The organism is Microbacterium xanthum (assembly GCF_034531355.1).
Lineage (GTDB): Bacteria > Actinomycetota > Actinomycetes > Actinomycetales > Microbacteriaceae > Microbacterium > Microbacterium xanthum.
Genome location: NZ_JAWHUE010000001.1, coordinates 905,631 through 1,018,926 on the forward strand (window position 1 = coordinate 905,631; position 113,296 = coordinate 1,018,926).

At 69.3% G+C, this 113,296-nt stretch carries 110 protein-coding genes and 1 pseudogene (2 of these 111 only partly in view); 81 read left to right on the forward strand and 30 right to left on the reverse strand.

All coding sequences use genetic code 11. The features are described 5' to 3' along the window. Window positions 1–976, forward strand: the 3' portion of a protein-coding gene (locus RZO50_RS04340) for a mechanosensitive ion channel family protein (RefSeq protein WP_322598452.1). 200 nt of this gene lie to the left of the window's left edge; 976 of the gene's 1,176 nt are visible here — the last part of the coding sequence; the start codon falls outside the window, past its left edge; its stop codon occupies window positions 974–976. Here RZO50_RS04340 and RZO50_RS04345 read toward each other — a convergent pair. Then, the gene (locus RZO50_RS04345; protein ID WP_322598453.1) at window positions 953–2,188 is read right to left on the reverse strand and encodes a hypothetical protein; all 1,236 of its coding nucleotides are present in this window, start codon (window positions 2,186–2,188) and stop codon (window positions 953–955) included. The genes RZO50_RS04340 and RZO50_RS04345 overlap by 24 nt on opposite strands. A 200-nt stretch (window positions 2,189–2,388) precedes the next feature. Here RZO50_RS04345 and rpsF point away from each other — a divergent pair, with 200 nt between their 5' ends. The 4 genes from rpsF to rplI are packed head-to-tail and all read left to right on the forward strand — an operon-like array spanning window position 2,389 to window position 4,040. Continuing rightward, entirely contained in the window at window positions 2,389–2,769 is a 381-nt protein-coding gene (gene rpsF, locus RZO50_RS04350) for a 30S ribosomal protein S6 (RefSeq protein WP_322598454.1), read from the forward strand. A gap of 5 nt (window positions 2,770–2,774) precedes the next feature. Beyond that, a complete protein-coding gene (locus RZO50_RS04355) occupies window positions 2,775–3,278 on the forward strand; it encodes a single-stranded DNA-binding protein (RefSeq protein ID WP_194384110.1) in 504 nt (167 codons plus the stop codon). A 44-nt stretch (window positions 3,279–3,322) separates the two neighbouring features. Continuing rightward, window positions 3,323–3,577, forward strand: a complete 255-nt coding sequence (rpsR, locus tag RZO50_RS04360) for a 30S ribosomal protein S18 (protein WP_040168021.1) — start codon at window positions 3,323–3,325, stop codon at window positions 3,575–3,577. Window positions 3,578–3,587: 10 nt separating this feature from the next. Next, entirely contained in the window at window positions 3,588–4,040 is a 453-nt protein-coding gene (gene rplI / locus RZO50_RS04365; RefSeq protein WP_322598455.1) for a 50S ribosomal protein L9, read from the forward strand. A gap of 91 nt (window positions 4,041–4,131) precedes the next feature. On the opposite strand, the gene RZO50_RS04370 is transcribed toward rplI, so the two are convergent. Together RZO50_RS04370 and RZO50_RS04375 are read right to left on the reverse strand one after the other, a co-directional pair. Beyond that, window positions 4,132–5,673 carry an LPXTG cell wall anchor domain-containing protein gene (locus RZO50_RS04370; RefSeq protein WP_322598456.1) on the reverse strand — a complete coding sequence of 514 codons (1,542 nt, stop codon included), beginning with the start codon at window positions 5,671–5,673 and terminating at the stop codon, window positions 4,132–4,134. Window positions 5,674–5,762: 89 nt separating this feature from the next. Further along, window positions 5,763–6,818: a hypothetical protein gene (locus RZO50_RS04375; protein WP_322598457.1), complete on the reverse strand. Its 1,056-nt coding sequence runs from the start codon at window positions 6,816–6,818 to the stop codon at window positions 5,763–5,765. 570 nt (window positions 6,819–7,388) lie between these two features. Here RZO50_RS04375 and dnaB point away from each other — a divergent pair. The 3 genes from dnaB to RZO50_RS04390 all read left to right on the forward strand — a co-directional run bounded on the left by dnaB (window position 7,389) and on the right by RZO50_RS04390 (window position 11,006). After that, on the forward strand, window positions 7,389–8,756 hold the full coding sequence (gene dnaB, locus RZO50_RS04380) for a replicative DNA helicase (protein ID WP_322598458.1): 1,368 nt from the start codon (window positions 7,389–7,391) through the stop codon (window positions 8,754–8,756). 293 nt (window positions 8,757–9,049) lie between these two features. Then, complete coding sequence (locus RZO50_RS04385; RefSeq protein WP_322598459.1) at window positions 9,050–10,189, forward strand: Fic family protein; 1,140 nt, start codon at window positions 9,050–9,052, stop codon at window positions 10,187–10,189. 175 nt (window positions 10,190–10,364) lie between these two features. Then, the gene (locus tag RZO50_RS04390) at window positions 10,365–11,006 is read left to right on the forward strand and encodes a recombinase family protein (RefSeq protein WP_322598748.1); all 642 of its coding nucleotides are present in this window, start codon (window positions 10,365–10,367) and stop codon (window positions 11,004–11,006) included. Between the two features lie 169 nt (window positions 11,007–11,175). On the opposite strand, the gene RZO50_RS04395 is transcribed toward RZO50_RS04390, so the two are convergent. After that, a complete protein-coding gene (locus RZO50_RS04395) occupies window positions 11,176–11,610 on the reverse strand; it encodes an MmcQ/YjbR family DNA-binding protein (RefSeq protein ID WP_322598460.1) in 435 nt (144 codons plus the stop codon). Between the two features lie 81 nt (window positions 11,611–11,691). Between RZO50_RS04395 and RZO50_RS04400 the strand changes: the two genes are divergently transcribed. Further along, window positions 11,692–12,063 (forward strand): DUF2834 domain-containing protein, encoded by a 372-nt coding sequence (locus tag RZO50_RS04400; protein ID WP_322598461.1) that lies wholly within the window; start codon window positions 11,692–11,694, stop codon window positions 12,061–12,063. Window positions 12,064–12,132: 69 nt separating this feature from the next. On the opposite strand, the gene RZO50_RS04405 is transcribed toward RZO50_RS04400, so the two are convergent. Then, the gene (locus RZO50_RS04405) at window positions 12,133–12,756 is read right to left on the reverse strand and encodes a molybdopterin-dependent oxidoreductase (protein WP_322598462.1); all 624 of its coding nucleotides are present in this window, start codon (window positions 12,754–12,756) and stop codon (window positions 12,133–12,135) included. A gap of 74 nt (window positions 12,757–12,830) precedes the next feature. Beyond that, window positions 12,831–13,292 (reverse strand): DUF3995 domain-containing protein, encoded by a 462-nt coding sequence (locus tag RZO50_RS04410; protein WP_322598463.1) that lies wholly within the window; start codon window positions 13,290–13,292, stop codon window positions 12,831–12,833. Between the two features lie 26 nt (window positions 13,293–13,318). On the opposite strand from RZO50_RS04410, the gene RZO50_RS04415 reads away from it, so the two are divergent. The 5 genes and pseudogenes from RZO50_RS04415 to map all read left to right on the forward strand — a co-directional run bounded on the left by RZO50_RS04415 (window position 13,319) and on the right by map (window position 17,624). Further along, window positions 13,319–13,900 carry a TetR/AcrR family transcriptional regulator gene (locus RZO50_RS04415; RefSeq protein ID WP_322598464.1) on the forward strand — a complete coding sequence of 194 codons (582 nt, stop codon included), beginning with the start codon at window positions 13,319–13,321 and terminating at the stop codon, window positions 13,898–13,900. A gap of 123 nt (window positions 13,901–14,023) precedes the next feature. Then, window positions 14,024–14,476 carry a hypothetical protein gene (locus tag RZO50_RS04420; protein WP_322598465.1) on the forward strand — a complete coding sequence of 151 codons (453 nt, stop codon included), beginning with the start codon at window positions 14,024–14,026 and terminating at the stop codon, window positions 14,474–14,476. 18 nt (window positions 14,477–14,494) lie between these two features. After that, the gene (locus RZO50_RS04425) at window positions 14,495–15,250 is read left to right on the forward strand and encodes a L,D-transpeptidase (RefSeq protein WP_322598466.1); all 756 of its coding nucleotides are present in this window, start codon (window positions 14,495–14,497) and stop codon (window positions 15,248–15,250) included. An 18-nt stretch (window positions 15,251–15,268) separates the two neighbouring features. Then, window positions 15,269–16,786 carry an RNA polymerase sigma factor gene (locus RZO50_RS04430; RefSeq protein ID WP_322598467.1) on the forward strand — a complete coding sequence of 506 codons (1,518 nt, stop codon included), beginning with the start codon at window positions 15,269–15,271 and terminating at the stop codon, window positions 16,784–16,786. 59 nt (window positions 16,787–16,845) lie between these two features. Beyond that, a pseudogene (map, locus tag RZO50_RS04435) lies at window positions 16,846–17,624 on the forward strand (type I methionyl aminopeptidase). 30 nt (window positions 17,625–17,654) lie between these two features. Here map and RZO50_RS04440 read toward each other — a convergent pair. Next, complete coding sequence (locus tag RZO50_RS04440; RefSeq protein ID WP_322598468.1) at window positions 17,655–18,653, reverse strand: endonuclease/exonuclease/phosphatase family protein; 999 nt, start codon at window positions 18,651–18,653, stop codon at window positions 17,655–17,657. A gap of 143 nt (window positions 18,654–18,796) precedes the next feature. Between RZO50_RS04440 and RZO50_RS04445 the strand changes: the two genes are divergently transcribed. Beyond that, on the forward strand, window positions 18,797–19,726 hold the full coding sequence (locus tag RZO50_RS04445; protein WP_322598469.1) for an NAD(P)/FAD-dependent oxidoreductase: 930 nt from the start codon (window positions 18,797–18,799) through the stop codon (window positions 19,724–19,726). Between the two features lie 106 nt (window positions 19,727–19,832). Here the strand turns inward: RZO50_RS04445 and RZO50_RS04450 are convergent, their stop codons facing one another. Further along, window positions 19,833–20,834, reverse strand: coding sequence for a LacI family DNA-binding transcriptional regulator (locus RZO50_RS04450; protein WP_322598470.1), 1,002 nt, complete (start codon window positions 20,832–20,834; stop codon window positions 19,833–19,835). A 213-nt stretch (window positions 20,835–21,047) separates the two neighbouring features. Here RZO50_RS04450 and RZO50_RS04455 point away from each other — a divergent pair, with 213 nt between their 5' ends. From RZO50_RS04455 to RZO50_RS04480, 6 genes are all read left to right on the forward strand, one after another. Beyond that, window positions 21,048–22,319: an ABC transporter substrate-binding protein gene (locus tag RZO50_RS04455; protein WP_322598471.1), complete on the forward strand. Its 1,272-nt coding sequence runs from the start codon at window positions 21,048–21,050 to the stop codon at window positions 22,317–22,319. Between the two features lie 152 nt (window positions 22,320–22,471). After that, entirely contained in the window at window positions 22,472–23,347 is an 876-nt protein-coding gene (locus RZO50_RS04460; RefSeq protein WP_322598472.1) for a carbohydrate ABC transporter permease, read from the forward strand. Between the two features lie 22 nt (window positions 23,348–23,369). Then, the gene (locus tag RZO50_RS04465) at window positions 23,370–24,248 is read left to right on the forward strand and encodes a carbohydrate ABC transporter permease (RefSeq protein WP_322598473.1); all 879 of its coding nucleotides are present in this window, start codon (window positions 23,370–23,372) and stop codon (window positions 24,246–24,248) included. A gap of 43 nt (window positions 24,249–24,291) precedes the next feature. Further along, window positions 24,292–26,604, forward strand: a complete 2,313-nt coding sequence (locus tag RZO50_RS04470) for a beta-xylosidase/alpha-l-arabinosidase (protein WP_322598474.1) — start codon at window positions 24,292–24,294, stop codon at window positions 26,602–26,604. 47 nt (window positions 26,605–26,651) lie between these two features. Continuing rightward, entirely contained in the window at window positions 26,652–27,059 is a 408-nt protein-coding gene (locus RZO50_RS04475; protein WP_322598475.1) for a GNAT family N-acetyltransferase, read from the forward strand. Between the two features lie 109 nt (window positions 27,060–27,168). Further along, window positions 27,169–27,285 (forward strand): SDR family oxidoreductase, encoded by a 117-nt coding sequence (locus RZO50_RS04480; protein ID WP_322598476.1) that lies wholly within the window; start codon window positions 27,169–27,171, stop codon window positions 27,283–27,285. 59 nt (window positions 27,286–27,344) lie between these two features. Here RZO50_RS04480 and RZO50_RS04485 read toward each other — a convergent pair whose 3' ends face one another. Then, on the reverse strand, window positions 27,345–28,364 hold the full coding sequence (locus RZO50_RS04485; RefSeq protein ID WP_322598477.1) for an NINE protein: 1,020 nt from the start codon (window positions 28,362–28,364) through the stop codon (window positions 27,345–27,347). A gap of 56 nt (window positions 28,365–28,420) precedes the next feature. Beyond that, window positions 28,421–29,041: a hypothetical protein gene (locus tag RZO50_RS04490; RefSeq protein ID WP_322598478.1), complete on the reverse strand. Its 621-nt coding sequence runs from the start codon at window positions 29,039–29,041 to the stop codon at window positions 28,421–28,423. Window positions 29,042–29,233: 192 nt separating this feature from the next. Between RZO50_RS04490 and RZO50_RS04495 the strand changes: the two genes are divergently transcribed. From RZO50_RS04495 to RZO50_RS04525, 7 genes are all read left to right on the forward strand, one after another. Next, entirely contained in the window at window positions 29,234–31,246 is a 2,013-nt protein-coding gene (locus RZO50_RS04495) for a hypothetical protein (protein WP_322598479.1), read from the forward strand. An 8-nt stretch (window positions 31,247–31,254) separates the two neighbouring features. After that, window positions 31,255–32,862, forward strand: a complete 1,608-nt coding sequence (locus RZO50_RS04500) for a class I SAM-dependent DNA methyltransferase (RefSeq protein WP_322598480.1) — start codon at window positions 31,255–31,257, stop codon at window positions 32,860–32,862. Further along, window positions 32,862–34,046 (forward strand): restriction endonuclease subunit S, encoded by a 1,185-nt coding sequence (locus RZO50_RS04505; RefSeq protein WP_322598481.1) that lies wholly within the window; start codon window positions 32,862–32,864, stop codon window positions 34,044–34,046. Before RZO50_RS04500 ends, RZO50_RS04505 begins: the two co-directional genes overlap by 1 nt. A 201-nt stretch (window positions 34,047–34,247) precedes the next feature. Continuing rightward, window positions 34,248–35,513 carry a hypothetical protein gene (locus tag RZO50_RS04510; RefSeq protein WP_322598482.1) on the forward strand — a complete coding sequence of 422 codons (1,266 nt, stop codon included), beginning with the start codon at window positions 34,248–34,250 and terminating at the stop codon, window positions 35,511–35,513. A 50-nt stretch (window positions 35,514–35,563) separates the two neighbouring features. After that, complete coding sequence (locus tag RZO50_RS04515) at window positions 35,564–36,754, forward strand: Fic family protein (protein ID WP_322598483.1); 1,191 nt, start codon at window positions 35,564–35,566, stop codon at window positions 36,752–36,754. Then, complete coding sequence (locus RZO50_RS04520) at window positions 36,751–39,948, forward strand: type I restriction endonuclease subunit R (RefSeq protein WP_322598484.1); 3,198 nt, start codon at window positions 36,751–36,753, stop codon at window positions 39,946–39,948. The genes RZO50_RS04515 and RZO50_RS04520 overlap by 4 nt, the downstream gene beginning before the upstream one ends. Before the next feature lie 130 nt (window positions 39,949–40,078). Next, window positions 40,079–40,759 (forward strand): phosphatase PAP2 family protein, encoded by a 681-nt coding sequence (locus RZO50_RS04525; protein WP_322598485.1) that lies wholly within the window; start codon window positions 40,079–40,081, stop codon window positions 40,757–40,759. A gap of 38 nt (window positions 40,760–40,797) precedes the next feature. On the opposite strand, the gene RZO50_RS04530 is transcribed toward RZO50_RS04525, so the two are convergent. Together RZO50_RS04530 and RZO50_RS04535 are read right to left on the reverse strand one after the other, a co-directional pair. Next, entirely contained in the window at window positions 40,798–41,592 is a 795-nt protein-coding gene (locus RZO50_RS04530) for a gamma-glutamyl-gamma-aminobutyrate hydrolase family protein (protein ID WP_322598486.1), read from the reverse strand. 40 nt (window positions 41,593–41,632) lie between these two features. Then, window positions 41,633–42,088, reverse strand: coding sequence for a MarR family winged helix-turn-helix transcriptional regulator (locus tag RZO50_RS04535; RefSeq protein ID WP_322598487.1), 456 nt, complete (start codon window positions 42,086–42,088; stop codon window positions 41,633–41,635). 125 nt (window positions 42,089–42,213) lie between these two features. On the opposite strand from RZO50_RS04535, the gene RZO50_RS04540 reads away from it, so the two are divergent. Next, window positions 42,214–43,431: an MFS transporter gene (locus RZO50_RS04540; RefSeq protein WP_322598488.1), complete on the forward strand. Its 1,218-nt coding sequence runs from the start codon at window positions 42,214–42,216 to the stop codon at window positions 43,429–43,431. Between the two features lie 12 nt (window positions 43,432–43,443). Here RZO50_RS04540 and RZO50_RS04545 read toward each other — a convergent pair whose 3' ends face one another. The 3 genes from RZO50_RS04545 to RZO50_RS04555 form a co-directional block, all read right to left on the reverse strand. Then, window positions 43,444–44,853, reverse strand: a complete 1,410-nt coding sequence (locus tag RZO50_RS04545) for a phytoene desaturase family protein (RefSeq protein WP_322598489.1) — start codon at window positions 44,851–44,853, stop codon at window positions 43,444–43,446. A gap of 40 nt (window positions 44,854–44,893) precedes the next feature. After that, window positions 44,894–45,736 carry a UbiA family prenyltransferase gene (locus RZO50_RS04550; protein WP_322598749.1) on the reverse strand — a complete coding sequence of 281 codons (843 nt, stop codon included), beginning with the start codon at window positions 45,734–45,736 and terminating at the stop codon, window positions 44,894–44,896. Between the two features lie 199 nt (window positions 45,737–45,935). Then, the gene (locus tag RZO50_RS04555) at window positions 45,936–47,093 is read right to left on the reverse strand and encodes a serine hydrolase domain-containing protein (protein WP_322598490.1); all 1,158 of its coding nucleotides are present in this window, start codon (window positions 47,091–47,093) and stop codon (window positions 45,936–45,938) included. A 160-nt stretch (window positions 47,094–47,253) separates the two neighbouring features. On the opposite strand from RZO50_RS04555, the gene RZO50_RS04560 reads away from it, so the two are divergent. The 4 genes from RZO50_RS04560 to RZO50_RS04575 are packed head-to-tail and all read left to right on the forward strand — an operon-like array spanning window position 47,254 to window position 50,798. After that, window positions 47,254–48,195 carry a metal ABC transporter substrate-binding protein gene (locus RZO50_RS04560; protein ID WP_322598491.1) on the forward strand — a complete coding sequence of 314 codons (942 nt, stop codon included), beginning with the start codon at window positions 47,254–47,256 and terminating at the stop codon, window positions 48,193–48,195. Continuing rightward, window positions 48,192–48,944, forward strand: a complete 753-nt coding sequence (locus tag RZO50_RS04565) for a metal ABC transporter ATP-binding protein (protein ID WP_322598492.1) — start codon at window positions 48,192–48,194, stop codon at window positions 48,942–48,944. The genes RZO50_RS04560 and RZO50_RS04565 overlap by 4 nt, the downstream gene beginning before the upstream one ends. A 7-nt stretch (window positions 48,945–48,951) precedes the next feature. Further along, a complete protein-coding gene (locus RZO50_RS04570) occupies window positions 48,952–49,887 on the forward strand; it encodes a metal ABC transporter permease (RefSeq protein WP_322598493.1) in 936 nt (311 codons plus the stop codon). Then, a complete protein-coding gene (locus RZO50_RS04575; RefSeq protein ID WP_322598494.1) occupies window positions 49,884–50,798 on the forward strand; it encodes a metal ABC transporter permease in 915 nt (304 codons plus the stop codon). Before RZO50_RS04570 ends, RZO50_RS04575 begins: the two co-directional genes overlap by 4 nt. Here RZO50_RS04575 and RZO50_RS04580 read toward each other — a convergent pair whose 3' ends face one another. The 3 genes from RZO50_RS04580 to RZO50_RS04590 all read right to left on the reverse strand — a co-directional run bounded on the left by RZO50_RS04580 (window position 50,799) and on the right by RZO50_RS04590 (window position 54,144). Further along, window positions 50,799–51,473: a metal-dependent transcriptional regulator gene (locus tag RZO50_RS04580; protein WP_322598495.1), complete on the reverse strand. Its 675-nt coding sequence runs from the start codon at window positions 51,471–51,473 to the stop codon at window positions 50,799–50,801. Between the two features lie 52 nt (window positions 51,474–51,525). Continuing rightward, complete coding sequence (locus RZO50_RS04585) at window positions 51,526–53,046, reverse strand: DUF4407 domain-containing protein (protein WP_322598496.1); 1,521 nt, start codon at window positions 53,044–53,046, stop codon at window positions 51,526–51,528. Between the two features lie 99 nt (window positions 53,047–53,145). Then, entirely contained in the window at window positions 53,146–54,144 is a 999-nt protein-coding gene (locus RZO50_RS04590) for a nucleoside hydrolase (RefSeq protein ID WP_322598497.1), read from the reverse strand. Between the two features lie 193 nt (window positions 54,145–54,337). Here RZO50_RS04590 and RZO50_RS04595 point away from each other — a divergent pair, with 193 nt between their 5' ends. Then, window positions 54,338–55,381, forward strand: coding sequence for an isopenicillin N synthase family dioxygenase (locus RZO50_RS04595; protein WP_322598498.1), 1,044 nt, complete (start codon window positions 54,338–54,340; stop codon window positions 55,379–55,381). Window positions 55,382–55,420: 39 nt separating this feature from the next. Here the strand turns inward: RZO50_RS04595 and RZO50_RS04600 are convergent, their stop codons facing one another. Both RZO50_RS04600 and poxB read right to left on the reverse strand, forming a co-directional pair. Next, window positions 55,421–55,822: an Asp23/Gls24 family envelope stress response protein gene (locus tag RZO50_RS04600; RefSeq protein ID WP_322598499.1), complete on the reverse strand. Its 402-nt coding sequence runs from the start codon at window positions 55,820–55,822 to the stop codon at window positions 55,421–55,423. Between the two features lie 81 nt (window positions 55,823–55,903). After that, a complete protein-coding gene (gene poxB / locus RZO50_RS04605; RefSeq protein WP_322598500.1) occupies window positions 55,904–57,634 on the reverse strand; it encodes a ubiquinone-dependent pyruvate dehydrogenase in 1,731 nt (576 codons plus the stop codon). A 97-nt stretch (window positions 57,635–57,731) separates the two neighbouring features. Here poxB and RZO50_RS04610 point away from each other — a divergent pair, with 97 nt between their 5' ends. From RZO50_RS04610 to RZO50_RS04675, 14 genes are all read left to right on the forward strand, one after another. After that, window positions 57,732–58,769, forward strand: a complete 1,038-nt coding sequence (locus tag RZO50_RS04610; RefSeq protein ID WP_322598501.1) for a zinc-dependent alcohol dehydrogenase family protein — start codon at window positions 57,732–57,734, stop codon at window positions 58,767–58,769. Further along, window positions 58,766–59,521: a YqjF family protein gene (locus RZO50_RS04615; protein WP_322598502.1), complete on the forward strand. Its 756-nt coding sequence runs from the start codon at window positions 58,766–58,768 to the stop codon at window positions 59,519–59,521. Before RZO50_RS04610 ends, RZO50_RS04615 begins: the two co-directional genes overlap by 4 nt. An 89-nt stretch (window positions 59,522–59,610) precedes the next feature. Beyond that, window positions 59,611–61,245, forward strand: coding sequence for a DHA2 family efflux MFS transporter permease subunit (locus RZO50_RS04620; protein WP_322598503.1), 1,635 nt, complete (start codon window positions 59,611–59,613; stop codon window positions 61,243–61,245). Window positions 61,246–61,372: 127 nt separating this feature from the next. Next, window positions 61,373–61,906, forward strand: a complete 534-nt coding sequence (locus RZO50_RS04625) for a YbaK/EbsC family protein (RefSeq protein ID WP_322598504.1) — start codon at window positions 61,373–61,375, stop codon at window positions 61,904–61,906. Window positions 61,907–62,118: 212 nt separating this feature from the next. Further along, the gene (locus RZO50_RS04630; protein WP_322598505.1) at window positions 62,119–62,802 is read left to right on the forward strand and encodes an HAD family hydrolase; all 684 of its coding nucleotides are present in this window, start codon (window positions 62,119–62,121) and stop codon (window positions 62,800–62,802) included. Between the two features lie 35 nt (window positions 62,803–62,837). Continuing rightward, window positions 62,838–63,854 carry a phosphate/phosphite/phosphonate ABC transporter substrate-binding protein gene (gene phnD, locus RZO50_RS04635; RefSeq protein WP_322598506.1) on the forward strand — a complete coding sequence of 339 codons (1,017 nt, stop codon included), beginning with the start codon at window positions 62,838–62,840 and terminating at the stop codon, window positions 63,852–63,854. 22 nt (window positions 63,855–63,876) lie between these two features. Next, window positions 63,877–64,698: a phosphonate ABC transporter ATP-binding protein gene (phnC, locus tag RZO50_RS04640; protein ID WP_322598507.1), complete on the forward strand. Its 822-nt coding sequence runs from the start codon at window positions 63,877–63,879 to the stop codon at window positions 64,696–64,698. A 1-nt stretch (window position 64,699) separates the two neighbouring features. Further along, window positions 64,700–65,503, forward strand: a complete 804-nt coding sequence (gene phnE, locus RZO50_RS04645; RefSeq protein ID WP_322598508.1) for a phosphonate ABC transporter, permease protein PhnE — start codon at window positions 64,700–64,702, stop codon at window positions 65,501–65,503. Next, window positions 65,500–66,348, forward strand: a complete 849-nt coding sequence (gene phnE / locus RZO50_RS04650) for a phosphonate ABC transporter, permease protein PhnE (RefSeq protein WP_322598509.1) — start codon at window positions 65,500–65,502, stop codon at window positions 66,346–66,348. The genes phnE (RZO50_RS04645) and phnE (RZO50_RS04650) overlap by 4 nt, the downstream gene beginning before the upstream one ends. Further along, window positions 66,326–67,189 carry a MurR/RpiR family transcriptional regulator gene (locus tag RZO50_RS04655; RefSeq protein WP_322598510.1) on the forward strand — a complete coding sequence of 288 codons (864 nt, stop codon included), beginning with the start codon at window positions 66,326–66,328 and terminating at the stop codon, window positions 67,187–67,189. Before phnE (RZO50_RS04650) ends, RZO50_RS04655 begins: the two co-directional genes overlap by 23 nt. A 58-nt stretch (window positions 67,190–67,247) precedes the next feature. Then, window positions 67,248–67,856: a hypothetical protein gene (locus RZO50_RS04660; RefSeq protein ID WP_322598511.1), complete on the forward strand. Its 609-nt coding sequence runs from the start codon at window positions 67,248–67,250 to the stop codon at window positions 67,854–67,856. 91 nt (window positions 67,857–67,947) lie between these two features. Next, complete coding sequence (locus RZO50_RS04665) at window positions 67,948–68,550, forward strand: copper resistance CopC family protein (RefSeq protein WP_322598512.1); 603 nt, start codon at window positions 67,948–67,950, stop codon at window positions 68,548–68,550. Window positions 68,551–68,578: 28 nt separating this feature from the next. Next, window positions 68,579–69,151 carry a copper chaperone PCu(A)C gene (locus RZO50_RS04670; RefSeq protein ID WP_322598513.1) on the forward strand — a complete coding sequence of 191 codons (573 nt, stop codon included), beginning with the start codon at window positions 68,579–68,581 and terminating at the stop codon, window positions 69,149–69,151. Next, window positions 69,151–70,374 carry a Dyp-type peroxidase gene (locus RZO50_RS04675; RefSeq protein ID WP_322598514.1) on the forward strand — a complete coding sequence of 408 codons (1,224 nt, stop codon included), beginning with the start codon at window positions 69,151–69,153 and terminating at the stop codon, window positions 70,372–70,374. The genes RZO50_RS04670 and RZO50_RS04675 overlap by 1 nt, the downstream gene beginning before the upstream one ends. A gap of 6 nt (window positions 70,375–70,380) precedes the next feature. Here the strand turns inward: RZO50_RS04675 and RZO50_RS04680 are convergent, their stop codons facing one another. Further along, complete coding sequence (locus RZO50_RS04680) at window positions 70,381–71,295, reverse strand: DMT family transporter (protein ID WP_322598515.1); 915 nt, start codon at window positions 71,293–71,295, stop codon at window positions 70,381–70,383. A 39-nt stretch (window positions 71,296–71,334) separates the two neighbouring features. On the opposite strand from RZO50_RS04680, the gene RZO50_RS04685 reads away from it, so the two are divergent. The 3 genes from RZO50_RS04685 (at window position 71,335) to RZO50_RS04695 (ending at window position 72,923) form a co-directional block, all read left to right on the forward strand. Beyond that, a complete protein-coding gene (locus tag RZO50_RS04685) occupies window positions 71,335–71,835 on the forward strand; it encodes a MarR family winged helix-turn-helix transcriptional regulator (protein WP_322598516.1) in 501 nt (166 codons plus the stop codon). A gap of 96 nt (window positions 71,836–71,931) precedes the next feature. Further along, window positions 71,932–72,609 carry an acyl-CoA synthetase gene (locus RZO50_RS04690; protein ID WP_322598517.1) on the forward strand — a complete coding sequence of 226 codons (678 nt, stop codon included), beginning with the start codon at window positions 71,932–71,934 and terminating at the stop codon, window positions 72,607–72,609. After that, on the forward strand, window positions 72,606–72,923 hold the full coding sequence (locus RZO50_RS04695) for an amino acid transporter (protein WP_322598518.1): 318 nt from the start codon (window positions 72,606–72,608) through the stop codon (window positions 72,921–72,923). Before RZO50_RS04690 ends, RZO50_RS04695 begins: the two co-directional genes overlap by 4 nt. Window positions 72,924–72,998: 75 nt before the next feature. On the opposite strand, the gene purB is transcribed toward RZO50_RS04695, so the two are convergent. Next, entirely contained in the window at window positions 72,999–74,387 is a 1,389-nt protein-coding gene (gene purB / locus RZO50_RS04700) for an adenylosuccinate lyase (protein WP_322598519.1), read from the reverse strand. A 36-nt stretch (window positions 74,388–74,423) separates the two neighbouring features. Then, window positions 74,424–74,930 carry a low molecular weight protein-tyrosine-phosphatase gene (locus RZO50_RS04705; RefSeq protein ID WP_322598520.1) on the reverse strand — a complete coding sequence of 169 codons (507 nt, stop codon included), beginning with the start codon at window positions 74,928–74,930 and terminating at the stop codon, window positions 74,424–74,426. Between the two features lie 153 nt (window positions 74,931–75,083). Here RZO50_RS04705 and RZO50_RS04710 point away from each other — a divergent pair, with 153 nt between their 5' ends. Together RZO50_RS04710 and RZO50_RS04715 are read left to right on the forward strand one after the other, a co-directional pair. After that, window positions 75,084–75,377 carry a hypothetical protein gene (locus RZO50_RS04710; RefSeq protein WP_322598521.1) on the forward strand — a complete coding sequence of 98 codons (294 nt, stop codon included), beginning with the start codon at window positions 75,084–75,086 and terminating at the stop codon, window positions 75,375–75,377. Further along, a complete protein-coding gene (locus tag RZO50_RS04715) occupies window positions 75,374–76,702 on the forward strand; it encodes a hypothetical protein (protein WP_322598522.1) in 1,329 nt (442 codons plus the stop codon). Before RZO50_RS04710 ends, RZO50_RS04715 begins: the two co-directional genes overlap by 4 nt. 22 nt (window positions 76,703–76,724) lie before the next feature. Here the strand turns inward: RZO50_RS04715 and RZO50_RS04720 are convergent, their stop codons facing one another. Further along, on the reverse strand, window positions 76,725–77,117 hold the full coding sequence (locus RZO50_RS04720) for a phage holin family protein (protein ID WP_322598523.1): 393 nt from the start codon (window positions 77,115–77,117) through the stop codon (window positions 76,725–76,727). A 63-nt stretch (window positions 77,118–77,180) separates the two neighbouring features. Here RZO50_RS04720 and RZO50_RS04725 point away from each other — a divergent pair, with 63 nt between their 5' ends. The 18 genes from RZO50_RS04725 to RZO50_RS04810 all read left to right on the forward strand — a co-directional run bounded on the left by RZO50_RS04725 (window position 77,181) and on the right by RZO50_RS04810 (window position 94,598). Beyond that, window positions 77,181–78,299: a histidinol-phosphate transaminase gene (locus tag RZO50_RS04725; protein WP_322598524.1), complete on the forward strand. Its 1,119-nt coding sequence runs from the start codon at window positions 77,181–77,183 to the stop codon at window positions 78,297–78,299. Next, window positions 78,296–79,450: a thiamine pyrophosphate-dependent dehydrogenase E1 component subunit alpha gene (locus tag RZO50_RS04730; protein ID WP_322598525.1), complete on the forward strand. Its 1,155-nt coding sequence runs from the start codon at window positions 78,296–78,298 to the stop codon at window positions 79,448–79,450. Before RZO50_RS04725 ends, RZO50_RS04730 begins: the two co-directional genes overlap by 4 nt. Continuing rightward, window positions 79,447–80,469, forward strand: a complete 1,023-nt coding sequence (locus tag RZO50_RS04735) for an alpha-ketoacid dehydrogenase subunit beta (RefSeq protein ID WP_322598526.1) — start codon at window positions 79,447–79,449, stop codon at window positions 80,467–80,469. The genes RZO50_RS04730 and RZO50_RS04735 overlap by 4 nt, the downstream gene beginning before the upstream one ends. Window positions 80,470–80,490: 21 nt before the next feature. Continuing rightward, window positions 80,491–81,837, forward strand: a complete 1,347-nt coding sequence (locus tag RZO50_RS04740) for a dihydrolipoamide acetyltransferase family protein (protein WP_322598527.1) — start codon at window positions 80,491–80,493, stop codon at window positions 81,835–81,837. Window positions 81,838–82,073: 236 nt separating this feature from the next. Continuing rightward, window positions 82,074–83,147 (forward strand): metal ABC transporter solute-binding protein, Zn/Mn family, encoded by a 1,074-nt coding sequence (locus tag RZO50_RS04745; RefSeq protein ID WP_322598528.1) that lies wholly within the window; start codon window positions 82,074–82,076, stop codon window positions 83,145–83,147. Next, the gene (locus RZO50_RS04750) at window positions 83,144–83,953 is read left to right on the forward strand and encodes a metal ABC transporter ATP-binding protein (RefSeq protein ID WP_322598529.1); all 810 of its coding nucleotides are present in this window, start codon (window positions 83,144–83,146) and stop codon (window positions 83,951–83,953) included. The genes RZO50_RS04745 and RZO50_RS04750 overlap by 4 nt, the downstream gene beginning before the upstream one ends. Next, window positions 83,950–84,816 carry a metal ABC transporter permease gene (locus tag RZO50_RS04755; protein ID WP_322598530.1) on the forward strand — a complete coding sequence of 289 codons (867 nt, stop codon included), beginning with the start codon at window positions 83,950–83,952 and terminating at the stop codon, window positions 84,814–84,816. Before RZO50_RS04750 ends, RZO50_RS04755 begins: the two co-directional genes overlap by 4 nt. Window positions 84,817–84,861: 45 nt before the next feature. Then, window positions 84,862–85,275 carry a Fur family transcriptional regulator gene (locus tag RZO50_RS04760; RefSeq protein ID WP_322598531.1) on the forward strand — a complete coding sequence of 138 codons (414 nt, stop codon included), beginning with the start codon at window positions 84,862–84,864 and terminating at the stop codon, window positions 85,273–85,275. Further along, on the forward strand, window positions 85,262–86,296 hold the full coding sequence (locus RZO50_RS04765; RefSeq protein ID WP_416211551.1) for a permease: 1,035 nt from the start codon (window positions 85,262–85,264) through the stop codon (window positions 86,294–86,296). The genes RZO50_RS04760 and RZO50_RS04765 overlap by 14 nt, the downstream gene beginning before the upstream one ends. Then, complete coding sequence (locus RZO50_RS04770) at window positions 86,289–87,224, forward strand: TIGR03943 family putative permease subunit (protein WP_322598532.1); 936 nt, start codon at window positions 86,289–86,291, stop codon at window positions 87,222–87,224. The genes RZO50_RS04765 and RZO50_RS04770 overlap by 8 nt, the downstream gene beginning before the upstream one ends. Continuing rightward, window positions 87,214–88,620, forward strand: coding sequence for a hypothetical protein (locus RZO50_RS04775; RefSeq protein WP_322598533.1), 1,407 nt, complete (start codon window positions 87,214–87,216; stop codon window positions 88,618–88,620). The genes RZO50_RS04770 and RZO50_RS04775 overlap by 11 nt, the downstream gene beginning before the upstream one ends. After that, complete coding sequence (locus RZO50_RS04780; protein ID WP_322598751.1) at window positions 88,617–89,339, forward strand: DNA-3-methyladenine glycosylase; 723 nt, start codon at window positions 88,617–88,619, stop codon at window positions 89,337–89,339. The genes RZO50_RS04775 and RZO50_RS04780 overlap by 4 nt, the downstream gene beginning before the upstream one ends. Window positions 89,340–89,483: 144 nt before the next feature. Beyond that, window positions 89,484–89,720, forward strand: coding sequence for a 50S ribosomal protein L28 (rpmB, locus tag RZO50_RS04785; RefSeq protein ID WP_071045229.1), 237 nt, complete (start codon window positions 89,484–89,486; stop codon window positions 89,718–89,720). Then, window positions 89,720–89,890, forward strand: coding sequence for a 50S ribosomal protein L33 (gene rpmG, locus RZO50_RS04790; protein WP_013584775.1), 171 nt, complete (start codon window positions 89,720–89,722; stop codon window positions 89,888–89,890). Before rpmB ends, rpmG begins: the two co-directional genes overlap by 1 nt. Before the next feature lie 2 nt (window positions 89,891–89,892). After that, complete coding sequence (gene rpsN, locus RZO50_RS04795) at window positions 89,893–90,198, forward strand: 30S ribosomal protein S14 (RefSeq protein WP_322598534.1); 306 nt, start codon at window positions 89,893–89,895, stop codon at window positions 90,196–90,198. A gap of 434 nt (window positions 90,199–90,632) precedes the next feature. Beyond that, window positions 90,633–90,920, forward strand: a complete 288-nt coding sequence (locus tag RZO50_RS04800; RefSeq protein WP_071045226.1) for an HU family DNA-binding protein — start codon at window positions 90,633–90,635, stop codon at window positions 90,918–90,920. An 88-nt stretch (window positions 90,921–91,008) separates the two neighbouring features. Further along, complete coding sequence (locus RZO50_RS04805) at window positions 91,009–92,994, forward strand: bifunctional copper resistance protein CopD/cytochrome c oxidase assembly protein (protein WP_322598535.1); 1,986 nt, start codon at window positions 91,009–91,011, stop codon at window positions 92,992–92,994. After that, on the forward strand, window positions 92,991–94,598 hold the full coding sequence (locus RZO50_RS04810; protein WP_322598536.1) for a DHA2 family efflux MFS transporter permease subunit: 1,608 nt from the start codon (window positions 92,991–92,993) through the stop codon (window positions 94,596–94,598). The genes RZO50_RS04805 and RZO50_RS04810 overlap by 4 nt, the downstream gene beginning before the upstream one ends. Window positions 94,599–94,613: 15 nt before the next feature. On the opposite strand, the gene RZO50_RS04815 is transcribed toward RZO50_RS04810, so the two are convergent. Beyond that, the gene (locus RZO50_RS04815) at window positions 94,614–95,744 is read right to left on the reverse strand and encodes a hypothetical protein (protein WP_322598537.1); all 1,131 of its coding nucleotides are present in this window, start codon (window positions 95,742–95,744) and stop codon (window positions 94,614–94,616) included. Window positions 95,745–95,819: 75 nt separating this feature from the next. Here RZO50_RS04815 and RZO50_RS04820 point away from each other — a divergent pair, with 75 nt between their 5' ends. Beyond that, a complete protein-coding gene (locus RZO50_RS04820; RefSeq protein WP_322598538.1) occupies window positions 95,820–97,184 on the forward strand; it encodes an ATP-dependent DNA helicase in 1,365 nt (454 codons plus the stop codon). 1 nt (window position 97,185) lies between these two features. On the opposite strand, the gene RZO50_RS04825 is transcribed toward RZO50_RS04820, so the two are convergent. Both RZO50_RS04825 and RZO50_RS04830 read right to left on the reverse strand, forming a co-directional pair. Next, complete coding sequence (locus tag RZO50_RS04825; protein ID WP_322598539.1) at window positions 97,186–97,839, reverse strand: biliverdin-producing heme oxygenase; 654 nt, start codon at window positions 97,837–97,839, stop codon at window positions 97,186–97,188. A 69-nt stretch (window positions 97,840–97,908) separates the two neighbouring features. After that, the gene (locus RZO50_RS04830) at window positions 97,909–98,220 is read right to left on the reverse strand and encodes a DUF2470 domain-containing protein (RefSeq protein WP_322598540.1); all 312 of its coding nucleotides are present in this window, start codon (window positions 98,218–98,220) and stop codon (window positions 97,909–97,911) included. Between the two features lie 135 nt (window positions 98,221–98,355). On the opposite strand from RZO50_RS04830, the gene RZO50_RS04835 reads away from it, so the two are divergent. The 4 genes from RZO50_RS04835 (at window position 98,356) to RZO50_RS04850 (ending at window position 103,900) form a co-directional block, all read left to right on the forward strand. Then, on the forward strand, window positions 98,356–99,591 hold the full coding sequence (locus tag RZO50_RS04835; protein WP_322598541.1) for a serine hydrolase domain-containing protein: 1,236 nt from the start codon (window positions 98,356–98,358) through the stop codon (window positions 99,589–99,591). A gap of 7 nt (window positions 99,592–99,598) precedes the next feature. Beyond that, window positions 99,599–100,546: an EamA family transporter gene (locus RZO50_RS04840; RefSeq protein ID WP_322598542.1), complete on the forward strand. Its 948-nt coding sequence runs from the start codon at window positions 99,599–99,601 to the stop codon at window positions 100,544–100,546. Between the two features lie 75 nt (window positions 100,547–100,621). Next, a complete protein-coding gene (locus RZO50_RS04845) occupies window positions 100,622–102,289 on the forward strand; it encodes a cellulase family glycosylhydrolase (protein WP_322598543.1) in 1,668 nt (555 codons plus the stop codon). A 147-nt stretch (window positions 102,290–102,436) separates the two neighbouring features. Beyond that, complete coding sequence (locus RZO50_RS04850) at window positions 102,437–103,900, forward strand: SH3 domain-containing protein (protein WP_322598544.1); 1,464 nt, start codon at window positions 102,437–102,439, stop codon at window positions 103,898–103,900. A 17-nt stretch (window positions 103,901–103,917) separates the two neighbouring features. Here RZO50_RS04850 and RZO50_RS04855 read toward each other — a convergent pair whose 3' ends face one another. Further along, window positions 103,918–104,541 (reverse strand): glycosyltransferase, encoded by a 624-nt coding sequence (locus RZO50_RS04855; protein ID WP_322598752.1) that lies wholly within the window; start codon window positions 104,539–104,541, stop codon window positions 103,918–103,920. A 661-nt stretch (window positions 104,542–105,202) separates the two neighbouring features. Here RZO50_RS04855 and RZO50_RS04860 point away from each other — a divergent pair. Beyond that, window positions 105,203–105,796: a TetR/AcrR family transcriptional regulator gene (locus RZO50_RS04860; RefSeq protein WP_322598545.1), complete on the forward strand. Its 594-nt coding sequence runs from the start codon at window positions 105,203–105,205 to the stop codon at window positions 105,794–105,796. Between the two features lie 161 nt (window positions 105,797–105,957). Here the strand turns inward: RZO50_RS04860 and RZO50_RS04865 are convergent, their stop codons facing one another. Both RZO50_RS04865 and RZO50_RS04870 read right to left on the reverse strand, forming a co-directional pair. Next, window positions 105,958–106,959 (reverse strand): hydroxyacid dehydrogenase, encoded by a 1,002-nt coding sequence (locus RZO50_RS04865; RefSeq protein ID WP_322598546.1) that lies wholly within the window; start codon window positions 106,957–106,959, stop codon window positions 105,958–105,960. Continuing rightward, window positions 106,956–108,956 carry a DUF2264 domain-containing protein gene (locus tag RZO50_RS04870; protein ID WP_322598753.1) on the reverse strand — a complete coding sequence of 667 codons (2,001 nt, stop codon included), beginning with the start codon at window positions 108,954–108,956 and terminating at the stop codon, window positions 106,956–106,958. The genes RZO50_RS04865 and RZO50_RS04870 overlap by 4 nt, the downstream gene beginning before the upstream one ends. Before the next feature lie 101 nt (window positions 108,957–109,057). On the opposite strand from RZO50_RS04870, the gene RZO50_RS04875 reads away from it, so the two are divergent. The 4 genes from RZO50_RS04875 to RZO50_RS04890 all read left to right on the forward strand — a co-directional run. After that, window positions 109,058–110,140, forward strand: a complete 1,083-nt coding sequence (locus tag RZO50_RS04875) for a substrate-binding domain-containing protein (RefSeq protein ID WP_322598547.1) — start codon at window positions 109,058–109,060, stop codon at window positions 110,138–110,140. A 110-nt stretch (window positions 110,141–110,250) separates the two neighbouring features. Then, the gene (locus tag RZO50_RS04880; protein ID WP_322598548.1) at window positions 110,251–111,573 is read left to right on the forward strand and encodes an ABC transporter substrate-binding protein; all 1,323 of its coding nucleotides are present in this window, start codon (window positions 110,251–110,253) and stop codon (window positions 111,571–111,573) included. Between the two features lie 179 nt (window positions 111,574–111,752). Continuing rightward, on the forward strand, window positions 111,753–112,625 hold the full coding sequence (locus tag RZO50_RS04885; protein ID WP_322598754.1) for a carbohydrate ABC transporter permease: 873 nt from the start codon (window positions 111,753–111,755) through the stop codon (window positions 112,623–112,625). Then, window positions 112,622–113,296: the 5' portion of a carbohydrate ABC transporter permease gene (locus RZO50_RS04890; protein WP_322598549.1), read on the forward strand. Its footprint extends 210 nt past the window's final position; only the first 675 of its 885 coding nucleotides appear in the window; the start codon lies at window positions 112,622–112,624; the stop codon falls past the right edge of the window. Before RZO50_RS04885 ends, RZO50_RS04890 begins: the two co-directional genes overlap by 4 nt.

A 113,296-nucleotide genomic window follows, 5' to 3' on the forward strand; every position in this document is an offset into this window, starting at 1 on the left:
CGCGTGGCCGTTCCGCACGACCATCCTGATCATCTCGATCTTCGTCGCGACCATCGCCCTGCCCGGGGACGATCTGCGGACCGGGGTGCAGCACGTCCTGGGCATCTCGCTCATCGCGTCGTCGGCGTGGCTGCTCGCGCAGGTGTTCCTCTTCTTCGTCGACAGCGGCACCAAGCGCTACAAGCTGACCGAGAGCGAGAGTTTCTCGGCACGGAAGGCCCGCACGCAGCTGCAGATCATCCGGCGCCTCGTGGTGGCGGTGATCGTCATCTTCGCGCTCGGCGCGATCCTCATGACCTTCGATCAGGTGCGCGCTGTCGGGGCCAGTGTGCTCGCCTCGGCCGGTGTCGCATCCATCGTCGCCGGTCTCGCGGCCCAGTCGATCCTCGGAAACCTGTTCGCCGGGGTGCAGCTGGCCTTCAGCGAAGCGATCCGCGTCGGCGATGTCGTGGTCGTCCAGGGCGAGTGGGGCAAGATCCGCGAGATCACCCTCAGCTACGTCGTGCTCGAGGTGTGGGATCAGCGCACCCTCGTGCTGCCGTGCACCTACTTCACCACCACCCCGTTCGAGAACTGGACCAAGCTCGGCAAGGCTCTGCTGGGAACGGTGTACTTCGACCTGGACTGGCGGGTCGATGTGGATGCGATGCGCAAGGAGCTCGACCGGGTCCTCGCCGAAACCGACCTGTGGGACGGTGTGGGCAGCGGCGTCGTGGTCACCGACGCGGTGGGTGGACTGCTGCAGGTGCGGATCATGGTCAGTGCGGCGGATTCGGACAAGATGTGGTCGTTGCGCTGCCTGGTGCGCGAGAAGCTCGCGGTGTGGGTGCGCAACGAGTTCCCCGAGGCACTTCCCCTGCAGCGCGTGCGGATGGATGACCAGCGCGCGGTCAGCGCGCCGACGCCCGCGGGTGAGCTCAACGCCCGCGACGGTTCCGGACCGGGGGCGGCGCTACCAGGCGAAAAGCAGGGGTAGCACCCACGTCAGCGCCCACCAGCCCACGATGATCGCGATGAGGATGATCGTCGACCGGCGCACCCCGGTGCTCAACCGCCGGCCCGGCGGGGCGACGCCGGGAGGGGGTCCGAGGACCCCGGGCGGCGCGTCGAAGGGGGTGGCCGCGTGAACGGCGGTGTGCCCTGCCGCCGCCGGGGCACCCGGGGCATCCGAGGGCTCGGCGACGACGGAGGCGGGCATCGCCGCGGGATCGGTCGCCGACGCGCTCTCTGACGGACCCGTCGGGCCCGGGTGAGACGAGGAGGTCGCGGCCGCCCGAAGCCGGTCGTCGCGCCACCGCTCCCACTGGGCGAGCTTGTCGAGCATCGCCGCGACCGCTCCGAACAACCATGCCCAGCTCGCCGGGTCGAGGGTCACGGCCTCGCGCTTGGTGTAGAAGAACAGCCAGTCGTCGACGATCTCGACATCCAGTGCCGCGGCGCTGTCGATGAATCTCGCCATGATGTCGGGCGTGAACAGGTAGAGCGCATCGCTTTCGTACCCGCGCGGGCAGAACAGCGAGAAGTAGCGGTCGAAGTCGCCCTCGAGGCTGAGCCGCTGCTCTTTGCGGTACGACATCGGCAGGTTCGAACCGAACAGCCCGTTGTTGCTCGTCGCGTCGAGCACGATGTGCGGGAGGGGGATGTCGAGCTTGACCGCGACGTACCCCCAGCGGTGGGTGGTGCGGTTCTTGCCGCTCCCGGTGCTGTAGCGGTAGTTGCCGAACTCCACGAAGCGCGGCCGCTCGCCGCGCACCACGTCGGTGGACCGCCGTGACGAACCGTGCCGGAAGATCATTCCCGGCAGGGGCGGTGAGGCGATCCCCGGCAGGTAGCGCAGCCGATTGGCCCGCGCGAACGCGTCGAGCCGGTAGCGGCGTTCGCGGGTGCCCCGCCACGCGCCGAAGAATCCGAGACCGAGCGCGACCGCGACGCCGAAGAACGCCAGGGCGGGTACCGCGATCACCAGCAGCGCCCACCAGCCGATCTGCGAGCCGAGCCCGACGGCGATCGCGATGAACATGGTGAAGAAGACGGGCGTCACCACGAGGGCGATCACGGCGAAGGCGAGCACCGTGCCGATCCGGCCGGCGTTCCACCCCGACCCCACCGCCTGCCGCATCGCGTGGGCGTGCGCCCGGACGGCCGCGGGGTCGACGGGGCCGGTGAGAGGTCGTGCGTCGAACGACATGGCGCCCACGCTACTCAGGATGCGTGCGGGGCACGGTGCGCACCGCAGCCGAGGACGGATTCGGCCGCCACGTCGACATCCGGTACCATGGGAGGGTTGTCTGCGCGCCGCACCATGCCGCGTGTCGTGACAACGTGCAACACACCCTCCTGCTGATGGGAAATGCCCGTCAGCCGTTCTAGTCCGAAGGAGGTGGGTAAGTGACGCATCAGTACGAACTCATGGTGATCCTGGACCCCGAGGTCGACGAGCGCCAGGTCGGCCCGAACCTCGACAAGTTCCTGAAGGTCATCACCAACGATGGTGGCTCGATCGACAACGTCGACATCTGGGGCCGCCGCCGTCTGGCTTACGAGATCCAGAAGAAGACCGAGGGCATCTACGCCGTCGTCAACTTCACCGCGTCGAGCGAGGCCACGTCGGAGCTCGACCGTCAGCTGAAGCTCGACGAGCGCATCATGCGCACCAAGGTCCTGCGCGCTGAGGAAGCGATCGCTCTGGTCGCCGCCGAGCAGAAGCGCTCCGAGGAGAAGGCCGCCCGCAAGGCTGCCGCTCCCGCGAAGGCCAAGAAGGACGCGTAACGCTCATGGCCGGTGAGACCGTCATCACCGTCGTCGGCAACCTGACCGCCGACCCGGAGCTGCGCTACACGCAGAACGGACTTCCCGTCGCGAACTTCACGATCGCGTCGACGCCGCGCACCTTCGACCGCCAGGCGAACGAGTGGAAGGACGGCGAAGCGCTGTTCCTCCGCGCGTCCTGCTGGCGCGACTTCGCCGAGCACGTCGCCGGTTCGATGACCAAGGGCATGCGCGTCATCGCCCAGGGTCGTCTGCGCCAGCGGTCCTACCAGGACCGCGAGGGCAACAACCGCACCGCGATCGAGCTCGAGGTCGACGAGATCGGCCCGTCGCTGCGCTACGCGACCGCCCAGGTCACCCGCACGCAGGGTGGCGGCGGCGGAGGCGGCGGCGGACAGTCCCGTCCGCAGGTGTCGGATGAGCCGTGGTCGACCCCCGGGTCGAACCAGGGCGGCGCCGACGCATGGAGCGCTCCCGGTACCTCGTACGGCGACGACACGCCGTTCTGATCGAGTACCGCAACCTGACTCAGATTCACACGTAAAGGAAAACCATGGCTGGAAAGTCGAGCGGCGACCGCCGCAAGCCGCGGAAGGGCGCGAAGAACGCCGCTCCCGCGAAGTCGATCCGCGTGGGCGTCATCGATTACAAGGACGTCGCCACGCTTCGCAAGTTCATCTCCGAGCGCGGCAAGATCCGTGCCCGTCGTATCACCGGTGTCTCGGTGCAGGAGCAGCGTCTGATCGCCAAGGCGATCAAGAACGCGCGCGAAATGGCGCTCCTGCCTTACGCCGGCGCTGGCCGCTAAGGAGTATCTGATGGCAAAGCTGATTCTCACGAGCGAGGTCTCCGGGCTGGGTAGCGCCGGTGACGTTGTCGAGGTCAAGAACGGGTACGCCCGCAACTTCCTCATTCCCCAGGGTTTCGCAGTGGCATGGAGCCGCGGTGGCGAGAAGCAGGTCGCGTCGATCCGCGCTGCTCGTGACGCCCGCGCGATCCACGACCACGAAGAGGCCGTGGCGCTGAAGACGGCCCTCGAGGCCGCCACCGTCAAGCTGTCGGTCAAGGCCGGCGCTGAGGGTCGCCTGTTCGGTTCGGTCAAGACCACCGACGTGGCCAACGCCGTCAAGGACGCCGGTCTCGGCGACCTCGACAAGCGCAAGATCCACATCACGTCGCCGATCAAGTCGGTCGGCGAGCACGAGGCCACGGTTCGTCTGCGCGACGACCTGACCGCCGTGATCGCCCTCCAGGTGGTCGCCGCCAAGTAAGGCTGTTTCGGGCCTCGCCCGAGCACCGCGGATGCCGCGGTCCCGTTTCGGGGCCGCGGCATCCGCTTTTGTGCGGGTGGAGCGGGTCAGGTCAGCTGATCGACGTCCGGCGACGTGCCAGCACGAGGCCGGCGAGGAGCATCAGCAGGCCGAAACCTGCCGCCCAGCCGGCGACATGCCCGCCCGTGGCGGCCAGGACCGCCGTGGTACCCGCCGCGGCCGGCATCGCCGTCACCGTGACCGGGCTACCCGACGACGCCGGGGTCACCGGAGTCGAGGGTGTCGTCGGGCCGGCCGGCGTACCGGGATCGATGGGCGTCCCGGGGTCGGTCGGGTCCGTCGGCTCGGTCGGGTCGGTCGGGTCGGTCGGGTCGGTCGGGTCGGTCGGTTCCGTCGGGTCGGTCGGGTCGGTCGGGTCGGTCGGGTCCGTCGGGTCGCCGGGCGTACCCGGCGTCGTCGGCGAGGTCGTCTCCGAGTCGCCGATCACCGAGATGGCGTTCCCCCCGATCGTGATCGGCAGCTCGATCGGCAGCAGCACCCGGGTGCCGCCGAGGATCGAGTCCGAACCGCCGGTGGTGCTGTCTCCCCCGTTCGAACCGCCCCCGTTGCCGGTGGTGGCGTTGGTCGATTCGCTGTCGCCGATGACGGAGATGGCGTTGCCGCCGATCGTCACGGGTGCCGCGATGGGTGCGATGACCTGGGTGCCGCCGAGGAGGCTGTCGTCTCCGGTGGTGGTGCCGGTGGTCTCGCTGCCGTGTCCGCCGTTGCCGGTGGTGGCGTCGGTGGACTGGCTGTCGCCGATGACGGAGATGCCGTTACCGCCGACAGTGACGGGCGCTTCGACCGGAGCGATGACCTGGGTTCCGCCGAGGAGGCTGTCGTCTCCGGTAGTGGCACCGGTGGTCTCGCTGCCGTGTCCCCCGCTGTTGCCGGTGGTGGCGTCGGTGGATTCGCTGTCGCCGATGACGGAGATGCCGTTGCCGCCGACCGTCACGGGCGCCTCGACCGGAGCGACGACCTGGGTGCCACCGGCGACGCTGTCGTCTCCCGACGTGTTCGCCGCGGTGTCGTCTCCACTGGTGCCGCTTCCGGTGGTGCCCGTGGAGGCATCCGTCGACTCACTGTCGCCGAGCACCGAGATGGCGTTGCCGCTCACGGTGACCGGCGCGTCGACCGACACGACACCCTGGGTGCCGCCCGCCACGCTGTCATCCCCCGAGGTGGAGGCCTCAGGTGCCGAACCCGACGAGCCACCCGACGAGGTGTGCGCCCCGTCGGAGTGGCTGTCGCCGGCGACCGAGACGGCGTTGCCCGAGACGGTGATCGGCACCTCGACGGTGACGATCGCCTGCGACCCGGATGCGGCGCCGTCGCTGCCGGAGGTGGAGGCCTCCGGGGTGGGAGCCGGTGCGGGCGCCTGGGTGTCGGCACCCTCCGAGTGCGAGTCGCCGAGCACCGAGATTGCGTTTCCGCTCACCGTGATGGGTGCGTCGACGTCGACGAGGGCCTGGGTGCCCGAGAGCAGCCCGTCTTCTCCGGATGTGTCGGCGGCCTGGGCGACCCCGGCACCGAGGAGGGAGATTCCTCCTCCGATGAGCGCGCCCCACAGGGCACGCTTGACGATGGTGTGCATTTCAAAGACTCCTTGAGTGAGGTATCGACAGCACGCCGGATGGCGTGCCGGATCATCTGCCGCACGCAGAACGGTGCGGCTCGATACCGTCAGTCAGGAGTCGAGTCGGTGTCGTAGACCGGCGCTCCGGGCAGAGCGTCGTCGACGTGGGAGCGGGGCGGGCCCGCGAGAAGAAGGCTGCGCCAGGTGTCGCCGAGCATGCCGGCCGGCGGCTGCGCCGCGGATGCTGCCGCGAGGCTCCCGTTCCCGGCGGCGCCGGGGGTGCCGGCGGGGGCCCCGTGCGGACTCAGCAGGCGGGTGGCGGCGGCGCCGGCGATCGCGGCGGCGCCCATGGCGGTGGCGAGCGCCGAGGGCGCCCACGAGCCGTTCTGCGCCCACCAGGCCGCCGCCATCGCGGCAGCGACCGTGGTCACGGCCGCTGAGGTCTCTTCCGCGGTGATGCCGGCGGCGATGAGTGCCGGGGCGTCCACCGACGGTGCGGGAACGGCCGGGATCACCGGGGTGTCGAGTTCGGGGATCACGACCACGGGCGGCACCGGGTCGGCGACGATGTCTCCGACGACGACGGTGCCGACGGTCGAGTCGATCACCGTCGCGGTGTCGTCGATGGCCTCACCGAGGCCGATGCCCTCGGCGACGTCTCCGACGATCGGCACGTCTGAAACGAGGTCGACGACGGGGCTGGTGACGCTCGAGACGGGGCCTGAGCTCACAACGGTCTCGACGGTGTCTGCGACCTCCCCGGCGCCGCCGTCGACGGTGCTGGTGGCGGTGTTGACGGTCTGCTTCACGGTCTCGACGACCGGGGCGACGACGTCGGGAGCGGCCTCGGTCACAGGTGCGACGACCTTCGCGACGGGGGCCGGGGCGTGTGTGGCGACCGGTTCGGCGACGGTCTCGACGACCGGTGCCACGACGGTCGCGGCCGTGTCGAGGGTCGTCTCCGCGACCTCGTCGACCGCGCCCGTCGCGCCCTCGACGACCGACGTGGCCGCGCCGAGCAGGCCTCCGTCGTCGTCTTCTGCGGCGCCGGCCGAGGGAGTGTGCAGCAGGATCGCGGCGGCAGTCCAGAGCAAGCCGAGGCCGAGCGCGAACAGCAGAAGGCGCTGCGCGTGCGTCAGCATCCGAGCTGTCGTCTCGCGCATCGACCTCACCCCCTTCGCGTCATCCCTGCTCCCCCCGGAGCGGTGTTTCCCGTGCGTTGGGATGCCGCGGTGTGGGTCGAAATGTACTCCTGGGGGCGCACGCTGTAAAGACCTGTGGTTGCGGAATCCGCCCTGGCGTTCAGTTGCGGAAATCACCGATCTGTGCACAGACGGCGTCGCGACGGGCAACTCTCAACAGGAACTTCAAACACAATCTCTATCCACAGCCGGTGGATAAAGGAACCCCAGGTAAAGCCGGATAAAAAAGTTCCGACTCTCCACAGTTCGGAGAGTTTTCCACAGCTGTTGTTCACACCCGTCCCCGAGTTGTTCTCATCCTGTCCACAGAGTTATCCACAGGGCATTTTGCACCTGGGGAATCGTGTCTCTACCGTGAAGGTCTGCCCATGGGGGTGGGCGTGGAGTCGTCGGCGCCGACGGCCGTGTCGGGGGTTCGTGCTCCCATCGAGACACGGGAGCGGACGCTGATCCGTTCGTCATGCCACCCGACGCGAGCGCTGTGCGTGCGCGCGTCACCGGGGGTGCCGACGTCAACCAGAAGGGACGCCCGTGTCGATCGCCGACATCTCACCCGACCGACTCGGTGCACCCCGCGAGAACGAGCGCACCCCGCCGCACGACTTCCTCGCCGAGCAGAGCGCCCTGGGCGGAATGCTGCTGTCGAAGGATGCCGTCGCCGACGTCATCGAGACCCTCCGCGGCACCGATTTCTACGTGCCCAAGCACGAGCTGATCTTCGAGGCCATCCTCAGCCTTTACTCGCACGGTGAGCCCACCGACGTGGTCGCCGTCACCGACGAGCTCATCAAGACCGGTGAGCTGCAGCGGGCCGGCGGCGCCGACTACCTGCACACCCTGACCTCGATCGTGCCGACGGCGGCCAACGCCGGCTATTACGCGTCGATCGTCGCCGAGCGCGCGCTGCTGCGCCGGTTGGTGGATGCGGGAACCCGCATCGTGCAGATGGGGTATGAGGGCCAGGGCGACCCGCTCGACCTGGTCAACAACGCCCAGGCCGAGATCTACAACGTCTCGGGCGATGACACCACCGAGGACTACGTTCCGCTGACGATCGCGGTCGACGCGGCGGTGGAGGAGATCGAGGCCGCGCGCGGTCGAGACGGTCAGATGACCGGCATCCCGACCGGGTTCTCCGGTCTCGACCAGCTCACCAACGGCCTGCACCCCGGGCAGATGATCATCATCGCCGCCCGTCCCGCGATGGGTAAGTCCACGCTCGCGCTCGACTTCGCCCGCGCCGCGGCGATCAAGCACGACATGCCGACGATCTTCTTCTCCCTCGAGATGGGTCGAAGCGAGATCGCGATGCGTCTCATGAGCGCCGAGGGCGCGATCCCCCTCCAGTCGATGCGCAAGGGAACCCTCGACAACCGCGACTGGACGACTATCGCCGCCACCCGAGGCAAGATCAACGACGCCCCGCTCTACATCGACGACAGCCCCAACATGACCCTCGTCGAGATCCGCGCGAAGTGCCGACGGCTCAAGCAGCGGGCGGGCCTGAAGATGGTCGTCATCGACTACCTGCAGCTGATGACCAGCGGTAAGCGCGTCGAGTCGCGCCAGCAGGAGGTCAGTGAGTTCTCGCGTGCACTGAAGCTGCTCGCGAAGGAACTCGGTGTGCCGGTGATCGCGCTGTCGCAGCTGAACCGTGGTCCGGAGCAGCGTCAGGACAAAAAGCCCGCCCTGAGCGACCTGCGTGAATCGGGATCGATCGAGCAGGACGCCGACATGGTGGTGCTGCTGCATCGCGAGGCCGCCTATGAGAAGGACAGCCCCCGCGCCGGCGAGGCCGACCTGATCGTCGCCAAGCACCGAAACGGCCCCACCGACACCATCACCGTCGCCTTCCAGGGCCACTTCTCCCGGTTTACGGACATGGCCCCCGAGGTCTGACGCAGCGCCGCGACGCATGCGCGCAAAGGCCCCGGCAAGTGAGAATCCATCCGCGCGGGTCTTATGAGAATCCGATCCCTTGATGCGGTGACGTCGGAATTGAAGCGCGTCCGATCGAGAGAACGCTCGTTGAGCGACCGGCTTCCGGTCTCCGCGGTTGCCGATGTTGCTCATAACTCAAGAGGGTGAAATTATGAGTAACGAGGTTTCTCATAAGGACTCGGAGGGCGATTATGACGACATCATCGAGTGCTGTCGGTTGGCCCTCGCTGGACTGGGAGCCGCAGACGTGGGTGCCGAGCACGATCTGGGGAGCGGATGCTGAACGCACCGCCCGGGGGGCGACGTACCGGTCGACCGTCCCGGCTGCGATCGCGCAGCTTGGGCCGGTTCCCTCACCGGAAGCGGCTGCCGCGGCAGATGTTGCCGCACGGGAACTGAGTCGGCTCGATGCCGAGCTGGGCGGACGCGTCGCTGCATTCGCGCCTGTGTTGCTGCGGTCGGAGGCCGCGTCGTCGTCGCAGATCGAGAACATCACCGCATCCGCTCGCGCGATCTTCAGTGCAGAACTCGGAGCGAAAACAAGCCGCAACGCGGAAATGGTCACCGCCAACACCCGCGCGATGACCGCAGCGATCGAACTCGCAGACGACGTCACGCCTGACTCGATTGCACGGATGCATGAAGTGCTGATGGCCGGGCAGTCGCGCCACACGCCGGGACAGTGGCGTGATGAAGCGGTCTGGATCGGCACACGCAGTGACAGCCCGATTGGGGCCGAGTTCGTCGCGCCGCACCACTCGCGAATCGAAGCGCTGATCGAGGACGTGACGGCGTTCGCGCGACGAGCGGACATCGCTCCGCTCGTCCAGGTCGCCGTCGCGCATGCCCAGTTCGAAACGATCCACCCGTTCACCGACGGCAACGGCCGCACGGGCCGCGCTCTGGCGCAGTCGCTGATGCGGCACCGGCGGGTGACGCTGAACGTCGCCGTGCCCGTGTCTGCTGGCCTGCTCGCCGACGTCGAGGGATACCACCACGCGCTCACCGCGTACCGCGAGGGCGATATCTCACCCATCGTGTCGGCATTCGCGGGCGCCGCAATGCGGGCGGTCGGCAACACCCGCGAACTCGTCGCGGAACTGGATGAGATCCGCATGGGCTGGGACCGGCGCCTCACGGTTCGACGGTCGAGCAACGCCTGGAAGCTATTGGACGTGCTCGTCCGGCGCCCAGTGCTCACGTCAGCAGCAGCTGCAGCCGAGCTAGAGGTTCAGCAGCCGAACATCTACCCACCGCTCACCGCGCTCGTCGACGCCGGCATTCTGAAGTCGAAGGCCGAACACGGACTCGGCCCATTCTGGAGCAGCGACGAAGTCCTCGCTGCCATCGACCGGTTCGCGCAACGCGCGGGACGCCGGGAAGCCCGCTGACTCGAGGGGCCCGCGCACACCATCCGCTTGCGAACGCGCTGAGCGCGACCGTCGGGGACGACCTCAAGGTTGACCCAGCCCACGCATTCCGTTTCGCGCGCGCCACTGCGCGCAGGAGGATCCCGGGGATCCATCCCAGGTGCGCCTGCGCGCTGCGGCGGGCACGCTCGGCAGCATGTATGGAATACAGATTGGCTATGCCAGAGTCTCCACTGCCGATCAGGACCTCACTTCACAGCGGGATGCGCTGTTGCGCCTCGGGGTTCTCGATTCGAACATGTACGTCGATCACGGGTTGACCGGTACCAACCGCGCCAGACCCGGACTTCGAGAGGCCCTCGCCGCTGTCAGGGAAGGCGACACTCTCGTCGTCACCAAGCTCGACCGGCTCGCCCGTTCAGTGCGGGACGCACGTGATATCGCTGATGAACTGACGATGAAAGGGGTTGCGCTCAGTCTCGGTGGCAGCAGGTACGACCCCACCGACCCGGTGGGGCGGCTGCTGTTCAACGTGCTCGCCATGGTGGCCGAGTTTGAACGCGACCTGATCAGCATGCGCACGAAGGAAGGAATGGCGGTGGCCCGCGCGAAGGGCCACCTGAAGGGCACGGCATGGGCAAACGAGGGCGAAGCCGGCTACGACGTCGACGCCCTACAGCGCCGCGGACGCGGACGCCCAGGGCGGGGAGCGGAGCCTGCGCAGGTGGTGACGCTCCGACTGACCGTGGACGAACTCGCCACTGACGCCCGTGCCGCCCGTGAACACAAGTCCCGGTCGGAGTTGATCCGCGAGGCGATCGCTTTGTACATGGCGTGAACATCCACGACTTCGCCCTCACGCACGGAATCACGCCCGGCGACATTCGGCCGACGGCTTCCTGGCCGGCATAGATCGAAGGACTCGACGTCGACTCGCCTGCGCGCCAACTGCGGCTCGGCTTCGACACTCTCCTATGGGTGGCAGGCGCGGAGGCTCTTGCCCCCCGTCAGCGATCGCGTCGTGACGGAGTCATGGGCGCGGTCGCGTGCGCGTCGGCGATAGCCGCATCGAACTCGTGGCGAAGGTACTTCGGAGCCTGAACGCGCCAGGCATCGGTGACCAGCTCGGTCAGATGGTCCGCCGAGATCGCGGCCATCCGGAAGGCCACCTTGGGCTCACTCCAGGGTGTGGTCGTCCGCAGGAACACGTCGGGCTCCATCTGGACGAGGGCGAGTCCATCCATTCGGTCCGCGATCTTGACCGCGACGACGAGCTCGCTTGCGACGATCGCGCGGATGTCGTCGGGGATGCTGGGCCACGGGTGGCACTCCCAGGCGTACAGCTTTCTGCGCACCGACCACGCCGCGCCACCTGTCATCGCACGCTCCTCGCTTCCGGGCAGGCGGTCGGCGATCCTGCGCACGTCGTCGAGGGTGGCCACGGCGCGAGCCTACGCCGCACATCACCCACACCGGGAGGGGTCGGGCGACATGCCCCCGCATCGGGCCGCGACAATGGGCGCATGACCCGTCACTGGACTCCGCTCGCCATCGCCTACCTCGTGCTCGCGATCGCGGGTCTTGTCATCACCTGGACTTTCAATGCGATCGCGATCGCCGAGGGGAACGACTTCATCGGCGATCTCGTCTCGAGCGGGCCGGCGGTGTCGTCGATCACGAACGATCTGCTGGTGGTGGCCATCGCAGGCAGCATCCTGATCATCGTCGAATCGCGCCGCATCGGGATGCGGTTCGCGGGGCTGTACATCGTCGGCTCGGCGGTGACGGCGTTCGCCTTCACCTTTCCGCTGTGGCTCGCGATGCGAGAGCGACGGCTGGCCGCCCGCCGCGCGGAGAACGCTCGACACGAAACGCCGCCTCCCGGCACGGCATGAACCGCGCCGGGACCGGCCGTCCTCGGTCGGTGCCCGAGCAAGACACCGTGCCCTTCGGGGGAGGTGACGCTAGCGCTGCCGACCGCTGCGCTCGGCAGCGATGGCCGTCGCCGGCACCAGGGCGCGGTAGGGCCAGCGCACGAGCCATGCCGGCCAGCGGCTGTGTCGTTCCTCTTCGGCGACTCGGGCTCGGAGGTGTTCCTTGGCGCCGAGTGTGCTCACCGGTCGTTCCGCGTGCAGCTCGATCGCCGCGACGTGCTTGACGTTCTTGTAGCCGTACTGCCCCGGGCTCACGAGCCGCAGTGGGGCACCATGGCGATGATCGAGCGGTTCACCGTTGAGGTTCCAGGCGAGCAACACATCGTCGGCGAACACGTCGTCGACGACGAAGACCGCCCGGTGGCCGTCGAGACCGACGACGACAGCAAACGGCGTTTGGTCGAGCGGGCCGATCGTCGAGGCCCACCAGGTGCGCAGCGGCACCCCGGTCCACGTCTGGTTGAGAACGCTCCAGGTGGTGACGCAGTGAAAGTCGACTGTGCGATCGACGGCCGCCTCGCTTGCGACAAGGTCGCTCACCGGAACGAGGCGCTCGTCGCCGGCCGGCTGTCGGATCTTCAGCGTCGGCTCGGCCGGCACCTCGGGCGGTCGGCGACGTGGATCGTCGGCGAAGCGAGGGAAGACGTCGAGCACGCGCTGCCCCGCCGGCAACCCGACCCTGCGACGGGGCCAGTATCGGCGAGCGTCTCGAAGATGGCCACGCGCGTTCATCGTTGAGCCTTGGCGCCGGCGCCCAACCCGATCAGCACACCGAGTGCGATGCAAACCGGGCTGTACAGGCGACGATTCCATCGTCGGAACTCGGGTGCAACGTCTCCGACGTTCAGCGCTTCGACGGCGAGACCACCGACTCCCCGCACCACGAGAACTCCCGCAGCGAACGTCGAACCGCGCCGAGTCAGCCTGCCGATCGGTCCCTGCCCACCCACCGTCGCCAGCGTTGTGGCGATCGAGGCGGCACCGAGCAGCGCAGCGACCGCTGCGCACGCAGGCGCCCCCGGCATCGGACGCGTGCCGACGACGAGATCGGCGAGTTCGTCGGAGGAGTCAGCGGGCCAGGTCGAACCCGTCGCCCACGCGGCGTGGACGAGACCGGCCGCCCCGACGACGGCTGCACCGAGGAGCCCGGCGGATGTCCGGACCTTCTCCGTACGATTGCGTATGGACACACTCCGTACGGTACTGTATGGATCCGATGAACGGCAACCCGGCACGGCACGCCAACACGCGCGTCGGCAAAGACCAGTGGCTGCGCGGCGCCATCGACCTGATCGCCGAGGAAGGCGTCGGCGGACTGAAGATCGAACCGCTCGCCCGCCGCCTCGGCATCACCAAGGGCAGCTTCTACTGGCACTTCGACGATCGGGCCGACCTCATCGCGCAGGCGCTCGATCTCTGGCTCCAGCTGGCCACGCTCGACGTCATCGAACGCCTTCGAGCGATCGCCGACCCGGAGGCGCGGCTCCGGGCGCTGTTCACCGAGTCGTTCGGCGAACTGGTCGACAGCCCGATCGACGCGCTCCTGCTGGCCCAGGTCGACGATCCGACCGTCGGCCCGGTCATCAAGCGTGCCGCCGCCGAACGCGTCGCGTTCCTCGAGCAGGTGTATCTCGATCTCGGCTTGCCAGGCTCACGGGCTGCCGCGCGGGCACGGCTGACCTACGCCGCGTACGTCGGAACCGGCCAGCTCGCCCGGGCGCTTCCGCCCGATGCGTCTTCCCACCCCGAGGCCGACGCGGCGTACGAACGCGAGCTCGAGATCCTGCTCCACCCATGACCGGTCGTGGCCTGTCGTTCGGGAAAGAAATCCGCACAAACCTGTAAGAGCGATGCCGGTCGATCGTCAGGCCTGGTGAACGGGAGCGGAGAAGCCGCCCCGTCATCCGACAAGGAGACGATCATGAACGCCACCCTCACCTCGGCAACCGCCCTCGCTCTCACCCTCGTCGCGGGTCTTCCCGCGACGCTGCTCGCCGCACCCGCGGCCGCGGCACCGACGACCGCGACGGCCCACACCGACATCGACGACTTCGACGGCGACCTCGAGCCCGACCCCAAGGTCTTCATCGAGGCCTCCGCGACGTGCGAGCCGGGCGCGGGCATCACCTACGCCATCACCACTCACCACTCCCCCGACAACGCCACCGGCATCGAGATGCAGTGGATGGACGAGAACGGTGCGACCGCGCAGAACCTCGCCGAGCACGACACCGTGCCCTCCGGCGAGGGCGTGTTCGACGTGCGGGCGCTCCTTCACACCACCACCGGGTTCTACGCCTCCGACTGGCACCAGGTCATCGTCGACTGCGACACCGACCTGCCGCTGCTCGGCACCCCGGACTTCACGGGCTGAGACCACCAGGACACCGTGATGCACACCGCAGCTCTCCGGAACGCCCTCGCCCTCGTGGGCGCCCTGACGATCGGCGCACTCACCGTGACCGGATGCGGCACCACCGGGGAGGCGACGGTGCAGACCGCCCCCGCCTCCCCGGGCACCGCCGCCGACACCTCCGGCCCGGATGCCGCCGCCGAGCCCGCCCAGGTCGCCCGTCTCACCGCCGCCGCCGACGTCTTCGACGCACCGGACGGCGGGGTGGTCCGCACGTTGAACGCGGCGACCGGCTTCGGGTCGCAGACCGTGCTGCTCGTCACCGATGCAGACCGCTCGGGGTGGCTCAAAGTGATGCTCCCGGGCCGGCCGAACGGGGCGCTCGGGTGGATCCGCTCCGATGCCGCCGAGGTGCGCGAGGTCGCCCTCGAGGTGCGCATCGACCTCGCCGCCCGGGAGCTGTCGCTCCTCGACGCGGGCACGGCGGTGTGGACGACCCCGACCGCCATCGGCGACCCCGAGCATCCCACCCCGACCGGATCGTTCTACGTGACCGACAAACTCGACACCGGTGACCCGAACGGCGCCTACGGCCCGTACGCGCTGGGGCTGTCGGCCCGGTCCGACGTGCTCACCGAGTTCGCCGGGGGTGACGGACAGATCGGCATCCACGGCACCAACCTGCCGGGCAGCATCGGGCAGGCCGTCTCGCATGGGTGCCTGCGCATCGACAACGCCCTTGTCGCCGAACTGGCCGCTCTGCTACCCCTGGGTACACCGGTGACGATCTCGTGACCACGGAAGGACACCCTGGTGGAGCGTCCAGAACGCCCCGAGGCACGGCGCGACGCCGAGCTCGTCGACGCGGTCCGCGCCGGATCCCCCGACGCCTTCGCCGGCCTGGTCGACGCGTGGTTCGACCGGTGCTGGGAGGTGTCGTGGCGCATCCTCCGCGACCGCGACCGGGCCGCCGACGTCACCCAAGACGTCTTCCTCACGGCGTGGCAGAAACTCGACACCCTGGCCGAGCCCGGAGCGTTCGGCGGGTGGGTGCTCCGCATGTCGCGCAATAGAGCCCTCGACCGGCTCGCCCACGAACGCCGCACCCAGCCCACCGACGAGGAGTGGATGCTCGAACCGCGCGACCCGACCGTCAGCGCCCTCGGCGACCCCGAGCGCGAAGCGGTCCGGTCCGAGGCGCACGATCTGGTGTGGGATGCTGCCGCCGCCCTCGGCGAACGCGACGCGAGCATCCTCGACCTCCACCTGCGGCACGGCCTCGAACCGCGCGAACTCGCCGGAGAGCTGGGGATCGACCCGAACGCCGCCCACCAGGCCCTGCATCGGATGCGTGGACGGCTCGGCGTCGCGATCCGCGCGCGGATGCTGTGGCGCAGGGGCAACCCCGGCTGCGCGGCGCTCGCCGCCGACCTGCACCGTGCACCGTCGACACAGTTCGACACGCGTCTGGTGCGCGTGATCGACCGGCACGTGAAGAACTGTGCCGAGTGCACCGACCGGCAGCGGCGTGCTGCGGTCACCCTCGCCGCGTTCGCCGCGGCGCCCTTCGTCGCCGCCTCGCCGGCGCTGCGGGCCACGAGCGCGCAGGCGCTCGCCGCCCACGGCGTTCCGGTGCCCGCGGAGTGGACGGCCGCGTCGGCACCCGAAGACGGGGCCGGGGCCGGGGCCGGGGACGGCGAGGCCGGGGACGGGGACGGGGTCCGGGACGGCGAGGCCGGTGAGGGGGCGGTGTCGCCGGCGGCCGGGGTCGCCCGCGCGGACCGCGCTCGGTCGCAGCGGACCGGGATGATCGTCCTGGCCGTCACCGGCGTGCTGCTCCTCGCGGCGGGTGTCGGTGTGGTCGCCGGCGTGCGGGGATCCCCGGCACCGGTCGAAACGACGACCCCGAGCCCGGGCCCCTCGATCCCGGCCTCCGCGAGCCCGACGCCGGTCGCTTCGACGACGCCACCGGTCACGTCCCCCGCGCCGTCATCGCCGGTGCCCACCCCGACGGTGCCGGCTCCGGCGCCGAGCGAGCCCGCCCCTGAGACGACTCAGCCCGCATCGCCGGCACCGACCGTTCGGGTGTCCGCGGTCTGGGTCGGCGTCGACGGATGCCCCGACGAAACACCGTTCCTCTATCGCGTCACCTGGTCGTCGAGCGACGCCGACACCGCGCGCCTCGGCGGCAGCTGGGGCGACGATGAGGTGGCTCTGGCGGGCGTCGCCGAACGCTGCGGCCCGCAGAGCGCCCGCTTCACGCTCACCGCGATCGGGCCCGGCGGCCAAGCCGTCGCGACGGCGGAGGCCCAAGCGACGCCGGCCGGCTGACGCGGCTTCTCATGCGACGGTCTGGAAAGATGGCGTGGCGACCCCTGGAGGAATGAACGTTGATCGAGATCCTGAGCCCCGCGCAGGTCGACCAGGCCCGGGTGACCGGTGCGCTCGTCGCCGATGTCCTGCAGGCGATGAAAGCCCGCGCGACCGTCGGCACGAACCTGCTCGAGATCGACGAATGGGCCAAGGAGATGATCCTGGGCGCCGGGGCGGTCTCCTGCTACGTCGACTACGCCCCGTCCTTCGGCAACGGACCCTTCGGCCACTACATCTGCACCGCCGTGAACGATGCCGTGCTGCACGGGATGCCGCACGACTACGCCCTCGCCGACGGCGACCTGCTCACCCTCGATCTCGCCGTCATGACCGGGGGGATCGCCGCGGATGCCGCGATCAGCTTCATCGTCGGCGACACCCAGGACCCGGCCGACCTCGCGATGATCGACACCACCGAGCGGGCGCTCGCCGCCGGTATCGCCGCGGCCCGCCCCGGCGCGAAGATCGGTGACCTCTCGCGCGCCATCGGCACCGTCCTCAAGGGTGACGGCTACCTCATCAACACCGAGTTCGGCGGTCACGGGATCGGCACCACGATGCACGGCGACCCGCACGTCCCCAACACCGGCCGCCCCGGCCGCGCGGCTATCCGCTGCGCCCCGGGCTCCTGCTCGCCCTCGAGCCCTGGATCATGGCCGACACCGACAAGCTCGTCGTCGACGACGACGGCTGGACACTCCGCAGCGCCACCGGCAGCCGCACCGCGCACACCGAGCACACCATCGCCATCACCGAGACCGGGGCTGAGATCCTCACCCTTCCCTCCGCACGCTGACCCCGCTCCCGCGCGCACGGCGCGACCGGGTCACTCCGCGTCGGAGGACTCCGAGCACAGCCGCCACTCGGTGACGACCGCGCGGTGGTCGCTTCCCTCGACCGCGAAGCTCTCCCAGCCCACGGGATCGGCCCCGCGGGCGAAGGTGTGATCGATCGCCGTGAAGGCGGGCACCACCTTCTCTTCGGGCCAGGTGGGCCAGGGGATCGGTCCCGCGGCGGCAGCGCCGGGGCGAAGCTCGGAGGACAATCGGCGAAGCGCCGGGTGGGCGAACGAGGCGTTGAAGTCGCCGGCGATGATGAGGGTGTGCGCGGGGGTCTGGTCCACCCACGCGGCGATCTCGTCCAGTCCGCTGAGCCAGCCGTTCGGTTGCCACACCGGCGGCGGCGGGTGGACGGCGGCCAACCGCACCTCGCCCGCCCCGGGCACCGCCGCGATCGCGCTGACCTGGTCGAACTCGCTGCCGGGCACATCCTCCTCCGATGACAGCGGGAAGGTGGAGAGGATCACGCTTCCGCTCGCTTGTCCCTGCGTGACCTCGCGGGTGCGGTGGGGGAGCGCGGCGGCGAGATCGGGCTCGCTCCGCACGGCGTCGATGAGCGTCTCGTCCACCTCGACCAGCGCCACCGCATCCGGCTCGGTCGCCCGGATCAACTCGGCCAGGCCGTCGGGATCAGCACCGGAGAGCTTGGCGTTGAACGACAGCACGGTCATCGGTGTGCCGGCCTCGCATGCCTGTCCCGCCTCGACGGGGGTGAGGGTCGGGATGCCGCTGATCGCGGCGCCAATCACCAAGACCAGCGCCGCCAGCCACAACCGCATGACTAGCGAGATCACGGCGAGCACGAGAAGGCCGACCGCGGCCAGGGGCACCAGCGCCTGCGCGATCGGGATCGCGGCCACTCCGCGGATCTCGAGATAGGGAAGCGCGGCGACGGCGAGAGAGATCACCAGCGCGATCGTCGTCCCCACGATCACCTGTCGCCGTGTCCGCCGACGGGCGCCGGGTCGTGCGCTCTCCGTGATCATCGCCAACATCCTGCCACCCGGCTCCCGCGCTGACTGGGAGTGCCATCCGACCCCGCCCGCGCCCCGCCCCGGAACGCGGGACCACATGAACGTGTGGCGCAAGCCCTGTCCGCGCTCGGACACCGGGCGCGAAGATGGGAGGCATGACAGTGGATGTGACCGTGGTTGGTGGCGGGATCTCGGGCCTTGCGTGTGCGCGGGCGGTGACGGCCGCCGGAAAGTCGGTCCGCGTTCTCGACCGCGGCCGTCGTGTCGGTGGGCGTCTGGCGAGCCGGACGCTCTGGGACCGACCCGTCGACCTCGGCGCCTCCTACTTCGTGGTCGGTGAATCCGCGCCGTTCGAAGAGGTCGTCGACGAGTGGCGTGACCGGGGGCTCGCCCGGCCGTGGACCGACACCTTCGCCGTGATCGGCGCAGACGGTGACCAGACGCAGAAGAGCGGGCCGATGCGCTGGGCTGCTCCGCGCGGACTTCGCTCCCTCGCGGTGGACCTCGCTGAGGGTCTCGACGTCTGCGCCGAGACCACGGTCGCGGCGGTCGAGCCGTACCGCGTCGACGGTGAGGACGCCGGGGAGGTCGTCCTGGCCATGCCCGGGCCGCAGGCGGCACGCCTGACCGCACGCGCGCCCGGTGGCGACGTGGGCTGGGAGCCGGTCATCGCCGTCGCGCTGCGGTGGGACACGCGCCGGTGGCCCGCCGATCTGCACGGCGCGTTCGTCGACGACCATCCCGACGTGGCCTTCATCGCCGACGACGGCGACCGACGCGGTGACGCCGCGCCCGTGCTCGTGGTGCACACCACGACGTCGCGCGCGCGAGACCACCTCGACGACCCGAACGGCGCGGTCCCGACCGTCATCGCGGCCACGCGCGACCTGCTGGGCATCGAAGTCGACCCCGTCGCGACCCACGCCCACCGCTGGACGTTCGCCCGCCCCATCCGCACGACGGGTGAGCCGTTCTTCTCCACTCCGGGGCTCTCCGCCTGCGGCGACGCCTGGGGTGACCGCTCCGCCGTGCGCACCGCGTGGGAATCCGGGCACGCTCTGGGCCTCGCGCTCGCCGGCGCGTAACCGGCGGAAACGGGCGGTGACCCGTGGATAGATGCTGCTCGTGCTCCCATCCACCAGCGTGTCGCGGCGGCCTTCCGGCGGGTCGCCCGCACGGGAATCCACCCGGTCAGACGGAGTCGCGCAGAATGACCTGAGTCGGAAGTGTGACCCGCACCGGGGGGCCGGCGGGGCTCGCGCAGAGGTCGCGCAAGGTTCGGACCATGAGCGCGCCCAGGTCGACGAACGGCTGAGCGATGGTGGTCAGGTGGGGCTCGACTGCCGTAGAGATCACGGTGTCGTCGAACGAAACGAGGGATACGTCCCGTGGCACCGAGCGCTCGCGCTCGCGCAACGTCGCAAGGGCGCCCGCCGCCATCAGGTCGCTCATGACGAAGACCCCGTCGACTGTGGAGTCGCGGTCGAGCATCTCCGCCATCGCGACGGCGCCGCCGTCACGTTGGAAGTCCGCGGTGACGACGAGGTCGTCCGCGATGTCGTGGCGAAGGAGTGTCTCGCGCCAGCCCCGCAGCCGATCTTGTGTGACGCCGAGCTCCGGCGTGCCGGTGATAACCCCGATCCGGCGTCGATCTGCCTGCACGAGCAACTCGGCTGCCGCGCGCGCGCCGCCGACATTATCCGCGTCGACGTACGACACCGGGAGCGAATCAGATTCCGACGGCCGTCCCATGTACACGACCGGCAGCCCGGAGTCGGCAAGAAGGCGGGGCAGCTCGGTGTTGTGTGCCTCGAGCACGACGAGCGCCCCGTCGACATGACTGGACGAGAGATAGCGAAGGAACTTCTCATCGGAGTCCGAGCGGGCACGGACAACCATGACGAGTTGCTGCTCGGAGCCCGCGATCTCGCGGATGGCACCCTGGAGGACGCTGGCGAAGAAGGAGTTGCTCATTCCCCAGATGTCGCTCTCCGGAACGATCAGTGCGATGGCATCGTGGCGGCCGAGTGCCAGTGAACGTGCCGCGGGATTGGGTCGGAAGCCGAGGGTTTCAGCGGCCTCGAGCACCGACTTCGCCAACGGGGCTTTGACCGTGGTGACCCCGTTCATGGCACGCGATGCCGTTGTCCGTGACACGCCCGCCAGGGCGGCCACGTCGTCCAAGGTGACCACGAACCACTCCTCTGTCGACGACCGCGTTCTGAAGGTAGCGCTTCCATAGCAAGGGCGTCCACTCGACGAATATGTTGCAGCCTCTTGCATAACCCTGATCGACTGACATATGGTGACTCTGGCCCGCAAGGAAGCGCTTCCTTTATCAACATAGTGCGCACCGCTTGCGTGGAGCAACCAAAGAAGTCTGCAATCACTCACTGTGGAGGAACCATGAAGGCACGCAAGACCTTGTCGGCGATCGTCGCGGGAGGTGCCGCGTTGGCCTTGCTCGCGGGATGCTCCGGCGGCTCATCGGGTGGATCGAGCGATGACGGCAACGTCGAACTGAACGTCTGGACGTTCGGCGGCATGGGGCTCGACGACCTGTTCGAGAAGTACCAGGCGGAGAACCCGAACGTCACTCTCAAGATCACGAATGCGGGGGGAGCGGACGAGCAGGCGCAGGCCCTCACGACTGCGCTCGCTGGTGGGAAGGGGCCGGACGTCGCGGCAATCGAGATCGGCTACATGGCTCAGTTCAAGGCGCAGCCGCAGAACTTCGTCGACCTTCGCACGCTGGGCGCCGATGACATCCAGCCCTCGTTCCTCGATTGGCGCTGGGAGCAAGGCGTTGCTGCGGATGGATCAGTCGTGGGCATCCCGACCGACGTCGGCGGACTCGCCATGGCCTATCGCACCGACCTGTTCGAGGCCGCGGGGCTCCCGACGGATCGGGACGAAGTGAGCGCTCTGTGGCCGACGTGGGAGGACTTCATCGACGTCGGCAACCAGTACACCGAGGCGACCGGCAAGGGCATGGTCGACAACGTCGTCAACTCGGTCTACAACCCGGTCGTCCGTCAAGGCGATCAGATGTACTACGGCGACGGCCCGGAGGACTTCGTCTACGAGAGCAACCCGCAAGTTCAGAAGGCGTTCGACCTCGCGCTCGATTCCCTGGGCCTGTCGTCGCGGATCGGATCGTTCAGCGAGGAGTGGAACGCGGGCATGAACAACGGCGACTTCGCCGTACTTGCTGCCCCGGCGTGGATGACCACCTACATCTCGCAGCAGGCCCCCGATACGTCGGGCAAGTGGGACATTGCTGCTGTTCCGGAAGATGCGGGCAACTGGGGCGGAAGTCAGCTGACCATTCCGAAGAACTCGGAGCACCCGGAGGAAGCGTACGAGTTCATCTCATGGCTGATGGCCCCGGAGCAGCAGCTCGAGGTCTTCCAGACGCACGGCAACTTCCCCTCGACACCGGAGCTCTACGAAACGCCTGACATCCAGGAGTTCACGAGCACGTTCTTCAGTGACGCTCCGGTCGGTCCGATCTACGCCAACAGCGTCGAGACGATTCAGCCGATCTACGAAGGGCCGCAGCAGCGCATCATCGACAACGCGATCCAGAACACGATCGGTCAGGTCGAGAACGGCGAGGAGCCCGCCGACGGCGCGTGGGAGCGAGCGATGGACAACGTCGAGACCGCGCTCCAGTAAGCACCCATTTCGGATGGGTCCGAGCGAACGTCTCGGGCCCATCCCCCATTCGAAAGAAGTCCACTGTGACACTCACGACCTCCAGCCGGGCGGTGACATCAACGGGGACGGCGAATCGTCGTCCATCGCGCAAGATCCGCTCGGCAAGTCGGATGGACGCCGCGTCGCCCTACCTCTACATCGCGCCGTTCTTCGTCATCTTCGCGGTGTTCGGGCTGTTCCCGACGCTCTTCACCTTCTACGTCGCGCTCTTCGACTGGAATCCCATCGGAGGCCAGACCTTCATCGGCTTCGAGAATTTCACGAAGCTGTACGGCGATCCGCGATTCTGGAATGCGCTGCGCAATACGTTCAGCATCTGGATCCTCTCCACCGTCCCGCAGTTGCTGTTCGCCCTGTTTCTGGCCCAGCTGTTGAACCACGCCCGACTGAAGTTCGCGAATTTCTTCCGCATGGCGATGCTGGTGCCCTACATCACCTCCGTCGTTGCGACCACGATCGTCTTCGCCTCGTTGTTCGGGCGCGACTACGGACTGATCAACTTCGTTCTCGGCTGGTTCGGCATCGAGAACATCGACTTCGAGGCGAGCACCCTCGGGAGCCACGTGCTGATCGCCACGATGGTGATGTGGCGTTGGTTCGGCTACAACACGCTCATCTACCTGGCCGCTTTGCAGGCCATTCCGAGAGACATCTACGAGGCTGCCGCGATCGATGGAGCCGGGGGATTCAAGCAGTTCGTCTTCGTGACGATCCCGTCCCTGAGGCCGGTGATCATCTTCACGGTCATCGTGTCGACCATCGGCGGGTTGCAGATCTTCACCGAACCGCTGCTCCTGTCGGCGCCGGGACTCACCGGTGGCGCGGGACGGCAGTTCCAGACACTCACGCTCTTCCTGTACGAGCAGGGTTTCGGAAACTTCGAGTTCGGATACGGGTCAGCGATCGGGGTCGTTCTGTTCCTCCTGATCGTGGCCTTCTCCCTCATCAACTTCTTCCTGTCTCGACGCATCTCGTCGGACGAGTGAAAGCGACACCATGACCGAGACTATGACCTTGCTCGCTGCCGAAGCGGGTGTGCCGATGAAGAAGATGCGCAGGAGAGGTTTCTCCGGCCGCGTTCGCTGGTGGACGTACCTCTTCCTCAGCCTTGCCGCGTTCGTCTGCATCTTTCCGCTCTATTGGATGTTCGTCGTATCGACGAACGACTCGGCGGCGGTGTCTCAGATGCCGCCGACGGTCGTACCGGGCGGGAACTTCTTCACCCTTGCGGAGCAGGTGTTCACCACCGTCCCCTTTATCCAGAGCATCATCAACTCGTTCATCGTGGCCGGCAGTATCGCCGTCGCTCAGGTAGTCCTCTGCACGCTCGGCGGCTTTGCCTTCGCCAAGCTGCATTTCCGGGGGCGGAACACCCTGTTCGTCTTCGTCATCGCGACGCTGATGGTCCCGACGCAGCTCTCGATCATCCCGCTGTATATGGTGATGGCCAAGCTCGAATGGATCGATACCCTGCAGGCCCTGATCGTGCCCGGGATGGCGAGTGCGTTCGGGATCTTCTGGATGCGGCAGCACATCTCGTCGGTCTTGAGCGATGAACTCATGCAGGCAGCTCGCCTCGACGGGTGCAGCACGTGGCAGATCTACTGGCGCATCGCGTTCCCCCTGGTCAGCTCGGCCGGATTCGTGCTTGGCCTGCTCGCCTTCGTCACCGCGTGGAATGACTTCCTCTGGCCGCTCATCGTGCTGCAATCCCCCGAGAACTACACGGTGCAACTCGCGATCAAGGCATTGCAGAGTCAATACTTCGTTGACTATGGACTGGCGATGTCGGGGTCGTTCCTGGCGACGATTCCGCTGCTCATCCTGTTCTTCTTCGTCGGCCGACGCATGGTCGCCGGCGTCATGGACGGCGCCTTCAAGGGCTGATCCCCAGGCCTTGCCACCCTCCCCACCAATCAGAAAGCCCCGCATGACGATCTCCATGACCCACGACGAGACAGTGCCCCAGCGCTCCACGCGCGTCGAGGACCTCATCGCGCAGATGACCCTGGAGGAGAAACTCGCCCAACTCGTCGGTCTCTGGGCCGGAGCAGCTGCCACGGGGGAGAGCGTCGCTCCTCTCCAGGACGAGCAGGGTGGCAAGACTCCGCCCTTCGAGGAGTTCGCCCGGAACGGTCTCGGTCACTTCACGCGAGTCTTCGGCACGGTCCCGGTCGCGCCGTCCGTCGGGCGAGCATCGCTGCGTTCGGCTCAACGCTGGCTGCGAGACAACACGCGGCTCGGTCTTCCCGCTATCGCCCACGAGGAATGCCTGACCGGCCTGGCGGCATGGCGGGCCACCACCTTCCCGACACCCCTGGCGTGGGGCGCGACCTTCGACCCGTGCCTCATCGAGAAGATGGGGGCGCTGATCGGGGAGAGCATGGCAGAGCTCGGCGTGCACCAAGGCCTCGCGCCGGTTCTCGACGTGATCCGCGATGTGCGGTGGGGCCGCGTGGAGGAGTGCATCGCGGAGGACCCGTTCGTGGTCGGCGAGCTGGGATCAGCGTATGTTCGGGGGCTGCAATCGGCAGGAGTGATCGCGACCCTCAAGCACTTCGTCGGGTACTCGAACTCCCGTGCCGGCCGCAACCTCGCCCCCGTGCATGCGGGTCCTCGAGAAGTGGCCGATGTCTTGCTCGTTCCGTTCGAGATGGCGCTCCGCGACGGCCAAGCGCGGTCGGTGATGCACTCCTACGCAGAGATCGACGGTGTGCCGGTTGCGTCGGACCCGGAGCTTCTCACCGGTCTTCTGCGCGACGAGTGGGGGTTCGATGGCACCGTCGTCGCCGACTACTTCGGAGTCGCTTTCCTGCAGCAGCTTCACGGCGTGGCCGCTGACCTCGGTGAGGCGGCAGAGCTGGCGTTGGCGGCTGGCGTCGACATCGAACTGCCCACGGGCAACGCGTATCTCGAGCCTCTTGCCGCGCGCATACGCGAGGGGAAGACCGATATCGAGATCGTCGATCGCGCACTACGTCGCGTCCTCGAGCAGAAGGAGAGCCTCGGACTGCTCGACCCCTCCTCATCCGTCTTCGATGACGATGGGCAGGACGAAGCCATCGAACTGGACTCCGCCGAGCACCGCAGTCTGGCCCGCGAGATCGCGGAGAAATCCGTGACCCTCCTCGAGCCAGCGGGCATTCTGCCGCTCGCACACGACACGAAGCTGGCGGTGATCGGCCCGAACGCCGACCGCACAGCGGCCCTCTTCGGGTGCTATGCCTTCATCAACCACGTCCTCCCTCAGCATCCCGACGTCGCGGACGGCATCGACGTCTCCACCGTGCTCGGCGCTCTGGGATCCGACTTCGCGTCGATCGTCGGGTTCGAGGAGGGATGCTCCGTCGATTCCCCGGACGACGGCGGAATCCCCGCCGCGGTTGCCCTCGCGCAACGGGCAGATACCGCTGTCATCGTCGTCGGAGACCGTGCGGGCCTCTTCGGACGTGGCACCGTGGGCGAGGGATGCGACACAGACAGTCTCGAGCTCCCCGGCGTACAGCGCCGACTCGTCGAAGCCGTGCTCGATTCGGGAACACCCGTCGTGCTCGTCGTGGTGTCGGGGCGCCCGTACTCCGTTGAGTGGGCGGCAGCGCGGGGTGCGGCCATCGTGCAAGCGTTCTTCCCCGGCGAGGAGGGGGCGTCGGCGATCTCGGGCGTGCTGAGCGGACGGGTCAACCCCTCCGGTCGCCTGGCGGTGTCGATGTCGCGATCCGCGGGAAGCCAGCCGTACTCCTACCTGCATCCGATCCTCGGTGGGGCCACCGACGTGTCGAACGTCCCAACCCGACCTGCGTACCCGTTCGGCTTCGGCCGCAGCTACACCACGTTCGCCTATCGCGACGCACACCTCGTTCGCCGGGAGGTCCCCGCAGGAGAGGACGTCCACTTGGAGGTCACCGTCGCCAACACCGGCGACAGGGAGGGCGATGAGATTGTGCAGATCTACGCGCGCGACGTTGTCGCGTCCGTCACCCGTCCCACACGGCAACTCGTCGCGTTCACGAGGGTGCCGCTGGCCGCTGGTCAATCGAAGACCGTGTCGATGAAGATCCCCGCCAGTCGATTCGCGTTCAGCGACCGAGCCATGCGGCGCATCGTCGAACCCGGAGACATCGAGCTCTGGGTCGGCCGCGATTGCGAGACGCAGGCCGCGACCCTGGGCACGCTCACGATGTCTGGGTCGGTCTATCCCCTTAGTGCGGGAGACGCGCGGACGGTCGAGGTGGACGTGCGATGAGAGGCAGCGCTCACTGAGATCCACTCGGTGCCCGCGATAATCGTCGGATGGAGTACGAGCTCGACGACGATCCCGCACGGATCCAGCCGGATGTCGTGTGGGAGTGGCTGTCGACGGAGGCCTATTGGGGCCGTGAGCGCAGCCGCGCCGATGTCGACACGCAGATCACCGCGGCCTGGCGCGTCGTCGGAGCCTATCGGGCCGACACCGGCGAGCAGGTCGGCTTCGCCCGCGCCGTCTCCGACGGTGTCAACATCGCCTATCTCGCCGACGTGTTCGTCATCGACGGCCACCGGGGCAACGACCTCGGCAAGCGGATGCTGCAGCTCATGGTCGAAGACGGCCCCGGCCGGGACTTCCGCTGGGTGCTCTTCACCGCCGACGCGCACGGGCTGTATCGGCAGTTCGGCTTCGACACCCCGGACGTTACCGCGATGGTGAGGCCCGCGCGATGACGAGACGAGGCGCGTTGACGCGATACCCACCCGCCGCGAGGTCGGGGTCCTCCCGTGAGGCTCGAAGCAGGCCGCGCATCAGGGAGCGCCCGGCGGCATCATGGCCTGCGTGCGGGGCTTTGCCGCTCCGGAGGCTGTTGCGACGGTCGTCGCCGTGCTCGCCAGCGAAGACGGCGCGTTCATCACCGGAACCGAAGTTCGGATCGACGGCGGAACTCACCTCTGACCGCCAACCACCGCCCGACGTGGCCGAGCCGTGTGGCTCGACCCCGTCGGGCGCAAGGGTTACTGGACCGCGGTGGTCCAACTGCCGTCCGCGTTGACCGTGATGACGGATGGGCCGGCAGAGAGAGGCACGGTTCCCTCATACGGGCCGATCTCGTTCACGAGTAGGCCGGCGCTGAAGAGTTCAGAGGTCTCTTCGGTGACGATGAAGTTCCGTTCGCCATCGTGTGTGACCGTGAGTGCCGCGGCGGCTCCGTCGTAGAGGAACACTGCGTCGCCCGACCCGCTCGACGCCAATTCGGGAGCGTCGCCCATCGGCGAGATGGTGAGCGTCCATGCGCCATCAGCGGTCACCTGGATTCGAGTTCCTTCGCCGAGGGCGTTGATGCCCCAGGCTGTCGTTCCTTTGTAGGCGCCGATGGTGTTGACCAGTAGGTCTCCCGTTGACGAGTTCGACGCATCGAGGACCGACACGACGAAGTTGCGAGAACCGTCGTGAGTCGCCGATACGATCCCGCCGGTTGCGCCACTGGGAAGGGTGATGAGACTGTCGCCGGTGCCCTGCTCGGTGACGACCTCGAAAGACCCCCACTGCTCGTCCGCCCACGTCGCGGCGGACTCTTCAGGCTCGGCCGGCTGTTCCGTCTCGACGGGCGACTCGGTCTCGACCGGCTCGGTGGACTCGACCTCCTCGGCAGCGACCTTCGTTGCGGGGCTCTCGGCGACGGACTCGCCTCCGCCGCTCACCGCGCCGACGATGATGCCGAGGGCGACAACGGCCGCGGTGACGACCCAGGCGACGGTGCGCAAGCGGGCGTATCCGTCGAGGGGGCGCCCCTGCTTGTCGCGCGCGTTTCCCGTGAGCACGATGATCAGATCGACGAGGACCCAGATTCCCAGGCCGCCGAGCGTGACCAGCTTGAGGATGCCGGTTCCGACTTTCCCGAGGTAGAAGCGGTCGACGCCGAGCGCGCCGAGGAACAGGGAAAAAAGCCACGCGAGCAAGAATGAGCGCTGCCCGCTTGCGGCCGGCGACTCGGTGGACTGAGGCGCCGGGATCGGCGCGGAGGGGGTGGACACGGGTGTCTCCTTCGGTTGAGAGGTATAGCGAGATGGGCGTCAGGTGTGTCGTGCGCTCAGTAGGACCACTCCCAACCGCTCGGGCCGCCCATGGTGAGCACGACCGAGCCCGTCGGTGTGGGGAGGTCGAGCACGACCCAGCCGGATACGCTCTGGGCCGGCCCGATCTCGCTGGGTAGCTCGTCGGTCGGGTCGAGGCAGGAGTACGAGTTGCCGATGGGGTCGTTGACGCGCGTGCCATCGGCTCCGTACGCCTGCCAGCCCCACGATGCGAATGACAGGGACCCGATGTCGTCCAGTGCGAGGTCGGGAGTCGTCTCGACGTTGAGGTGGATGCCGACGTAGTGCCCATTGGCGGGGTCGACCGCGTAGTCGGAGCACTCGATGTCGACGATGACGTCGGTGACGGCGAACTGTGCGGCCGTGACGTCGTCGTGCTCTGGCAGGCTGACACCGGCGAGCTGCCCGATCTCCTTGACGAGGTTTCCGCGGTCGTTGACGACGCGCTCGCCGAACGCGGAGTCCGTGCTTGTTTCGGTGGGCTTCGGCGTGGGCGCCTCGGCTACCGGAGTCGTATCGGGAAGATGCGACGGGTCGACTTCCGGCGGCGCGGCCGTACACGCTGCCAGGATGACGAGTGCGGCAGCCGCGAGCGCGGAGGTGAAGATGGTGCGCATGGCCTCTCCTTGGGGGGATGAGGGAAGAGTGGGCCGCCGGCTCCCCCAGTGCGTGGCCGCCCACTCGACGACCAAGAACGTCGCCACGGAGAAGCTATGACTCACCTCCGCCTCTAGATCGAGTTGAGCTGATAACCCCAGTTATCGTGCGAAACCGCATACCTTCAGCGCCCTTGAGCTAGCGTTCCTGGCATGACCACACCCGCGGCAGGCGACCTGCGTGCCATCGCCAGCACACCGCTGGTGCTCACGCTCGCGGGTGTCGCGGAACTGGCCGGTGTGCAGCGGCCCGTCCCCTCGATGTGGCGCACCCGATTCGCCCGCTCGGACGATCCGTTCCCCGCACCGGTCGGGACCCGCCGCGGCTCGGACACCTTCGATGCCACGGAGGTGGCCGAGTGGCTGGCGCGCACCGGACACGGCAACAACGACGAGGTGCGCGCCGATGCCGCCGCGGCCGCGAGGCCGGAAGGCTTCTCGTACGAAGACGCGCAGGCCGTTGCCGAAATCGAGGGCCTGATCGCCCTTCAGGCGGCGATCGGTGACCTCGCGGATCTCTCGGTCGAAGATCTTCGTCGCGCGGCACAAGGCGCTGACCACGATGACCGATACCTGCGCGCCGAGGTTGAGGAGCACGCCGACCGGGGAGCGCCGTGGGTGGGCTGGATCGACCGTCTCGTCGATGCTGCCTATTCGCCGGGAGGCGCGCTCGCCGTCGTCGCGGCCCGTCGCGCCGCGGTCGGGGGCGCAGCGGGATCGGCCGGGCGGCTGCATGACGACGCGGTCACTCTGATCGCCGAGGCCGTGAAGGCCCTCACTGAAGGGGGTTCGGCGGCTGTCGAGCTTGATCGGCACGATGCGGCGCTGTCTGCGGGGATCTGCCGTGCGGTGGGCGACGATGTCTCGGTCACGTTGCCGCACGGTCCGGAGTCGCGCCGTGCGCGACGTCGGCTCACCGTCGAGGGTCGATGGGTCGAAGAGCCGGCGGTCGTGCGCGATTCACCCCGAGTCGTGGTGGCCCGAGTGCCAGGTGCCCGCGGCGACGATGAGGTGCGCATGCTGGGAGCGCTCGACGAGGTCGCGTTGGGGTTGGGCGACGACGACACCGCGGTGGCGCTCGGCCCCGCTCGAGCGCTCGTCGACACGCTTGATCCGGCGAACGAGCGCCTGAGGGCAGATGTGTTGAGGACGGGGCGCGTACGTGGCATTGTGCGTCTGGCTCCCGGGCTGGTCGAGAGTGCGCCGCGAGAGGCGCTTGCGGTGTGGGTGTTCGGGGCACCGAAGGGGCATGTGCCGATCAGCGACCGGTTCACGGTGATCGCCGATCTCACGGCGCATCGACTCACACCGGCGACGCGAACCGATCTGGTCTCGGATGTGGTGGCCAGCATGGGCGGTGCCCGTGATGTTCGGGGTCATGCGTTCCGCTTCGCACGGTTCGCGCGCACCGCGTCGCTACTCGCGCGAGGTGGCTCCCTCGTGGCCTCGGCTTCGACCGGTGGTTCGGCCGGGCACCGTGATATCGAGGCGTTACCGGCGCTGATCGACACCGCGGCCGAGGCGATCCGGGCCGAACTCGACCCCATCCACGTCGAGCCGGGATGCGCAGCGGCGCCCGCGCCGGCCACAGTGCTCGAGCTGGTCGAGCAGGGGCACGTCCGTGTCGTCCCTGGAACGCGGCTCGATCGCGAACTCATCGGTGATGAGGGTCTCGTGGTCGTCGCGGCGGATGACCTCGATGATCCTTCGAGTCTCGGGTCGGCGCGGGTTGACCAGTTCGCCTTCGCCGCTGCGCATCCGACGGCGGCGCTCACCCGGCCCGGGGATGTGGTCTTTCGCACCAGTCCCGTCGCGGCCGCCTGGGTCGATCGTGACGGGTCCAAGGTCGTCGCCTATCCGGCTCGCGTGTTGCGGGTCACCCCCGAAGACCCTGGCGGCCTGGTGCCCGAGATCATCGCCGCCGACATTGCGGGCCAGGCGCACGGACCCGCCGCGTGGAAGCAGTGGATGCTCCGCCGCGTCCCCCCGCACTCTGTCGACCCTGTCCGCGCCGCGCTCGCCGACGTCGCCGAGGCCCGGGCGGGCCTTGCGGCGCGAATGGCGCGCATCGACCACTACGCGTCTGTGCTCATCGCCGGCGCGACGTCGGGAGCTGTGACCATCATCGATTCCACCCCCACCGCACACGCGGTATCCGAGCAGTAAGGACACCCATGGCCCGCACACCCAAAGCTGCCGCACAGGCGCCGTCGACGATGAAGGAGCTGAAGGACACGCTCTGGAAGGCTGCCGACAAGCTCCGTGGCTCGATGGATGCGTCACAGTACAAAGACGTCATCCTCGGCCTGGTGTTTTTGAAGTACGTCTCCGACGCGTTCGACGAGCGTCGCGCCGCCATCCGCACCGAGCTTTCCGCCGACGGCTATGACGAGGACCAGATCGCCGAACTCATCGACGACGTCGACGAGTACACCGGCCGCGGGGTGTTCTGGGTGCCGGCGAACGCGCGCTGGGCATTCCTCGCGGAGAACGCCAAGGGGCTCGGGCCCTCGATGGGGGCGGCCGAGAAGTCGATCGGTGCGCTCGTCGACGAGGCGATGGAAGCGGTCATGCAGAGCAACCCGCAGCTGTCGGGAACTCTCCCCCGCATCTTCAACCGCGACAACATCGATCAGCGACGCTTGGGCGAACTGGTCGATCTGTTCAATTCGGCTCGGTTCGCCGCGCAGGGGCAGGGCGGGTCCGACGGGCGTCGCGCCCGCGACCTGCTCGGCGAGGTTTATGAGTACTTCCTCGAAAAGTTCGCCGCCGCCGAGGGCAAGCGGGGCGGGGAGTTCTACACGCCGGCCGGTGTGGTGCGAGTGCTGGTCGAGCTGCTGCAGCCGACGCACGGCCGCGTGTATGACCCGTGCTGCGGGTCGGGCGGCATGTTCGTGCAGGCCGAGAAGTTCATCGACGCCCACCACGGTGAGGGCGGCGACATCTCGGTGTACGGGCAGGAGCTCAACGAGCGCACGTGGCGCATGGCCAAGATGAACCTTGCGATCCACGGGCTGTCGGGCAATCTGGGGCCGCGGTGGGGTGACACGCTCGCGCGCGACCTGCACCCCGATCTGCAGGCCGACTTCGTCATGGCAAACCCGCCGTTCAACATCAAAGACTGGGCGCGCAACGACGAAGACCCACGCTGGCGCTTCGGCGTGCCACCTGCGGGCAATGCGAACTATGCGTGGCTTCAGCACATTCTCTCGAAGCTCGCCCCTGGCGGCACGGCCGGTGTCGTCATGGCGAACGGCTCGATGTCGTCGAACTCGGGCGGCGAGGGCAAGATCCGCGCCGAGATCGTCGAAGCCGACCTCGTCTCGTGCATGGTGGCGCTGCCGACTCAGCTCTTCCGCTCGGTCACGATCCCGGTGTGCGTGTGGTTCTTCGCCAAAGACAAGGGAAAGCGCGCCGGCGAGGTGCTTTTCATCGACGCCCGCAACCTCGGCCACATGGTCGATCGTCGCGAGCGCGCTCTGAGCGATGACGACGTCGCGAAGATCGCCGGCACCTTTCACGCGTGGCGCGGAATCGAATCGGACGCCGCACCCGACGAGTACGCCGATGTGCCCGGCTTCTCCTTCTCGGCGTCGCTCGCCGAAATCAAAGCCGCCGACTACGCGCTGACCCCCGGACGCTACGTCGGGGCCGCCGAGATCGAGGACGACGGTGAGCCGATCGAACAGAAGCTCGCACGGCTGCGCGGGGAACTCGAGGCTCAGTTCGCCGAGTCTGCCCGGCTGGCCGACGTCGTGCGCGAGCAGTTGGGGCGTGTGTGATGCCAGCTAAGCCGCTCTCGGCAATTGCAGCCGAGCGGGGACTGATCGGCGGTCCCTTTGGTTCGTCACTCGTTAGCAAAGACTACGTCCTGACAGGGATTCCGGTCATCCGCGGCGCGAACATGGGGTTCGGCAGGTTCATAGGTGGTGAGTACGCGTTCGTTTCTACCGAGAAGTTCGAGCGTGACCTTTCGCGCAACACCGCAGCGCCCGGCGACATTGTGTACACACAACGGGGAACACTCGGTCAGGTATCGCTCGTGCCACCCGGGCCCATCGACACATACGTCGTCTCTCAGAGCCAGATGCGGTTGCGCGTGGACGGCACCAAAGCCGTCCCGGAGTTCGTTTACTACGCCTCGACAACTCCGCAGTTCCTAAAGCAAATTGAGGATCGCGCCATATCAACTGGGGTCCCCCATACGAACCTCGGGATCCTGTCAGCGCTCGAGATCCCACTGCCTCCACTGCCAGAGCAGCAGGCGATCGCCGAGGTGCTGGGTGCTCTCGACGACAAGATCGCCGCCAACACCGCCCTCGCCGCCACCGCGGATGAACTGGTGCGGGCGGAGTATGCGTCACTCGACGCACCTACCGTGCGAGTCGGCGATGTGGCGGATTCGCCTCGGTCAGGGGTCGACCCCTCCACGGTGGATCCCGGTTCGCTCTATGTCGGGCTGGAACATATCGGCCGGCGCAACGTGTGGCTCACCGAGGGCGGCCGAGCTGAAGAGGTATCGAGTGGGAAGTCGCGCTTCGAAGCGCGAGATGTTCTCTTCGGGAAGCTGCGACCGTATTTTCACAAGGTTGTCGCGGCGCCGCGGAGTGGAATCTGCTCAACCGACGTTCTAGTGGTGCGTAGTCGAGATCCGCTGGAGTCGTCAGTCCTGCTGGCTGCGCTCTCTAGCGACCGAGTAATCGAGGAAGTGGTATCCGCTAGCGAGGGGACGCGGATGCCCCGTACCAGCTGGAAGGATCTAGCCGCGGTTGAGGTTCGATGGCCAGAGCCGGAGGTCGTCGGATCAATTGCCTCGAGGCTCGATGGTCTCCGCGACGCCACATGGGCGAGTCTTGCCGAGAACCGAACCCTCGCCGCGACCCGCGACGCACTGCTCCCCCAGCTCATGTTGGGCAAGCTCCGCGTGCGCGACGCGGAGAGGCTCGCCTCCGACGCCGGAGCGTGAGCGCGGTGGTGCCATGACCGGATACAGTCACAAGACTGCACTGTCGCGATGACCGGGGGGTATCGAGCGTGAGGAAGTTCTTCGCCGCTGCGGGGTGGATCGTGGGGAACTGCCATGAGTGATGACCACGACACCCTCGAGAGCAGCGACGGTGACCGGAGCGCCGAGCTCGAGGTCATCAGCGACGGTGAAGGGCTCGTCGTGTTCGGTGACCCCTCCGCGGTCGCGCGCTTCGCCGAATCGTCCGGCATGCCATCGCGGGAGCTTGATCTGCGGCCGCTTCACGCGACAATCGCCAAGGGTGGCTCGAGCCTCCAAGTCGCTTCGGAAGTCTCTGCCAACGCCGGGCGCTGGATGAAGCTCACCGAAGAGTCGGCGCGCGCCGCACAGAGCGCAAACCTCGTCCAGCGTTCGGGGGGAGAGTTCGTTCAAGCCACGACGCGTGGGGCGAACGGTCAGTTCACCAAGAACCTACAGTTCCTCAAGCCCGGCAATGCCGGGGCGATGCTGACCAACCCGGCGATCCTCGCCGGTGTCGGCGGCATCATGGCGCAGTACGCCATGCAGCAGCAGATGCAAGAGATCACCGACTACCTCGCGAAGATCGACGCCAAAGTCGACGACATCCTCCGTGCTCAGAAGGATGCGGTGCTCGCAGACATGATCGGCGTTGAGCTGATGCTCGACGAAGCGATGGTCGTGCGCGCAGAGGTCGGTCGAGTCTCGGAGGTGACCTGGTCGAAGATTCAGGGTTCGGCGTCCACGATTGCGCGCACGCAGGCGTACTCGTTGCGCCAACTCGATGCGCTCGCCGGGAAACTCGAAAAGGAAACGAAGATCGGTGACCTCGCCGACCTATCGAAGCAAGCGCAAGGAAGCGTCGTGGAATGGCTCGCGGTGCTCGCTCGCTGCTTCCAACTGCAAGACGCGATGGCAGTGCTCGAGATCGATCGCGTTCTCGACGCCTCGCCCGACGAACTCGACCGCCACCGCCTCGCGTTGCACACGGCACGCCAGCGGCGAACCGACGCGATCGCGAAGACGACGGCGCAACTGCTGGCGCGAATGGATGCCGCGGCGAGCCGTGCGAACGCCAAGGTGCTCCTGAACCCCCTCTCCGCAAAGACCGTTGTGACCGCACGGAACACCGTCGTGACGCATGTCGGCGATCTGCATGTGACGCTCGGTCTCGCGGACGAGAGCGAGTTCGTTGAAGCACGCCGGTGGTCGGCTGCGGCGATCGACGCAAGGGACGACGTGGTGGGCGCCGGCAAAGACGGCATTCAGGCTGCCGGACGATTCGGTGCCGAAGCGATGGAGAACGCCCGGTTGTCGACGGGCAGACTCGCCGGACGCCTCGCCGAGCGGCTGCAACGCACGTCGGACCCGGAGTCTTCTGGTCAGCCTGACCACGCTTCAGATTCGTTTCGCGAACCGGAAGGTTTACAAGAAGGGGAGAAGAAGTAAGCTTCCAGGAGCTTATCTTTCTTCTTTAGAAGGAACATGAAAGGCGCAGCATGCGCACGGAGCTGTACGTGAACGACCGATTCGGTTCGCTCACAACCAACCCGATCGGCGCGTGGCCGCACCCCTTCTTCTTGCCGACGCCGATCCCGCGGACGCTCGTGCTGAGCCCCGAGTCGATGGCCGCCGTGTCTCGGGCGGACATCGCGCTCGGTCGGCTTTCGGGGCTTGCGATGCTCATCGATGACCCCGAGCTACTTCTCGGCCCGGCAATGGCGCAGGAAGCCCTCTCGAGCTCCCGCATTGAAGGCACCCAAGCGTCTCTCAGCGACGTGCTGAGTGCGGAGAGCTCAGACGAACCCATCGCAGATGAGAATCTGCGCGAGGTGAACACGTATCTCGATGCCGCCGCGCAAGGCCGAGAGCTGCTTCGAGAGTGGCCGCTCACGCAGCGGTTCTTCTGCGCTCTGCACGAAACGCTTCTGACCGGCGTTCGCGGCGAGGAGAAGTTTCCGGGGGAGCTGCGTCGCTCTCCCGTCTGGATCGGATCCCCCAACGCTCGGCCCGAGACCGCGCGGTTCATCCCGCCGCACCACGACAGGTTGGGAGAGCTCCTCGCGGACTGGGAGAGATTCGTCAACGAGCCCTCCACAATGCCGTCGGTGCTGCGCGCGGCGATGATGCACTATCAGTTCGAGACGATTCACCCGTTCCTCGACGGAAACGGGAGAATCGGCCGGCTCCTGATCGGCTTCCTCCTCGTGTCCGATGGCGTGCTGAGTGCGCCGATCCTGCCGATCTCGGGGTACTTCGAGCGCAACCGCGACGAGTACTACGACCGGCTCCAGGCGGTACGTGAGCGCGCCGAGATCGAGGAATGGGTGCAGTTCTTCAGCGAGGGCGTCGAGCAGCAGGCGAACCAGTCAGCCGCCCGAATACGCGCGCTGGTCGAGATCCGCGAACGCTACCGGCGAGAGACCATCAATGATCGCTCGGCGCTGACCTCGGTCGTCGACCTCGTCTTCCGCAACCCCGTCGTCACCGTTGCCGCAGTCGTCCGGCACGCCGGAGTCAGCCGGCCGGCCGCATCGGCGGCGCTTCGGCGTGCTGAGTCGCGCGGTTGGCTCCGATCGGCGGGACGGTGGGGTCGAGGCGGGCGCGAGCGTTGGGTGGCGACCGAGATCTGGGCTGCGGTCACGACCGAAGATGCCTTCGACGACGAGCCCAGGGAAGGAAGATCATGACCGCACTCACAGAGGCCACCTGGGAGCAGGATGCACTCGACACCCTCGCCGAGCCCTTGGGGTGGCGGCCCCTGACGGGCGACGCGATCGCGCCCGGCTCCGGTGAACGCGACAGCTGGGATGACCTGCTCATTCGCCCCCGCCTGCTCGACGCGTTGCGCCGACTCAACCCCGGCGTGCCCGGCGAATACGTGCAACAAGCGGTCGCCGAGATCGCCTCCCCGACATCGCAAGACGTGCTCACCGAGAACCAGCGCATCCACCGATGCTTCGTCGAGGGGTATCCCCTCACGTATCTCGACGCCGATGGCGTCGAACACAATCCCCGCCTCCGACTGCTCGGATCCGACCCGTCGGACAACGACTGGCTCGCCGTCAATCAGGTGACGATTCGCCACGGTGACCTGCATCGTCGGTTCGACATCGTGCTGTTCGTCAACGGCATGCCGCTCAGCATCGTCGAACTCAAACGTGCCGGTGCCGCATCCGCCGGCATCGCCGACGCCCACCGCCAACTGCAGACATACCTGCGCGAGTTCCCGATGGCGTTCCGGTTCTGCGTGATGACCCTCGTCAGCGACGGCGTCGAAGCGAAGTACGGGACGCCCTTCACCCCGCTCAACCACTTTGCGCCCTGGAACGTCGACGATGACGGGACCCGGCTCGCCCAACCCCGCATCGAAGACGGGGTCTCAGTCGAACCGATCGACGATGCGCTCAACGGCCTCTACAACCAAGAGCGGTTTCTGCAGTTGGTGCGAAGCTTCACCGCGTTCGATGAGAATGCCGAGGGTCTCACCAAACGCATCGCCAAACCCCACCAGTACTTCGCCGTCGCCAAAGCCGTCGGCTCGACGGTCCAGGCCGTCGAAACCAACGGCAAGGCCGGGGTGGTCTGGCACACGCAGGGGTCAGGCAAATCGATGGAGATGGAGCTGTACGCGAACCTCGTCTCCCGACACCCGAAGCTGAAGAACCCCACCGTCATCGTCGTCACCGACCGCACCGAACTCGACGGACAGCTGTTCCAGACCTTCGACCAGAGCCTGCTGCTCGCCGAAAAGCCCGTGCAGGTGCGCGAACGCTCGCAACTGAGAGACGAGCTCAGCAATCGTGTGACCGGCGGAATCTACTTCACCACCTTGCAGAAGTTCGGGCTCACCGAGGCCGAGAAGCGCGCCGGCACTCATCACCCGTTGCTGACCGATCGTCGCAACGTGATCGTCGTGGTCGACGAGGCCCACCGCAGCCACTACGACGACCTGGACGGCTACGCCCGACACCTGCGCGATGCATTGCCGAACGCGACGCTCATCGCCTTCACCGGCACGCCGATCTCTTTCGCAGAACGCGACACCCGTGCGGTGTTCGGCGACTACATCGACATCTACGACCTCTCCCGTGCCGTCGACGACGGGGCGACCGTGCCCGTCTACTTCGAACCGCGCCTCGTCAAGGTGTCGTTCGCCGACGACACCAGTGAAGAAGACATCGACCGAGCCGCCGATGAGTACACCATCGGGCTCGACGACACGGAGCGGGCCCGGCTCGAAGCCTCCGTCGCCGTCGTCAACGCCGTCTACGGCGCCCCCGAACGGATCGAAACCCTCGCCGCCGATCTCGTGCAGCACTGGGAGGAGCGGCGCACTCGCATGGCGACGTTCGTCGAGTCCCCCGGGAAGGCCCTGATCGTCGGGGGTACACGCGAGATCTGCGCCCGTCTCTATGCGGCGATCGTCGCGTCGAGACCGGACTGGCACTCCGACGCGCTCGATGCCGGGCGTATCAAGGTCGTCTACTCGGGCTCGGCCTCAGACCAGCCGCCGGTGAGTGACCACGTGCGACGAGACTCCGAGAACAAGGCCATCAAAGCGCGCCTGAAGGACCCGGACGACGAGCTTGAGCTGGTGATCGTCAAGGACATGATGCTCACCGGGTTCGACGCGCCACCATTGCACACCCTGTACCTGGACCGCCCTCTCAAGGGGGCGCTGCTCATGCAGACCCTCGCACGTGTGAACCGCACCTTCAGAGGAAAGAAAGACGGGCTGCTCGTCGCCTATGCGCCCCTCGCCGACAACCTCGCGAAGGCGCTGAGCGAATACACCGTCTCCGACCAGGAGAACAGGCCCATCGGGCGGGACGTCGACGAGGCGGTGCAGATTGCCACCCAGCTGGTCGCCCAGATCCGCGACATGCTTGCCGACTGTGACTGGCGATCCATCGTCCGAAAGGGCGGCTCGCGCGCGTGGCGGACCGCTGCGACAACCACGACGAACTATCTGCGCGACCCCCAGAACCCCCTCAAAGCGGAAGAGCTCGGGCCCGACCGGTTGTCGACGCGATACCGCACCGCCACCGGAAAGCTCGCCCGCGCATGGGCACTGGCATCAGGACGTGACGGACTCGCGGAACTGCACGACGAGATCGCCTTCTATGAGGAGGTCCGTGTGTGGATGGCCAAGTTCGACGCGGCGGAGCGGCAGTCGAGAGACGAACCGATCCCGGAGGAGATCTCCCGCCTCCTGGGCACGCTCGTGGCCGATTCGATCGCTCCCGGGGATGTGCTCGACATCTACGACGCCGCAGGCCTTCCCCGTGTCGCGCTCGACGAACTGGGGCCGGAGTTCCTCGCCAAGGCACAGGCCGCGCCGAACCCGCACCTCGCGATCGAGGCGCTACGCAAATCGCTGACCGACGCCGGCGCGAGCGCCACACGGGGCAACTTGGTGCGCCAACGCGCCTTCTCGGAGCGCATCGCCGAGATCATGAACCGCTATACGAACCAGCAACTCACCTCCGCCGAAGTGATCGCCGAGCTGGTGGAGCTCGCCAAGGACGTCGCCGACGAGGCATCTCGCGGCGACGCCTTCACGCCGCCACTCTCAAGCGACGAACTCGCCTTCTACGACGCGGTCGCCACGAACGAGTCTGCGGTCGACGTGCAGGGCGAAGACGTGCTCGCGCAGATCGCGCGCGAACTGGTGTCGGTCATGCGGCGCGACGTGCGGACCGATTGGACGGTGCGTGACGACGTTCGCGCGAAACTCCGATCATCGATCAAACGGCTTCTCGTCAAGTACAAATACCCGCCGGACAAGCAACCCGATGCCATCAAGCTCGTCATGGACCAGATGGAATCGATGGCTCCACGGTACGCGGATGAGCGCCCCGACCGGGCGCCGACCATCTGATCACTCCCGTCGGCCATTCCGGGTCGGCATTCTCGTTCCTGCGAAACGCAGATCCCCAAGCTCCACGGGCGCGCTTGCACCGACGCGGAGCTGATCGTTGAGGGGATCCCCACCCGACTACGATTCGGGCATGCCTTTGCTCCGAGACGTGATCCTTCCCGGGCTCGCAGTGATCGCCGCGTTCGCCGCGGCGGGATGCGTGATCCGGCGAATCGGCGGCGACGAGCCGCGCGAGGATCGCGCTGTGCGGGCGTTGCAGGAGCGGTTCGGCCACCATCCCGACGTGGCGGGCGCGGCCCTCACCGCCGAGTCTGATGTCACCGCCGCCGCCCGCGAGCCGATCGACCGCGTCACCGCACCGCTGTCGTGGTACTCCGGGGTGCCGCAGACGATCGGGAACGGGGCGATCTGGTGCGGCGTCACGTGGCTACTCACCCGCCGTGCGCGTTCGGCGATTGCGCCCGGCGCGGCGCTCGCTGTCGAGACCGCGTGCTTCGTCAGCTCCGCGGCGCTCGTGGGGCGGCTTCGGCCGCAACGGGTGTGGCGTCCGGAGACGCCGCACGGCACGGCGTCATTCCCCTCCGGCCACACGGCGGCCGCCTTCGCGCTCCACGGCACGCTCGCCGACCTGCTCGATCGCCATCGCGGTGGCGCCGGAACCCTCGGCCCGGTCCTGCGGTACGGAATCCCCTCCGCGATCGCGTTCTCACGGATCTACCGCGGCCAGCACCACATCTCCGACGTGGTCGCGGGCGCCCTCCTGGGGCGGTGGAGCGCCGTTCTCGTGCACCGCGAGCTCGTCGCGCCGTAGGCGCGGAACACTCCGCCCGCACCCGCCGTGCGCGTGGGTTACGCCGCGGGGATCGTGGCCGGCTCATCGACGATCGGACCCGATTCGCGCGCTGCGGAGGCGAAGTCGGCGAGCAGCAGCTGCAGCTGGGCCGGGTCGCTCTCCGCCTCCTCCGGGTGCCACTGCACACCGACGATCCACCGGGCATCCTGACCCTCGATCGCCTCCACGACGCCGTCGGGGGCGACCGCGCTCACGGCGAGCCCCGCGCCGAGCAGGCCGACGGCCTGATGGTGCCCCGACCGCACCTCGTGCACCCCGGCTCCGAGGATCTCGGCCAGGTGAGTGCCCGCGTGGATCTCAACGGGGTGGGTGACCATGTCCTGATTCGGTTCGCGGTGCATCCCGTCGCCGAGATCCTGGAGGAGGGTCCCGCCGCAGACGACGTTCAGCAGCTGCGTGCCGCGGCAGATCGTCAACAGCGGAACGCCCCGCTCGAGGGCGCCGCCGATCAGGGCTGCTTCGAAGGCGTCCGCGGCGGCATCGGCCGAGTCCATCCAGGCGCCGTCGGGGTGAGCGCCGTACAGGGCCGGATCGACATCGGCCCCGCCGAGCACGATCACGCCGCGGGCCGCGGCGACGAGGTCGTCGGCGTCGGCGTCGGGCGCGGCGGCGTTGACCCACCGCGCGTCGAGCCCGGCGGCGGAGATCGCCCGAGCCGCTCCCTGCGCGAGGGCGCGCAACTCGTCGGCGAAGGCCGCGTCATGTCGCGCGGTCTCACTCGCGTACGAGACGACGACGGGGATCATCGCGTGCTCCGGGGGTAGCTGCGCGGGGAGGGTCGGGCCGTTCACGAGCACAGCCTACGTGCGCACGTGTTTCGTGCGCGGGTCGTCAGACCGCGGTGGGGGCGAGGGAGTGCACCACATGCGCCATCGGCGCGAGCTCGGGTCGCGACGCGGCTTCGTCGAGGGCGCGTTCCAGTGCCGTATCGTGCACCGGCCTCGCCCGCTCGAGCAGGTCGCGTCCGTCCGAGGTCAGCTCGGTGTAGATGCCGCGTCGGTCTTCGTCGCAGAGGATGCGGGTGAGCAGCCCCCGGCTCTCCAAGCGGGTGACCAGTCGCGTCGTCGCACTCGGGCTGAGCGCGGCGGCGCGGGCGAGCTGCTGCATCCGCATGTGCCACCCGTCTTGACGGTTCAGCGCGTCGAGCACCGTGTATTCGACCACCGACAGGGCGATGTCGTCGGTTCCCATGGCCTTCTCGAGTTCGGACTCGATGAGCCCGTGCAGTGCCGCGAGGGTGCGCCAGCCCTGTGCGCGCACTTCGACGGCGTCGTCGGCGATGCCCATGTGCCCTCCTCGTCGGGCGTGCAAAAAGTACTTGCTTGCGCGTTCTAATTGCGTGTGCAATTATCTTCATCGCGGATGCAATATCCAGCGCTTGCAACTACCTCGATCCTAACAGGAGAAGCCCTATGCCCCTCGGCTTGATCGCGCTCGCCCTCGGCGCGTTCGGAATCGGACTCACCGAGTTCGTCATCATGGGCCTGCTGCCCGAGGTCGCGACCGACTTCGCCGTCAGTGAGGCCGCCGCCGGATGGCTGATCTCCGGCTACGCCCTGAGCGTCGTCGTCGGTGCCCTCGGCATCACCGCCGCCACCACGAGACTGCCCCGCAAACCCGTGCTGCTGGGTCTCATGGTGCTGTTCATCATCGGCAACGCGATCACCGCGCTCGCCGCGACCTACGACGTGGCGATGGTCGGACGGATCGTCGCGTCGCTGTGCCACGGCGCGTTCTTCGGCATCGGATCGGTGGTCGCCGCCGGCCTCGTGCCCGCCGAGAAGAAGGCCGGCGCCATCGCGATCATGTTCACGGGGCTGACCGCCGCCAACGTCATCGGCGTTCCCTTCGGCACCTTCATCGGCCAGCAGTACGGATGGCGCATGGCGTTCTGGGCGATCGCCGGCATCGGCGTCATCGCCTTCGTCGGCATCGTCGCCCTCGTGCCCCGTGCCGGGTCCTCGGCGACAGAGGTCAGTCTCCGCCGCGAACTCGGCGCGTTCCGCTCGACCCAGGTGTGGCTGTCGCTGCTGCTGACCGTCCTGGCGTACGGCGGCGTGTTCGGCGCGTTCACCTACATCGCCTACACACTGACCGAGGTCAGCGGATTCGCCTCCACCACCGTGCCGTGGCTGTTCGTCCTGTTGGGTGTGGGACTCGTGCTCGGCAACATCGTCGGAGGCCGCCTCGCAGACCGGTCGATCGACCGTGCCCTCACCGGCCTCATCGTCGCGCTCGTCGTCGTGCTCATCGGCTTCGCGCTCACCGCCGGCTCCCCCGCCGCGACGGTCGTGTCGCTGTTCCTCATGGGTGGCGTCGGCTTCGGACTCGTGCCGGGACTGCAGAGTCGCGTCATGGCCTACGCCGGCCACGCCCCCACCCTCGCCTCCGGTGCCAACATCGGCGCCTTCAACCTGGGCAACGCCCTCGGCGCCTGGGCGGGCGGCCTCGGTATCAGCGCCGGACTGGGATACACCGCACCGATCTGGATCGGCGCGGTCATCACCGGTGCCGGGCTTCTGGTCATGATCCTCGCTCGCGCCCTCGCGCGCCGAGACGCGGGGGGAATCCCGGCCGCCGCCGCCGAGCTGGCGGTCGACGACGACACCCGGCCGATCCTCACTGCCTGACCGCGCGCCGCGTCAGGCCGGGTGCTTCGCGAGCAGCTTCGACATCGCGATCATCGCCCCGCCGAGGACGGCCGGAATCCCGCCGCCCGGGTGCACCGACGCCCCCACCCGCCACAGCCATGGCCGCGTGAGATCGTGGTGGGCGGGTCGGTGCAGCGGACCGCTCATCCACAGCGGCCGCGATGCCCCGTACAGCGCCCCGTGCGGTTCGCCGAACGACCCGAAGAAGCGCGGGTCGAGCACGACCGCCTCCGACAGGGATTCGATGAGCGGAGCATCCAGACCCATCACCTGCGAGACGCGCTCGACCTCGCGCCGCACGAACGGCGAATCGAGCGTGTACGCGCGGCCGTCGGCCGGCGCCGTCAACAGGACAGCGAGGGTACTGCGGCCGTTCGGATACACCTCGCCGGCCCGATAGTGGTTCACGAAAGTCATGGTGTCGACCGGTTCGTCGCCCGCCGCCACACTCCGGTGAAGCGCGGCGGGCGACGTCGGCAGAATGACGCTGTGGGTGGCGACCTCGGCGGGCAAGGGCGTATCGAGCACCCCGTAGACGGCGACGGCCGAACACGACAGCGCGCGAGCCGCTGGTCGACGCGAGCGACCCAGCAGACCGTCGAGCCGGTCGGCGTCCAGCCCGCTCACGACGATGTCCGCCGCGTGCGATCCGGCCTCGGTGGTGACGCGCCCGCGCGCGATGCGGGTCGCCGCCTCGCCCGTGCGCACGTCCACGCCGGCCGCGATGGCGAGCCGCTCGAGGGCGAGCACGATCTCGAATACCCCGCCCCGTGGCACCCAGACCCCCGTCTCGGCCATGACGGCGGGCATGCTCGCGTACAGCGCGGGCGTGCGATCGGGTGACACCCCGGCGTTGAGCGTATGGATCGCGATGACCTCGCGAAGGCCGTCCGGCATCCACTCGAGACCGTCGAGGTAGGCGCGGGTGCTCAACCGGCGGCCGTACACCGCCAACAGTCGGCGAAGCGCCGGGAGCGACCCGCGGGCAAGAGGATCGGCCACGAGCAGGGACACCACATCATCCGACAGGGGTGCGTGCACCTCGCAGAACCGCTGCCAAGCCGGGTACCAGGGATGCCCCGGCGGAACCGGAAGTGTCGTCGACTGACCGTCGAAGAAGTAGCGCCCCACCTCGGGCAGTCGTTCCAGATGCAGCTCGCCCGCGGACGCGATCGAGGAGGCGCCGGTGTCGAGCCGAGCGAGGAACGTCTGCCACACGGCCGGGAAGGTCACCAGCGACGGCCCGGTGTCGATGCGTTCGCCGTCGATGTGGATGCGGCGGCTCTTGCCGCCCACCGTCTCGGCCGCCTCGACGAGGGTGACGGAGTGTCCGGCGTGCGCGAGCAGGGTCGCCGCGGCGAGTCCGCCGAGCCCCGCACCGACCACCACGATCCGGCTCATCGGCGCACCCGCATCCGCCGTCGCGCGGTCCGGGGCGCGATCACGGGTAGGTCCCGAAGAACATGGCGGCCAACAGGAGCGCGCTCGCGAACGAGCCGGCGATGTACGGGAAGGCGACCGACAGCGGGTAGAGCCGCCTGCCGGTCACCGGCGTCGGCCGGACGAACAGCCACACCACCAGCACCCCGGCGATGACCGCGTTCAGCACCGCGACCGGAATGCTCACCACCGCGAACAGCGCGGTCGCGGCGAGCCACCACACGCCGCTCCACAGCGCCGTGCCACGCGGGCCCAACCGCACCGCGGTCGTGACGATGCCCGCCTCGCGATCCTCCTCGATGTCCTGCACGGCATCGAAGGGGTGCTTGGCCACGCTCCACGCCAGCAACCCCGCCACGGCCGGCCACACCGGCGGCGCCTGAAGGGCGACCGGCATGATCAGCAGCGGCAGACCGTACGCGGCATTGCTCAACGCGTCGAGGAACGGCCGCGCCTTGAACCGCAGCGGCGGCGCCGAGTAGAAGACGAACACGGCGGTGTAGAGAAGGATCACTCCGACGGCCAGCGGAGGGAGGGCGATGACGAACCAGACGAGGAACGGCACGTTCGACACGGCGACGGCCCACAGGATCAGCCGCACCTCGCTCGACCGGATGCGGGCGCCCTCGATCGACCCTTTTCGGGGGTTCAGCGCATCGGTGTCCTGATCGAAGATGTCGTTGACGCCGTAGATCAGCAGGTTGAACGGCAGCGTGAGCCACAGCAGGATCGGGATCGCGGTGAGATCCAGCAGCTGTCCGGTCAGCCACATCCCGAGCACGCCCGTGCCGATCGTGTTGATCCACAGCACGGGCCGCGAGATATGGACCAGCCGAGCGACGATCGCTCCGATCCCCCGCCGACGCGCGGGAGGCTCGGCTGCGGCGCTACCGCCGATGATCGGCGCCTTCGAAGAGGGGTGCGGTTGCCACCCGATGAACGTCGATGAGGGGCGTCCTCTCTGGATCGAGGCGCGGGGGCGCCTCTGCGAGGAAGTGTAATGCCGCTCGGACCGGCCGGCTCCGTGAGGGAGAATGTGCCGCTCAGCCCTCGGTTTCATCCCGTGAACGGTGGGGGTCGAGCTGCTGGAAGTCGTGGAACAGGCCCATCACCGCATCGTCGAGGTCGACCTGCGTGAGGAGGACCCCGATGGTGCCGTCCGGGTCGACGAAGAAGTCGGTCCCGAGGCCGCCCGACCAGCCGAACCGGCCGACGTGGTCGCCGGCGGTGTGCACCCCCACGCCGAACCCCCACCCCATGTGATCCCAGAACCCGGGGAAGAAGCTGTCGGGGCGCTTCAATGCATCGGGGACCTGGTCGGAGGTCATCGCCGTGACGGACGCGGTCGTGAGCAGCGGTTCACTGTCGGCGGTGATCTGACCGGTGAGGGCCCGGAGGAAGGTCACATAGTCGGCGAGCGTCGACACGAGCTCTTCGTGGCTGACATCGTGCGCGGGCGGTCCGGCGTAGAAGCCGCCGCCGGCCGGTTCGCCCTCGACGAGACGCCCCTCGTTGCGACGGAAGGTGGCCGGCAGCCGATGCGCCGACTCTGTCGGCGCCCAGAAGCCGGTGTCGCGCATCCCGAGCGGTTCGAAGAGGTCATCGCGCAGGTGCTCCGGCGTCGCGCGCCCCGTGACCCGGGAGAGCAGCACCCCGAGGATGCCGAACGAGTGGTGGTACCGCCATCCCTCGCCCGGCGCGAAGGCGAGCGGAAGCGCCGCGGCGCGGGCGAGCCACTCGGCGGCATCGAGGCCGCTCGGCACGGGTCCGGCTTCGACCCCGGTGGCGACCATCTCGCGAGCGAGGGGCGAGTCGGTGGTCATCATGCCGTAGCCGCTGGTGTTCGTGAGCAGGTGCCGCAGGGTGATCGGGCGCGGGGAGGGGCGGGTGTCGTCCAGCGAAGCGTCTGGATGCGAGAGCACGGCCGGGTCGGCCAGCTCGGGCAACCACGGGTCCACCGCGTCGTCGAGTCCGATGCGGCCACGCTCGACCAGGCGGAGAGCGGCCACGCTCGTGACCGCCTTCGTCATCGACTGGATGCGGACGATGGCGTCGGCCCTGAACTCGGGACCGCCGGGGGCGGCGACGCCGACGGCGACGGGCTGGAGATCATCGCCGCGCGCGAGGATCGCCGCGACCGCACCCGGAACCGAGCCGGCGGCGACGTGGCGGGAGAGCAGCTCCTTCAGGGCGTGCGACATAGGCACCACGGTGTCATGCCGGGGGGCGAAGCGGGAAGAGCCGGCGCGGCACGAAGAGAGGTGAGAACTATTATCGATAAGGCGTGCGCCGAGCCGACGTCGATGGCTAGAATGATGAACTACGTCGCACCGAAGTTTTGTATCCACCGGAGGGAAGTCCATGATCGGCCGTCTGCGCCCGCCCGTCGCCCTGGGGGCGGTCGCTGTGCTGCTCAGCGTCACCGGCTGCGCGGCGGACATGACCACGGCGGGCGGCGAAGGCCGCCTGACCGTCTACGCGACGACGGGGTATCTCGCCGATGCGGTGGCGAACATCGCGCCCGACGCCGTCGTGACGACCATGGTGGGACCCGGCGGCGATCCGCACACCTACCAGCCCTCCACGCGCGACATCCAGACGATCCAGACCGCCGACGTGGTGCTGTGGAACGGGCTGCATCTCGAGGCGCAGATGACCGACCAGCTGGAGAGCCTCGGCGACCGCCAGCTCGCCGTCGGCGATGCGCTACCGGAAGACCTCCTTCTCGCCTGGCCGGACGCCGACGCCGATCAGGCGCTGCACGACCCGCACGTATGGAACAGTCCGGAGGCGTGGTCGCTCGTGGTCGGATACGTCGCGGACCACCTGGCGAGCATCGACCCCGCACGTGCCGACGAGTACGACGCGAACGCGACGGCCTACCAGGACGAGATCGCCGAGGTCGCCGCCGATGCGGCCCAGCAGCTCGCCGCGGTGCCCGAGCCGCGCATCCTCATCACCGGCCACGACGCCTTCGCCTACTTCGGGGACACCTTCGGCCTCGACGTCTACGCGACCGATTTCATCTCCACCGAGGCCGCCTTGAGCGCCGGGGAGCTCAGCGACCTCGCGACCCTCATCGCCGACAATGACGTGCCGGTGATCTTCCACGACAACCAGGCCAACCCCCAGGCCATCACGAGCCTGCAGGAGGCGGTGCGTGCGCGCGGGGGGGACGTGCGGGTCTCGGCCGAGGAGCTGTACGCGGACTCGCTCGGCGCCGATGCGGGTGTGGACACCTACCTCGGTGTCTTCGCCCACAACGCCCAGGCCGTCGCAACGGCCCTCGGGAGCACGCCGTGACCGCACCGGTCGTGGCCTGCGCTGCGACGAACCTGTCGGTGGCCTACCACGCCGAGCCGGTGCTGCGCGGGGTGGACATCGCCGTGCCCACCGGCGTGGTGATGGGCGTCGTCGGGCCCAACGGTGCGGGCAAATCCACTCTCATCAAGGCCATGCTGGGCCTGGTCCCCCCGCTCACCGGATCGAGCACCTTCTTCGGAGAGCCGCTGGCGAAGGTGCGCCGCCGGGTCGGATACATGCCCCAATCGACCAGCGTCGACTGGGACTTCCCCACCACGGTGGTCGACGTCGTCACGATGGGCACCTACGGCTCCCTCGGATGGATACGGCGCCCCGGCCGACGCGAACGCGAGCGCGCGCTCGCCGCGCTCGCCCAGACCGGCATGGCAGACCTCGCCGCGCGCCAGATCGGTGAGCTCTCCGGAGGGCAGCGACAGCGGGTCTTCCTCGCCCGCGCGCTCGTGCAGGCACCCGACATCTTCTTCATGGACGAGCCGTTCCAGGGTGTCGACGCCCGCAGCCAGCAGGCCATCGTCCGGGTGCTCCACGACCTGCGCTCCCAGGGCAAGACGGTCGTGATCGTGCACCACGACCTCGCGACCGTGCGGGAATACTGCGACCACGTCACGCTGCTGAACCGACGCGTGGTCGCCTCCGGGCCGGTCGACGAGGTCTTCACCGCCGTGAACATCCGCACCGCCTACGAGGTGACCGCCGGCGACGACACCTTCCTCGAGTTCACCTCGTGAGGGCGCCGTGACCCCGCTGGAGTTCTTCGCGAACCACACCTACCGCATGGTGTTCTTCGGCACGATGACGATCGGTCTGGTCGCCGGGGCCCTCGGCACCTTCGCGTACCTGCGCAAGCAGTCCCTCATCAGCGACGTCGTCTCCCACGCCGCCCTCCCCGGAACGCTGCTCGCCTTCCTCGGCGCCGGGGTCGTCCTCGGCGCCGACGGGCGCAACATGCTCGGTCTCATCGTCGGCGCGGTCGTCGTCGGCACCATCGCGGCCCTGTTCGCCAACGGCGTCGCCCGAACATCGAAGATCCGGATCGACACGGCGATGGCCGTCGCGCTCACGATCTTCTTCGGCGCCGGGATGCTGCTGCTGCGCGTCGTCGCCGACGGCTCCTTCCCCGGCAAGGGCGGCATCCAGGACTACCTCTTCGGAAACGCCTCCGTCATCACCGTCGCCGATCTCGCCACGAGCATCGCGGTCGGCGCGATCGCCCTGCTGCTCATGATCGTCTTCTGGAAGGAGTTCGCCCTCCGCACCTTCGACCCCGACCATGCGGCCGTGCTCGGATTCTCCGCGCGCACGATCGACACGCTCATGTTCACCACGATCGTCATCGCAACCGTCATCGGCGTGAAGGCGGTCGGACTGGTGCTCATGGTCGCCTTCGTGGTCACGCCGCCCGCGGCCGCACGGCAGTGGACCCGGACACTGCGCGGCATGGTCGTCCTCTCGGCCGCCATCGGCGCGGTCGGCAGCGGACTCGGCGCCTATCTCTCCGTCGCGCTCGGGAGCATCCCGACCGGGCCGCTGATCGTGCTCACCCTGTTCGCGATCTTCGTCTTCTCCCTGGTGTTCTCACCGCGCCGCAGCGTCGTGATGCGCGCCATCGGACGGAGCCGCGCCCGTGCAGAGCTCAAACGCGACCTCGACCGAGAGGCGGCGGTGCGATGAGCTTCCTCGCGGGTACCGTCCTGCTCGCGGTGACCATCTCCCTCGCGTGCGCGCTTCCGGGGGTCTTCGTCGTCCTGCGCAAGAGCTCGATGCTCGTCGACGCGATCGGTCACGCGGTACTCCCCGGCATCGTGCTCGGATTCTTCTTCACCCGCGACCTCGACTCGCCGCTGCTCGTGATCGGGGCGGCGCTGGCCGGACTCGTGGTCGTGCTCGGCAGTGAATGGCTCGGCCGCACCGGGCTCCTCACCGGCGACGCTCCCCAGGGCCTCATCTTCCCCGCCCTGTTCAGCGTCGGGGTCATCCTCATCACACTCGACTTCGCCGACGTGCACCTCGACACCCACGCCGTCCTGGTCGGTGACCTGAACCTCGCCGCTTTCGTGCCCGTCACCGTCGGCGGCGTGTCGATCGGGCCGGCCTACCTATACCTCATGGTCGGCGTGCTCGCGCTGAATGCCGTGTTCCTCACCGCCTTCTACGCCCCCCTGAAGATCACCACCTTCGACGCCGCCTTCGCCGCGACCCTCGGGATCCGCACGGGGCTGCTGAACGCGGCGTTCATGCTGCTGGTCTCGCTCACCGTCACCGCGTCCTTCAACGGGGCGGGCGCGATCCTCGTGGTCGCGCTCATGATCGTGCCACCGGCCACCGCCGCTCTCGTCAGCCGACGCCTGCCCGTGATGATCACCGTCACCGTCGTGATCGCCGTCGTCGGCGCGCTCGCCGGATTCTGGTTGGCGTATGTGCTCGACGCGGCCACGAGCGCCGGCATGGCCGTCTTCCTCGGCCTCGTCTTCGTGGCGGTCTTCACCGTCACCCGCCTCACGCGGCGGCGGCGCAACCGATCACTCGACACGGCACCGGAAGCCCCCGCAATCCCGCGGAACCGGCCGGTGGGTCGGCGGTGATCAGGACGCGACGGTGACCCAGACGGCATCGGTGGCCGCGCGGCCGAGCGCGAAGGGTGCTCCATCGGCGACCGCGACGTTGACCACGTCCGAGTAGGGCGCCCCGGCCCGGGTCGTCAGCACCGTGCCGTAGCCGACACCGTGCTCGGCGAAGTACTGCAGCAGTCCCGGGTCATCGTCCGAGATACGCTCCACGCGCACCCGCGTCCCGGCCGGCATGACCGAGAGGAGCACGGCGTCGGGACGGACGACCGTGCCATCGGCAGCAGGGATCGGGTCGCCATGCGGGTCGCGCTCCGGGCGGCCGAGGTGTTCGTCGATGCGGTCGACCAGGAAGTCCGACACCGCGTGCTCGAGCGATTCCGCCTCGTCGTGCACCTGGTCCCACCGGTACCCGAGAACCTCGACGAGGAACGCCTCGATGAGGCGGTGGCGCCGCACCATCGCGACCGCGAACGTGCGTCCCTCCGGCGCGAGAGAGACCGCGCCGTACGGGGCGTGCTCGAGCAGACCCTGTTCGGTGAGCTTGCGGATCGCATCCGACGCCGTCGACAGCTTGACCCCGACCCGCTCGGCCACCCGGGTCGGCGTGACCGGATCGTCGGACCACTCACCGAGCGCCCAGATCGCCTTCAGATAGTTCTGGCTGCTCATCGACAGCGTCGAGACCGACATGTCCCCAAAATACCAAACACGCGTGTTCGGTCCGCCGAACATCGCCTCGGACTCAGGCGGTTCCGGCGGTCGCGATCGACGCGCGCTCCTTCCAGGTCCTGGCCGTCACGCGGTCCAGATCGACCTGGCGGCGCATGGCCTGCGCCTTCTCGTACAGCGACGGATCGCCGTAGCTGGTGAGCACCTTCACGATCACCGGCAGCAACTCGATCATGAAGAACAGCAGGGCGATCAGCAGGTGCGCCCACCCGATCGCCGGCTCTTCTTCGGCCAGCCGTTCCATGGCGCTCATCTGGCTGAGCAGCCCCGTCGCGCCCGAGTTCCCCGACGCCACCGACTCCGCCTGCTCGTTGTATGCCGCAAGCGCCATGTCGTACTGCTCCCGCGCCAGAGGCAGCTCGTCTTCGGCTTGCTGCTTGTTCAGCTCCGACGCGCTCGCCGCCGCTTCGGCGCTCGCGCCGTTGGCGGCGGTGAGGGAGTTCTGCGCCTCGAGCAGCTGCGCGGCCGTCTCGTCGTAGGCCGCCTGCGCCGCGGTCAGCTGAGCCTCGGCCGCCTCAGAACTGGACCCTTCGCCGGTGACCCCCGAGCATCCCTCGACCTCGCCCGCGCCGGTCCCGGTCAGCTCGCACTGGTAGAGCGCGCGGGCCTCGTCGATCACCGCCTGCTTCTCGGCGAGCTGCGCGGTCAGTTGGTCGATCGTCGTCTGCGCGGCCGCAGCCTCGGCGGAGGTCGACGACGTGCCCGCGACGATGCCGGTGGCCGCTTGGTTCTCGAGCTCCGCCACACGCTCGGACGCGGCATCCAGCGCCTGGGCCTCGGGCCCGTCGGCGACCGCGGTCTGATCCTCCAGCGCCTGCACCACGTTGGTCGAGTTCATCTCGCGGGCGATGTCGTTCTGGAAGATCTGCAGAACAAGAGGTTCGGCCACGACGATGCCGATGAGAGCCGCCATCAGCACACGCGGGAACGCCAGCGCCAGCAGGCGCCACGGATTCCGCGTCGAGGTCATCGTCGAGGTCAGGAATCGGTCGAGGTTGAAGATGATGAGCGCCCACACGAGCGCCAGCGGCACGGCGATCCACGCCACGATCTGCACGCCCGTCAGCAGCGCGAAGAACATCGACAGGGCCGAGACGACCGCCGTTCCCAGCAGGACGAAGAACATCTGCACGAACCGCGGGGTCTCGGCCGGGACGTCGTCGAGGATGTCGCCGTCGGCGCCGCCGAGGATCGCGAGGCGACGCGACAGCGGCATCCGTCGGCGGCGACCCTCGCGGCCTCGGCGACCGCGGGGAGCGGACACCGCGGCGGACGCGTCGTCGGGCTCATCGGACGCCGCGGGATCGGTGTCGGACTCGGCGTCGGGGGCCGGGTCCTCGACCCGGTCGGACTCGGTGTCGGGGAGAGGTTCGGTGACCTGATCGGCGACGCCGGGGGCGGAGTCGGACTCCGCGGCGCCCTCCTGGGCACGCGTCAGGTCGGAGAGGTACTGGGGCTCGTCGTCGCCGTCGACCGGGAACTCGATCTGGCCGTCGGAGCCGAAACGGCCGGGGCGATGAGCGGAATAGTTCACCGCGATACCGTGCACGAACTCGCTATGGCCAGGCTGGACGAACGCCCCACGCGGGCCGGGCAACCGCCGAACGCGTCGGCCTCGCGCCCGGGGCCCTCCTCACGCCCCGACGGGGGCCGTGCGCGTTGCCGGAGCGGTGATCACCTCGAGCAGATGCGGGCCGAGGGGCCGGTCGGTGGCGAGCACCACCCGGGTGCGCACGCCCGGGTGATCGACCGCGCCGAGACGCTGTCCGCGCAGATCCACCACGGTCTGGCCGCGGCCGGGTCCGTCGGTCGTGTCGACGACGACCGGCACCCGCGGCGCCACCGTCGGGGTGACGCCCCCGGCGGCGATCGCCGCGGCGAGCGGATCGTGCAACGCCGAACTCCGCACGCCGTAGGTGGGCAGGTAGAAGTCGAAGTAGTGGTCCAGGATCGCGCCGAGCGCGCGAGCAGCCGGCACGTCCGACGCGAGGAGGGCGAGTCGGTCGGCCTCGTGGAGCACGTTCTCCATCGTCACATCCAGCGGCACGATCGTGAGGTCCCATGCGGCCTCGACGACCGCGGCGGCGGCCTCGGGGTCGTTGCCGACGTTGGCTTCGGCGACCGCGGTGATGTTCCCCGGGGCCAAGGCGGCGCCGCCCATGATCGTGACCGCGGCGATGCGGGAGGAGAGCGTCGGGTCTTCCCGCAGCGCGAGCGCCAGGTTCGTCAGCGGCCCGATCGCGACGATGTGCAGCGCCCCGGCGTGCTCGTGCGACAGGTCGATCAGCAACCGCGCCGCCGAGGCATCGACCGGGTCGTGCGGCGAGGTCGGCAGATCGACCCCGCCCACGCCGTTCGCGCCGTGGATGTGGGGCACACCCCCGTCGTACGCCTTGCGCAGATGATCACGCGCCCCGACGGCGACCGGCACCTCGGGGGCTCCGAGCAGCGCCAGCAGATCGAGGGAGTTCCGCGCCGCCTGCTCGGTGCTGGTGTTGCCGCTGACCGTCCCGACCCCGACCAGCTGCACCGCAGGTGAGGAGACCAGGTATGCCAGGGCGAGGGAGTCGTCGACCCCGGTGTCGCAATCGAGGTAGACGGGGAACGGGGAGTCAGGGGCGGCGGCGGTCACCCGATGAACCTACCCGCGCGCACCCGCGCGATCCGCCCGCGAAGCGGCATCCGGACCGAATCTTCACGCGCCCGAAACAGGGGGCGGCTAGCGTCGAAGGACACGCACGGAAAGCGACGCCCTCCACGGGTGGGGAAAGCCTGATGCGGCAACCCACCGCGGTCGCCCGACCGCCCTCACCGAAGGAGTCACCATGACGTTCCAGGTCCCCGCCGTCGACATCTCCGCCTACGTGCACGACGGTTCACCCGAAGAACGCCAGGCCGTCGCCGCGGCCATCGACCACGCCTGCCGCACCGTCGGGTTCATCCAGATCCACGGGCACGGCATCCCGGCCGAGATCATCGACGGACTCACCGAGGCCATCGACGGGTTCTTCGAGCTCGACCTCGACGCCAAGAAGGCTTACCGCACCCCGCCGGAGATCAACCGCGGCTACTCACCGCCCAAGTCCGAATCGCTCAGTCTCTCGCTCGGCGTCGAGTCGGCCACGCGCATGAACGACTTCTTCGAGGCGTTCAACGTCGGAGCGACCGCCGCCGACTACCCGCACACGACAGATCTGCCGCAGCCCGACTACGCCGAGAACGTGTGGCCCGACGTCGCCGGCTTCGAGCAGAAGGTGCAGACCTACTTCGGCGAGGCCGCCCGCGTCGCCCGCACGATGACCAGCATCTTCGCCGACGCGCTCGGGCTCGAGCCGGACTTCTTCGCCACCCGCACCGGGCACTCCCTCGACGTGTTCCGCATGAACAACTACGCCCTCCCGCCCGGCACCGACGTCACCCTCGACGGCGACCTCACCGGCATGGGCGAGCACACCGACTACGGCATCGTCACGATCCTGTGGGCCGACCGCGTGCGCGGCCTGCAGGTGCTCGGCACCGACGGCACGTGGAACGACGTGCAGCCCGAAGAGGGCGCGCTGCTGATCAACCTCGGCGACGTGACCGCGCGCCTCACCAACGAGCGCTGGATGTCGACCCTGCACCGCGTGAAGCCCCCGGTGATCGACGGCACGATCGAGCGTCGCCGCAGCGCGGCGTTCTTCCACGACGGCGACGTCGACGCCGTCATCCGCACCCTTCCCTCGTGCATCGACGACGAGCATCCCGACCTGTACGAACCGGTCACCGTCGGCGAGCACATCGCCGCCAAGCTCGCCGGGTCACGCGCCGGCGTGCGCAACGTCAGCGCGGAACGCGAATCGGCGCGCGTGCTGGCCAGCCAGCGCTGAGGTGGATCCGTCGCCGGTTCTGCCGGCGGCGGCATCCGCTCAGAACGTCGCCGACTCGAGGAACAGCAACGACATCGGGGTGACCATCAGCACGCCGAGCACGGCGGCCACGATGGACCAGACGAACCGAGAGTGCCGACGCGCGCCCACGACGATGCCGATGATCGCAACGATGAGCACGACTGCGCCGAGCATGGCCAGGAGCGGGATGATGATGATCCCGAGCCACCAGATCGCATTCATCTCCGGCACGAGGCCGATGAGGAACACCGCGAGCGTCGGAACGAGACCGATCAGGGCGATGATCGTCGCGACGATACCGAGCACATCGCGCTTCGGTCGCGCCGGGCGGGCGGGGGCGTCCGTCGCGTCCGAGGTCTCTGCTGCGCTGGGTTCGGTGGTGGCGGGCGCACCGTCACCGGGCGCTGTGGATGCGGTCATGGGATCCCCTCGGGTCGATGGCGATCCTAGGGCCGCGCCGCCGCTACGCGCTAGAGATCCAGATCGCGTCGCATCGGCGGGTCACGAGAAGAGGCGCCGCCACACGTTCGTGTCGGCCAGATCGAGCAGCTCGTCGCCGCGACCCGACATCACCGTGCGCAGGGCGTAGAGCGCGAAACCCTTCGCCTGCGCCGCGCTGATCGACGGCGGAATCGACAGCTCCTGGCGCGCGACCGACACATCGACGAGGGCTGGACCGGGCTCGGCGAACGCCCTCTCGAGAGCACCGCGCAGATCGCCGGGATCCTCGACGCGGATGCCGGTGATCCCGACCGATTCGGCGACGGCCGCGAAGTCCGGGTTCTGCAACTCGGTGCCGGCGTTGACGATCCCGGCCGCCTTCATCTCCACCTCGACGAAGTTCAGCGACGAGTTGTTGTAGACCACGATCTTGACCGGCAGATCGTTCTGACGCAGCGACAGCAGGTCGCCCATCAGCATCGCCAACCCGCCGTCGCCGGCCATCGCGATCACCTGGCGGTCCCGATCGACCGCCTGCGCGCCCAGCGCGTGCGGAAGCGCGTTGGCCATCGACCCGTGCGAGAACGAGCCGACCAGCCGCCGATTCTCGTGGATGTGCAGATAGCGGGCGGCCCACGTCACCGGCGACCCGACGTCGGGGATGAACACCGCATCCGGATCGGCGACCTCATCGATCAGCCGCGTGAGGTACTCGGGGTGGATCGGCGCCTTCCCGTCGTCCGTGGCCAGCTCGTCCAGCTCCCGACGGGTCTTGGCGTAGTGATCCAGCGCCGAGGACAGGTGCCCGCTGTCGCGCCCGACCCGCAGCAGCGGCAGCAGCGCCCGCGCCGTCTCCCCCACATCCCCCACGAGGCCCAGATCGATCGGGGCGCGCCGACCGAGCTGCTCGCCACGAACGTCAACCTGGATGATCGTGGCGTCATCCGGATAGAACTGCCGATACGGCAGGTCGCTGCCGAGGATCAGGAGCGTGTCGCACTTCTCCATCGCCCGATACCCCGATGCGAAACCGAGGAGCCCGGTCATGCCGACATCGAACGGATTGTCGTACTCGATGTGCTGTTTGCCGCGCAGCGCATGCACGATCGGTGCCTGCAGGCGGTCGGCCAACGCCACGACCTCGTCGTGCGCCCTCGCCACGCCGGCCCCGGCGAGGATCGTGACCGCGTTCGCCGCATCCAGCAGGCCGGCGGCGGCGGACACCTCGCTCTCGGCGGGGACGATGCGTGGCCGGGTCGCCTGGATGGGCGAGGACGCCCGGCGGGAGGGCGCATGCTCGAAGAACACATCACCGGGCACGACGACCACCGCGACGCCGCGATTTTCCACCGCGGTGCGCATCGCGGTCTCGAGCACCCACGGGAACTGGGCCGGGTCGGCGACCATCTCGCAGTAGTCGCTGCACTCGCGGAACAGCTCTTGCGGGTGGGTCTCCTGGAAGTAGTTCGAACCGATCTCCGACGACGGGATGTGCGACGCGATCGCGAGCACCGGCACGCGGCTGCGGTGCGCATCGAACAGGCCGTTGATGAAGTGCAGGTTCCCGGGACCGCAGCTGCCGGCGACGACAGCCAGCTCGCCGGTGATCTCCGCCTCCGCCGCCGCGGCGAACGCGGCGGCCTCTTCGTGCCGCACGTGCATCCAATCGATCCGGCTCGTCCGCAGGGCGTCGGTGAAGGCGTTCAGCGAGTCACCGGGAAGGCCCCACACGCGTTCGACGCCCGCGCGTTCCAAGATCTCGATGGTCTGCTCGGCGATGGTCTGTGCCATGGTGCTCCTCGTTCCCGATCGGCTGCACCGGCCACGGTAGGCGCCGGGGGACGGTCCGACCGGAGGGCTCGACAGCCGGCAGCGGTAGCGTGAGAATATGCGCGCGCTGGTGATGGACGAGATCGCCGGGCCCCTCGCCGTGCGTGAGGTGCCCACGCCGGCCGCACCGCGCGGCGGGGTCGTCGTCGAGGTGCGGGCCACGGGCCTGTGCCGCAGCGACTGGCACGCGTGGGTCGGACACGACGACATCGCGCTCCCCCACGTCCCCGGTCACGAGCTCGCCGGGGTCGTCCATGCCGTCGGCGACGGCGTCGAGGGCTGGCGCGTCGGCGACCGTGTCACCGTTCCCTTCGTGTGTGGGTGCGGACGATGCGTATGGTGCCGGCAGGGCGACGCGCAGGTGTGCCCCCACCAGCAGCAGCCCGGCTTCACCCACGACGGCTCCTTCGCCGAGTTCGTCGCCCTCCACGCCGCCGACACCAACCTCGTCGCCATCCCCGACGAGGTCTCCTTCGACGCGGCCGCCTCGCTCGGACGCCGGTTCGCGACGGCCTTCCGCGCTCTCACCGCCCGCGCCCGCCTGACCGCCGGCGAATGGGTCACGATCGTCGGCGCCGGGGGCGTCGGGCTCAGCGCCGTCATGATCGCCAAGGCGCTCGGCGCGCACGTCGTGGCCGTCGACCGCAGCGACCGTGCCCTCCAGACGGCGACCCGACTGGGAGCCGACCACGTCGTCTCCGCACACGAGGGGGACGTGCCCGCGCGCATCCACGACCTCACCGGCGGAGGAAGCCACGTGTCGATGGACGCCGTCGGTGCCGAACAGACCTGCGCCGACGCCGTGCACTCCCTGCGCCGACGCGGTCGCCACGTGCAGGTCGGTCTGCTGCCGACCGACACGGGGCTGTCGGGTGTGCCGATGGCGCACGCGATCGCGTGGGAACTCGATCTGCTCGGCAGCCACGGCATGGCCGCCGTCGACTACCCCGCCATGCTCGCCCTCATCGCCCGCGGCGCTCTGCGCCCGCAAGACCTGATCGAACGCGTCGTCACGCTCGACGACGCGGCCACGCTTCTCCCCGCACTCGACACCGCATCCCCCGCCGGAATGACCCTGATCGACCCCCGCCGATGACCACGCCGCCCCTCGATCCGCACGCACCCGACCTGCCGGGGCGTGCGGTCATCGCGCAACGGTGGAGCGACGCGATGTTCCTCCACTGGCGGGTCGAGCCCGACCGCATCCGCCCCCTCCTGCCACCCGGGGTCGAACCCGACATCTTCGAGGGCTCGGCGTGGATCGCGCTCGTGCCCTTCGTGCTCTCCGACTTCCGCTTCCTGCCGTTCGGCCCGGTGCCGCGGCTCGGCACCTTCCACGAGATCAACGTCCGCACCTACGGCGTCGACGCCGACGGGCGTCGCGGCGTCGTGTTCCAGACGCTCGAAGCCCAGCACCTCGTTCCCGTCCTGACCGCGCGGGTCCTGTTCGGCCTGCCGTACCGGTGGGCGCAGATCGGCATGCGGGACGAGCCCGAGGCGCGCGTGCGGGAGGTCCGCTCGCGCCGTCGCAGCCCGGGAGGACGACCCGGCGAGCCCCGCACGCGCATCCGCGTCGCGATCGGCGAGACCCCACTCGACACGCCGCTGTCCCGTTTCCTCACCGCGCGCTGGGGGTTCCACGAGCGTCACCTCGGTCGCACGATCTGGGCGGCCAACGAGCACGAGCCCTGGCCGCTCGTCGACGCCGAGCTGCTCGCGCTCGACGACCACCTGCTCGCCGACGCCGGCTTCCCCGACCTCGCCGCCCGGCGGCCCGACTCCGTGCTCGCCATGCCGTTCGCCCACCCCGGCCTCATCACGCGCTTCTCTCGCGCGCGCCTCGTCTGAGTCCCCTCGCGTCCCGTGCCTCGCGCGGACGCAGACACGCCGCTGCGCTCTGCCAAGGTGGAAGCGTGCCGACCGGAGACCGAGACCCAATGAGTACCTCCCCCACCTCGCCCGCCGACGCCGAGCAGGCACCCACCCGCAAGGAGTGGGGTGCGCTCGCGGTCCTCTCCCTCGGGCTCGGCCTGATCGTGCTCGACGGCACCATCGTCGGGGTCGCGCTCCCCGACATCATCGCCGATCTCGGCCTGGACCTGACCGATGCCCAGTGGGTCAACAGTCTCTACGCCGTCCTCCTGGCGGCCCTCCTGCTGTCGACCGGGCGCCTCGCCGACCGGTGGGGGCGCAAGCGGCTCTTCCTCGTCGGCATCGTCGTCTTCGCGGCCGGCTCCCTGCTGGCCGCGCTCGCCGCATCCGCCGGGCCGCTCATCGCCGCGCGCGCGGTCCAAGCGGTCGGTGCGGCGCTGATCATGCCTTCCACGCTCTCGACGGTCAACGCCGTGTTCCGGGGGCGCTACCGCGCCGCCGCCTTCGGCGTATGGGGCGCCGTCATCTCGGGTGCAGCCGCGGTCGGGCCGCTCGCCGGCGGAGCGCTCACCCAGTACGCCTCCTGGCACTGGATCTTCCTGGTGAACATCCCGCTGGGGCTGGCGGTGTTCGTCGCCGCGCTCCTCACCGTCCCCGAGACGCGCGGAGCGAAGGGACGCCCCGGGGCGGATGTCGACGGGGCTCTGCTCAGCGCGATCGGCTTCGGCGCCCTCGTGTTCGCCGTCATCGAAGGACCCGATCTCGGGTGGTGGCGACCCGCATCCGACTTCACCGTCTTCGGCTGGGTCTGGCCCTCCGACGCGCCGATCTCGATCATCCCGATCATGTTCGCCATCGCGGCCGTCGCGCTGGTCCTGTTCGTGATGTGGGAGCGGCACCGGGAGAAGGTCCGCCGCTCGGCGCTGCTGGATCTCAACCTCTTCCGCCTGCCGACGTTCTCGTGGGGGAACGTCACGGCGGCCGCGGTCGCCGTCGGCGAGTTCGCCATCATCTTCGTGCTGCCGCTGTACCTCATCAACGCGCTCGGGCTCGATGTCATGGGCGCCGGACTCGTGCTCGCGGCGATGGCGATCGGAGCGTTCTTCGCGGGTGCCGGCGCTCGTCACCTCGCCGCGCGATTCGGTTCTCCCGGCACGGTCCTCATCGGGCTCACGCTCGAGGTCGCGGGCGTGGTCGCTCTGGCCCTCATCGTCCAGTCCACCACCCCCGGGTGGCTGGTCGCGCTCCCGCTCGTCCTCTACGGCCTCGGCCTCGGGCTCGCATCCGCGCAGCTCACCGGAACGGTGCTCAGCGATGTGCCCGTGGAGGTGTCGGGGCAGGGGTCGGCGACGCAGAGCACCGTCCGGCAGGTCGGCTCGGCGCTCGGCACCGCGTTCGCGGGAGCTGCGCTGTCGGTCGCGCTCGCCATCACGCTTCCCGCGTCCCTCGCCGACGCCGGAGTCACCGGCAAGACCGCCGACACCCTGGCATCGACCACCCGCGACTCCGCCGGGACCACCATCTCGCAGCTCCGGGCCGAAGGCTCCTCGAGTCCCCTCGGCGACCAGACCGCGACCGCCGTGGACGCGCTGGCCGCCGGCTTCGCCGACGGCACCCGGTGGGCACTGCTGGTGGCCGCGGTGTTCCTGCTCCTCGGGTTGGTCGGCGCGTTCAGGCTGCGCCGCGCCGCCGCCTCCTAGCCCCGGCCCCCCTGCACCAACTCAGGCCGACAAGTCACCCGAGCGCGGTTTGGCGGGGCAGAACACGTCGACAGCCTGAGTTGGTGCACGCGAACTCGCGGCACCGGGCCGGAGTAGGGTGGCGGCGATGGCCCTCGATCTCGTCCCCGCCCTCGATGCCCCCCACCTGCTCGCGCCGCCGGTGGCGGCCGCGCTCGGGGTGCTGCCGCCCGAGATCGCGAGGTCGATCCGCGTCGCCCCGATCGACCCGACGCTCGCCGACACCGCGGCGTTCTGCGCGGCGTACGACATCCGTCTCGCCGACTCGGCGAACTGCATCGTCGTGGCCGGAAAGCGCGGCGACCGCGTCACGTATGCGGCGTGCGTCGTCCTGGCGACCACGCGAGCCGACGTCAACGGCGTCGTCCGGCGCCTCCTCGACGCCCGTCGCGCGAGCTTCGCCCCGATGGATGACGCGGTGGCGATGACCGGGATGGAGTACGGCGGAATCACCCCGCTCGGGCTCCCCGCCGATTGGCGCATCCTGGTCGACAGCCGCGTTCAGGCCGTCGGGTCCGCGATCATCGGGGCCGGCATCCGCGGCGCGAAGGTCGCGCTCCCCGGCTCGACGCTGTGCGCACTGCCCGGTGTCGACGTGATCGAAGGGCTCGCTTCCGACTGAGGGAACGCGCCCGCGACGGGCGGTGCGTGCCCACGGCGGGGCCGCCACCCCTGCTCTCATGCCCGTCTTGCGGGTACCGCCCCGCTGCCGAAGCGGACCCGCGCGGGCGGTCGGAGGGTTGGTCACCTGTTGTTCACCTGCCGGTGGGCATTCCGTCCATAGAGCACGTCTATCTTGGACGCAGCGTCCACACGGGCGTCGGAAGGATCCACGTGACCGGCACCATCGTCTTCGACCTCGACGGAACCCTCGCCCTCGGCGACGGCCCCATCGTCGCCTACGCCCACTCCCTCGCCGGGGTCGCCGGTGACGGGCTGCTCGCCCGCGCCGAGGCGGAACTCGCCTCCTTCGCAGCCGGCGGATCCGACTACCGCGACGGCTACCACGCCGTCGGGACCGTCGCCGAGGATGCCGGGGTCGCCGCCGACGACATCCGCACCGCGTACGAGACGAGTCGCCGCGTGCTCGGCACGCCCGCCGCGCCGGTGGCGCCGCCCGAGGGCATCGCCGACCTGCTGCGCGACCTGTCGAGCCGGGTCCGGCTGGTCCTGGCCACCAACGCCCCCGACGCTGGTGTGCGCGAGCTGCTGGCCGAGTGGGGGATCGCCGAGCTCTTCTCCGCCACCCACTTCACCGTCGGCAAGCCCGACGGGCTGATCGCGGTGATCCGTCATGCCCAGCAGGACGGCCCCGTGCTGTCGGTCGGCGACATCGCCGAGTTCGACCTGGCACCCGCTGCCGAGCTCGGTGCCGACACCGCCCTGGTCGGCGCGACCTGCGACTCCTCGCCGTTCCCTGCCACGATGCGCGGCCGCACGGTGACCGACCTCTCCGACGACCTCCGCGCCTGGGCCGCCGCCGCATGCGCCTCCTCCCCTGCCCACCCGACCGCCTGATTCCTCACCACCCGATCCCGAAAGGTCCGTTCCACATGCGTACTCGCCTTCTCGCCACCAGCGTCGCCGCCACGGTGCTGCTCGCCCTCGCCGGCTGCTCGACGGCCGACGCCGACACGTCCGCCGTGTCCGACACCGAGGCCGCCTGGCCCGAGTCGATCACCATCTCGCTGGTGCCCTCGGTCGAGGGCGAGGACCTCGCCGAAGCCCTCGACCCGCTGACGACCTACCTCTCCGACAACCTCGGTATCGAGGTGGAAGGCGTGGTGGCCACCGACTACGCCGCCACGGTCGAGGCCCTCGGCGCCGATCAGGCGCAGGTGATCATCACCGACGCCGGATCGCTGTACAACGCCATCGACCGCTACGACGCCGAGTTGATCCTGCGGGATGTGCGTTTCGGCGCGACCTCGTACGCCTCGGTCGCGATGACCAACAACCCCGACAAGTACTGCGACGACGAGCCGGTGATGTCGACCTACGACGCCAGCGGCATCGAGCTGTCGTACTGCAACGGCATCGAGGAAGCGGGTGCTTCGGCCACCGGCAGCGGCCCCGCAGCCATCGAGGCCTTCTCGAAGATCGACGAGGGGACCGAGGTCGCCCTGCAGGCGGCCACCTCCCCCGCCGGCTACCAGTACCCGGTCGTGACCATGCGCGAGGCAGGCATCGACACCGACGCCGACATCGCGCAGATTCCGGTCGAGGGCAACAACAACGCCGTGCTCGCGGTCGCCAACGGCGACGCCGAGGTGGGCTTCGCGTACTGGGATGCGCGCACGACGGTCACCGAAGAGGTGCCCGGCATCGCCGAGAAGGTCGTGGCGTTCGCCTACACCGACATGATCCCCAACGGGGGTGTCGCGGTGGCGCCGAGCCTGCCGGCCGACCTCGTGACCGAACTGACGACCCTCATGGACGAGTACGCCGACTCGTCGGAGGAGGCCGCGACGGTCATGTTCGACCTCGTCGGTCTGTCGGACTGGACCGCCGAGACCGCGCAGGATGAGATCGACCGCTACGGCGAGGTCCTCGCGACCTTCGCCGGCTGATCCCTTCGGGAGCACACATCACATGCGTGATCACACGCACCGCGTGGAGGTCGGGTCCGCCCCGGCCTCCACGCCGTGGTCCATCCGCCTCGCCGACGTCTCGGTCACCTACCCGAACGGAACCCGGGCGCTGAAGAACGTCTCCACCGAGATCGCCGCGGGTGAGATGGTCTCGATCGTCGGGCTGTCCGGATCCGGCAAGTCGACCCTGATCCGCACCATCAACGGTCTCGTTGAGCCGAGCGGCGGCACCGTCGCGGTCGGTCCCACGACGGTCACCGGGCTCCGCGGCCGCAGACTCCGTGAGCTCCGCGGCCATATCGGCATGATCTTCCAGGGGTTCAACCTCGCCGAGCGCACGAGCGTGTATCGCAATGTGCTCGTCGGTCGCTTCGCGCACACCCCGACCTACCGGACGATGCTCGGCCTCACCTCTGCCCGCGACCGCGATCTCGCGCTCGCCGCCCTCGACTCGGTGGGCATGCTCGAGAAGGTGTGGATGCGCGCCGGCGCGCTGTCGGGTGGTCAGAAGCAGCGGGTCGCGATCGCGCGGGCACTCACCCAGGAGCCCGCGGTCATGCTGGCCGATGAGCCGGTGGCGAGCTTGGATCCGCCCACGGCGCACGCGGTCATGGACGACCTGCGCCGCATCAACGCCGACCGGGGCCTGACCGTGCTGGTGAACATCCACCTGATGGACCTGGCGCGGCAGTACACGACCCGCATGATCGGACTGCGCAACGGGGAGCTGGTGTACGACGGACCCGCCGCCGAGGCCACCGACGCCGACTTCGAGCAGATCTACGGGCGCCCCATTCAGACCCGTGACCGCATGGGGGCCTGAGATGTCCGATACGCCGCTGCGGATCCCGCCCAAGCCGACGCAACGGGTGCGGGTGGCCCTGATCGCGCTGGCGTTCACCGCTTTCACGGTCGCCACCTGTCTTCCCGCCATCGGCGGGGTGGAGCTCGACTTCGGCGCGATCGCGAAGAACTGGCAGAACGGCGCCGACAAGGTCGCGCAGCTTCTGCAGCCGGACTTCTCGTTCGTGCCGCGCACCATCGAGCCGGTCCTCGAAACGGTGCAGATGGCGATCGTGGGAGCCGCGGCCGCCGTGGTCGTCTCGGTGCCGCTGACCTTGTGGGCGGCGCGCCCGACCAACCCGAACGGCGTCACGCGCCGGCTGGTGCGCGCGGTCATCAACGTCATCCGTGCCGTTCCCGACCTCGTCTACGCGACGATCCTCGTCGCCATGGTCGGTGTGGGGGCCCTCCCGGGCCTGCTCACGCTGTTCCTGTTCGACATCGGCATCGTCGTCAAGCTCGTCTCCGAGGCCATCGACTCGGCCGACCATCCCTATATGGAGGCCGGCCGTGCCGCCGGGGGCACGCAGAGCCAGATCAACCGCGTGACCGCGCTGCCGCAGTCGTGGCCGCTGTTCGCGAACCAGTGGCTGTACGCCCTGGAACTGAACGTCCGCATCTCCGCGATCCTCGGCATCGTCGGGGCGGGCGGTGTCGGCCGGCTGCTCGACGAGCGACGGGCGTTCTTCGCCTACGACGACGTGGCGATCATCATCCTCGAGATCCTCGTCGTCGTCATCGCGATCGAGTGGTTCTCGAACTTCCTGCGACGGAGGCTCGTATGACCCTCACCGCCCCCGCCTCTGCCACCCGGGCCGCGCTGGCCGTCCCGCCGAAACCGTCGAAGCTCGTCCCGACCCTCACGGCGGTCGTCGTCGGCGCCGTGGTGCTGCTGTCCACGGCGGGGCTGGATGTGTCGTGGGAAGACCTTCTGGCGATCCCCGGCGAGGTCTGGCACTACGGCACGCTGATGTTCGTCGACCCCAACTGGGAGAAGCTCCCGCGCGCCCTGGTCGAGACATGGCGCTCCATCTCGATGGCGTGGCTGGGCGCCATCCTGTGCGTCCTGTTCTCGATTCCCCTCGGGATGCTCGCCGCACGCGGGGTGGGACCGTCATGGGTGCGAATCCCCCTGCGCGGCCTGTTCGCGGTCATCCGGGCGGTGCCCGAGGTCGTGATCGCGCTGATCCTGCTGACCGTCACGGGGCTGACGCCCTTCACCGGCGCGCTCGCGCTGGGGCTGGCCGGCATCGGGACGCAGGGCAAATGGACGTACGAGACGATCGAATCGGTGCAGGAGGGCGCGTCGGATGCGGTGCGTGCCGCCGGCGGGAGCGCGGCCGAGATCGCCCGATGGGCCCTGTGGCCGGCTGCGGCTCCCGGACTGATGTCGTTCGCGCTGTACCGCTTCGAGATCAACATCCGCACCTCCGCCGTCCTCGGCCTCATCGGTGCCGGCGGCATCGGCAACATGCTGTCGAACTACACCAACTTCCGGGAGTGGGATACGGTCGGCATGCTCCTGATCGTCGTGGTCGCCGCGACGATGGTGATGGATGCGATCTCCGGCGCGATCCGACGCCGGATCATGGAGGGAGCGGGCACGCGTGACCTGGGCCGGATCCTCTGACGCGCCGCCGAGCGCACGCGTGGCCGCTCTGGCCCCGTCGATGCAGCCGAGCGAACGCCGGGTCGCCGAGGCGATCGCCGCCGACATCGAGTCGGCCATCGACCGGTCGGCGCAGGAGCTCGCGGAGATCGTGGGTGTGGGCCGTGCCACGGTGATCCGCACGGCGCAGACGCTCGGCTACGACGGGTATCCGCAGTTGCGCGTCGCGCTGGCTCGCGAACTGGCATCGGGTCCGGCACCGTCCGACGGTGCGGGCGACGGGTCGATGCTCGGGTCTTTGCGCGCCGAGGTGGAGGCGTTCAGCGCCCGACTTCCGCACACCGTCAGCGCCCTCACGGATGGGCAGCTCGAGGACTTCGTCGGCTCGCTCGATACCGCGAGTCGTGTGCTGGTCGCCGCCAACGGTCTGTCCGCCCCGCTCGGGCTCGACCTGGTCCTTCGCCTGACGGCCGCCGGTCGGCCCGCGGAGTACCTGCCCGATGCCCTCGGTCAGGAGATCGCGGCGCGTCAGCTCGGTGCCGCGTCGGTCTGCGTGGTGATCTCCGGATCCGGGGTGAACCGCGCGACCCTGGCCGTCATGGCGGCGGCCCGCGAGAGTGGAGCGCGCGTCCTCGCCGTGACCTCGTTCGCACGGTCGGCGGTCGCGGAGTCGGCCGACGTGGCGCTCGTGGTGCCCCCGGTGCGGGGGTCGTTCCGCGAGGAGCTGGAACACGCCTCCCGCGCCGCGCTGATGCTCGTCACGGAGTCGCTCGTGGGGCTGGTCGTGGCGCGACGGGGGGAGCAGGGGCGCGACGCGCGTTCGGCGACCCTGTCGGTGCTCGGCCACTCCCTGGACGAATGACCTTCCGTTCGCCGGCCGGGTGATGTCCCCTCGGTCGGCAGGTGAGAGGATGGGCGTCATGCGTCAGTCACGGGCACCTCGTGTCGCCCGTGGCGTCGTCGCCGCATCCGTCGCCACGTTCGTCGCCCTGCTGTCGCACGTCGCCGGTGGCGGCGCGATGCCCGGGTGGCTGGGAATCGCCGTGCCCTGGGTGCTGTCGGTGTTCGCCTGCACCCTTCTCGCCGGGCGACGGCTGTCTCTGATCCGCCTGTCGCTGTCGGTGCTGCTGAGCCAGGTGCTGTTCCACGTGCTGTTCGTGCTCGGCGCCGCCGACGCCGGCGCCGTCGCCGGTGGTCACCACCAGCACGCTGCCGTCACGCTCGCGCCCCTGTCCGAGGGGGCGACCGCCGCACTGTATGCCGATTCGGTGATGTGGGGGTGGCACCTCGTCGCGGGCGTCGTGACGGTCGTGGCCGTGTACCGGGGCGAGCGTCTCATCGCCGCGCTGGGCGGGCTGGCCGCCGAGATCACCGACTGGTTCCGTCGGGCGCTGCCCACCCCGCCCCCGTCCTCGCTTCCGGATGCGCCTCGCGCGCCGGTCTCCACCGTCGCCTCCTGGTCGGTCGACGACGCCCCTCGACTCGCGCCGCTGCGCCGCCGAGGCCCACCCGCCTTCCGAGTGCTCTGACCCTCGCCGACGCCCGCTGGCGTCGGTTCGTCCGCGCCCGGCCACGCCGGGCGGAGTACTCGCGCGCACCGCGCGCAGAAGGGCGTCGTCGATGCTCCGCATCCGCACGCGTCTCGCCACCGCGACCTTCGTGGCGAGCCTGGCGCTCGGATCGGTCTTCGTCGTCGCGGCCCCCGCGGCCGCGCACGACGAGCTGATCTCGAGCGATCCCGCCGAGGGCGACCAGCTCGCCGTCGCGCCCGAGACGGTGACCCTCACCTTCTCGGGCGAGATCCTCCCGATGGGCGCCGCCGTCGTCGTCGCCGATGCCGACGGGAACGACTGGGTCGACGGCGAACCGGAGCGGCGCGACAACGTCGTGACGGTGACGCTCACGCCAGATATGCCGGAAGCGGGATACGAGATCCGCTGGCGGGTCGTCTCCGAGGACGGACACCCGATCAGCGGGTTCGTCCCGTTCACGATCGGCGACGCGTCGCCCCTCGAGCGCGAGGCGCCATCGGCCGCCGCGGAAGGCGCCACGGACGACACCTCCGATGCGTACACGTCCGCATCGGGTCAGAGCACACAGGAAAGCGCGGGCGCCATGCGTCTCGTGCTCATCGGGGCGGGAGGCGCGGCCCTCGCGGTCGCCGCCTTCGCCCTCCTCTCCCTCATTCGCCGGCGGGGAGCCGGCACCGGCGACGCGCCGTGAGCCGTCGCCGCATCAGAAAGGACACCCTGTGAACAACACCCCCACCCGCACCGCGATCCGCCTCGGCGCCCTTCTCGCCGCGAGCGCCCTCGTGCTCGCCGGCTGCGCCTCGCCGACCGCTGAACCCGCCGCGGACACCGAGACCGCCACCCAAGCCGAGGCCTTCTCGATCAGCGACGCATGGGTCAAGGCCGCCGAGTCCGGTATGTCTGCGGCCTTCGGCGAGCTCGAGAACGCGTCCGGCGAGGACGTCGTCGTCGTCGCGGTCTCGACGGACGCGTCGCCGATGATCGAGCTGCACGAGACCGTCGCCGACGAGGCCGGCGAGATGGTCATGCAGGAGATCGACGGCGGCTTCGTCGTGCCCGCGGACGGCGCGTACACGCTGGAGCCCGGCGGCAGCCACATCATGTTGATGGGCCTCGAGGAGCCCCTCGTCGCCGGCGACGAGGTCTCCTTCACGCTGACCTTCGCGGACGACTCGACCGCCGAGTTCACCGCCCCGGTCAAGGACTACTCGGGCGCCAACGAGAACTACGTCGGCGACGACTCCGAGATGGACATGGACGAGTCGGACGACCACTCCGACCACGACCACTGATGGCCGCGCCCGACTCGGGCGGGCGCCGATCCGGCTCGACCCGGCGGCAGTTCCTCCTCGGAGGGGCTGTCGCCGGTGTCGGCGCCGCCGCAGCAATCGGCGTCGACCTCGCCCTTTCCACGAACGAATCCTCTGCCGAGCCGCCCTCGGTACCCCTCAACAGCGACGCCGTCGTACCCTTCCACGGTGCGCACCAGGCGGGTATCGACACCGACGCGCAAGCGCACGGGACCTTCGTCGCCCTCACCCTCCGGGACGACGTCGACCGCGACGGGTTGCGCCGACTCATGCGGATTCTCACCGATGATGCCGCGCGCCTGACGCAGGGTGAGCCGGCCCTCGCGGACTCCGAACCCGAGATGGCGAGCCCGCCGGCGCGCTTGACGGTGACCTTCGGCTTCGGCCCTCGGTTCGTCGCGCGCGCCGGCGGATCCGCCCCGGCCTGGCTCGCCCCGTTGCCGGCGTTCGGCATCGACCGGCTGCAACCGCAGTTCAGCGACGGTGACCTGCTCATCCAGTTCGCCGGCGACGATCCCACCACCGTCGCCCACGCGACACGGATGCTGCTGAAGGATGCTCGGAGCTTCACCGCGGTGAAGTGGATGCAGCACGGATTCCGCAGGGCATACGGCTCGGTGGCACCGGGGACGACGATGCGGAACCTCTTCGGTCAGGTCGACGGCACAGCCAATCCGACGCCGGGGACCGCCGACTTCGACACGGTGGTCTGGAACGGCGACGGGTGGATGGCCGGTGGCACGGGCATGGTCGTGCGGCGCATCCAGATGGATCTGGACACGTGGGACCGACTCGATCGTCCCGGTCGCGAGCAGTCGGTGGGTCGCTACCTGCACGACGGCGCCCCCCTCACGGGCACACAGGAGCACGACGAACCGGACTTCGAGGCGACGACGGCGATCGGGTTCCCCGTGATCCCGGAGTTCTCCCACATGCGGAGGTCGCGCCCGGACGACGCCACGCAGCGCATCTTCCGTCGTGCGTACAACTACGACGAGCCGCCCACCGGCGATCGGGTGTCGGACTCGGGGATGATCTTCGTGTCGTTCCAGGCGGACATCGACAAGCAGTTCACGCCGATCCAGCGACGGCTGGACGAATTGGACCTGCTGAACGAGTGGACCACGCCGATCGGATCGGCGGTGTTCGCCGTCCCGCCCGGCTGCGCCGACGGCGGCTACATCGGCGAGACGCTCCTCGGCTGAGTCTCCTCACCGCGTCATGCAGTCGGGGCGCGCGTCGGCTCGTCGTAAGAGGGCAGGTCGAGGGCGGGGGCGGCTCTCGCGCCGGCCCACCGCGATTCCGACGAGGACGAGCGCCGCCCCGGCGAGCTGAAGCGCGGTGAGGGTTTCGCCCGCGACCAGCGTGCCCAGGGCGATTCCCGTGACAGGGTTCAGCAGACCCACCGTCCCGACCGTCGCCGGTGCGAGACGGCGGAGTCCGGCGAACCAGCAGAGAAAGGCGACGGCGGTGGCGACCACCGCGACGAACGAGAAGGCCAGCAGGCTCGGTGCCGTCATCGGCGGCGGTGCCCCCTCGACGACGGCGGCGGCGGCGAGGAGCATCAGTCCTCCCATCGTGAGCTGCCACGCCGTCGAGGCCATGATCGGCGCATCCTCGCGCCATCGGGTGGTCAGGACGGCGCCGAGCGACGACATCGCGAGCGCGGTGAGCGAGACCGCGACGCCACGCGGGTCGACGACGCTGGTCGCCAGGCCGACGACCAGCACGACACCGATGATCCCGAGCGCGGCGCCGGTCAGGGCGGCCCCCGTGGGCCGCGCGCCGAGCAGCATCCACCCCAGGCCCGCGAGGGCGACGGGGGCGAGCGCCATGATCGAGGCCGCGAGGGAGGTCGGGAGCAACTGCGCAGCGACGTAGACGAGCACGAAGAATCCGCCGAAGTTCAGCGCACCGAGCACGGCGGCTCGCCACCAGGCCGACCCGATCGGGCGCCGGCGCGCGAACGCGAGCAGCAGGATCCCGGCGGGGAGTGCCCGCAGGGCGGCGCCCCAGAGGGGGCTGTCGGCCGGGAGGAATTCGCGGGTCACCCAGTAGGTGGCGCCCCAGCTGACCGGGGCGACGGCGGTGACCCCGATCCACCGCCATGACCATTTACCTTCCATGGAAGCTACTATAGCTTCCGTGGAAGGTATAGTGAAGGGGTGGCCCGAACGACCGACCGAGTAGACCGCATCCAAGCCCAATGGCGGCGCGAGCGACCCGACCTCGACATCTCGCCCCAGGCGGTCTTCGGTCGCCTCCACCGCCTGTCGGACGCGCTGCGGCGTGAGCTGATCGCGGGCTACGAGCAGCACGGGCTCGGGGAGGGGGACTTCGACATCCTCGCCACGCTGCGCCGGAACGGTGACCCGTTCGAACTCGCACCCGGCGAACTGGCGCGCCACACCATGGTCACCACCGGTGCGGTCACCAAACGTCTCGACCGGCTCGAGACCGCCGGCCTGGTCGCCCGGCGCACCAGCGCGTCCGATGGGCGCGGACGGGTGGTCGCCCTGACCGACGCCGGCCGACGCGTGATCGATGATGCCTTCGCCGCCCATATGCGCAACGAGCAGCGACTGCTTGCCGGCTTGGATGAGGAGGACCGCTCGCGGCTGGAGGATCTCCTCCGGCGGTGGTTGCACGCGATCGGCCAGGATTGAGGCCGGCCAGACGGGTGTGGAGCACCCCCTCAGGGCCGACGACCTAAACTGGAGGCATCCCGTCCTGCCGCCAGGACCCCCTCCACAGGAATCATCGTGACCGCAACCCCGTCTCCGCGCGCCTTCGAGGTGCGCCACGTGCAGGTCGCCCGCGCCGTCTTCGCGGCGATTGCCGCGGTGATGATCACCTTCTCGAGCGACCACTCCGCCGCCGTGGGACTCGCCGTCTTCAGCGGCTTCACCCTCGCGACGGCGCTGGTGCACCTGGCCGCCGCCTGGCTGGTCTACCCGGCGGGCTCCCGGTGGCCCTCGGTGCTGCTCGGCCTGCTCTGCGCCGCCGCCGGCATGGCCGCGGGCATCCCGCCGTGGCGGTCCACGGCCCTGTTCTTCGTCGTCGTGATCGCCTGGGCGGTGCTGACCGGCCTGGTCGAGCTCATCGCCGGCATCCGCGCCCACCGCACCGACGGCGCCGGCATCCCCAGCCGCACCGAGGCGCGGGATGCGCTGGTCACCGGCGCGATCACCCTCGTCTTCGCGGTGGCGACCGTGCTGGTCTCGCCCGACTACTCCCTCACCTACACGATCGACGAAGCCGGAACGTTCGAGCTGACCGGCACCATCATCGCCGTCGGCGTGCTGGGCTTCTACACCGCCATCGTTGCGGTGCACCTCGGGATCGCCGGGGCGAGCCCCCGCCCGAAGAGCGCACCGGCCGAGGCGACCGAGACGGCCGATGACTCCCGTGCCGCCGAGCAGAAGGGCGCTGACGCGTGACTGACAAGCCGACTCGCCGTGACCTGCTCAAGCCGGTCCAACTCCTCGGGCTCGCCTTCGTCGCCGCCGCCTTCGCGGGGGGCGTCGCCCTCGTGTCGATGGGCTTCTTCCAGGCCCTCCCGGCCGAAGACCATCAGCGCGCGATCGTCGTCGCCCTCGTCGTCGCCGGCGTCAGCTTCATCGCGACGTTGCTGATCGTCGCTCTGCTGCTCCTGGCCGTGGACCCCGCCGAGATGGACAAGCCCGTCGACCGTCCCGTCCTCCTCCCGGCGGAGCCGGACGCACCCGAGCCCGACAAGCCCTCCGCGTCCTGATCGCGTCCCGCGCGCATCCGCCGGCCGCGCCGAGCGTGCGCCGCCCGATCCCGCGGCCCGGGCGGCGGCCCGGGGTCAGCGCGACGCGACGACGTCGACGAGGGATGACGCCAGGCCGGTGTAGCCGCCCGGGGTGAGCGCGATGAGCCGCTCCTTCGCGTCGTCGCCGATGTCGAGTCCGCGCACGAACTCGGCCAGTTCGGCCGCGCCCACGCGGCGACCGCGGGTGAGTTCCTTCAGCAGCGCGTACGGGTCGGAGATCTGCGAGCGGCCGGCGGTGATCTCGGCGCGAACGACGGTCTGAATCGCCTCGGCCAGCACCTCCCAGTTCGCGTCGAGGTCGGCATCCAGCACATGCTGCGACAGCGAGATCTCGCCGAGGCCGCGCTCGAGGTTGTCCAGCGCCAGCAGCGAGTGACCGAACGCGACGCCGATGTTGCGCTGCGTCGTCGAGTCGGTCAGATCGCGCTGCATGCGGCTGGTCACGAGCGTCTGGGCGAGGGTGCCGAACAGGCCACCGGCGATCTCGAGATTCGCCTCGGCGTTCTCGAACCGGATCGGGTTGATCTTGTGCGGCATGGTGGATGACCCCGTCGCACCGGCCACCGGGATCTGCGCGAAGAACCCGAGCGAGATGTAGGTCCACACGTCCGTGGCGAGGTTGTGCAGGATGCCGCCGGCATGACGCACCCGGTCGTAGAGCTCGACCTGCCAGTCGTGCGATTCGATCTGGGTGGTGAGGACGTTGAATCCGATGTCGAGCCCCTCGATGAACGAGCGGGACAGCTCCGGCCAGTCGACATCCGGCTGCGCCGCCAGGTGCGCCGACCACGTCCCGGTGGCGCCGGAGAACTTCGCGAGGAAATCCCCACCCTCGATCTGATCGGCCACTCGCTGCAGACGCCAGGCGAACACGGCGAGCTCCTTGCCCATCGTCGACGGCGTGGCCGGCTGGCCGTGCGTGCGCGACAGCATCGCCGCGTCGCGGTGCTCGACGGCGAGGGTCTCGAGCGTTGCGATCACCGTGCGAAGCTTCGGCAACCACACCTGCGTCACGGCGCGCTGCACGGTGAGGGCGTATGCGGTCGAGTTGATGTCTTCGCTGGTGCACGCGAAGTGGGTCAGCTCGGCGATGCCGGCCAGGCCGAGGCGCTCGAGGCGGTCGCGGACGAGGTACTCGACGGCTTTGACGTCGTGGCGCGTCACCCGCTCCTTCTCGCCGAGCCACGCGATCTCGTCCGCACCGAAGTCGCGGTAGAGCGCGCGAAGGCCGGCCTTGTCATCGTCGTCGAGGGGCGAGGTGCCGAACAGCGATCGGTCGGTGAGCGCGATGAGCCATTCGACCTCGACCTCGACGCGAGCTCGGTTCAGGCCCGCCTCGGAGAGGAAGTCGGACAGCGGTGCGACGGCGGCGCGGTAGCGGCCGTCGAGCGGGCTGAGGGGCTGGTCGGGCAGAGAGGACACCGGAGACTCCCGTCGTCGCGCGTGAGGCGACCGGTGTCAGTGCACCGGTCGGATGGCGGGTTCGAGCTGCCGGAAGAGCGCCCGGCTCGCACCCTCGATCATAGTCAGCACGTCGTCGAACATCGGGGGACCCCCGTAGTACGGGTCCGGGACGTCGAGCGTGTGCGCATCGGCCTCGAACGACATCAGCAGCGCCAGCTTGTCGGTGTCGCCCTCGCTCAGGGCCCACTCGTGGAGGATGCGCTCGTGGCTGCGGTCCAGCGCGACGATGAGGTCGTTGCGCTCGAAGTCCTCGCGGGTGAACTGGCGCGCGCGGTGCTTGGACCCGTCGTACCCCTTCCGTTCGAGGGCGTCGAGGGTGCGGTGGTCGGCCTGTTCCCCGACATGCCACTCCCCCGTGCCCGCGCTCGTCGAGACCACACGATCACTCAGCCCGGCCTGCTCCGCGAACCAGCGGAACACGACGTCGGCCATGGGGGAACGGCAGATGTTGCCGGTGCAGACGAAGACGACGCGGAACGGTTCGGTCACGTTCGCGCTCATGGCTCCCATTGTGCGTGCACGACTCGCCCTCCGCGCAAGAGGCGGATACCGGCATCCGCTTCTCCTCCTCCCCATCGGCCGGGCGGGGCGTGGTTGTCCGCAGACGGCCCGGGCGCGGAACCGGGCGCGCTCCCGCGCATCCACGGTGGAGTCATGACGAGCATGATCCTCTCCCCCGCGCTCGTCGCCGGCGCGGCCCAGGTCGAAGCCGCGGAACGCGCCGAGCGGCGGTTGGCGCTGGCCGTGGACCGTCTGCGACAGGTCGAGACCGATGCCTTTCGCCTCGCAGAGGAGACGTCGTGGCGTTCGCGTGGCGGTGAGGGTTTCCGCGGCGCGGCGGAACGGTGGTGCGACGACGTCGCGGGCGGGGCGGCCCAGGTCGAAGCGCTCCGCTACGAGGTCGGTGCGCAGGCGTCCCGCCTGCATGAGGCGTCGGAGCGTGGATGAGCGACGACCTCGACATCTCGGCCGGCGGCGCGGTCGCCGTCGACACCGAGACCCTCCGCGACGCCGCGCGCGGCTTCGACCGGCTCGGTGCCGAACTCGACGACGTCGTCGCGCTGCTCGTCTCGGCCGGTGGCGATCTGGCGGCGGGGCCCGCGACCTCGCAGCGCATCGCGTACGACATCGACGTGGTGCACGCGCAGACGGGCGAGCGCGCGCAGGGTGCGCGGGAGGTGGCGGCGCGGCTGCGCGAGGCCGCGGCGATCTACGAGACGGTCGAACTCTGGGCCGAGCGTCGTGCCGCCCAGCTCGCCGGGAACGACAGCGCGGTGGGGTTGATCGAGCGGCGGATACGCGCGCTGCACGGCGATCATCCCGAGGCCGCGTTCAGCGCGGCGCTCCTCGTCGCCCGCCACACCCTCCTGTGGCCGAGTGACATGATCACCCAGGGCCAGACGACCGGCGCGCTGCTCAGCCCGTATGCCGCGGCGGGGATCCTTCTCGGCACCCTCACCCACGGCCTCCGCGGCGCGGGGTTCGGCCGTGTGCCGGCCGGGGCGGGGCTGAGCGGTCCGCCCTCGGCGGTGACGGTGCACCGCCTCTCCCCCACCGGTGGGCCCGTCGGCGCGCCGCGGTCGTTCGCCGACCTCGCCTCGCGTATGCCCGCCGGATCGGCCCAGGTGCGCATCGAGAAGTACACCTTCGCAGGCAGGCCGGCACAGTATGTCGTGTACGTCGCCGGAACCCGCTCGGCGGCGCTCGGGGGCACGCAGCCGTTCGACAATCGCTCGAACCTCCAGCTCTACAGCGGGCGGCGCTCGGCCTCGTACGATGCCACGGTCGCCGCGATGGCCGACGCGGGCATCCGACCCGGCGACATCGTGCACACCGCCGCGCACTCGCAGGCGGCGATGATCATTTCGCACCTCGCCCTGGACGGGGCCTACGACACGCGGACCCTCGTCACGTTCGGCTCCCCCGTGCACGCCGCCGTCGGCGACGATGTGCTGGCGGTGACGGTGCGGCACACCGACGATCCCGTGGCGGCCCTTTCCGGCGGTGGGCACGCGCAGGAGGTCGGGGCTCCCGGGAGCTTCGTCGTGGAGCGCAGTGCCGACCCGGACGCGGGCCTCGACGACGTCACGATGCCCGCACACGACATGGCGGCGTATGTCGAGACGGCGGCACCCGTCGACGGCAGCGACGACCCGCGCGTGGACGGTGTGCACGACCTCGTCGACATGCTCGCCGAGGCGGATGCCGTGGAGGTGTTCGAGTACAGCGCCCATCGGCGGGCGGAGCGTTCCGGCGGCGGGGGTGGGAGCTGACCCGCGCGCTGTCGGCGGGGGATCAGCGCTTGTCGCTCGGGCGCAGGATGATGCCGGCGATCCAGTTGATGAGCGAGATCACGATGGCAGCGACAACGCCCCACCAGAAGTCCTCGACGCGCAGCCCGAAGTTCCAGAATCCGGTGATCCACGCCGTCAGCCACAGCAGGAAGCCGTTGATGACCAGGCCGATCAGCCCCAGGGTGAGGATGTAGATCGGGAAGGCGAGCACCTTGATCACCGTGCCGATGATGGTGTTCACCAGTGCGAACACGGCCGCGACCAGCAGCAGCGTCAGCACGAGCTGAAGGGTCTCGCCAGGCTCGAAGGCGATCACGCTCACGCCCAGGGCGGGGATGAGGGTCACGATCCAGATGGCGAACGCGTTGACGACGACTCGAAGCAGGAAGCCCATAGTGTGCCCAGTCTCCCACGTGCGCGCCCCCGCTCGACAGGGCGCGGGCTCTAGACTCGGGCCGTGACCGACGCCTCCGACATCCCCGTCCGCGTCCGCGCCGAGATCGCCGCGCTCCCGCCCTACAAGCAGGGGCGGCAGGCCGGCGCCGACGCATACAAGCTCTCGAGCAACGAGAACCCGTTCGACCCGCTGCCCGGCGTCGTGGAGGTCCTGCGCGAATCGGTCGGCGTGAACCGCTACCCGGATGCCGCGGCCACCCTGCTGCGCGAGCGCCTCGCGGCGCGCTACGACGTGGATGTCTCGCGCGTGCACATCGGCGCCGGGAGCGTGTCGATCCTCGCCCAGCTCGTGCAGGCCGTCTCGACACCCGGCGATGAGGTGATCTACGCGTGGCGCTCGTTCGAGGCCTATCCCTGGCTGACCGTCCTCGCCGGAGCGACCGGCGTGCAGGTGCCGCTCACCGATGACGCCCGGCACGATCTCGACGCCATGGCCGATGCGGTCAGCCCGCGCACGCGCGCGGTCATCGTCTGCTCGCCGAACAACCCCACCGGACCGATCGTGACACAGGCCGATTTCGATGCCTTCGTCGCCCGGGTCCCCGACGATCTGCTGATCATCCTCGACGAGGCCTACGCCGAGTTCGTCACCGATCCCGACGCGGTCGACGGCACCCGCATCCTCGCCGCGGAGCGACCCAACGTCGTCGTCCTGCGGACGTTCTCGAAGGCGTTCGGGCTGGCCGGCCTCCGCGTCGGCTACGCCCTCGGGCACGCGCGGGTCCTGGATGCGGCGCGCAGCACCGCGATCCCGCTTTCGGTGACGGGGCAATCGGAGGTCGCGGCGATCGCGAGCCTCGAGCTCGAGGACGAGCTGCGCGAACGCGTGGCCGTGATCGCCGAGCGGCGCGATCGCCTGGCCGCGGCGCTTCGCGAGACCGGCTGGCGCGTGCCGCAGGCGCAGGGGAACTTCGTGTGGCTGCCGGCCGGAGCGGATTCGGTCTCGATCGCGACGGCGTTCGAGGACGCCGGGCTCATCGTGCGGCCCTTCGCCGGTGACGGCATCCGGATCTCCGTCGGAGAAGAGGAATCTGTCGAGAAGGTCCTACGCATCGCCGCATCCGTTGTCGAGGATCTCCCAGCGGGCCACCCCGGGCGGCGGGCTAGCGTAGAACGGTGACCACGCCCGAAGCGCCTGCACACGGCTCGTCCGAACACCCCGACGTCGTGCGTCTGCTCGACGCCGGCGGATCGTTCGCCCCGAGCGCCGCCGCCGAGGAGTACCTCCCCTACGTCGAGGCTCTCGCCGACGCCGATCTCGAGACGTTCTACCGAGACATGGCCGTCATCCGCGCTTTCGATCAGCAGGCCACGCACCTGCAGCGCCAGGGGCAGCTGGCCCTGTGGCCCCCGAGCTTCGGGCAGGAGGCCGCTCAAGTCGGTTCGGCGCGCGCCGCGCGCCCGCAGGACCACCTCTTCCCGTCCTACCGGGAGCATGCCGTCTGCCGCATACGCGGCGTCGATCCCGTCGACATCATCCGCCTCATGCGCGGGCTCACCCACGGCGGTTGGGATCCCACCGACCCCAAGAACGGCAACACCCACATCTACACGCTCGTCCTCGGTGCGCAGACCCTCCACGCGACCGGCCTCGGCATGGGGATGGTCTTCGACGGGAAGTGCGGCACCGGCGACCCCGAACGCGACGAAGCGGTCATGGTGTACTACGGCGACGGCGCCTCCAGCCAGGGGGACGTGCACGAGGCGATGGTCTTCGCGGCGAGCTACGGCGCCCCGGAGGTGTTCTTCCTGCAGAACAACCACTGGGCGATCTCCGTGCCGGTGGCCACCCAGTCGCGCGCACCGCTGGTCCGACGCGGAACCGGCTACGGCATCCCCAGCGTGCAGGTCGACGGCAACGATGTTCTCGCCAGCTACGCCGTGACACGGAAAGCCCTCGACGAGGCACGCGGCGGTGCCGGCCCCCGTGCGATCGAAGCGCTCACCTACCGGATGGGTGCGCACACCACCAGCGACGACCCGACCAAGTACCGCACCTCGGACGAAGAGCAATCGTGGGCTCGCCGCGACCCGATCGCCCGCATGCGCGCGTATCTCCAAGGGCGCGGCGCCTCGGACGCCTTCTTCGCCGACGTCGACGACGAGGCGAAGAGCGTCGCGGACGACACCCGCGTGCGCACGAATGCCCTGGGCGGCATAGAGGCGGATTCGATGTTCACCCACGTCTATTCGGCCGACCATCCGGTGATCGCCGAGCAACGCGAATGGCTCGCCGCCTACGAGGCCTCGTTCCAGGGAGGCGACCGATGAGCGCCGATATCGCCACCGCTGCGGCGTCCGCCGACGCACCCACGACGGCGACGATGCCGATCGCCAAGGCGCTCAACGCCGGACTGCGCGCGGCGATGAGCGCCAGTGACCGGGTCCTGCTCATGGGCGAGGACATCGGACGCCTGGGTGGTGTGTTCCGCGTCACCGAGGGGCTGCAGGCGGAGTTCGGCGAGCGTCGGGTGCTCGACACCCCGCTCGCGGAATCCGGCATCGTCGGCACCGCGATCGGACTGGCCATGGGCGGGTTCCGCCCCGTGATCGAGATCCAGTTCGACGGCTTCGTCTTCCCCGCCTTCGACCAGATCACCACGCAGTTGGCGAAGATCACCAATCGTCACGAGGGTGCCGTGCAGATGCCCGTCGTGATCCGCATCCCGTACGGCGGTCATATCGGGGCGGTCGAGCACCATCAGGAGTCGCCCGAGACCTACTTCGCCCACACCCCCGGACTGCGGGTGGTGAGTCCGTCGACGCCGAATGACGCCTACTGGATGATCCAGGAGGCGATCGCCTCGCCCGACCCCGTGGTCTTCCTCGAACCGAAGGCGCGGTACTGGCAGAAGGGCGAGGTCGACCTTGCGGCGCCCGCGGTGCCGTTGCACGCCTCGCGCGTGGTCCGGCGGGGGACCGACGTCACGCTCGTCGGCCACGGGGCGATGGTCACGACGCTTCTGCAGGCCGCCGCGCTCGCCGAGTCGGAAGGCACGAGCTGCGAGGTCGTCGACCTGCGCTCGCTGTCGCCCGTGGACTACGGCCCGCTCCTGGAGTCGGTGCGGCGCACCGGTCGCATGGTCTATGCGCAGGAAGCCCCCGGCTTCGTGAGCCTCGGATCGGAGATCGCCGCGACCGTCACCGAGAAGGCGTTCTACGCGCTCGAGGCCCCGGTCCTCCGCGTCTCGGGGTTCGACACGCCCTTCCCGGCCGCCAAGCTCGAGGGCGTCTACCTGCCCGATCCGGACCGCATCCTCGAGGCCGTCGACCGCGCCCTCGCCTACTGACACCCCGACCAGAGGAACGCCATGAGCACGCAGACTTTCGTCCTCCCCGACGTCGGTGAGGGTCTCACCGACGCCGAGATCGTCTCGTGGAAGGTCGCCGCCGGCGACGAGGTCGCCGTCAACGACGTCATCGTCGAGATCGAGACCGCCAAGTCGCTCGTCGAGCTCCCCTCTCCCTTCGCCGGCGTCGTCGGCGAGCTGCTCGTCGCGGAGGGCGACACGGTCGAGGTCGGTGCGGCGATCATCACGATCGCCGATGCCGCTGCGGCCGCCGACACCACCGTCGGTCGCTCCGAGCACGGTGAGGCGGCCGACGCCGAGCCCGAGGGGTCCGGGTCGGTCCTCGTCGGCTACGGGTCCGGGGGACCGGTCCAGTCGCGCCGACGCAAGCCGCAGGCCTCCGCAGCCGAGCGCATCACGTCGTCGGTCGGTGTGGTGGCCAAGCCGCCCATCCGCAAGCTGGCGCGCGATCTCGGGGTCGAACTCTCCGCCGTGACTCCGACCGGAGCGGCTGGTGAGGTCACGCGAGACGATGTGGTCAAGCACGCCTCGCAGGCGAGCGTGTTCCGCAACATCGAAACCCCCGAATGGGGCGAGGTCCGCGAGGAGACCATTCCCGTCGCGACCACCGCTGCGGCACCCGCAGCCCCGGTTGCCCCCGCCGGGGATCGGGAGGAGACCATTCCGGTCCGCGGCGTCCGGAAGGCCACCGCGAGCGGCATGGTGCGATCGGCATACACCGCCCCGCACGTGTCGGTGTGGGTCGACGTCGACGCGACCCGCACGATGGAGCTCGTCAAGCGCCTGAAGGCCTCGCCGGAGTTCGCCGACACGAAGGTCTCGCCGCTGCTGATCATGGCCCGCGCGGTGGTGTGGGCGGTGCGCCGTACGCCGATGGTCAACGCGGCCTGGGTCGACACCGACGACGGCGCGCAGATCCGCGTGCGCCACTACGTCAACCTCGGCATCGCGGCCGCGACACCTCGGGGGCTCCTGGTGCCGAACGTCAAGGACGCCCACACCCTGTCGGTTCGCGAGACCGCCAAGGCTCTCGAGAAGCTCACGCTGACCGCGCGGGAGGGCAAGACGACCCCGGCCGATCAGCAGAACGGCACGATCACGATCACCAATATCGGGGTCTTCGGCGTCGACGCCGGAACGCCGATCATCAACCCGGGGGAGGTGGGCATCGTCGCGCTCGGCGCGATCCGCCAGAAGCCGTGGGTGGTCGATGGCGAAGTGCGTCCCCGGTGGGTGACCACGGTGTCCGGCTCGTTCGACCATCGCGTCGTCGACGGCGACCAGGTGTCGCGCTTCATCGCCGACATCGCCGCCGTGCTCGAAGAGCCCGCCCTTCTGGTCGAGTAGCGCCGCCGCGACGATCCGCGCGTCCCTCGCGCCCATCCCGTCGTCGTTCAGCGGTCGCGGGTTGTCGTTATCGCGCGCACATCGAGCATCCGGTGCGTCGCTGCGCCGGCGTTCGGTTGGCGCTGTTCGTCGTCTGCGCGTGCGTATGCGGCGTCTCGTGACAGGTGAGGCGCGGGGCGAGACGGATGCTGCGCATGATTTTGGGAACGATTATCACTTCGGCGTACACTGGTGGCATGCGTGCTCCCCGAATGCTCCCCGTCATCGGCATCACCGCCGGGTCCGCCCTCGTTCTCGCCGGATGCGGGGCGTCCTCGGATGACGATGCCGGCGCCTCCGAGGACACGATCACCGTCGTCGCCTCGACGAACGTCTACGGCCAGATCGCCGAGCAGATCGGGGGAGACGCCGTGACCGTCACGTCGATCATCGACAGTGCGGCGCAGGACCCCCACGAGTACGAGGGGAGCGCCCAGGACCAGCTGCTGGTGAGCAACGCCGACATCGTCATCGAGAACGGCGGCGGCTACGACGGCTTCATCGACGCGATGCTCGAGTCGAGCGACGCCGACGCCCACGTCATCACCGCGGTCGAGTTCTCCCACGACTACCCGGGCGACGACGATCACGACGAGGAAGAGCACTCCGACGAGGAGGAGCACGACCACGCGGAGGACGAGGAGGAGCACGCGGAGGACGAAGAGCACTCCGATGAGGAAGAGCACTCCGACGAGGAAGAGCACGACGAGGAAGAGCACGACCACGAGGGCCACGACCACATCGAGGGCTTCAACGAGCACGTCTGGTACGACCCGCACACCATCGAGCACGTGGCCGAGGCCATCGCCGACGAGCTGAGCGAACTCGACCCCGATCAGGCCGAGACCTTCGAAGCCAACCTCGCCGAGTTCACCGAGGGCGTCGAAGCCATCGAGGCCGACCTCGACGCGGTCGCATCCACGCATGAGGGCGATGAGATCTTCGTGACCGAGCCGGTGCCGCTGTACCTGTCTTCGGCCGCGGGGCTCGTGAACGTCGCCCCCGACGCCTTCACCGAGGCCGTCGAAGAGGGTCAGGATGTCGCCCCCGCGACCCTTCTGGAATCCATCACGCTGCTCGAGTCCGGCGACGTCCGCCTGGTCATCGTGAACGCGCAGACCGGTGGCGCCGAAACCACGCAGATCATCGAGGAGGCCGACGCTCTCGGTATTCCCGTGATCGAGTTCGCCGAAACCCTCCCCGAGGGGGAGACTTATGTCTCGTGGATGCAGGCGAACGTGGCGGCCATGGCCGACGCGCTGGCGGAGTGACAGCCCCGCTACAGATCAGCGGCGCCGCGCTGCGGCGCGACGGACGCGACCTGTGGGAGGGCCTCGACCTCGAGGTGCAGCCCGGTGAGCTGATCGCCGTGCTCGGTCCCAGCGGATCCGGCAAGACCACGCTGCTCCGCGCGATCCTCGGCCTCGAGGCACTGAGCGAAGGGCGGATCACGGCCCTCGGACAGCCGGTGCGCGGGACGGGAAATCGCCGCATCGGGTACATCCCGCAGCAGCGTCCCCTTCCTCCCGGGACCGCGATGCGCGCCCGCGACCTGGTCGCACTCGGCGTCGACGGCCACCGCTTCGGGCTCCCGATCCCGCGCCGGGGCGACCGGGCGCGCGTCGACGCGCTGCTCGACGCCGTCGGGGCGGCCGACTACGCCGACCGCCGGGTGGGGGAGCTGTCCGGTGGGGAGCAACAGCGCCTGCGAGTGGGCCAGGCGCTCGCCGACGATCCGGCGCTGCTGCTGTGCGATGAGCCCCTGACGAGTCTCGACCTCGCCAACCAGCAGGCGGTCATCGGGCTCATCGACCGCCACCGTCGCGAGGCGGGCGCCGCCGTGCTCTTCGTCACCCACGACATCAACCCGGTGCTCGACCGTGTGGACCGCATCCTCTACATCGCGAACGGACGGTTCGAGTTGGGTCGGCCGGAGCAGGTTCTCGAATCCGCCACCCTCACCCGGCTCTACGGCACACCGGTCTACGTGCTGGAGGCGGGTGGTCGCCTCGTCGTCGTCGGCGCACCTGACGCCGAAGAGCACCACCATCACCACCACGACGAGGACGACGCATGAACTGGGCCGACGTCTGGGACGCGATGTTCGGCGGCCTGCCCTACTACGGCCAGATCCTCGACCTGGTGTGGAACTCCGTCGTCGCCGGCGCCGTTCTGGGACTCGTCGGCGGGCTCATCGGCGTCTTCGTCATCCAGCGGGACATGGCCTTCGCGGTGCACGGCATCAGCGAGCTGTCGTTCGCCGGGGCCGCGGCATTCCTCCTGATCGGTCTGGACGTGGTGACCGGATCGATCGTCGGTTCGCTCATCGCCGCGGCGCTGATCGGCCTCCTCGGCGCGCGAGCGCGGGACCGCAACTCGATCATCGGCGTGCTCATGCCCTTCGGGCTGGGCCTCGGCATCTTGTTCCTGTCGCTCTACAGCGGTCGGAGCGCGAACCGTTTCAGTCTGCTGACCGGCCAGATCGTCTCGGTGCAGTCGGATCAGCTGTCGTGGTTGATCGGGATCGGCGCGCTCGTCCTTCTCGGCCTGCTGCTGATCTGGCGGCCGCTCCGCTTCGACTCGCTGGACCCGCAGGCGGCGGGGGCGCGCGGGGTGCCGACGACCGCGGTGTCGCTCGGTCTCATGCTGCTGCTCGGCCTCATCGTGGCTGTCGCGGTGCACATCATCGGCGCGCTGCTCGTGATGGCTCTGCTGGTCACTCCCGCCGCGGCCGCGATGCGGATCGCCTCGGGCGCCCTGTCGGTGCCCGTGCTGTCGGCGCTGTTCGGGTTCGTCTCGGCGGTCGGCGGGATCCTCCTCGCGATCGCGGGCACCTTGCCCGTGAGCCCCTACATCACCACGATCTCGTTCGTGATCTACCTCGTGTGTCGCGTCGTCGGCGCGCGCCGCGGGCGGGTGGTCCGCAAACGCGGCGCATAGGTCCCGTCCGGGGCACGCTCAGCCGCCGTGGGTAGACTCGCCACCATGGCCGAGCGGAACACCTGGCAGCGAGAGCGCGTGCGTGCGGCACTCGGAGACGCCCGGGGATTCGTCAGCGCGCAGACCCTGCACGCCTCCCTCCGTGAGGAGAACACCGGCATCGGCCTCGCCACGGTCTACCGCGCGCTCGCCGGATTCGCCGCCAAGGGCCAGGCCGACTCGCTGCAGAGTCCCGAGGGCGAGAACCTCTACCGCGCCTGCGAATCGCCGGGACACCATCACCACCTCATCTGTCGCTCCTGCGGCCTGACCGTCGAGATCGCCGCCTCGGATGTGGAGCAGTGGGCGCACTCCACGGCATCGGAGCACGGCTTCACCGCCGCCGAGCACGTCGTGGACATCTTCGGGCTGTGCCCGGCCTGCACGGCCGCCCAGGCGAACGAGCGTGCCGGCGCCTGACACCCGCCGCCGCACGGCGCCCGTGGCCGAGCCGTCGTCGACCGCCCGCGGGCTGCTGTGGGCCGGGGTAGGTGTCGTGGTCGTCGGCGCCCTGTTCGCCATCGACCTGCTGCTGCCGACCCTCTATCCGATGACGCTGTCGACTCGGGCGCAGGACGGACTGACGCTCGCGATCAGTGTGTTGATCGAGTCGCTGCCGTTCATCGCGCTGGGCGTCGTGCTGTCCATCGTGGTGCAGGTGTGGGTGCCGCCGGGTGCTCTCGAGCGATGGCTGCCCCGGGCTGCGTGGGCGCGGCGCGCGGTGCTGTCCCTGCTCGGGATGCTCATCCCGGTCTGCGAGTGCGGGAACGTGCCGTTCGCGCGAGGGCTGCTCATGCGCGGCCTCAGCGTCGCCGAGACGATGACCTTCCTCATCGCCGCTCCCATCGTGAACCCGATCGTGATCATCACGACCCATGCGGCTTTCGGGTTCGATGACGGGATCCTCGTCGCCCGAATCCTCGGCGGCTACCTCATCGCCAACCTCATCGGCTGGCTCTACAGCCTCCACCGCGACCCCGACGGGCTGCTCACCGAACGTTTCCGCGACACGTGCGAGCTCGTCACGCACGAGCAGGGCGGCCGGTTCCGGCGCAGCCTCGCGCAGTTCGTCGTCGAGCTGCGCGCCGTCATGCCGGCCCTGATCATCGGATCCGCGATCGCCGGCGCGGTCCAGGTCCTCGTGCCCCGGGAGCTGCTTCTCGCGATCGGCTCGGACCCCGCCCTGTCGATCGTGGCGATGATCGCGCTGGCGATGGTCGTCTCGATCTGCTCGAACGTCGACGCGTTCTTCGCCCTGTCGTTCGCCTCGACCTTCACGCCGGGGTCGATCGTGGCCTTCCTGCTGGTCGGCCCCCTCGTCGACGTGAAGATGCTCGCTCTGCTGCGCACCACCTTCACCACGCGCACCCTCGCGGGCGTGGTGGTCGTCGTCGTGCTGTCGGCGTTCGCGATCGCAACGGGGGTGAACCTCTTTGCCTGACCTCAGCGCCCTGGGCACCCGCTGGCTCGGCGTCGGACTTTCGACGATCATCGCCGTGGTCACCCTCTCGCTCGCCATCACGGGCGACCTCGACCTGTACATCAACCCGGACTCGTCGTGGTTCGCCGTGCTCATGGCCGTCGTGCTGCTCGTCGGGGCCGTCGCGTCGTTCCTGTTGCCCCTCGGGGCCGAGGCCGACCACGGTCACGACCACGGGCCCGCAGAACCGTCGCCCGGTCCGCGCCGTCGCGGCACCGGTGTCGAACCGGCCCCGATACCAGCGGCTGAGTCGGTCGTCGCGTCCGCACCGGGTGATCGGCCGATGTCCCGCGCCGAGATGAGGGCCGCGCGCGATGCCGCAGCCGCGCCCGCGCCTGCGCACGACGAGGCGCCGGCGCACACCTCGACGCACGCCCACCACGCACCGCATCCGCTCGCCCTGGCCGCCACGGTCGCGGGCGGGGTGATCGCCTCGGGCGTCGTGCTGCTGACCCTGTTCCTGCCGCCGACGTCGCTGTCCTCGCAGCTGGCGCTCTCGCGCGATGTCGGCGTGACGCCGCTGTTCGCCGGGCAGGATGCGGTGCAGCTCGCCGCGTCCGGAGACACGTCCGCCTTCGGCATCGGCGAGTGGTCGACGGTGTTCGCCACGTCGACCTCGCCCGAGACCTTCGACGGGCAAGAGGTGACCCTCACCGGGTTCGTCGCGCCGACCGACGACGGGTTCGGGCTGACGCGCCTGGTCATCACCCACTGCGTGATCGACGCGCAGACCGCCAGCGTCCCCGTCGCCGCGACCGGTGACGTGCCCGAATCGGGCCAGTGGGTCGAGGTGACCGGCACGGTGCGCGCCGCGAGTGACGGCACGCTGACCCTGGACGCCGCCGAGGTGACCGAGATCGACGAACCCGAGGACCCGTATGAGTACTGACGCCCGCGCGGCGGACGGCGGTCGCCGCCTCGGCTTCGCCGCGGTCTTCGCGATCGTCGTCGCGGCCCTGGCGATCCTCGCGGCCGCGGGTGCTGCGATCAGCGTGGCGCAGGGGCCGAGGGTGACCGAGGTGGCCGTGGACCCCGCGGCGGCCGTCGACGCATCCGGTACCCGGCTGATCTTCACCACGACGCAATCGCTGCAGGACGTCGACCCGTCGCAGGTGACCGTGACCCCCGACGTGCCCTTCGCCGTGGACACCTCCGGCCGCAGCGTCGGGGTGCGCTTCACCCTTCCGCTCTGGGACGAGACGGAGTACACCGTCACCATCGACGGGGTCACGGGTATCGGCGGCGGCCCGAGCGCGACGCTCACCGAGACCTTCACCACACCGGCGATCGACCTCTACCTGCTGCAGCGCGGTGGGGAGGACGGCGACACCGTCTTCGTCACCGACCTGGGCGGCGAGCAGGCGCTGCCGGTGTTCACGCATCCCGCGATCGAGGACTTCCGCGTCACGGCGGACCACCTGGTCATCTCGGTTCGCGATGACGAGGGTCACTCGCAGCTGATCGTCACCGACCACGACGGTGAGGACGAGCGCACCCTGGACCTTCCGGGCGCGGGGACCGTCGCGAACCTGCAGGCCGCGGACCGGGGCGACCGCATCGGCTACACCTACACGGATGCCGCGATCGGTACGGAAGGCGCCCTCGAGAGCGCGCTGTTCACCGCGTCGGTCGACGACTCCGCGGCGGATGAGGCTCCCGTGCAGGTGGTCGTCGAAGGAAGTGACCCCCGCGTGGATTCGTGGTCGTTCGTGCCCGACACCGACAGCGTCCTGTTCGTCGGTTTCGACAGCGCGCTGACCCTCACCGGTCCCGCCGGGGAAAACCCCGCGTCGTTCGGTCTCGCCAACACGATCGCCGGCATCACACCCGGCACGTCCGAGGCGATCATCGACCGTCCCGAGGGGTGGGTCGTGCTCGACCTGTCCACCGGCGACGAGACCGGGCTCGTGCAGACCGCAGACGAGATCGGCACCCTCAACGACGTCGTCCCGATCCCCGGTGGCGGCACGCTGCGGACCACCTCGCTGCGCGACGGGTCGGGTCAGCCCATCGCCACCTCCGTCGCGACCGTCGACGTCGACGGTGCCGCTGACATCGTGATGGATGTGCCCAACGACGACGCGGTGCTGCAGACCTGCGTGTCGCCCAGCGGGCGGTTTGCCGCCGTGCTGGTCGCGCCCGACGTCGTGTCGAACCGCTACGACGGCTACCTGCTGCCGCTGCCCGACCGGGTCGAGACGCACATCGTGTCGCTTGACACCGCTGAGGAGGTCGTCGCCCTGTCCGGCTTCGACGCCTCCTGGTGCCGGCTGCCTCCTCGATGACCCCGGAATGGGCGGACGGACGGCGACCGGCCCGCCGGGACGACTTCGATGCGCTCGCCGTCGACGTCGCGCCGCGCCTGCTCGGGGGAGTGCTCGTCGCGGAGGTCGACGGTGACCGGGTCGCGCTGAGGCTGACCGAGGTCGAGGCGTACCACGGGCTCGGCACGGGGGACGTGCCCGATCCCGGATCCCACGCCCGCAACGGCCGCACCGCCCGCAACGCCACGATGTGGGGTGATCCAGGCCTTCTGTACGTCTACCTCAGCCACGGCATCCACTCGTGTGTGAACCTCGTGTGCGGACCCTCCGGCGTCGCCGGGGCGGTGCTTCTGCGCGCCGGCGAGGTGGTCGAGGGGCGGGATGCCGCGGTGCGGCTCCGCACGCGTGGGCGCGGTGTGGTGCGCCACGACCGTGACATCGCGCGTGGCCCGGGTCGGCTCGGCGGCGCACTCGGCCTGCGGTATCCCGACCACGACGGCCTCGATGCGATCGGCGAGGGCGCCCGGAGCGAGGTGCCGGACGGTGCGCGGGCCCGACTGTGGCTTCCGAAGCATCCGGTCCGCCCCGTCGCGTCCGGTCCGCGGGTGGGCGTCGCGGGCGTGGCGGGCACCGCGGAGTACCCGTGGCGGTTCTGGATCGCGGGGGATCCGACGGTGTCGGCGTTCCGCTGGGGCAGGGGCGCCGCCGAGCTGTCAAGCCCGACACGCCCGGCATGCTAGACTCATCGTTTGTCTGCGCGCACTCCAGCGCGTAGTTCGCATCCCACACCCATGTCGACCCGGAAACGGGACGTCTTCGGTGCGGGGCGCAGACAAGGGATCTTGGGTGGAGCCGTCCGGCTTCACGGTACAGAAGGAGACACCATGGCCGCAGTGTGCCAGGTGACCGGAGCGGTTCCCGGCTTCGGTCACAACATCAGCCACTCGCACCGACGGACGAAGCGCCGCTTCGACCCGAACGTGCAGAAGAAGACCTACTACGTTCCCTCGCTCGGTCGTAAGGTCACCCTGAACGTGTCCGCCAAGGGCATCAAGGTGATCGACGCGCGCGGTATCGAGTCGGTTGTGAAGGACCTCGTCGCGAAGGGTGTGAAGCTCTAATGGCGAAGAAGGCTCAGGACGTCCGTCCGATCATCAAGCTGCGTTCGACCGCCGGCACGGGGTACACCTACGTGACGCGCAAGAACCGCCGCAACAACCCCGACCGCATCGTGCTGAAGAAGTACGACCCGGTCGTCCGCAAGCACGTCGATTTCCGAGAGGAGCGCTGATCATGGCCAAGAAGAGCAAGATCGCGCGCAACAAGCAGCGCCAGGAGGTCGTGGACCGCTACGCGGCCAAGCGCCTCGAGCTGAAGAAGCAGCTCGTCGACCCGACCTCCACCGACGAGCAGCGTGAAGCCGCTCGCGTGGGCCTGCAGAAGCTGCCCCGCAACGCATCGCCGGTTCGCCTGCGCAACCGCGACGTCATCGACGGTCGCCCGCGCGGTCACCTGAAGAAGTTCGGCATCTCGCGTGTGCGTTTCCGCGACATGGCCCACCGTGGCGAACTGCCCGGTGTGACCAAGTCGAGCTGGTAAGCCAGACGCCGTGACGGCATCGTCGGGTGGGTGATCCCACCCGACAACCCGCGAAGGCCCGGATCCTGTCGGATCCGGGCCTTCACGCATCCGGGAGTGCCCGTCGGCGCTCGCGCTGTGCACGATCTCAGGCTGCGGGCGTGGCTATTCCGGCCGAAAGGCCGGAATCGGACGGGGCCGGCGCGCTCAGCCTGAGTTGGTGCACGAGAGGGACTGCGGGCCCCTGCTGCGGGCCCGTGCTGGTGTCTCACCCGTCACACGAGCCCCAGGAAGACCGCGACACGCCGGATAACCCCCCTCCCAGGGCCCGAAATCCGCGTGATTACGCGGTTCGTGGGTATATTCGAGGCGGTCGTTCCGACCAAGCCGGGAGGCAGTCGCCACTCGGTCCAAGTAACGAGAGGCGACGATCCGTCGCCTTGGAGGACAAATACATGGCTGACAAGTCCATCACCAAGACCGAACTCGTCGCGAGCATCGCCAGCGCGACCGGCCAGAGCCAGTCCGCCGTCTCGAGCGTGCTCGACTCCCTCTTCGCCACCGTCTCGGAGGCCGTGGCCAAGGGCAACAAGGTCTCGATCCCCGGTTGGCTGTCGTTCGAGCAGGTCGAGACCTCGGCTCGCACCGGCCGCAACCCGCAGACCGGCGAAGAGATCGCCATCCCCGCCGGCAAGCGCGTCAAGGTGACCGCGGGCTCGAAGCTGAAGGCTGCCGTCAAGTAAGACCGCACCACCAGACTTCCCGGAGGGGATGCCGCTCGGCGGCATCCCCTCCGGTCGTTCCCCAGCGGGGACGATCTACGCTTATGGGGTGAACCCCCGCGTGCTGCGGGCCGTCGGGCCCGTGATCCTCGCCGCGGCCGCGCTCCTGACGCTCGTGTGGGCGCTGGCCTACGGCGGCGGCGCGGCGCCGCTCGTCCTCGGCGATGCGGGCCCCGTCGTCCGGTGGGGGATCCCGGTGGTCAAGCTCGCCGTCAACCTCGCCGCCGCCGGCATGGTCGGCACCCTCGTCGTGGCCCTGTACGCCCTGAAGGCGGGAGAACGGGAGTTCGACGTCGCCCTCGATGCCGCGTCGATCTCCGCCGCCGTGTTCACCGTCGCCGCCGGTGCGAACGGGTTCCTCGTCTTCCTCGACTCCTTCAACGCCCAGTTCAGCCTGGGGCCGGAGTTCGGCGCTCAGCTCGGACGCTTCCTCGTCGAGACCGAACTCGGCCGCGTGTGGCTGATCACCACCGTGCTGGGCGCGGTCATCACGGTGCTCGCCTTCGCGGTGCGGTCGTGGACGTCCACGTTCCTCCTGGCCCTCCTGGCCGTCGCCGCCCTCGTCCCGATGGGCACGCAGGGGCACTCGGGTGAGCAGGCGAACCACAACCTCGCGGTCTCGTCGCTGGTGCTGCACATCATCGCCGCGGCCGTGTGGCTCGGGGGGCTGCTGCTCATGGTGGTGATCCGTCCGATCGTGCACGGTGCGACCATGCGCACGGCGATGCGCCGCTACTCCAGCCTCGCTCTGGTCTCCTTCATCGTGGTCGCGATCTCCGGCACGGTGCGCGCCGCGATCGGCGTGGGCGACCTCGACGGCCTGCTGACCCCCTACGGCGTGATCGTGGTGGTCAAAGCCGTCGCGCTGGTGGTCATCGGCCTGCTCGGGGCGGTCTACCGCAACCGGCTCATCGCGCGGATGTCGGACACGGCGCGCGGGGTCTTCTGGGCGCTCATCGCCCTGGAGCTGGCGTTCATGGGGATCGCCAGCGGTGCCGCCTCGGCGTTGGCCCGCACGCCCCCGCCGACCGACAGCGGCATCCCCGAGAGCGTCTCGCCGGCGTACTACCTCACCGGGTCGGAGCTGCCTGTGGAGCTGACCCCCATCCGGTGGCTGACCGTGTGGGACATCGACGTGCTGTGGGCGTTCGCCGCGGGGTTCGGCCTGTTCTTCTACCTCGCCGGTGTGTGGCGTCTTCGCCGCCGCGGCGACACGTGGCCGATCTACCGCACCGTCATGTGGATCTCCGGCCTCCTGCTGCTCGTGTGGGTCACCTGCGGGGCGCCGAACGCCTACCAGGACTATCTGTTCAGCGTGCACATGCTCGGCCACATGATGCTGAGCATGGGAATCCCGGTGCTTCTGGTCGCCGGAGCCCCCGTCACCCTCGCGGCCCGGGCGATCCGCAAGCGGGACGACGGCACTCGCGGCGGGCGGGAGTGGATCCTGTGGACGGTGCACTCGCCCTACATGCGCGTGCTGACCAACCCGTTCGTGGCGGCCGGTCTGTTCGTCGTCTCGCTGTGGCTGTTCTACTACACCGACCTGTTCCGGTGGGCCCTGTACGACCACATCGGCCATGTGTGGATGGTCGCGCACTTCCTGCTGACCGGCTACCTGTTCGCCCTCACCCTCATCGGCATCGACCCGGTGCCCTATCGCCTGCCGTACGCGGGGCGCCTGCTGCTGCTCGTGGGCGTGATGGCCATGCACGCCTTCTTCGGCGTCGCGATGATGATGCAGACCGGCCTCATGGCGGCGGAGTGGTACGGGGCGATGGGGCGGACGTGGGGTCTTCCTCCGCTCGAGGACCAATACCTCGGTGGGGGCATCGCCTGGTCGGTGGGTGAGATCCCGACCCTCACGGTGGCCATCACGCTGGCGATCCAGTGGAGCCGCAGCGACGAGCGAATGCAGCGCCGCCAGGATCGCGCCGCAGACCGCTCCGGAGACGCCGAGCTCGAGGAGTACAACGCGCGGCTGGCCAAGCTCGCCGAACGTGACAAGCGCGCCGAGGGGGCCCTTCACCGATGACCGATCACTACCGCCGCCGTTGGGTCGGATTGGTCTTCATCAGCGTCGCGGTCTCGCTGATCATCGTCGACTCGACGATCGTGAACGTCGCGGTGCCCTCGATCGTGGAGGACCTCGGGATCTCCTCGACCGAGGTGCAGTGGGTGCAGGAGGCGTACACCCTCGTCTTCGCGTCCCTGCTGCTGCTGTTCGGCAGCCTCGCCGACCGCTTCGGCCGCAAACGCCTCATGCTGATCGGCATCGTGGTCTTCGCCGCATCGTCGGTGCTGGCGGCCCTCGCGCCCACCGGCGAGCTGCTGATCCTGTCGCGCCTGATCCAGGGCATCGGCGGAGCGATGATCCTCCCGACGACCCTGTCGGTCATCAATGCCACCTTCCGCGGGCGCGAGCGCGGCATCGCCTTCGCCGTGTGGGGGTCGACCATCGGCGGCATGGCGGCGGTGGGTCCGCTCCTGGGCGGATGGCTCACCACCGAGTTCTCGTGGCGGTGGGCGTTCGGCATCAACATCCCGCTGGGCATCGCCGTCTTCGCAGGGATCGTGTTCGCCGTCGCCGAGTCGAAGGAGGCGCGCGCGACGGGCATCGACGTCATCGGCGCGATCCTGTCGGTGGTGCTGTTCGGCGGGTTGGTCTTCGGCCTCATCGAGGGGCGCACCTACGGCTGGTGGCAGGCGACCGAGACGTTCACGGTGGGCGAATTCGCGTGGCCGTGGGCGATCTCGCCGGTTCCGGTCGCATTCGCGGTGTCGGCCCTCGCGCTGATCGGGTTCATCGCGTGGGGCCTGTCGCGTCGCCGCCGCGGCCGATCCTCGCTGCTGGAGTTCTCTCTCTTCCGCATCCGCTCGTTCTCGAACGGAAACGTCGCCGCCCTGGTCATCGCCCTGGGCGAGTTCGGGCTGATCCTCTCCCTGCCGCTGTGGTTGCAGTTCGTGCTCGGGTTCGACGCGCTGCAGACCGGGTTCGTGCTGCTCGCGCTCGCCGTCGGGTCCTTCGTCGCCAGTGGCATCGCCGGCGCCGCGAGCGGTCGGGTCGACCCGACCGTGATCGTCCGGTTCGGCATCGTCGCCGAGATCGTCGGGGTGGTGGCCGTGGCGATGGTCATCGCGCCCGATGCGGCGTGGGGGTGGCTGCTTCCGGCGCTGTTCGTCTACGGCATCGGTGTGGGGCTGGCCACCGCGCAGTTGACCGGAGTGATCCTGCAGGATGTCCCGGTCGAGCTGTCCGGCCAGGGCTCGGGGACGCAATCGACCTCACGGCAGGTCGGGTCGGCGCTCGGGATCGCCATCCTCGGCACGGTGCTGTTCACCTCGACGGGTGCGATCCTGTCGAACAGCCTCGACGACGCGGGAGTACCCGCCGCACAGCGCGACCAGATCGTCTCCTCGGTCGTCGACAGCGCGGGCGCCGCGATCGCCGGCCTGGAGCAGTCCGATCCGTCGGGGGTGATCCCGGATGCGGCCAAGGATGCCTTCTCGGACGGCACGCGCCTGTCGGCACTCACCGCCGCCGGGTTCCTGGTCATCGGACTCGGTGCCACCTTCGCGCTCCGGCGGGGCTCGCGTCGAGCCGACACCGAGGAAGACGTCGAGGCCGCGCGGTCCTGATGCAGCCGGGCGGGGTCAGCCGCCTCCGACGACGATCGACGCGGTGCCGTCGGGCAGCACGGTGATCGTGCCGGTCACGAGGAACGGGACCTCTTCGCTGACCTCGCGGATGCTGCCGTCGAACAGCGACTGGATCTGCACGTCGATGCGGGCCGATGCCGGTGCCGCGGGGATCTTCCACACGTCGCCCTCGGGCTCGACGGTCACGGTGGGCTGCGAGGAGATCGTCCACGAGGGGAGTCCGACGATGCGGTCCTCGACCGTGTAGCCGAACGGGCACGCGGTCGGCTGCAGCACCTCCTGGGTCGCACAGGAGGTGAGGAAGCCCTCGACCCGCTCCTGCACGACCGCGATGAACTCCTCGGTGGGTTCGGCCGCGACCGTCACCGGCACCTCCGTCAACGGTGCGTCGGAGAGCACGGCGACGCCGGGGGTGCTGGCGATGGCGGTGTCGACCGACACCGAGTACAGGCCCGGGGAGAACACCAGCATCGAGATCGGGGCGGACGGGTCGGCGTCCACGCCGTCGGGGGAGACCTGTCGCTTGTCGATGTCGAACCCGTTGACGGAGAACTTCATCGAACCGTCCACGGTCAAGTCGATGACCGCGAGGGGGCTGGTCGCGAACGACCACGTGGGGACGATGCCGATCCACCCGGTGTGCTCCACGTCGAAGCTGACCGAGCCGGCTACGCCGCCCGCGTCGAACTCCGCGCGCACCTCGGTGACGTCGGCCCCGGCCTCTTCGGAGACGATGGCGACATCGGTCAGCGTGCCCATGGCGGCCGCGCGCAGCAGAGCGTCGGAGTCGGGGATCTCCAGGCCCGCGGCGTCGAGCTCGGCGGTGTCGATCGCGACCCCCGGAACGGCGAGGGCCTCGGCCGCGCGGTTGTCGTGCAGGAGGTGCAGGTAGTGGCGCACGAACGCGGAGGGGCTGTAGAACTCGCGGTAGAGGAGCACTCCGGCCGCCGCGAGGGCCCCGAGCACCACGGAGGTGATGAGGGCGATGACGGCCAGGTCGCGGCCCAGACGTCGGTCGCGTGCGGGGGGAGGGGCGGATGCGAGCGAGCGTCGCGTGGCGGGCACGTCGGGAGCCGGAGGCACACGCGTCGCCTCCGGTGCGGCATCCGTCGCCCCCCGATCCACGTGTCCAGTCTAGGAAAGCGTGGCTGACCGACAGCCGGATGTCGTCACGCGGCGTCGCATGGCTACCATGAACCGGTGACCACGCGCGCCCTCTCCACCGAGCAGGAGTCGCTCTTCCGTCTCATCGAGGACACGCGCGAGCACGTGTTCGTGACCGGTCGTGCCGGTACCGGCAAGTCGACTCTGCTGCAGCACCTGGCGTGGCACACGTCCAAGCAGATCGCGGTGTGCGCACCGACGGGTGTGGCCGCGCTGAACGTCGAGGGACAGACGATCCACTCGTTGTTCCGGCTGCCGATCGGACTCATCGCCGACGGTGACATCGACCAGTCGGATGCGACACGCAAGATCCTGAACGCCATCGACACGCTCGTCATCGACGAGATCTCGATGGTCAACGCCGACCTCATGGACGGCATCGACCGGTCGTTGCGGCAGGCTCGTGGCCGGCGGGGCGAACCGTTCGGCGGCGTCCAGATCGTGATGTTCGGCGATCCCTATCAGCTGGCTCCCGTGCCGCCGCGCGGCGACGAGCTGCGGTACATCCAGGACCACTATCGTTCCTTCTGGTTCTTCGACGCGAAGGTCTGGGTGGGCGACGTCGGAGGCGACGGGATCATCGACATCGGGTCGCACGGCGCGCAGCTGCATGTGCGCGAGCTGGCGGAGATCCATCGGCAGGCCGATCCCGAGTTCAAGGCGATGCTCAACGCGGTGCGCCACGGGGTGGTGACCGCCGATATCGCCAAGATCCTCAACGACACCGGTGCGCGCACACCGCCGGACCCGACCGCGGATGAGACGCCGATCATCACGTTGGCCACGCGCAACGACATCGTCAACACGATCAACCGGCGCCATCTCGAGGCGCTCCCGGGGCGGTCGCAGACGGCGGCGGCCGAGATCAACGGAGACTTCGGGCGCGGTGATGCGTATCCGGCCGATGCGGAGTTGAAGCTCAAGATCGGCGCGCAGGTGATGTTCCTGCGGAACGACACCGCCTCGTTCGGCGACCCGCCCCGCTGGGTCAACGGCACGATCGGCACCGTCACCCGGATCGCGGGGGAGAACGTGCGCGTCGAGGTCGACGGCGAGGAGTTCGACGTCGAGCCGGCGGTGTGGGAGAGATTCCGGTACGCGTACGATCCGGGATCGAAGTCGCTCACCCGCGAGATCGTCGCCGAGTTCACCCAGTTCCCGCTGCGGCTGGCGTGGGCGGTGACGATCCACAAGTCCCAGGGCAAGACCTACGACCGGGCGATCATCGACCTCGGGTCGGGGGCGTTCGCGCCGGGGCAGACCTACGTGGCCCTGTCACGACTGACCTCGCTCGACGGTCTCTACCTGTCGCGACCGCTTCGGCCGAGCGACATCCGTGTCGATCAGGACGTGCGCCGTTTCATGCGCGACGTGCGCACGGCGGCCGCGGCATCCGGTTGAGTCAGGCGATCGCTTCGGCTTTGGCGCGGGCGAGGTCGTCGAACAGCTCCGTGTTGAAACGGTAGGCGACGAGCACCTCATCGATCACCCGCTCCTTCTCGGCGTCGTCCCACGGTGCGGCGTCGAGCTGCTCGCGGTAGACCTCCTTGAAGGCGTTCGGGTCGGCGATGTCGTCGAAGAGGTAGAACCCGACGCCGTTGGTCTCGAACCCGAAACGACGGCACATGAGGCGACCGATGAACTGGCCGCCCGAGAGGTCGCCGAGGTAGCGGGTGTAGTGGTGCGCGACGAACCCGCCCGCCCACGTCGTCCCGACGAGGTTGATGCGCTCGACGTACCGCTGTGTCGTCGGCAGGGGCGAGATCTTCTCGCGCCAGTCCGGGCCGATGAGGAACTCGAGATCGGCTTCGAGGGCGGGGAGGCGGGTCAGCTTGTCGCTGATGAAGACGCTCGCGACCGGGTCGGCGCGCATGCGGTCTGCGGCGGCCTCGAGTGCGTCGTAGATGAACCAGTGCTGGGCGGTGAGGGCGACGTAGTCGTCACGGGTGCCGTCGCCACGCACGAGGTCGGCCATGAAGCCGGCGTGTTCACTGGATGCGTGTGCGGTGCTGGAACGTTCACGCAGGGCCGTGGAGAAGGAGATGACCTCGCTCATGCCGCCATTGTAGGGGAAGGGTTAGGTGGGCCTAACCCCCAATGTGGGGAGAGGCCCCGGCGGAGGACCTCATGCGTGCGGGCGGGGCTCGACGCCCAGGCGGCGGCAGGCTTCGTCGTAGAGGGCGACGACCTCGCGGCGCACCTCGGCGCGTTCGGTGATGGGACCGCCGGGCCAGTCGATGCGCACGTCGGCCGCCTCACCCGTGCCGGAGACGATCTCCCACGTGCCGCCGGCGCCGTCGAAACCCGTCATGCTGGCCGCGACGATCTCGCGCTCGGGGGAGAAGGCCCGAGTGATGAGGAGGTTGTCGTCAGTGTGATCGCCGTTCATATGGCGCAGGACGGCGGACTGGACATCGGCCTCGAAGATGTGAGTCACGGAGCATAGCGTAGGGCGGATGCACGCCGCGCTGTGACCGAGTCGTTACGTGGGTGTGTTTGAATTCTTGGGTTGTCACCGGGGGGTGGAGAGCCGAAGAACATGATGCGCCGCAGGATTCCAGGAGTCGCGGCGATGGCCGTCGCCGTCGCTCTGACGGCTTCGGCGTGCTCCGGCGGGGGCGCGGTCGAGATCGACGTGCCCGCCCAGGTCGAAGGCGGCTTCCCCGACGACATCCAGCAGCAGTTGCAGGGCGCGGCCGAGCACGCGATGGCCGCCTCCGGCGCGACCGGCGCGATCGTGGGCGTGTGGGCGCCGTGGAGTGGATCGTGGGTCGCCGGACTCGGCACGACCGGACCCGACGGCGCCGCGGTATCCGAAGACATGACCTTCCGTGCCAGCCGTGTGACGCGTGCGATGACCTGCGACGTGCTCTACATCCTCGACGAGAAGGGCGCCGTCTCGCTCGATGACAGCGTGGCGGACTACGTCACCGGTGTGCCCGACCTCGACGACGTGACCCTGGAGATGCTGTGCGACGGCACCTCCGGTGTCGGCTCCTACGAGCCCTATCTGAAGGCGGACTGGCTCGAGTTTCCCGGTCGCGAATGGGACCCGGCGTTCCTCGCGAGCTTCGGCCTTTCCGACCGCAGCGACGCGGAGGCCGGCACGGTGTTCCGCGAGTCCGACGCGGGCTATGTGCTGCTCGGGCAGGCTCTCGAGAACGCCACCCGCACCTCCGCCGCCGATCTCATCGAGCAGTACGTCACCGAGCCTCTCGAACTGACCTCGACCGAGCTGCCGGACGCCGCGCCGGCGGAACCGGGTGCGAACCCCCTGCCGGGATACCAGTCGCTCCGTGGCGAGGACGGCCTCAACTGCGCCGAACCCACGGATTACACCGAAGCGTCCTCGAGCATCGGGTTCACCGACTCCGGCGTGACGAGCTCCATCGACGACTTGGGTCGGTACGCCCAGGCGCTCGCCACCGGCGCGTTGCTCTCAGACGAGACGGAGCGTTTCGACGACCCGCTTCCCGCGTACGGCGACGCGCCGTCGTGGCAGACGACGGCCGGCGGCGCCCGGATCACCGGATCGTTGGTCGGACAGTTCGGCTCCACCCTCGGGTACTCGACCGCGGCGTTCTCCGACCCCGATACGGGGCTGACCGTGGCGCTCGTGCTCAACAACTCCGCCGGCGGCGTGGCCTTCCCCGCGTACCTGGCCTGGGAGCTCGCGGCCATCGCGTCGAAGGCCCCCGCGGCATCCGGCCAGCAGGCGCCCGAGGCCGGTCTGCCGTGGACGGACGAGCAGTACCACGCCGGCATCGCCGAGCGCGCTATCTGCCCCATCCCCGACGACGAAGGCTGACGCCTCGGTGAACCTTCGGGCCGGCAACGCCTCCGCGGTGCTGCTGGTGGTCACCGGTCTTGCCTGCCAGGAGGTCGGCGCGTCGTTCGCCGTTCTGCTGTTCCCCGAGGTCGGACCGCTCGGCATGGTGATGCTGCGGCTCGTGTTCTCGGCACTCCTGCTGTGGCTCATCGCCCGACCGACCCTCCGTGGCCGCACGCGTGAGGGGTGGCGTGCCGTGGTGTGGTTCGGTGTCGTGCTGGCGGTGATGAACGGGCTGTTCTACCTGGCGCTGGAGCGACTGCCCCTCGGGGTAACGGTCACCATCGAGGTGCTCGGGCCCCTGACCCTGTCGATCCTCGCGAGCCGCCGCGCCTCGGCGTGGCTGTGGGCGGCGATCGCACTCGCGGGCGTCGTCGCCCTCGGGGGCGGCGGGTGGGACCGCCTCGACCCGGTCGGCGTGCTGTTCGCCCTGGGCGCCGCCGCGAGCTGGGCGTTCTACATCCTCGCGTCGGCCCGCGTCGGACAGGAGTTCCCGAAGCTCGAAGGGCTGACCCTCGCGATGACCGCCGGTGCGCTCATCGCGCTGCCTTTCGGCATCGCCTCGGCGGGCGCGGCGCTGCTGCGGCCGGAACTCTTGGGTCTCGGCGCGGCCGTGGCCCTGCTGTCCTCGACCATCCCCTACGCTTTCGAGCTCGTCGCGCTGCGGCGTCTTCCCGCCGCGGCCTTCGCGATCCTCATGAGCTTGGCCCCGGCGACCGCCGCGCTCGCCGGCTTCCTCCTCCTCGGCCAGCACCTGTCGTGGCTCGAGGTCGTCGGGATCGGCCTGGTCATCGTGGCGAGCATCGGCGCGGTGCAGTCCTCGCCGCACTCGGATGCGGAGCCCGGGCCCTCCGCCGCCGACGAGCCTGCCGCGGAGGGCCCGCATCCCCCCGCGGACCCCGCCCAGGAGCCCTTCACCGAGCCGCTCGCCTGAGGAATTCACCCGCTCGAAACGGCGGACGCGCTACGGTGGTCTCTCGCTGGGGAAGAAAGCGGAGGACGCGTCTCGATGTCACGGTGGATCCCCACGCACCTGCGTTCTCGCACGAACGCACTCCTCGCCGCCGTCGCACTGGTGGCCGGCGTCGGCGCCGTCTCGGCGCCCGCATCCGCCTCCGAGTCCGGCTGGCTGCACACCGATGGCGCGCGCATCGTCACCGAGGCGGGGGAGACCCACACCATCCGCGCCGTGTCGTGGTTCGGTCTCGAGACAGCGAACTGCGCACCGCACGGGCTGTGGACCATCTCGCTCGACGAAGGCCTTCAGACCATCGCCGAGCTCGGGTTCAACGCGATCCGCCTGCCCTACGCCAACCAGTGCCTCACGGCATCGAGCACGTCATCGATCGACGCGAACGCCAATCCCGACCTCGTGGGGCTCACGCCCCTGCAGGTGATGGATGCGGTCATCGACCGCGCGGGTGCGTACGGGCTCGATGTGATCCTCGACCGGCACCGTCCGACGACCGCCGGGCAGTCTTCGCTCTGGTACACCGCGGAGGTCGATGAGCAGCAGTGGATCGACGACTGGGTGATGCTCGCCGAGCGCTACGCCGACGACCCGACCGTCATCGGTGCCGATCTGCACAACGAACCCCACGACAGCGCGTGCTGGGGATGCGGCGATGCCGGCGTCGACTGGCAGGCCGCGGCGACACGGGCGGGCAACGCCATCCTCGAGGTGAACCCGCACCTGCTCATCATCGTCGAGGGCGTCGGGCGCGATGTCGACGGCAGCTACACGTGGTGGGGCGGGGGCTTGCGCGGTGTCGCCGATGACCCGGTCGTGCTCGACGTCGCCGACCGTGTCGTGTATTCGCCGCACGACTACCCGGCCTCGGTGGCATGGCAGAACTGGTTCGGCGCGTCGGACTACCCGAACAACCTCACCTCGGTGTGGGACACCAATTGGGGCTACATCCAGAAGCAGGGCATCGCCCCGGTGCTGCTGGGCGAGTTCGGGACGAAGCTCGAGACCGGCAGCGACCGGCTGTGGTTCGACGAGATCGTCTCCTATCTCGACGAGAACGACATGAGCTTCGCCTTCTGGTCGTTCAACCCCAACTCGGGCGACACGGGCGGAATCGTCGCCGACGACTGGCGCACACCGCAGGCCGAGAAGGTCGCCGCCCTCGCGCCGTTGCTCGCGGAGAGCGCGGGGCCGGTCCCGACGCCCACCGGTTCGCCCCGTCCGACGGCCAACCCCACGCCGACACCGACCCCCACTCCGACACCGACCCCCACGGCGACCCCCACGGCGACGCCGACCCCGACCCCGACACCGACGGCAAGCCCGACCCCGACGGCAAGCCCGACCCCGACGGCAAGCCCGACCCCGACGGCAAGCCCGACCCCGACGGCAAGCCCGACCCCGAGCCCGGCGGCACTGTCGGGGTCGCTGCAGCCCACGAGCGTCTGGGGACAGGGCTACGTCGCGAACGTCACCGTCACGGCGGCGGCGCACCAGTCCGGGTGGACGGTGTCGTGGACCTCGCCGTCGGCGTCGCGGATCGTCAACGCGTGGGGGATGGACTGCTCACTCGTCGGGAGCACCATCACGTGCGACGGTGCGGGGTGGGCGAAGTCCCTCTCACCGGGGCAGACGATGACCGTGGGCCTCCAGGTGGCCGCGACGGCGGCCCCTTCCGTGACGTCGTTCACCCTCGCGCCGCACTGATCCGCGTCCGCGGTGAGGGCCCGTCCATCCGGGCGGTGACAGCAGGGCGTCGCAGGACGTATGGTGATCTCGGCACCCGCGTGGGGGCCGCGTGGACCGGGACGACGCATCCGCCTCCGCGCTGTCTTTCCTCTTCCCCGGAGTGCCATGATCACCGCTCGCCGATCCCTCCTCGCCGTGACGACCGCGGTCGCGCTCGTGCTCGCCGGCGCGACACCCGGTGCCGTCGCGGCATCCGCTCCCGCGGTCGCGACGTCGACGTCGCCGCCGTTCCGGATGCCGTTGCCGGCTCGCGGCTACAGCGTCACCGCGTTCGACGGGCCGCGCTGCATGCCGACCACGGGTGCGTCGACGATGCACAACGGAGTCGACCTCGCCGCCGCTGGGGGAGCGGCGATCTCATCGATCGCCGCGGGGAAGGTCGTGGCGACCGTGGACGGGACCTCGTCCGTGGCGGGCTACGTCGCGGTGCGCCACACCGCCGGTGGGACCGACTACACGTCGTACTACTACCACGTGTGGAAAGCCGACACCCATGTGAAGGTCGGGCAGACCGTCACCGCCGGGCAGCGCATCGGCAGCGTCGGCACGAGCGGCGCGTCGACCGGGAATCACCTCCACCTCGAGATCCGCCAGGAGACGGCATCCGGCCAGAAGGTCTTGCGTCCGACGGAATTCCTCGCCGCCCGCGGAGTGGACCTGGTCAAGAACGCCAAGGCGGTCACCGCGAGCGCCGCCCCGGCGACCTGCACGTACTGGACGACCGGATCGGTCAACTTCCGCACGGGGCCGGCCACGACCCACGCGATCATCGCGACGCTGGCGAAAGGGACGGCGATGACCCACGTTCCGGGCCAGTCGTCGGGGTCATGGATCCCGGTGAAGATCGGCACCAAGAGCGGATGGATCGCGAACTGGCTGGTGACGCCCACGCGCCCCGCCGCCGTCGCTCCGACGCCGGTGTTCTCCACTCCCACGCCTGTGCCGAGCCCCTCGGCCACCACGACTCCACGCCCGTCCGCCTCGCCGAGCCCCAGCGCCTCTCCGACCCCGACTCCCACCCCGACCCCGACTCCCACCCCGACCCCGACTCCCACGCCGACCCCGACCCCCACCCCGACCCCGACACCGAGCGCGACCCCGAAACCGACGGCGTCGCCGACACCCTCCCCTGCCCCCACGCAACAGGTCGTCTCGAACACGACGTACGCGACGACCGCCGCACTGAACCTGCGGGCCACAGCCTCGCCGAAGGGCGCGGTGCTCGTGGTGATCCCGAAGGGTGGGCGAGTGGGGAAGATCCTCGCGACCTCTGGCGACTGGCGGAAAGTGACCTACGTCGCGGCGACGAAGAAGAGCGTCACCGGCTGGGTGCACCACGGATACCTGAAGAAGGAAGCGGCCGCGGCGGCGACGTACGCGAGCACCGCATCGCTGAACCTGCGGGCCAGCGCGTCGATGTCCGCGAAGGTGGTCGTGGTCATCCCGAAGGGGGCGAACGTGGGCGCTGTGCTCGCGTCATCCGGCGTGTGGCGGAAGGTCACCTACGTGACACCGCAGAAGCGCAGCCACACCGGGTGGGTGCACTCCGCGTACCTCCGTAAGCGCTGACCCCTCACGGCCACCACTCACGCGGCGAGGGTCGCCTCGATGAGGCGCGCGGTCGCGGCGGCACCGTCGGCGCCCTCGTACGCCTCCCGCACCTCGTCGGCCGCCTGTCGGATGCCCGGGTCGGTGAGCACGCGCCGCACGGCATCGAGGAAGCCGGGGGCGCCGGCATCCTTCGGTGAGAGGGCGATCGCGTTGCCGCGGGCGGCGCACGCGCGCACGTGCCAGGTCTGTTCGGGTTGCAGTCCCATCCCGACGAAGGGCACGCCGGTGGCGCAGGCGGTCTGAACGGTGCCCTGGCCGCCGTGGATGACGGCCGCGTCGACGAGCCCACCCAGCCGGTGGGCGGGCAGCAGGTCGGTGACATGGATGTTCGCGGGCACGGTGTCGTCGGGCTGGAGGTAATGGCGGATGGGGGCGACGACGTTCACGGGGAGGGTGCCGAGCGCGCGCGAGGGTGAGGGCGAGGCCCCGGTCGGCCGAGCTTCCGAGGGCGAGGTAGACGAGCGGGGTGTCGTCGCGGGCGAGTTCGTCGACCACCGTCGGGATCGGGGCGTCGATGTGCGCGAAGACCGGTCCGACCCGTTCGAACCCGTCGGGCAGGTCGATCCCCTCCAGATCCCACGGCATCTCGGTGAGCAGATTCCGGTCGGCGGTCAGCAGCGACCCGACGGTGCGCAGCGGCGGTACCCCGTTGGCCTTCGCGACGCGTGTGAACGCCCGGGGTGCGAGGGGTGCGGACGTGTAGATCCACCGGAAGGCGGCGGTCGCCACGCGATCGGCGACGCGAGCCATCGCGCCCTCTCCGGTGACGAAGCCCATGTGCACGGCTGCCGACACCTGCGCATCCGTCAGGGCGTACGGCACGGGGTAGAACAGGGGGATGCCCTCGGCGCGGGCCGAGAGGAACGAGGTGAGATTCGACCCGGTCACCATCGCCCGCGCCCCGGTCTCGCGCACGTGGTGGCGCTCGATCGCCACACGGGCGCTGACCAGTTCGGTGGTGAAGGGGCTCCGGATCGCCCGGCCCTGATCGAACGCGATCGCCTGGTCGCGCTCCTTCTTCGACCACGAGGGGCGGCAGGCGCGGTAGTCGAATCCTGCGTCACGGATGAGGTCGGCGAAGTCGGGTTCGTACCCGAGGAAGACCGGGTCATGGTCAGGATTCAGTGCTCGCGCGACCTGGATCATGCGGGTCGTCTCGGCGAGGTTGAACGTGACCGGGCAGAACAGGACCGTCGCCATGCCGTCACTCTAGCGACCGCTCGAGCGCGCCTTTCGCATCCCTCCTGATACCGTTTCGGAATGCCGAGCCGGGCCGTGGGGCGTCCTCCCGTGCGCGAGACCACGGAGGCGCTGCGGCGCGCCGCCGAGGTCATCATGGAGGACGAGGGCTTCTCTCGCCTCACCGTCGAGGGTCTGGTGAAGGCTGCGGGAACCACGCGTCCGACGTTCTACCGCCGTTACGCGAGCACCGCGCACGTCGCGTTCGATGTCATCGCGCACCGCTTCGGCGACGGCAACCCGGTCGACACGGGACGTCTCGACGGCGACCTCCTGCAACTCCAGCGCGAAGAGGTCGAGATGTTCTCGACGGCCCTGGTCCGCAAGAACCTGCCGGGCCTGCTGGAGGTGGTGCGAACCGACCCCGCGGTGCGAGGGATGTTCCAGAGTCACTTCATCCTTCCCCGCCGCGCGAACGTCGGGGACGTCATCGCCGCCGGCGCGGCGCGCGGAGAGGTCCCTCCCGCATCTCCCGACACGGTCGAGGTCGTGTGCGACCTGCTGCTCGGGCCGATCCTCGCTCGCGCACTCCTGCCGATCGGGCAGCCGGTCGACGACTCCCTCGCCGTCGAGACCACTCGCGTCGCTTTCGCGTATCTGCGGGGCCGGTGCTGAGATCTGTCGCGGATGCGGGGCCCGTGGACGGCCGGTCCCCCCGACACGTCGCCGTCCACGGGCGCGCGGCGGGGTGAGGCCCGCCGGCAGGCGCCGGCGCGCAAGGCGTCGACGCAGGTTCGTCATTACGAACTCCTGTGTAACGTAACACGTTTGGAGCCCTACGCGATCGTCGCGAGATCCGGCGCGGTGACCTCATCGAGGAAGTTCCCCGAGAGGACGAATCGCTCCACCTCGGCCGTGACATGCACGCCCATGCGCCGAAGCTCGTTGCCCAGCGATCCCGCCACGTGGGGCGTCAGTGTGACGCCGGAGAGGCCGAAGAGCGCATGCCCCGGCGGAAGGGGCTCCGGGTCGGTCACGTCGAGGATGGCGCGCAGGCGGCCGGGCCGGATCTCGTCCACCAACGCGTCCGTGTCGACGAGCGTGCCGCGTGCGGTGTTGATCAGCACACCGTCGTCTCGGAGGAGCGCGAGTTCTGCTCGGCCGATCATGTGGTGGGTCTCCGGCAGTGCCGGCGCATGAAGACTGACGATGTCGGCGCGGCGCATCAGATCCTCGAGTGAAGCCGGAGTGGCTCCCAGCCGGCGGCACTCGTCGTTCGAGACAGAGGGGTCATAGAGCAGGCAGGACATGTCGAAAGGCTGCAACAGCTCGATCACGCGGCGGCCGACACGTGACGCGCCGACGATGCCGATCACCGACCCGAAGCCACCGAACGATCCGAGTGGGCGAGCCGACTGCCAGTCCTCGGTGTGCGAGAACGTGCGTGCGGAATCGAGGATTCGCTTACTGCTGAGCAGGATCATCGCGAGGGTGTACTCCGCCACCGGATAAGCATTCGCCTGCGCCGCACTGGCGACACGGATGCCCCGATCCCACATCTCCGGCGTGACCAGACGCTTCACCGATCCAGCCGCGTGAACGATGGCTCGCAGTCTCGGCCAGTGCTGCAGCATCGCGTGATCGAAGCGCGGTGCGCCCCACCCCGTGATGAGGACCTCGACCTCTCGCGACGTCGCGGCGTTCCATGCGTTCTCCCGCGTGGCGACGGAGGAGTCGAGATCGACCACGCGCCCCAGACGGCTGAGGGTGACCTCATCGAAGAGATCGGAGAAGAGCTGCGGGGAACCTGCCGCGAACATCGCGCGCGGACGGCTCACGCTGCCACCGCCCCCTCCGCAGGGACGTGATCCACCGCGCCGTCCCGCCACTCCACGACGATGGTCTGACCTGTCATCCAGATGCGAGTGACGGTGGGCGCGTCATCTGTATCTCCGCTGAGCGTCACCGTCGCGGCGACGACTTCTCCGGCGAGGACGACTCTGCTGTGAGCCCACGGCGTGGCCGAGCATTCGTCGAACGCGTTCGCGCTCGACGACAGCCGCACGCCGCCGTCGATGATCCGCCGCGCTCCGATCAGGCTGCTGCAGAGTCCGTCGGACCGTCGTGCCGAGGTGGAAGCGGGATCGATCTCGGTCCCGCGACTGACAGGCAGCGCCCACCCGGTCATCGCGACGCGCCATGGTCCCGGGTCAGCGGGCCAGGCGTCGTCGGCATCATCATCAGCCGCAGGGAAGGGGAGGGGTGAAACGGGGTTCCACCAGGCGAGGCGGAGCTCCGCTGCACCGTGCACGATCGAGGCGGTGGTGAGCGTCGGGCCGCTGCGCTCGCCGGCCCATGTCTCCACATGCGGCGTGCGCTGCGAGCCCGGCAGGTCGAGCCAGTGCACCCGCGAGCGCGAGACCGCGATGCGGTCCGAGAGGTGTACCCGCTCCACGCGGCCCCGGTGAGATGGTTCGCCGTTCCGATCGAGGAGCGCGGTATGCGACTCCCGGGGTGTGGCGATTCCCTCGGCCGTGAGATCTGGTGAGGTCACGTTCGAATACCCCATGCGTTGATAGAGCGGACGATCTGCGCGCGCTGGTCCCCCCGGCCGTCGATCGCCATCGGTGCCGTGATTGATGACGCGGACCACACCGTCGCCGGGTGTGTTGACGACGATCCATCCCGGCGCGTGAAACGCCCGTTGCGCGAGGCCGGGGGGTTCGACGGCAGACGCCTCCGCTGTCCACTCCGGGTGGTCTGGTGGGAGAAGAAGGCCCACGAACGCCTTACTCGCCCAGTACGGCGAACCCGACCCGGAGTAGCCCTGCCGAAGGGGGAGGAACTCGCCGTGCCACCCGATCCGAAGCAGGCCCCGCTCATCGAACGCACCGTGCGCGCGAAAGTAGCCGAGAACGTTGTCTGCCAGGCGCCTGGTCGCGCCGACCGAGAGCGGGCCCCCGCCGGCGAGGGATGCTGCCCAGAAGGGCGCGAGCAGGGCGAAGCGGTAGGTCAGCGAACGCCCCTGGAACACCGGCGCGCCGTCAGACCCGATCAGGTCGATCGCCTGCCCGACATACGCTGCCAGCCGCTCCCGATGGGCGAGCGAGAGCTCCCGCCCGCGAATGCGCGAGTCCAGCAACGGATACAGATGCCATGCCCACCCCGCGTAGTAGTCGAAGTTCTGGCGCCGACCCGCTGGGCTGGCGCCGTCGGAGTACCAGCCTTCCCCGACGTAGAGATCCTCACGAATCTGCTCGTTCCGGTCGAGGTCGGCCTGGCTCCACGGACCGCCGACGGTCGCGAGAAAATGCTCGATGACCGTCTGGAACCACGTCCAGTTGTTCGTGTAGCCGTCGGTGCCGACCACGCCGGCGAGGTAATCGATCGTGCGTTCCTGAACGGCGGCGTCCAAGCGGTCCCACAGCCACGGCCTGGTCTCGTGCAGTGCGATGGCGATCGATGCGGCCTCCACCACCGATTGACGTCGCTCCTCGATTGTGGGCCAGCGCTCCGGGTGGGCAGGATTCACACCCGCGGCAAGGCCTGCGGCGTAGCGTTCCAGCAGACCGGCGGGGTCGTCCCCCTCGGACCCTCCGACCCGGAAGCCTGCGGCGAGGAACGTTCGGGCGTATCCCTCGTGTGCGGTGCTGCGCCGACCCGAAACGCTCCGTGGCCCGGGGATGTCGATCAGTGCGCCGGATGGCGAGGCAAAGCGCAGCGCGGCAGTGACCATGTCGTCCGCCGCCCGTTGCCATCCCGCGCGGGGGGTGAGGGGCTGACCGGCCTCGGAGGAGGTCGATCGGGCACTGCGGGCCGCGGTGTCGGGCGTCATCGTCACGCTTCGATCGTCCGCTAGGCTCTGGTGCCCATCGGTATGAACGGACAAATCCGATCATCCTGAACAGCGGTGTTCCCTGCGTCGAAGGAGCGGTCATGGCCGGTCACAGTCCGTTGCCGCGTACGCGGCATGAGCTCATCCTGCGCCATATCGAACTGCGCGGATCGGTCAACGCCGCGGCGGTCGCCGAGGAGCTCAACGTGTCTCAAGTCACGATCCGTCGTGACATCGCCGAGCTCGAGGCCCAGGGGCGGTTGGTGCGGGTGCACGGCGGGGCGATCCCGCCGGGTGCGCCCGCGGCGCCTCAGGCTGCGCGCCTGAACATCGGTGTGGTGGTGCCCAGCACCGTGGGCCACTTCCCTGTGATCGTCCGGGGGATGGACGCCGCTTCGCACGCGCGCCGAGCTCGAGTGGTCCTGGCGACATCGCGCTACCGCGCAGCGATCGAGAATCAGCAGGTTGAGCGCCTCCTCCACGCCGGCGTCGACGGACTGATCGTGGCACCCACGATGCGCGAACGTTCTGAGGAGGATCTCGCGGCATGGGCGACTCGCCTGCCGGTTCCGGTGGTGTTCCTCGAAAGGCGCCTGCAATCGACGAGCCTTGCCGCCTTCGACAGCGCCCGCAGCGACCACGCCCGAGGCGCCGCCCTCGCAGTGGAGCACTTCGCCGGTTCGGGTCACCGCGCCGTGGGGCTTGCCACCTTCGCGCGTACGCCGACCGCGCCGCTCGTGATGGAGGGCTACACGCGTGCCGTCGAGCGCCTGGGCCTCGCGCCGGCACCGTATCGGGCGTTGCCGCAGGCTCACGAAGACGACGACGGGCGTCTCGACATCGAGCTCTCGGGTTTCCTCGACGACTGCCTTGCGGCGGGTGTGCGCGCAGCGCTCGTGCACAGCGATGTCCATGCGGCACGGATGCTCGAAGTGGCCGCGGATCGCGGAATTCGTGTGCCGGACGACGTCGCCATCATCGCCTACGACGACGACATCGCGTCCATGGCGATGGTGCCGATGACGGCCGTCACCTCACCGCGACGAGATCTGGGATACGAGGTGATGCGGATTGTGACGGAACGTATCTCGGAACGCGCATCCCAGGCGGCGCGGAGTGCACCCCGGAATGTGACCATGCTGCCGCAACTGACCATTCGTCGGTCGTGCGGCGCCAGCACCTGATCGCTTTTGTCCGTAACGGTCAGGTCGATCACGCCCTCGACCTACAGTCTCGGTGTCGGCCCCGGAGTCTGCGGAGGTCGAGCAATGAGGCAACGAGCAAGGAGGCTCCGATGACATCTCGGCCCACGATCACCGCACGGCCGCGGAAGCGCATGGTCGCAGCAGGATCACTCTTCACCGCCGCCGCGCTGGCGGCGATCACCGGATGTGCCGCGGCGGAGGGGGGCACCGCGCAGACAGCGGATCCCGACGCGGAGGTCACGCTGAATTTCGCGTGGTGGGGCGACGCGAGTCGCGCTGACCGCTACGAGGCGGCGATCGACCTATGGGAGGAACGCAACCCCAACGTCACCATCCAGACCAGCTACGCGGGTTCGAGCGACTACTGGACGGCACGCAACACCGAAGCCGCCAGCAGGTCGCTGCCAGACGTGTTCCAGATGGACCTGGCCTACCTGGCCGAGTACGGCGGGTTCGAGCACGCCCTTCCCCTCGACGACTACCTCGGGGATGTCATCGACACCAGTGCTATCGACCCGGCTCTCATCGAGGCCGGTGCCTACAACGACAAGATCTACGGCTTGACCTCGAGCAGCGGCACGCTGGGCATGATGTTGAACAAGCCGCTGCTCGACGAGCTCGGCGTCGCTGCGCCCGAGGGGCAGGTGACGTGGGACGAGTACGACGAGCTGATGGCGGAGGTCGCCGCCGCGGGGGCGGCGAGTGATCCGGCGGTGTATGGCGCGACCGACTACACCCAGGACATCTGGCTCTTCCAGATCTGGCTGGGTCAGCAGGGGCTGAGCTTCATCGATGAGGACGGCATCGGGTTCGACGCCGAGGACCTGGCCGCGTGGTGGAGCCGCAGCGCGCCGATCCACGAGAGCGGCGGCGCCATGCCGATGCAGCGACAGTCGCAGCTGGAAGGAGTCGATGCCATCGGCTCCGAGGAGGTGGCCACCGGGATCAGCTGGGCGCACTTCCTTCCGCGCTTCTCCGAAGGCCCGGCGACGCCGGAACTGACCCTGGCTCCCGTGCCCTTCGACGATGCGGACAACACCGGCATGTTCCTCAAGCCCGGCCTCATGCTCTCGATCGGTGCCAACAGTGAGCATCCCGCCCACGCCGCCGAGTTCATCGACTTCTTGGTCAACGACCCGGAGGTGGGAACGATCTTCGGCATGTCACGTGGCGTGCCGGCCTCGACGACAGCCGCCGACGGCATCGAGGCGAACGCCATCGACCAGGAGATCCTCGACTATCACGCCGAGATCGAGCCCCTTCTCAACGGAACCCTGCCGCCGGCCGCGCGCGGGTTCGGCACGCAGCAGCAGGTCTTCATCACCCTCGCTCAGGAGGTTGCGTACGGCTCGGTCTCGCCGGACGAGGCCGCCGAGCGCTGGTTCGCAGAAGCCGAGTCGGCGATGGGGTGATCGCCTCGTGTGGGGTGGCGCCGGCCGCGACCCCACACGAGCCGTCCTCCCACTCTTCCATTCCTCTGAGGAGAATCCGCGTGAGCATCCAGACCGTCCCCCCTCCCGCCGTCCCGGAAGCGGCTCCGCCGCCGCCACCGCCCGCCCCGGTCCGACGCAGACGACGTCGGTGGGAGGACATCCGTGCCGGGTACGTCTTCCTGGCGCCGTGGCTGATCGGATTCGTTCTGCTGACCGCCGGACCGATGGTCGCTTCGCTCTACCTGGCCTTCACCGACTACAACCTGTTCACCGCGCCCCAGTGGGTCGGCTTCGACAACTTCGTCCGTCTCTGGAATGACCCCGACTACCTCAAGGCGTGGCAGGTCACCGCCGTCTACGTGTTGGTGGGTACGCCGCTGAAGCTCGCGTCGGCGCTCGGCGTGGCGCTCATCCTGAACGCGGCCTTTCGGGGGACCGGTTTCTACCGGTCGGCGTTCTATCTCCCTTCGCTGGTCGGGGCCTCGGTGTCGATCGCCGTTGTCTGGAAAGCGATGTTCATCGATGACGGTCCGGTCGACACCTATCAGCAGTTCTTCGGCTTCCCGCCCGGGGGATGGGTCGGCGACCCCGACAAGACGATGCCGATGCTGATCCTTCTGGCGGTCTGGCAGTTCGGCGCGCCGATGGTGATCTTCCTGGCCGGCCTCAAGCAGGTGCCCCAGGAGCTCTATGAAGCGGCAGCGGTGGACGGGGCCGGCCCCATCCGGAAGTTCCGCGCCATCACCGTGCCGATGCTGTCGCCGGTGATCTTCTTCAATCTGTTGCTGGAGACCATCAACGCGTTCCAGGTGTTCGGGTCGGCGTTCATCATCTCGGGTGGCACCGGCGGTCCTGCCCGGTCGACGCTCTTCTACACCCTCTACCTCTACTTCCGCGGGTTCCGCGACTTCCAAATGGGGTACGCCTCGGCGATGGCCTGGGTACTCGTGCTGGTGATCGCGGTGATCACCGTGATCTTCTTCCGCAGCTCGAAATTCTGGGTCCACTACGCAGGAGATGAAGGACGATGAGCGCAACGCAACTGCTGGTCACGGCCAAGAGAACACGTGTGCGGCGGCCTTGGACGCGCAAGGAGGTGACCTTCCACGTGATCGTCCTGGCGATCCTGGCCGTGATCCTCTACCCGGTGGCCTGGATGGTCTTCTCGACGTTCAAACCGTCGGCGCAGATCGTCGGCAATGCCGAACTGCTCCCGCGTGAGGTCACCCTCGAGAACTACGCCACGGCGTTGAGCGGAATCGGCGGAGTGTCGTTCTGGACGTTCTTTCAGAACTCGACCCTTCTCGCCGTCCTGTCCGTCATCGGTGTCGTGGGGTCATCGGCCCTTGCTGCGTACGCTTTCGCACGCATCACCTTCCCCGGCAGGGACGTCTACTTCGCCATCATGATCGGAACGCTGCTTCTGCCGTTCCACGTCGTGATCATCCCGCAGTACATCATCTTCAACGAACTCGGGCTCGTGAACACCTTCACCCCGTTGCTGGTCGGCAAGTTCCTCGCGACCGAGGCGTTCTTCGTCTTCTTGATGGTGCAGTTCATGCGGGGTTTGCCAAGGGAGCTGGACGAAGCCGCGCGCATCGACGGTGCCGGCCACTATCGAACCTTCTGGGCGATCATGCTCCCGCTTCTGAAGCCGGCTCTGGTGACCAGTGCGATCTTCACCTTCATCTGGACCTGGAAC

What these genes read in the sequence shown, in the direction of transcription:
- RZO50_RS04455 (WP_322598471.1), top strand. Translation starts at nt 21,048, where the DNA reads ATGAAGGCACGCAAGACCTTGTCGGCGATCGTCGCGGGAGGTGCCGCG.
- RZO50_RS04400 (WP_322598461.1), top strand. Translation starts at nt 11,692, where the DNA reads ATGACCCGTCACTGGACTCCGCTCGCCATCGCCTACCTCGTGCTCGCG.
- phnC (WP_322598507.1), top strand. Translation starts at nt 63,877, where the DNA reads ATGCGTGATCACACGCACCGCGTGGAGGTCGGGTCCGCCCCGGCCTCC.
- RZO50_RS04595 (WP_322598498.1), top strand. Translation starts at nt 54,338, where the DNA reads ATGACGTTCCAGGTCCCCGCCGTCGACATCTCCGCCTACGTGCACGAC.
- RZO50_RS04515 (WP_322598483.1), top strand. Translation starts at nt 35,564, where the DNA reads ATGCGCACGGAGCTGTACGTGAACGACCGATTCGGTTCGCTCACAACC.
- rpmG (WP_013584775.1), top strand. Translation starts at nt 89,720, where the DNA reads ATGGCGAAGAAGGCTCAGGACGTCCGTCCGATCATCAAGCTGCGTTCG.
- RZO50_RS04540 (WP_322598488.1), top strand. Translation starts at nt 42,214, where the DNA reads ATGCCCCTCGGCTTGATCGCGCTCGCCCTCGGCGCGTTCGGAATCGGA.
- phnE (WP_322598509.1), top strand. Translation starts at nt 65,500, where the DNA reads ATGACCCTCACCGCCCCCGCCTCTGCCACCCGGGCCGCGCTGGCCGTC.
- RZO50_RS04580 (WP_322598495.1), bottom strand. Translation starts at nt 51,473, where the DNA reads ATGTCGGTCTCGACGCTGTCGATGAGCAGCCAGAACTATCTGAAGGCG.
- RZO50_RS04535 (WP_322598487.1), bottom strand. Translation starts at nt 42,088, where the DNA reads ATGGGCATCGCCGACGACGCCGTCGAAGTGCGCGCACAGGGCTGGCGC.
- RZO50_RS04390 (WP_322598748.1), top strand. Translation starts at nt 10,365, where the DNA reads ATGTATGGAATACAGATTGGCTATGCCAGAGTCTCCACTGCCGATCAG.
- RZO50_RS04715 (WP_322598522.1), top strand. Translation starts at nt 75,374, where the DNA reads ATGAGCGACGACCTCGACATCTCGGCCGGCGGCGCGGTCGCCGTCGAC.
- RZO50_RS04460 (WP_322598472.1), top strand. Translation starts at nt 22,472, where the DNA reads ATGGACGCCGCGTCGCCCTACCTCTACATCGCGCCGTTCTTCGTCATC.
- RZO50_RS04705 (WP_322598520.1), bottom strand. Translation starts at nt 74,930, where the DNA reads ATGAGCGCGAACGTGACCGAACCGTTCCGCGTCGTCTTCGTCTGCACC.
- rpsN (WP_322598534.1), top strand. Translation starts at nt 89,893, where the DNA reads ATGGCCAAGAAGAGCAAGATCGCGCGCAACAAGCAGCGCCAGGAGGTC.
- RZO50_RS04505 (WP_322598481.1), top strand. Translation starts at nt 32,862, where the DNA reads ATGCCAGCTAAGCCGCTCTCGGCAATTGCAGCCGAGCGGGGACTGATC.
- RZO50_RS04720 (WP_322598523.1), bottom strand. Translation starts at nt 77,117, where the DNA reads ATGGGCTTCCTGCTTCGAGTCGTCGTCAACGCGTTCGCCATCTGGATC.
- RZO50_RS04880 (WP_322598548.1), top strand. Translation starts at nt 110,251, where the DNA reads ATGACATCTCGGCCCACGATCACCGCACGGCCGCGGAAGCGCATGGTC.
- RZO50_RS04620 (WP_322598503.1), top strand. Translation starts at nt 59,611, where the DNA reads ATGAGTACCTCCCCCACCTCGCCCGCCGACGCCGAGCAGGCACCCACC.
- RZO50_RS04495 (WP_322598479.1), top strand. Translation starts at nt 29,234, where the DNA reads ATGACCACACCCGCGGCAGGCGACCTGCGTGCCATCGCCAGCACACCG.
- RZO50_RS04625 (WP_322598504.1), top strand. Translation starts at nt 61,373, where the DNA reads ATGGCCCTCGATCTCGTCCCCGCCCTCGATGCCCCCCACCTGCTCGCG.
- RZO50_RS04560 (WP_322598491.1), top strand. Translation starts at nt 47,254, where the DNA reads ATGATCGGCCGTCTGCGCCCGCCCGTCGCCCTGGGGGCGGTCGCTGTG.
- phnE (WP_322598508.1), top strand. Translation starts at nt 64,700, where the DNA reads ATGTCCGATACGCCGCTGCGGATCCCGCCCAAGCCGACGCAACGGGTG.
- RZO50_RS04845 (WP_322598543.1), top strand. Translation starts at nt 100,622, where the DNA reads ATGTCACGGTGGATCCCCACGCACCTGCGTTCTCGCACGAACGCACTC.
- RZO50_RS04615 (WP_322598502.1), top strand. Translation starts at nt 58,766, where the DNA reads ATGACCACGCCGCCCCTCGATCCGCACGCACCCGACCTGCCGGGGCGT.
- RZO50_RS04525 (WP_322598485.1), top strand. Translation starts at nt 40,079, where the DNA reads ATGCCTTTGCTCCGAGACGTGATCCTTCCCGGGCTCGCAGTGATCGCC.
- poxB (WP_322598500.1), bottom strand. Translation starts at nt 57,634, where the DNA reads ATGGCACAGACCATCGCCGAGCAGACCATCGAGATCTTGGAACGCGCG.
- RZO50_RS04445 (WP_322598469.1), top strand. Translation starts at nt 18,797, where the DNA reads ATGACAGTGGATGTGACCGTGGTTGGTGGCGGGATCTCGGGCCTTGCG.
- RZO50_RS04490 (WP_322598478.1), bottom strand. Translation starts at nt 29,041, where the DNA reads ATGCGCACCATCTTCACCTCCGCGCTCGCGGCTGCCGCACTCGTCATC.
- RZO50_RS04355 (WP_194384110.1), top strand. Translation starts at nt 2,775, where the DNA reads ATGGCCGGTGAGACCGTCATCACCGTCGTCGGCAACCTGACCGCCGAC.
- RZO50_RS04665 (WP_322598512.1), top strand. Translation starts at nt 67,948, where the DNA reads ATGCTCCGCATCCGCACGCGTCTCGCCACCGCGACCTTCGTGGCGAGC.
- rplI (WP_322598455.1), top strand. Translation starts at nt 3,588, where the DNA reads ATGGCAAAGCTGATTCTCACGAGCGAGGTCTCCGGGCTGGGTAGCGCC.
- RZO50_RS04370 (WP_322598456.1), bottom strand. Translation starts at nt 5,673, where the DNA reads ATGCACACCATCGTCAAGCGTGCCCTGTGGGGCGCGCTCATCGGAGGA.
- RZO50_RS04740 (WP_322598527.1), top strand. Translation starts at nt 80,491, where the DNA reads ATGAGCACGCAGACTTTCGTCCTCCCCGACGTCGGTGAGGGTCTCACC.
- RZO50_RS04675 (WP_322598514.1), top strand. Translation starts at nt 69,151, where the DNA reads ATGGCCGCGCCCGACTCGGGCGGGCGCCGATCCGGCTCGACCCGGCGG.
- RZO50_RS04520 (WP_322598484.1), top strand. Translation starts at nt 36,751, where the DNA reads ATGACCGCACTCACAGAGGCCACCTGGGAGCAGGATGCACTCGACACC.
- RZO50_RS04500 (WP_322598480.1), top strand. Translation starts at nt 31,255, where the DNA reads ATGGCCCGCACACCCAAAGCTGCCGCACAGGCGCCGTCGACGATGAAG.
- RZO50_RS04415 (WP_322598464.1), top strand. Translation starts at nt 13,319, where the DNA reads ATGAACGGCAACCCGGCACGGCACGCCAACACGCGCGTCGGCAAAGAC.
- RZO50_RS04835 (WP_322598541.1), top strand. Translation starts at nt 98,356, where the DNA reads ATGGCCGTCGCCGTCGCTCTGACGGCTTCGGCGTGCTCCGGCGGGGGC.
- RZO50_RS04610 (WP_322598501.1), top strand. Translation starts at nt 57,732, where the DNA reads ATGCGCGCGCTGGTGATGGACGAGATCGCCGGGCCCCTCGCCGTGCGT.
- RZO50_RS04600 (WP_322598499.1), bottom strand. Translation starts at nt 55,822, where the DNA reads ATGACCGCATCCACAGCGCCCGGTGACGGTGCGCCCGCCACCACCGAA.
- RZO50_RS04850 (WP_322598544.1), top strand. Translation starts at nt 102,437, where the DNA reads ATGATCACCGCTCGCCGATCCCTCCTCGCCGTGACGACCGCGGTCGCG.
- RZO50_RS04465 (WP_322598473.1), top strand. Translation starts at nt 23,370, where the DNA reads ATGACCTTGCTCGCTGCCGAAGCGGGTGTGCCGATGAAGAAGATGCGC.
- RZO50_RS04780 (WP_322598751.1), top strand. Translation starts at nt 88,617, where the DNA reads ATGACCCCGGAATGGGCGGACGGACGGCGACCGGCCCGCCGGGACGAC.
- RZO50_RS04760 (WP_322598531.1), top strand. Translation starts at nt 84,862, where the DNA reads ATGGCCGAGCGGAACACCTGGCAGCGAGAGCGCGTGCGTGCGGCACTC.
- RZO50_RS04755 (WP_322598530.1), top strand. Translation starts at nt 83,950, where the DNA reads ATGAACTGGGCCGACGTCTGGGACGCGATGTTCGGCGGCCTGCCCTAC.
- RZO50_RS04545 (WP_322598489.1), bottom strand. Translation starts at nt 44,853, where the DNA reads ATGAGCCGGATCGTGGTGGTCGGTGCGGGGCTCGGCGGACTCGCCGCG.
- RZO50_RS04375 (WP_322598457.1), bottom strand. Translation starts at nt 6,818, where the DNA reads ATGCGCGAGACGACAGCTCGGATGCTGACGCACGCGCAGCGCCTTCTG.
- RZO50_RS04775 (WP_322598533.1), top strand. Translation starts at nt 87,214, where the DNA reads ATGAGTACTGACGCCCGCGCGGCGGACGGCGGTCGCCGCCTCGGCTTC.
- RZO50_RS04440 (WP_322598468.1), bottom strand. Translation starts at nt 18,653, where the DNA reads ATGATCACGGAGAGCGCACGACCCGGCGCCCGTCGGCGGACACGGCGA.
- RZO50_RS04875 (WP_322598547.1), top strand. Translation starts at nt 109,058, where the DNA reads ATGGCCGGTCACAGTCCGTTGCCGCGTACGCGGCATGAGCTCATCCTG.
- RZO50_RS04860 (WP_322598545.1), top strand. Translation starts at nt 105,203, where the DNA reads ATGCCGAGCCGGGCCGTGGGGCGTCCTCCCGTGCGCGAGACCACGGAG.
- RZO50_RS04660 (WP_322598511.1), top strand. Translation starts at nt 67,248, where the DNA reads ATGCGTCAGTCACGGGCACCTCGTGTCGCCCGTGGCGTCGTCGCCGCA.
- RZO50_RS04475 (WP_322598475.1), top strand. Translation starts at nt 26,652, where the DNA reads ATGGAGTACGAGCTCGACGACGATCCCGCACGGATCCAGCCGGATGTC.
- RZO50_RS04870 (WP_322598753.1), bottom strand. Translation starts at nt 108,956, where the DNA reads ATGACGCCCGACACCGCGGCCCGCAGTGCCCGATCGACCTCCTCCGAG.
- RZO50_RS04810 (WP_322598536.1), top strand. Translation starts at nt 92,991, where the DNA reads ATGACCGATCACTACCGCCGCCGTTGGGTCGGATTGGTCTTCATCAGC.
- RZO50_RS04575 (WP_322598494.1), top strand. Translation starts at nt 49,884, where the DNA reads ATGAGCTTCCTCGCGGGTACCGTCCTGCTCGCGGTGACCATCTCCCTC.
- RZO50_RS04710 (WP_322598521.1), top strand. Translation starts at nt 75,084, where the DNA reads ATGACGAGCATGATCCTCTCCCCCGCGCTCGTCGCCGGCGCGGCCCAG.
- RZO50_RS04470 (WP_322598474.1), top strand. Translation starts at nt 24,292, where the DNA reads ATGACGATCTCCATGACCCACGACGAGACAGTGCCCCAGCGCTCCACG.
- RZO50_RS04425 (WP_322598466.1), top strand. Translation starts at nt 14,495, where the DNA reads ATGCACACCGCAGCTCTCCGGAACGCCCTCGCCCTCGTGGGCGCCCTG.
- RZO50_RS04680 (WP_322598515.1), bottom strand. Translation starts at nt 71,295, where the DNA reads ATGGAAGGTAAATGGTCATGGCGGTGGATCGGGGTCACCGCCGTCGCC.
- RZO50_RS04735 (WP_322598526.1), top strand. Translation starts at nt 79,447, where the DNA reads ATGAGCGCCGATATCGCCACCGCTGCGGCGTCCGCCGACGCACCCACG.
- RZO50_RS04800 (WP_071045226.1), top strand. Translation starts at nt 90,633, where the DNA reads ATGGCTGACAAGTCCATCACCAAGACCGAACTCGTCGCGAGCATCGCC.
- phnD (WP_322598506.1), top strand. Translation starts at nt 62,838, where the DNA reads ATGCGTACTCGCCTTCTCGCCACCAGCGTCGCCGCCACGGTGCTGCTC.
- rpmB (WP_071045229.1), top strand. Translation starts at nt 89,484, where the DNA reads ATGGCCGCAGTGTGCCAGGTGACCGGAGCGGTTCCCGGCTTCGGTCAC.
- rpsR (WP_040168021.1), top strand. Translation starts at nt 3,323, where the DNA reads ATGGCTGGAAAGTCGAGCGGCGACCGCCGCAAGCCGCGGAAGGGCGCG.
- RZO50_RS04345 (WP_322598453.1), bottom strand. Translation starts at nt 2,188, where the DNA reads ATGTCGTTCGACGCACGACCTCTCACCGGCCCCGTCGACCCCGCGGCC.
- RZO50_RS04420 (WP_322598465.1), top strand. Translation starts at nt 14,024, where the DNA reads ATGAACGCCACCCTCACCTCGGCAACCGCCCTCGCTCTCACCCTCGTC.
- RZO50_RS04555 (WP_322598490.1), bottom strand. Translation starts at nt 47,093, where the DNA reads ATGTCGCACGCCCTGAAGGAGCTGCTCTCCCGCCACGTCGCCGCCGGC.
- RZO50_RS04825 (WP_322598539.1), bottom strand. Translation starts at nt 97,839, where the DNA reads ATGAGCGAGGTCATCTCCTTCTCCACGGCCCTGCGTGAACGTTCCAGC.
- RZO50_RS04745 (WP_322598528.1), top strand. Translation starts at nt 82,074, where the DNA reads ATGCGTGCTCCCCGAATGCTCCCCGTCATCGGCATCACCGCCGGGTCC.